The organism is Cobetia sp. 3AK, assembly GCF_029846335.1.
Lineage (GTDB): Bacteria > Pseudomonadota > Gammaproteobacteria > Pseudomonadales > Halomonadaceae > Cobetia > Cobetia marina.
Genome location: NZ_JARWKR010000002.1, coordinates 403,701 through 519,043 on the forward strand (window position 1 = coordinate 403,701; position 115,343 = coordinate 519,043).

Annotated in this window: 95 protein-coding genes and 4 tRNA genes (2 of these 99 cut by a window edge); 55 read left to right on the top strand and 44 right to left on the bottom strand. The window is 63.0% G+C overall.

Going from position 1 to position 115,343, the window contains the following annotated elements; translation table 11 throughout:
- Both QD228_RS04225 and argF read right to left on the bottom strand, forming a co-directional pair.
- Window positions 1-1,068 carry the 5' portion of an ABC transporter ATP-binding protein gene (locus QD228_RS04225; RefSeq protein ID WP_279874535.1) on the bottom strand. The gene continues 12 nt to the left of window position 1, outside the view, so only the first 1,068 of its 1,080 coding nucleotides appear in the window; its start codon is at window positions 1,066-1,068; its stop codon lies off the left edge, out of view.
- A 149-nt stretch (window positions 1,069-1,217) separates the two neighbouring features.
- The gene (gene argF, locus QD228_RS04230; RefSeq protein ID WP_077374935.1) at window positions 1,218-2,135 is read right to left on the bottom strand and encodes an ornithine carbamoyltransferase; all 918 of its coding nucleotides are present in this window, start codon (window positions 2,133-2,135) and stop codon (window positions 1,218-1,220) included.
- A 350-nt stretch (window positions 2,136-2,485) separates the two neighbouring features.
- On the opposite strand from argF, the gene grxD reads away from it, so the two are divergent.
- Complete coding sequence (grxD, locus tag QD228_RS04235; protein ID WP_077374932.1) at window positions 2,486-2,818, top strand: Grx4 family monothiol glutaredoxin; 333 nt, start codon at window positions 2,486-2,488, stop codon at window positions 2,816-2,818.
- Window positions 2,819-2,960: 142 nt separating this feature from the next.
- Here the strand turns inward: grxD and rnt are convergent, their stop codons facing one another.
- Window positions 2,961-3,656, bottom strand: a complete 696-nt coding sequence (gene rnt, locus QD228_RS04240; RefSeq protein ID WP_077375652.1) for a ribonuclease T — start codon at window positions 3,654-3,656, stop codon at window positions 2,961-2,963.
- 302 nt (window positions 3,657-3,958) lie between these two features.
- On the opposite strand from rnt, the gene QD228_RS04245 reads away from it, so the two are divergent.
- The 5 genes from QD228_RS04245 to QD228_RS04265 all read left to right on the top strand — a co-directional run bounded on the left by QD228_RS04245 (window position 3,959) and on the right by QD228_RS04265 (window position 10,229).
- Entirely contained in the window at window positions 3,959-5,221 is a 1,263-nt protein-coding gene (locus tag QD228_RS04245) for an argininosuccinate synthase (protein WP_255303132.1), read from the top strand.
- A gap of 342 nt (window positions 5,222-5,563) precedes the next feature.
- Window positions 5,564-5,851, top strand: coding sequence for an HlyU family transcriptional regulator (locus QD228_RS04250; protein ID WP_307722815.1), 288 nt, complete (start codon window positions 5,564-5,566; stop codon window positions 5,849-5,851).
- 85 nt (window positions 5,852-5,936) lie between these two features.
- On the top strand, window positions 5,937-6,641 hold the full coding sequence (locus tag QD228_RS04255) for a glutathione S-transferase (protein ID WP_279874537.1): 705 nt from the start codon (window positions 5,937-5,939) through the stop codon (window positions 6,639-6,641).
- A gap of 274 nt (window positions 6,642-6,915) precedes the next feature.
- Complete coding sequence (locus QD228_RS04260; protein WP_279874539.1) at window positions 6,916-8,103, top strand: diguanylate cyclase; 1,188 nt, start codon at window positions 6,916-6,918, stop codon at window positions 8,101-8,103.
- 236 nt (window positions 8,104-8,339) lie between these two features.
- Window positions 8,340-10,229: a dihydroxyacetone kinase subunit DhaK gene (locus QD228_RS04265; protein WP_176493452.1), complete on the top strand. Its 1,890-nt coding sequence runs from the start codon at window positions 8,340-8,342 to the stop codon at window positions 10,227-10,229.
- Window positions 10,230-10,396: 167 nt separating this feature from the next.
- Here QD228_RS04265 and QD228_RS04270 read toward each other — a convergent pair whose 3' ends face one another.
- Window positions 10,397-11,281, bottom strand: a complete 885-nt coding sequence (locus tag QD228_RS04270; protein ID WP_176493451.1) for a DMT family transporter — start codon at window positions 11,279-11,281, stop codon at window positions 10,397-10,399.
- A 172-nt stretch (window positions 11,282-11,453) separates the two neighbouring features.
- Window positions 11,454-12,305 carry an IclR family transcriptional regulator gene (locus tag QD228_RS04275; protein ID WP_077374914.1) on the bottom strand — a complete coding sequence of 284 codons (852 nt, stop codon included), beginning with the start codon at window positions 12,303-12,305 and terminating at the stop codon, window positions 11,454-11,456.
- Window positions 12,306-12,558: 253 nt separating this feature from the next.
- Between QD228_RS04275 and xsc the strand changes: the two genes are divergently transcribed.
- The gene (gene xsc / locus QD228_RS04280; protein WP_255304435.1) at window positions 12,559-14,379 is read left to right on the top strand and encodes a sulfoacetaldehyde acetyltransferase; all 1,821 of its coding nucleotides are present in this window, start codon (window positions 12,559-12,561) and stop codon (window positions 14,377-14,379) included.
- Between the two features lie 153 nt (window positions 14,380-14,532).
- Window positions 14,533-15,552 (top strand): phosphate acetyltransferase, encoded by a 1,020-nt coding sequence (gene pta / locus QD228_RS04285; RefSeq protein WP_279874544.1) that lies wholly within the window; start codon window positions 14,533-14,535, stop codon window positions 15,550-15,552.
- Window positions 15,553-15,631: 79 nt separating this feature from the next.
- On the opposite strand, the gene QD228_RS04290 is transcribed toward pta, so the two are convergent.
- Complete coding sequence (locus tag QD228_RS04290; protein ID WP_279874546.1) at window positions 15,632-15,901, bottom strand: hypothetical protein; 270 nt, start codon at window positions 15,899-15,901, stop codon at window positions 15,632-15,634.
- Window positions 15,898-16,494: a mobilome CxxCx(11)CxxC protein gene (locus QD228_RS04295; protein ID WP_279874547.1), complete on the bottom strand. Its 597-nt coding sequence runs from the start codon at window positions 16,492-16,494 to the stop codon at window positions 15,898-15,900. Before QD228_RS04295 ends, QD228_RS04290 begins: the two co-directional genes overlap by 4 nt.
- 551 nt (window positions 16,495-17,045) lie before the next feature.
- On the opposite strand from QD228_RS04295, the gene QD228_RS04300 reads away from it, so the two are divergent.
- Window positions 17,046-17,777, top strand: a complete 732-nt coding sequence (locus QD228_RS04300) for a hypothetical protein (protein WP_279874548.1) — start codon at window positions 17,046-17,048, stop codon at window positions 17,775-17,777.
- A gap of 106 nt (window positions 17,778-17,883) precedes the next feature.
- On the opposite strand, the gene QD228_RS04305 is transcribed toward QD228_RS04300, so the two are convergent.
- Window positions 17,884-19,638: a cobalamin biosynthesis protein CobT gene (locus QD228_RS04305; protein ID WP_279874549.1), complete on the bottom strand. Its 1,755-nt coding sequence runs from the start codon at window positions 19,636-19,638 to the stop codon at window positions 17,884-17,886.
- Entirely contained in the window at window positions 19,635-20,750 is a 1,116-nt protein-coding gene (locus QD228_RS04310; protein ID WP_279874550.1) for an AAA family ATPase, read from the bottom strand. The genes QD228_RS04305 and QD228_RS04310 overlap by 4 nt, the downstream gene beginning before the upstream one ends.
- 194 nt (window positions 20,751-20,944) lie before the next feature.
- Between QD228_RS04310 and thiO the strand changes: the two genes are divergently transcribed.
- The 3 genes from thiO to QD228_RS04325 all read left to right on the top strand — a co-directional run bounded on the left by thiO (window position 20,945) and on the right by QD228_RS04325 (window position 24,271).
- Window positions 20,945-22,084, top strand: coding sequence for a glycine oxidase ThiO (gene thiO, locus QD228_RS04315; protein ID WP_279874551.1), 1,140 nt, complete (start codon window positions 20,945-20,947; stop codon window positions 22,082-22,084).
- Window positions 22,085-22,303: 219 nt separating this feature from the next.
- Window positions 22,304-22,690 (top strand): nuclear transport factor 2 family protein, encoded by a 387-nt coding sequence (locus QD228_RS04320; RefSeq protein ID WP_077374898.1) that lies wholly within the window; start codon window positions 22,304-22,306, stop codon window positions 22,688-22,690.
- 117 nt (window positions 22,691-22,807) lie between these two features.
- The gene (locus QD228_RS04325) at window positions 22,808-24,271 is read left to right on the top strand and encodes an FAD-binding oxidoreductase (protein ID WP_084208080.1); all 1,464 of its coding nucleotides are present in this window, start codon (window positions 22,808-22,810) and stop codon (window positions 24,269-24,271) included.
- A 135-nt stretch (window positions 24,272-24,406) separates the two neighbouring features.
- Here the strand turns inward: QD228_RS04325 and QD228_RS04330 are convergent, their stop codons facing one another.
- Window positions 24,407-25,909: a PLP-dependent aminotransferase family protein gene (locus QD228_RS04330; protein ID WP_279874552.1), complete on the bottom strand. Its 1,503-nt coding sequence runs from the start codon at window positions 25,907-25,909 to the stop codon at window positions 24,407-24,409.
- A gap of 451 nt (window positions 25,910-26,360) precedes the next feature.
- Between QD228_RS04330 and QD228_RS04335 the strand changes: the two genes are divergently transcribed.
- From QD228_RS04335 to QD228_RS04350, 4 genes are all read left to right on the top strand, one after another.
- The gene (locus QD228_RS04335; RefSeq protein ID WP_254696541.1) at window positions 26,361-27,425 is read left to right on the top strand and encodes a TRAP transporter substrate-binding protein; all 1,065 of its coding nucleotides are present in this window, start codon (window positions 26,361-26,363) and stop codon (window positions 27,423-27,425) included.
- Window positions 27,426-27,543: 118 nt separating this feature from the next.
- On the top strand, window positions 27,544-28,110 hold the full coding sequence (locus QD228_RS04340; RefSeq protein ID WP_279874553.1) for a TRAP transporter small permease: 567 nt from the start codon (window positions 27,544-27,546) through the stop codon (window positions 28,108-28,110).
- The gene (locus QD228_RS04345) at window positions 28,107-29,450 is read left to right on the top strand and encodes a TRAP transporter large permease (RefSeq protein ID WP_205632734.1); all 1,344 of its coding nucleotides are present in this window, start codon (window positions 28,107-28,109) and stop codon (window positions 29,448-29,450) included. The genes QD228_RS04340 and QD228_RS04345 overlap by 4 nt, the downstream gene beginning before the upstream one ends.
- A gap of 48 nt (window positions 29,451-29,498) precedes the next feature.
- Window positions 29,499-29,975 carry a universal stress protein gene (locus tag QD228_RS04350; protein WP_077374887.1) on the top strand — a complete coding sequence of 159 codons (477 nt, stop codon included), beginning with the start codon at window positions 29,499-29,501 and terminating at the stop codon, window positions 29,973-29,975.
- Between the two features lie 244 nt (window positions 29,976-30,219).
- Here QD228_RS04350 and QD228_RS04355 read toward each other — a convergent pair whose 3' ends face one another.
- The 4 genes from QD228_RS04355 to dctP form a co-directional block, all read right to left on the bottom strand.
- Window positions 30,220-30,978 carry an IclR family transcriptional regulator gene (locus QD228_RS04355; RefSeq protein WP_084208082.1) on the bottom strand — a complete coding sequence of 253 codons (759 nt, stop codon included), beginning with the start codon at window positions 30,976-30,978 and terminating at the stop codon, window positions 30,220-30,222.
- A 180-nt stretch (window positions 30,979-31,158) separates the two neighbouring features.
- Complete coding sequence (locus QD228_RS04360) at window positions 31,159-32,436, bottom strand: TRAP transporter large permease (protein ID WP_176503114.1); 1,278 nt, start codon at window positions 32,434-32,436, stop codon at window positions 31,159-31,161.
- 10 nt (window positions 32,437-32,446) lie between these two features.
- Window positions 32,447-33,028, bottom strand: a complete 582-nt coding sequence (locus QD228_RS04365; protein ID WP_077374878.1) for a TRAP transporter small permease — start codon at window positions 33,026-33,028, stop codon at window positions 32,447-32,449.
- A complete protein-coding gene (gene dctP, locus QD228_RS04370; protein WP_170877391.1) occupies window positions 33,028-34,254 on the bottom strand; it encodes a TRAP transporter substrate-binding protein DctP in 1,227 nt (408 codons plus the stop codon). Before dctP ends, QD228_RS04365 begins: the two co-directional genes overlap by 1 nt.
- Window positions 34,255-34,617: 363 nt before the next feature.
- On the opposite strand from dctP, the gene QD228_RS04375 reads away from it, so the two are divergent.
- The 3 genes from QD228_RS04375 to trxC all read left to right on the top strand — a co-directional run bounded on the left by QD228_RS04375 (window position 34,618) and on the right by trxC (window position 38,100).
- Complete coding sequence (locus tag QD228_RS04375) at window positions 34,618-36,261, top strand: choline dehydrogenase (protein WP_077374875.1); 1,644 nt, start codon at window positions 34,618-34,620, stop codon at window positions 36,259-36,261.
- Between the two features lie 155 nt (window positions 36,262-36,416).
- On the top strand, window positions 36,417-37,406 hold the full coding sequence (locus QD228_RS04380) for a putative sulfate exporter family transporter (RefSeq protein WP_255303127.1): 990 nt from the start codon (window positions 36,417-36,419) through the stop codon (window positions 37,404-37,406).
- 256 nt (window positions 37,407-37,662) lie between these two features.
- Window positions 37,663-38,100, top strand: a complete 438-nt coding sequence (gene trxC, locus QD228_RS04385; protein WP_077374872.1) for a thioredoxin TrxC — start codon at window positions 37,663-37,665, stop codon at window positions 38,098-38,100.
- A 117-nt stretch (window positions 38,101-38,217) separates the two neighbouring features.
- Here trxC and QD228_RS04390 read toward each other — a convergent pair whose 3' ends face one another.
- A complete protein-coding gene (locus tag QD228_RS04390; protein ID WP_279874554.1) occupies window positions 38,218-38,988 on the bottom strand; it encodes an SDR family oxidoreductase in 771 nt (256 codons plus the stop codon).
- A 467-nt stretch (window positions 38,989-39,455) separates the two neighbouring features.
- Between QD228_RS04390 and QD228_RS04395 the strand changes: the two genes are divergently transcribed.
- Window positions 39,456-39,821, top strand: a complete 366-nt coding sequence (locus tag QD228_RS04395) for a hypothetical protein (protein WP_279874555.1) — start codon at window positions 39,456-39,458, stop codon at window positions 39,819-39,821.
- A 143-nt stretch (window positions 39,822-39,964) separates the two neighbouring features.
- Here the strand turns inward: QD228_RS04395 and QD228_RS04400 are convergent, their stop codons facing one another.
- The 6 genes from QD228_RS04400 to QD228_RS04425 form a co-directional block, all read right to left on the bottom strand.
- The gene (locus QD228_RS04400) at window positions 39,965-40,300 is read right to left on the bottom strand and encodes a zinc ribbon domain-containing protein YjdM (RefSeq protein WP_077374863.1); all 336 of its coding nucleotides are present in this window, start codon (window positions 40,298-40,300) and stop codon (window positions 39,965-39,967) included.
- A 213-nt stretch (window positions 40,301-40,513) separates the two neighbouring features.
- A complete protein-coding gene (locus QD228_RS04405; RefSeq protein ID WP_084208085.1) occupies window positions 40,514-41,425 on the bottom strand; it encodes a hydroxymethylglutaryl-CoA lyase in 912 nt (303 codons plus the stop codon).
- 6 nt (window positions 41,426-41,431) lie between these two features.
- Entirely contained in the window at window positions 41,432-43,693 is a 2,262-nt protein-coding gene (locus QD228_RS04410; protein ID WP_279874556.1) for an acetyl/propionyl/methylcrotonyl-CoA carboxylase subunit alpha, read from the bottom strand.
- A 106-nt stretch (window positions 43,694-43,799) separates the two neighbouring features.
- Window positions 43,800-44,618 (bottom strand): enoyl-CoA hydratase-related protein, encoded by an 819-nt coding sequence (locus QD228_RS04415; RefSeq protein ID WP_279874557.1) that lies wholly within the window; start codon window positions 44,616-44,618, stop codon window positions 43,800-43,802.
- Between the two features lie 83 nt (window positions 44,619-44,701).
- Window positions 44,702-46,309: a carboxyl transferase domain-containing protein gene (locus tag QD228_RS04420; RefSeq protein ID WP_279874558.1), complete on the bottom strand. Its 1,608-nt coding sequence runs from the start codon at window positions 46,307-46,309 to the stop codon at window positions 44,702-44,704.
- Between the two features lie 42 nt (window positions 46,310-46,351).
- Window positions 46,352-47,521 carry an isovaleryl-CoA dehydrogenase gene (locus QD228_RS04425; protein ID WP_077374848.1) on the bottom strand — a complete coding sequence of 390 codons (1,170 nt, stop codon included), beginning with the start codon at window positions 47,519-47,521 and terminating at the stop codon, window positions 46,352-46,354.
- 408 nt (window positions 47,522-47,929) lie between these two features.
- Here QD228_RS04425 and QD228_RS04430 point away from each other — a divergent pair, with 408 nt between their 5' ends.
- The 3 genes from QD228_RS04430 to QD228_RS04440 all read left to right on the top strand — a co-directional run bounded on the left by QD228_RS04430 (window position 47,930) and on the right by QD228_RS04440 (window position 50,590).
- Window positions 47,930-48,670, top strand: coding sequence for an ATP-binding cassette domain-containing protein (locus tag QD228_RS04430; protein WP_077374845.1), 741 nt, complete (start codon window positions 47,930-47,932; stop codon window positions 48,668-48,670).
- A gap of 8 nt (window positions 48,671-48,678) precedes the next feature.
- Complete coding sequence (locus tag QD228_RS04435; protein WP_279874559.1) at window positions 48,679-50,244, top strand: glycine betaine ABC transporter substrate-binding protein; 1,566 nt, start codon at window positions 48,679-48,681, stop codon at window positions 50,242-50,244.
- A 181-nt stretch (window positions 50,245-50,425) separates the two neighbouring features.
- On the top strand, window positions 50,426-50,590 hold the full coding sequence (locus tag QD228_RS04440; RefSeq protein ID WP_167592973.1) for a hypothetical protein: 165 nt from the start codon (window positions 50,426-50,428) through the stop codon (window positions 50,588-50,590).
- A 197-nt stretch (window positions 50,591-50,787) separates the two neighbouring features.
- Here QD228_RS04440 and QD228_RS04445 read toward each other — a convergent pair whose 3' ends face one another.
- From QD228_RS04445 to QD228_RS04475, 7 genes are all read right to left on the bottom strand, one after another.
- Window positions 50,788-51,645 (bottom strand): ABC transporter ATP-binding protein, encoded by an 858-nt coding sequence (locus QD228_RS04445; protein WP_279874560.1) that lies wholly within the window; start codon window positions 51,643-51,645, stop codon window positions 50,788-50,790.
- The gene (locus QD228_RS04450) at window positions 51,642-52,733 is read right to left on the bottom strand and encodes an iron ABC transporter permease (RefSeq protein WP_167593074.1); all 1,092 of its coding nucleotides are present in this window, start codon (window positions 52,731-52,733) and stop codon (window positions 51,642-51,644) included. Before QD228_RS04450 ends, QD228_RS04445 begins: the two co-directional genes overlap by 4 nt.
- Before the next feature lie 197 nt (window positions 52,734-52,930).
- The gene (locus QD228_RS04455; RefSeq protein WP_077374839.1) at window positions 52,931-54,235 is read right to left on the bottom strand and encodes a TRAP transporter large permease subunit; all 1,305 of its coding nucleotides are present in this window, start codon (window positions 54,233-54,235) and stop codon (window positions 52,931-52,933) included.
- 1 nt (window position 54,236) lies between these two features.
- Window positions 54,237-54,794, bottom strand: coding sequence for a TRAP transporter small permease (locus tag QD228_RS04460; protein ID WP_077374836.1), 558 nt, complete (start codon window positions 54,792-54,794; stop codon window positions 54,237-54,239).
- A gap of 186 nt (window positions 54,795-54,980) precedes the next feature.
- Window positions 54,981-56,000, bottom strand: coding sequence for a TRAP transporter substrate-binding protein (locus tag QD228_RS04465; RefSeq protein WP_077374833.1), 1,020 nt, complete (start codon window positions 55,998-56,000; stop codon window positions 54,981-54,983).
- A gap of 224 nt (window positions 56,001-56,224) precedes the next feature.
- Complete coding sequence (locus QD228_RS04470; RefSeq protein ID WP_077374830.1) at window positions 56,225-57,136, bottom strand: LysR family transcriptional regulator; 912 nt, start codon at window positions 57,134-57,136, stop codon at window positions 56,225-56,227.
- 109 nt (window positions 57,137-57,245) lie between these two features.
- The gene (locus tag QD228_RS04475) at window positions 57,246-57,686 is read right to left on the bottom strand and encodes a VOC family protein (protein WP_077374827.1); all 441 of its coding nucleotides are present in this window, start codon (window positions 57,684-57,686) and stop codon (window positions 57,246-57,248) included.
- Window positions 57,687-57,976: 290 nt separating this feature from the next.
- On the opposite strand from QD228_RS04475, the gene QD228_RS04480 reads away from it, so the two are divergent.
- From QD228_RS04480 to QD228_RS04490, 3 genes are read left to right on the top strand one after another with little or no spacing between them, the layout of a single operon-like run.
- Window positions 57,977-58,744, top strand: a complete 768-nt coding sequence (locus tag QD228_RS04480; RefSeq protein ID WP_084208091.1) for a 5-oxoprolinase subunit PxpA — start codon at window positions 57,977-57,979, stop codon at window positions 58,742-58,744.
- Window positions 58,744-59,490, top strand: coding sequence for an allophanate hydrolase subunit 1 (locus QD228_RS04485; RefSeq protein WP_077374820.1), 747 nt, complete (start codon window positions 58,744-58,746; stop codon window positions 59,488-59,490). Before QD228_RS04480 ends, QD228_RS04485 begins: the two co-directional genes overlap by 1 nt.
- Window positions 59,487-60,452: a biotin-dependent carboxyltransferase family protein gene (locus QD228_RS04490; RefSeq protein ID WP_218015148.1), complete on the top strand. Its 966-nt coding sequence runs from the start codon at window positions 59,487-59,489 to the stop codon at window positions 60,450-60,452. Before QD228_RS04485 ends, QD228_RS04490 begins: the two co-directional genes overlap by 4 nt.
- Window positions 60,453-60,934: 482 nt before the next feature.
- On the opposite strand, the gene QD228_RS04495 is transcribed toward QD228_RS04490, so the two are convergent.
- From QD228_RS04495 to QD228_RS04505, 3 genes are all read right to left on the bottom strand, one after another.
- Window positions 60,935-61,909 carry a class I SAM-dependent methyltransferase gene (locus QD228_RS04495; protein ID WP_279874565.1) on the bottom strand — a complete coding sequence of 325 codons (975 nt, stop codon included), beginning with the start codon at window positions 61,907-61,909 and terminating at the stop codon, window positions 60,935-60,937.
- A gap of 34 nt (window positions 61,910-61,943) precedes the next feature.
- The gene (locus QD228_RS04500) at window positions 61,944-63,653 is read right to left on the bottom strand and encodes an AMP-binding protein (RefSeq protein ID WP_279874567.1); all 1,710 of its coding nucleotides are present in this window, start codon (window positions 63,651-63,653) and stop codon (window positions 61,944-61,946) included.
- A gap of 181 nt (window positions 63,654-63,834) precedes the next feature.
- A complete protein-coding gene (locus QD228_RS04505) occupies window positions 63,835-64,272 on the bottom strand; it encodes a MerR family DNA-binding transcriptional regulator (RefSeq protein ID WP_077375619.1) in 438 nt (145 codons plus the stop codon).
- Between the two features lie 355 nt (window positions 64,273-64,627).
- Here QD228_RS04505 and QD228_RS04510 point away from each other — a divergent pair, with 355 nt between their 5' ends.
- From QD228_RS04510 to QD228_RS04540, 7 genes are all read left to right on the top strand, one after another.
- On the top strand, window positions 64,628-66,208 hold the full coding sequence (locus tag QD228_RS04510; protein ID WP_271302222.1) for a CoA-acylating methylmalonate-semialdehyde dehydrogenase: 1,581 nt from the start codon (window positions 64,628-64,630) through the stop codon (window positions 66,206-66,208).
- A 114-nt stretch (window positions 66,209-66,322) separates the two neighbouring features.
- The gene (locus QD228_RS04515; RefSeq protein ID WP_279874570.1) at window positions 66,323-67,489 is read left to right on the top strand and encodes an acyl-CoA dehydrogenase family protein; all 1,167 of its coding nucleotides are present in this window, start codon (window positions 66,323-66,325) and stop codon (window positions 67,487-67,489) included.
- A 54-nt stretch (window positions 67,490-67,543) separates the two neighbouring features.
- Window positions 67,544-68,362 (top strand): enoyl-CoA hydratase, encoded by an 819-nt coding sequence (locus tag QD228_RS04520; RefSeq protein WP_077374805.1) that lies wholly within the window; start codon window positions 67,544-67,546, stop codon window positions 68,360-68,362.
- Window positions 68,359-69,543, top strand: a complete 1,185-nt coding sequence (locus QD228_RS04525; protein ID WP_279874571.1) for an enoyl-CoA hydratase/isomerase family protein — start codon at window positions 68,359-68,361, stop codon at window positions 69,541-69,543. The genes QD228_RS04520 and QD228_RS04525 overlap by 4 nt, the downstream gene beginning before the upstream one ends.
- 85 nt (window positions 69,544-69,628) lie before the next feature.
- Window positions 69,629-70,543: a 3-hydroxyisobutyrate dehydrogenase gene (gene mmsB / locus QD228_RS04530; protein ID WP_084208097.1), complete on the top strand. Its 915-nt coding sequence runs from the start codon at window positions 69,629-69,631 to the stop codon at window positions 70,541-70,543.
- A gap of 63 nt (window positions 70,544-70,606) precedes the next feature.
- Window positions 70,607-71,020, top strand: a complete 414-nt coding sequence (locus QD228_RS04535) for a rhodanese-like domain-containing protein (protein ID WP_077375616.1) — start codon at window positions 70,607-70,609, stop codon at window positions 71,018-71,020.
- A 166-nt stretch (window positions 71,021-71,186) separates the two neighbouring features.
- A complete protein-coding gene (locus QD228_RS04540) occupies window positions 71,187-72,578 on the top strand; it encodes an MATE family efflux transporter (protein WP_279874572.1) in 1,392 nt (463 codons plus the stop codon).
- A 158-nt stretch (window positions 72,579-72,736) separates the two neighbouring features.
- Here the strand turns inward: QD228_RS04540 and QD228_RS04545 are convergent, their stop codons facing one another.
- Entirely contained in the window at window positions 72,737-73,024 is a 288-nt protein-coding gene (locus QD228_RS04545; RefSeq protein ID WP_077374792.1) for a pyrimidine/purine nucleoside phosphorylase, read from the bottom strand.
- 74 nt (window positions 73,025-73,098) lie between these two features.
- On the bottom strand, window positions 73,099-73,932 hold the full coding sequence (locus tag QD228_RS04550; RefSeq protein WP_077374789.1) for a pyruvate, water dikinase regulatory protein: 834 nt from the start codon (window positions 73,930-73,932) through the stop codon (window positions 73,099-73,101).
- Between the two features lie 394 nt (window positions 73,933-74,326).
- Between QD228_RS04550 and ppsA the strand changes: the two genes are divergently transcribed.
- Window positions 74,327-76,714: a phosphoenolpyruvate synthase gene (ppsA, locus tag QD228_RS04555; protein WP_255304432.1), complete on the top strand. Its 2,388-nt coding sequence runs from the start codon at window positions 74,327-74,329 to the stop codon at window positions 76,712-76,714.
- A gap of 462 nt (window positions 76,715-77,176) precedes the next feature.
- Window positions 77,177-78,442 (top strand): dicarboxylate/amino acid:cation symporter, encoded by a 1,266-nt coding sequence (locus QD228_RS04560; RefSeq protein WP_205632738.1) that lies wholly within the window; start codon window positions 77,177-77,179, stop codon window positions 78,440-78,442.
- Window positions 78,443-78,541: 99 nt separating this feature from the next.
- Here the strand turns inward: QD228_RS04560 and rraA are convergent, their stop codons facing one another.
- Complete coding sequence (rraA, locus tag QD228_RS04565; RefSeq protein ID WP_077374783.1) at window positions 78,542-79,042, bottom strand: ribonuclease E activity regulator RraA; 501 nt, start codon at window positions 79,040-79,042, stop codon at window positions 78,542-78,544.
- Window positions 79,043-79,374: 332 nt separating this feature from the next.
- Between rraA and QD228_RS04570 the strand changes: the two genes are divergently transcribed.
- The gene (locus QD228_RS04570; protein WP_077374780.1) at window positions 79,375-79,995 is read left to right on the top strand and encodes a porin family protein; all 621 of its coding nucleotides are present in this window, start codon (window positions 79,375-79,377) and stop codon (window positions 79,993-79,995) included.
- 173 nt (window positions 79,996-80,168) lie between these two features.
- Here QD228_RS04570 and acnB read toward each other — a convergent pair whose 3' ends face one another.
- On the bottom strand, window positions 80,169-82,772 hold the full coding sequence (gene acnB / locus QD228_RS04575) for a bifunctional aconitate hydratase 2/2-methylisocitrate dehydratase (protein ID WP_077375609.1): 2,604 nt from the start codon (window positions 82,770-82,772) through the stop codon (window positions 80,169-80,171).
- A gap of 405 nt (window positions 82,773-83,177) precedes the next feature.
- Between acnB and QD228_RS04580 the strand changes: the two genes are divergently transcribed.
- The 3 genes from QD228_RS04580 to QD228_RS04590 all read left to right on the top strand — a co-directional run bounded on the left by QD228_RS04580 (window position 83,178) and on the right by QD228_RS04590 (window position 88,447).
- A complete protein-coding gene (locus QD228_RS04580) occupies window positions 83,178-83,666 on the top strand; it encodes a DUF1289 domain-containing protein (RefSeq protein WP_279874573.1) in 489 nt (162 codons plus the stop codon).
- Window positions 83,667-83,736: 70 nt separating this feature from the next.
- Window positions 83,737-84,438 (top strand): tRNA-(ms[2]io[6]A)-hydroxylase, encoded by a 702-nt coding sequence (locus QD228_RS04585; protein ID WP_279874616.1) that lies wholly within the window; start codon window positions 83,737-83,739, stop codon window positions 84,436-84,438.
- Window positions 84,439-84,532: 94 nt separating this feature from the next.
- A complete protein-coding gene (locus tag QD228_RS04590; protein WP_136938714.1) occupies window positions 84,533-88,447 on the top strand; it encodes an AAA family ATPase in 3,915 nt (1,304 codons plus the stop codon).
- 131 nt (window positions 88,448-88,578) lie between these two features.
- Here the strand turns inward: QD228_RS04590 and QD228_RS04595 are convergent, their stop codons facing one another.
- Together QD228_RS04595 and QD228_RS04600 are read right to left on the bottom strand one after the other, a co-directional pair.
- The gene (locus QD228_RS04595; protein ID WP_279874574.1) at window positions 88,579-89,346 is read right to left on the bottom strand and encodes a UDP-2,3-diacylglucosamine diphosphatase; all 768 of its coding nucleotides are present in this window, start codon (window positions 89,344-89,346) and stop codon (window positions 88,579-88,581) included.
- A 156-nt stretch (window positions 89,347-89,502) separates the two neighbouring features.
- Entirely contained in the window at window positions 89,503-89,997 is a 495-nt protein-coding gene (locus tag QD228_RS04600) for a peptidylprolyl isomerase (RefSeq protein WP_043331309.1), read from the bottom strand.
- A gap of 236 nt (window positions 89,998-90,233) precedes the next feature.
- Between QD228_RS04600 and QD228_RS04605 the strand changes: the two genes are divergently transcribed.
- The gene (locus QD228_RS04605; protein ID WP_077374771.1) at window positions 90,234-91,913 is read left to right on the top strand and encodes a glutamine--tRNA ligase/YqeY domain fusion protein; all 1,680 of its coding nucleotides are present in this window, start codon (window positions 90,234-90,236) and stop codon (window positions 91,911-91,913) included.
- 202 nt (window positions 91,914-92,115) lie between these two features.
- Window positions 92,116-93,498 (top strand): cysteine--tRNA ligase, encoded by a 1,383-nt coding sequence (cysS, locus tag QD228_RS04610; protein ID WP_077375600.1) that lies wholly within the window; start codon window positions 92,116-92,118, stop codon window positions 93,496-93,498.
- 104 nt (window positions 93,499-93,602) lie between these two features.
- On the opposite strand, the gene mtnN is transcribed toward cysS, so the two are convergent.
- Both mtnN and folD read right to left on the bottom strand, forming a co-directional pair.
- Window positions 93,603-94,313, bottom strand: coding sequence for a 5'-methylthioadenosine/S-adenosylhomocysteine nucleosidase (gene mtnN / locus QD228_RS04615; RefSeq protein ID WP_077375597.1), 711 nt, complete (start codon window positions 94,311-94,313; stop codon window positions 93,603-93,605).
- 79 nt (window positions 94,314-94,392) lie between these two features.
- Window positions 94,393-95,262 carry a bifunctional methylenetetrahydrofolate dehydrogenase/methenyltetrahydrofolate cyclohydrolase FolD gene (folD, locus tag QD228_RS04620; RefSeq protein ID WP_077374768.1) on the bottom strand — a complete coding sequence of 290 codons (870 nt, stop codon included), beginning with the start codon at window positions 95,260-95,262 and terminating at the stop codon, window positions 94,393-94,395.
- Between the two features lie 669 nt (window positions 95,263-95,931).
- Between folD and QD228_RS04625 the strand changes: the two genes are divergently transcribed.
- The 10 genes from QD228_RS04625 to QD228_RS04670 all read left to right on the top strand — a co-directional run bounded on the left by QD228_RS04625 (window position 95,932) and on the right by QD228_RS04670 (window position 105,449).
- Window positions 95,932-96,008: transfer RNA gene (locus tag QD228_RS04625), tRNA-Pro, on the top strand.
- An 87-nt stretch (window positions 96,009-96,095) separates the two neighbouring features.
- A tRNA-Arg gene (locus QD228_RS04630) sits at window positions 96,096-96,172 on the top strand.
- 93 nt (window positions 96,173-96,265) lie between these two features.
- Window positions 96,266-96,340: transfer RNA gene (locus tag QD228_RS04635), tRNA-His, on the top strand.
- Window positions 96,341-96,408: 68 nt separating this feature from the next.
- Window positions 96,409-96,483 (top strand) — tRNA-His (locus tag QD228_RS04640).
- Window positions 96,484-96,797: 314 nt separating this feature from the next.
- Complete coding sequence (tig, locus tag QD228_RS04645) at window positions 96,798-98,147, top strand: trigger factor (protein WP_077374765.1); 1,350 nt, start codon at window positions 96,798-96,800, stop codon at window positions 98,145-98,147.
- 136 nt (window positions 98,148-98,283) lie between these two features.
- On the top strand, window positions 98,284-98,904 hold the full coding sequence (gene clpP / locus QD228_RS04650; RefSeq protein ID WP_065392597.1) for an ATP-dependent Clp endopeptidase proteolytic subunit ClpP: 621 nt from the start codon (window positions 98,284-98,286) through the stop codon (window positions 98,902-98,904).
- Between the two features lie 84 nt (window positions 98,905-98,988).
- Window positions 98,989-100,281, top strand: coding sequence for an ATP-dependent Clp protease ATP-binding subunit ClpX (gene clpX / locus QD228_RS04655; protein WP_077374762.1), 1,293 nt, complete (start codon window positions 98,989-98,991; stop codon window positions 100,279-100,281).
- A 234-nt stretch (window positions 100,282-100,515) separates the two neighbouring features.
- Window positions 100,516-102,924: an endopeptidase La gene (lon, locus tag QD228_RS04660; protein WP_084208104.1), complete on the top strand. Its 2,409-nt coding sequence runs from the start codon at window positions 100,516-100,518 to the stop codon at window positions 102,922-102,924.
- Window positions 102,925-103,102: 178 nt separating this feature from the next.
- Window positions 103,103-103,375 carry an HU family DNA-binding protein gene (locus tag QD228_RS04665; RefSeq protein WP_065392603.1) on the top strand — a complete coding sequence of 91 codons (273 nt, stop codon included), beginning with the start codon at window positions 103,103-103,105 and terminating at the stop codon, window positions 103,373-103,375.
- Between the two features lie 259 nt (window positions 103,376-103,634).
- Entirely contained in the window at window positions 103,635-105,449 is a 1,815-nt protein-coding gene (locus QD228_RS04670) for a SurA N-terminal domain-containing protein (RefSeq protein WP_279874575.1), read from the top strand.
- Window positions 105,450-105,640: 191 nt separating this feature from the next.
- On the opposite strand, the gene QD228_RS04675 is transcribed toward QD228_RS04670, so the two are convergent.
- Window positions 105,641-106,597, bottom strand: a complete 957-nt coding sequence (locus tag QD228_RS04675; protein WP_279874577.1) for a LysR family transcriptional regulator — start codon at window positions 106,595-106,597, stop codon at window positions 105,641-105,643.
- Window positions 106,598-106,860: 263 nt separating this feature from the next.
- Here QD228_RS04675 and QD228_RS04680 point away from each other — a divergent pair, with 263 nt between their 5' ends.
- The 3 genes from QD228_RS04680 to QD228_RS04690 all read left to right on the top strand — a co-directional run bounded on the left by QD228_RS04680 (window position 106,861) and on the right by QD228_RS04690 (window position 110,788).
- Window positions 106,861-107,859, top strand: a complete 999-nt coding sequence (locus QD228_RS04680) for an NADP-dependent oxidoreductase (RefSeq protein ID WP_279874578.1) — start codon at window positions 106,861-106,863, stop codon at window positions 107,857-107,859.
- A gap of 342 nt (window positions 107,860-108,201) precedes the next feature.
- Entirely contained in the window at window positions 108,202-109,353 is a 1,152-nt protein-coding gene (locus QD228_RS04685) for an iron-containing alcohol dehydrogenase (protein WP_279874579.1), read from the top strand.
- Between the two features lie 178 nt (window positions 109,354-109,531).
- Complete coding sequence (locus tag QD228_RS04690) at window positions 109,532-110,788, top strand: CobW family GTP-binding protein (RefSeq protein WP_279874580.1); 1,257 nt, start codon at window positions 109,532-109,534, stop codon at window positions 110,786-110,788.
- Between the two features lie 29 nt (window positions 110,789-110,817).
- Here QD228_RS04690 and QD228_RS04695 read toward each other — a convergent pair whose 3' ends face one another.
- Genes QD228_RS04695 through queC form a run of 4 tightly spaced genes read right to left on the bottom strand, consistent with a single transcriptional unit; the run spans window position 110,818 to window position 113,445 of the window.
- The gene (locus QD228_RS04695; RefSeq protein WP_084208108.1) at window positions 110,818-111,105 is read right to left on the bottom strand and encodes a YkgJ family cysteine cluster protein; all 288 of its coding nucleotides are present in this window, start codon (window positions 111,103-111,105) and stop codon (window positions 110,818-110,820) included.
- A complete protein-coding gene (locus QD228_RS04700) occupies window positions 111,102-112,001 on the bottom strand; it encodes a 6-carboxytetrahydropterin synthase (protein WP_271302234.1) in 900 nt (299 codons plus the stop codon). The genes QD228_RS04695 and QD228_RS04700 overlap by 4 nt, the downstream gene beginning before the upstream one ends.
- Before the next feature lie 8 nt (window positions 112,002-112,009).
- Window positions 112,010-112,702, bottom strand: a complete 693-nt coding sequence (gene queE / locus QD228_RS04705; protein ID WP_077374732.1) for a 7-carboxy-7-deazaguanine synthase — start codon at window positions 112,700-112,702, stop codon at window positions 112,010-112,012.
- Complete coding sequence (queC, locus tag QD228_RS04710) at window positions 112,702-113,445, bottom strand: 7-cyano-7-deazaguanine synthase QueC (protein ID WP_279874581.1); 744 nt, start codon at window positions 113,443-113,445, stop codon at window positions 112,702-112,704. Before queC ends, queE begins: the two co-directional genes overlap by 1 nt.
- Window positions 113,446-113,965: 520 nt before the next feature.
- Here queC and QD228_RS04715 point away from each other — a divergent pair.
- Window positions 113,966-115,343: the 5' portion of a GGDEF domain-containing phosphodiesterase gene (locus QD228_RS04715; RefSeq protein WP_139345447.1), read on the top strand. It continues 347 nt past the right edge of the window; only the first 1,378 of its 1,725 coding nucleotides appear in the window; its start codon is at window positions 113,966-113,968; its stop codon lies beyond the right edge, outside the window.

Below are 115,343 nucleotides of genomic sequence, written 5' to 3' on the forward strand. Positions count from 1 at the left end.
TTCACTCTCCTCGACACGCTCGAAGAGGATCAGATGATCGGCCTGGATACGCAGCATGACCTGCTCGCCGGGGTGATAGTCATGGTGGCTGTTGAAGGCCGCCTCGACCTCACGACCTGACGGCAAGGCCAGGCGATACAGGGTGCTGGTACCGGCGAAGGTCGCGCTGAGCACGCGCGCCTTGAGATCACTGGTTTCCGCCTCTCCTTCAGCCAGTACCAGATCATCCGGACGCAGCAGCACGTCCACCGGTGTCCCGGCGTCATACGGATAGGCACGGTTGCCGCGGATCACCCCGAGTTCGGTGGAGACGCTTTCGTTGTCCGCCAGCGTGCCGGGGATGAAGTAGCCCTGACCGATGAAGTTGGCGACGAAGCGCGTGGCCGGCTCGTGATACAGATTGAACGGCGTATCCCATTGCTGCAGGTGCCCGGCATGGATGACGCCGATCTGGTCCGCCATCGCGAAGGCTTCGTTCTGATCATGGGTGACCAGTACCGCGCTGATGCCGAGGTGCTTGAGAATTCGGCGCACCTCCTGGCTCAGCTGGCGGCGCAGTTCCACGTCCAGATTCGAGAACGGCTCGTCGAGCAGCAGGATGCGTGGCTCCGGCGCCAGCGCGCGTGCCAGGGCCACGCGCTGCTGCTGTCCGCCCGAGAGTTCATGCGGAAAACGCTCGCCCAGATGCCCCAGACCGACCAGCGTCAGCAGTTCCGCCACCTTGGCATTGCGCTCGGCCTTCGGCATGCGGCGTACGCCGAACGCCACGTTGTCCGCCACGCTCAGGTGCGGAAACAGGGCGTAATCCTGAAAGACCATGCCGACTTGCCGCTCTTCCGGCGCCGTCAGCTGGGTGGCGCTGGAGAGCACTTCTCCCTCGAGGCGAATCTCGCCGACCGCCACCGGTTCGAAGCCGGCGATCGCGCGCAACAGGGTCGTCTTGCCACAGCCGGACGGGCCGAGCAGGCAGGCGATATCCCCCTTGTTGAGAGAGAAATTGATGTCACGGGTCACCACGGTGGTGTCGTAGCGACATTCCAGAGAATCAATCTGCAGGAGCGGTTGCATGATGGCGGGTCGGTCCAGAAAACGAGAAGGGCAGCGAGTGGAACAGCCGGCGAGGGCATCAGGGGCGGGCGCTGAGCTCACGCGCCCGCCTGTCTGTGCATACGATGTCGCCGCCGGCATGGATGCAGGCGGCGACAGGCAGGGCTGATTCAGTCCTGACGACCCAGCATCAGGAATTCGAGCAATGCCTTCTGGGCGTGCAGACGGTTGCCGGCTTCCTGCCAGACGACGGCGCGCGGGTCATCCAGCAGTCCCATGCTGATCTCTTCGCCGCGGTGTGCCGGCAGGCAGTGCAGGAAGATGACGTCATCGGCGGCCTTGTCGAGCATGGCTTCATCGACCTGGTAGCCGGCGAAGTCGGCTTCGCGCTTGAGCTGCTCCTCTTCCTGGCCCATGGAGGCCCAGACATCGGTGGTCACCAGATCCGCGCCCTGGACGGCTTCCTGCGGGTCGCGGTGGATGCTGACGCGCTGACCGGCTGCCGCGACGATCTCGCTGTCCGGCTCGTAGCCTTCCGGGCAGCAGATGCGCAGGATGAAGTCGAACTGGCGTGCGGCGTTGATCCAGGAATGGCACATGTTGTTGCCATCGCCGATCCAGACCGCTGTCTTGCCCTTCACGGAGCCACGGCACTCGGTCCAGGTCATCACGTCAGCCAGCAGCTGGCACGGATGGTAGTCATCGGTGAGTGCATTGATGACCGGCACGCTGGAGGCATCGGCGAAGGCTTCGATATCGGAGTGCGCGAAGGTGCGGATCATCACGCCATCCACCATCTCGGAGAGCACGCGCGCGGTGTCACCGATCGGCTCGCCACGGCCCAGCTGGGTATCGCGCGGCGACAGGAACAGGGCATGGCCGCCGAACTGGGCCATCGCCGTCTCGAAGGACACACGGGTGCGCGTGGAGGACTTCTCGAAGATCATCGCCAGGGTACGGTTGGCGAACGGCGTGTAGACCGGACCTTCCTTCTTCAAGCCATCCTTGATGGTGATGGCGCGCTGAATCAGGTAATCGAGTTCTTCCGGAGAAAGGTCAAGCAGAGTCAGAAAGTGCCGGGTGGCCATCGAGCGGGCTCCTGTCAGGGTCTCGGGCAGCACCATCGAAAAGGGCGCCATGCGTCGGAGGGAAGGAAGTCGCCGACGATCACGGCGCCCGATTGGCGCTGCCTGTCAAAAGAGCCATCCTAGCCAGCTGAGCGGGCGGGCGCAACGCCGAGGCGTCTCGCGAGGCATCGAGAGCCCTTGCCTCGCCCCGCGCGTGCGCCGGTCAGCCTGCCGACAGCGACATCGCCGGCCTGCCCTGCAGACACCAATCTCGCCCTGGGGCAATATCGGGGGCTGAATTCGTGGCTCACCCTCAGTAGAATGAGGGAATGACACTCACGGGCCTTGCGCCCACCGTCCGAGGATTGCACATGAGCACCACCATCGAATCGATCGAGAAGCAGATTGGCGAGAACCCCATCCTGCTGTACATGAAGGGCACGCCGCAGCTGCCGCAGTGCGGTTTCTCCGCCCAGACCGTCCAGGCCGTGATGGCGTGCGGCGAGCGTTTCGCCTTCGTCAACATCCTGGACAACCCGGACATCCGTGCGGAGCTGCCGAAGTACGCCAACTGGCCGACCTTCCCGCAGCTGTGGATCAACGGCGAGCTGGTCGGCGGCTGCGACATCGTGGTCGAGATGTACCAGAACGGCGAGCTGGAGCCGATGATCAAGCAGGCCGCTCAGGAAGCGGCTGCCGAGTGATCGGTCTCCCCGGGTCAGACATGTTCTGATCTGAGCGGAGCCTGTCAGACAAAACGCCCCCGCAGCCTGGCTGCGGGGGCGTTTTCGTGTGGCGATTTCACAGGAGTGTCTTGCGCGGCCGGGCCGGGCAAGCCCCTGGCTGTCAGGTGGCAGGCGTCTCGAGCGAGGCGGGCACCTCGTCGTTCATGCCCTGTTCCTTCATCGCCAGATCCCAGCCGCCCAGATCCTTGAAGCGATTGACCATCGCGCAGAACAGCTCCGCAGTGCGCTCGGTGTCATAGCGCGCCGAGTGGGCGGAGGCGTTGTCGAACTCGATACCGGCGGCGCGGCAGGCGCGGGCCAGTACCGTCTGGCCGTAGACCAGACCCGCAAGTGATGCGGTATCGAAGCACGAGAACGGATGGAACGGATTGCGCTTGATACCGCAACGCTCCACCGCCGCGTTCAGGAAGCCCTGATCGAAGGCCGCGTTGTGACCGACCAGCACTGCACGCGTGCAGCCGTGTGCCTTGATGGCCTTGCGTATCGGGCTGAAGATTTCGCCCAGTGCCTGATTCTCGGCCACGGCCACCTGCTTGCGTACCGGGTTGTCCAGATCGATCCCGGTGAAGTCCAGTGCCGACTGCTCGATATTGGCCCCTTCAAAGGGCGCCACGTGAAAGGCGTAGGTGGCATCCGGCACCATGTTGCCGTCGTCATCCATGGTCAGCGTGACGGCAGCGATCTCGAGCAGTGCATCTCCGGCGGCATTGAATCCACCTGTCTCGAGGTCCACCACCACTGGCAGGAAGCCACGGAAGCGTTGTGCCATCAGCGTGCGCTCGCTCGCCTGGGTCATCAAGATCTCCAATCCCGTCATTGCGTCTCGTGCTGCGCCGTGCGTCTCGCCGGCGCTCAAGGAGAGCAATTGTAGCAGGGCGATACGGACACGTCGCGGCGCAGGCGTCAGGGCGGCCCCGGCAGGGGGACGCCAGGTCCCGTTCTGCCCATGACAGCGCCTGTCAGCAGTATCGGTGAGGTGCCAGCCTCGCTATAATCGGCCCCACATCGTGATTCGAGTGGCAACGGGCGGCCACCTGCTGGGCAGGCCTTCCTCGCGACCGTACGATCCATCCCCACCTGCGTCCCCGTCCTCGGGCGGTGGCATCGCGGGAACTACAAGCATCAACTCAGGAGTCAAGCATGTCCGACGTGCAAAAGGTCGTTCTCGCCTACTCCGGCGGCCTGGACACTTCAGTCATCGTCAAGTGGCTGCAGGAAACCTACAACTGTGAAGTCGTGACCTTCACCGCTGACCTCGGTCAGGGCGAGGAAGTCGAGCCGGCGCGTGCCAAGGCGGAAGCCCTCGGCGTGAAGGAGATCTACATCGAGGATCTGCGCGAGACCTTCGTCCGCGATTACGTCTTCCCGATGTTCCGTGCCAACGCCATCTACGAAGGCGAGTACCTGCTGGGCACCTCCATCGCACGTCCGCTGATCGCGCGTCGCCTGGTCGAGATCGCCAACGAGACCGGCGCTGACGCCATCTCCCACGGTGCGACCGGCAAGGGCAACGACCAGGTGCGTTTCGAGCTGGGCGCCTACGCGCTGAAGCCGGGCATCCAGGTCATCGCGCCGTGGCGTGAGTGGGACCTGAACTCCCGCGAGAAGTTGATGGAATACTGCGAGCAGCACGGTATCGAAGTCGACTACGCCAAGAACAAGAAGAAGTCGCCGTACTCCATGGACGCGAACCTTCTGCACATCTCCTATGAAGGTGGCGTGCTGGAAGACCCGTGGACCGAGTGCGAAGAAGAGATGTGGCGCTGGAGCGTCAGCCCGGAGCAGGCGCCGAACGAGGCGACCTACATCGACCTGACCTACACCAAGGGCGACATCACTGCCATCGATGGCAAGGAAATGGCCGCTCACGAAGTGCTCGAGTACCTGAACAAGGTCGGCGGCGCCAACGGCATCGGCCGTCTCGACATCGTCGAGAACCGTTATGTCGGCATGAAGTCCCGTGGCTGCTACGAAACACCGGGCGGCACCATCATGATGCGTGCTCACCGTGCCATCGAATCCATCACCCTGGACCGCGAAGCGGCTCACCTGAAGGACGAGATGATGCCCAAGTACGCTGAGCTTGTGTACAACGGCTACTGGTGGAGCCCGGAGCGTCGCATGCTGCAGGCGGCCATCGATGAGTCCCAGAAGGTCGTCAACGGCGTCGTGCGTCTCAAGCTCTACAAGGGCAACGTCATCGTCGTGGGTCGTCAGTCCGAGGATTCACTGTTCGACGCCTCCATCGCGACCTTCGAGGACGATGCAGGCGCCTACGACCAGAAGGACGCTGCCGGCTTCATCAAGCTGAACTCCCTGCGCCTGCGTATCGCGGCCAGCAAGGGACGTGGCATCGAGTAAGGCATCACCGGATGCGCATGCTGAGAGATCGCCTGCCCATCTGACCCGATGACGATGTCTGTCGGGTCATCAAGACGCCGGCCCTGGTGGCAGTCCCCGGACTGCTGACGGGGCCGGCGTTCTGCCATCTGTGCCATGCAAGCCGCGCCATGCAAGCGGCCAGCGCGACGCCCGTACGCGTGCCCCGGATGGCATGCGGCTTAGTGTCTGGTGGGAAGGTCGCATTTCCCCCGGCACGGGGGCGTGGCATGCTGAGGGTCTCATCATAAACTCTCATTTCTTTCACTTTTTCCAGGTGAATGCCGGTGACACTAGAGGCCGGCCACCGAAGGATCCTTCAACATGCTGGGAATGCTCAAGAAACTGTTTTCCGCAGGCGAGCCTGCGCCGGTCAAGGAACCGGAGGCCGTCGAATACAATGGTTACCTCATCGTGGCCATGCCACAGAAGCACGAAGGGCAGTACCGGGTCTCCGGCGTGATTCGCAAGCCACTGGAAGGGGGCGAGACGCTGGAGCATCGCTTCGAGCGCTCCGACACCGTGCCGGGAGAAGACGGCGCCGTGGAGCTGACCGTGCTCAAGGCGAAACGCACCATCGATGATCTGGGCGACACGATCTTCGAACGCTGAGCCGACGTGATGGGTACCCGGCGGGTATCCTCGTCGAACTCGGCATCGAAGCCTGCGTTCAGGAAGCACGATTCAGGGAGACGACATGATCACGGTGCACCATCTGGAAAACTCACGCTCGCAGCGCATTCTGTGGCTGTTGGAAGAGCTGAATCTGGAATACCGCCTGGAAATCCATGCCCGTGACGCCGGGAGCATGCGTGCGCCCCGGGCACTCAAGGACATCCACCCGCTGGGCAAGGCGCCGGTGATCACCGACACCACGCTGTCCGGTGACACGGGAGCACCTGTCGTGGTCGCGGAGTCCGGCGCCATCATCGAATACCTCATCGATGTCTATGGCTCGCAGGGCAGTGGGGAGAGTGCCCACCTCAGACCTGCCCCCGGGACTCAGGCCGAGCGCGATTACCGTTTCTGGCTGCACTTCGCCGAAGGCTCCGCCATGCTGCCGCTGATGCTCAGGCTGGTGTTCTCGCGTCTCGACAAGCCTCCTGTGCCGTGGTTGATCCGTCCGGTCGCCCGCCTGCTGGCCAAGGGAGTCAATGACAAGTTCATCAGCCCGGAAATCAAGGCGCACCTCACCTACATGGATACCTGTCTCGAACGTCGCCCCTGGCTTGCCGGTGACGCCCTGACCGGTGCCGATATCCAGATGAGCTTCCCGATCCAGGCGCTGGATACGCGTCAGGGGCTCAAGAATCATCCGAACATTCAGGACTGGCTGGCGCGCATCCGGGCGCGCGCCGCCTTCCAGCGCGCCGTGGACAAGGGTGGCGAACTGGTCCTCTGATCCCCGAGCGACCGGAGCGACACGTCGCCCCTGCACCCCCCTGCGCAGACAGGGCATGTGAACAGGGCATGTGAACAGGGCATGTGAACAGGGCGTGTGGACCGGGCGTGTGAACAGGGCATGCAGACCGGCATGCAGGCAGCAAAGGCCGAGGTGGTGCGACATCGGGATGTCGCCTGGGCCATCACGCGGGGGATCGGGAATGTGATTCCCCCGCGAGGCTATCCGGGTGGGTGACGGGTAGCGGGACAGGGAGTCAACCGGGGACGAGGGAATGACACGCAAGAGTCTACGTGAGCAGTCGCTTGAGGCCACGATCCAGCAGATGGAGCGCGACAAGGCACGTCTGGAGCGCCGTGTCGCGAGTCTGGAGGAGAAGTTGTCGTCGACCCTCGACGGCACGGGTCTGCGTCTCTGGCAGCTGGAAGTTCCCACCGGCAAGCTCACCATCTTCAACTATCGCTGGGGGCGCATGCTGGGTTATCAGCCCGGCGAGTTGAACGCTCATTTCGATGTCTGGCGAGATCACCTCCACCCGGAAGACCGCGACGAGGTGCTCGCCAATCTCGAGGACCATCTCGCCGGGCGCACCGAAGTCTATCAGGTGGTGCATCGCATGCTGGCCCGAGACGGCAGCATCACCTGGGTCGCGGACAGGGGGCGAGTCGTCGAACGTGACGCGAATGGCAAGGCGCTGCGGCTGTTGGGCACCCATACCGACATCAGCCACGAGAAGGATTACGAGACTCGCCTCAATGCCCTGGCCAGCACCGATGCACTGACGGGACTTTCCAATCGCCAGGCCATCAATGGCTGGTTCAAGCGCCAGCTGGCGGACGACAGTGCGCTGTTGTTCATCGACGTGGATGGCTTCAAGCAGGTCAATGATGCGCTGGGACATCGTGCTGGCGATGAAGTGCTGGTATTGCTCGCCCACGGTCTCAATGAAGAGCTGCATCATCTGGGCGTCCATCACCACCTGGCCGCGCGCTTCGGTGGGGATGAGTTCCTGTTCCAGCTGCCGCGCATGACACCGGCGCGTATCGAGATGATCGTGCGGCGCTGGCTGGCACGCTTCGGCCAGCCCCTCGAGATCAGCACGGGGCAGGCCAGCATCGGTCTGAGCATCGGGATCTGCTTCGGCCGAGACGCCAACGGCAACTTCGCGACCGCACTGGAATATGCCGATCAGGCGATGTATCGCGTCAAGCGCAGCGGCAAGCACGGCTACCATCTGCATGCCCCCTTGCGGCATGGCGAGGCGCCCCGTATCAGCGCTTTGCAGGACTCTTCCTCCAGAGCGCGTCACGCCGCCGGCACCTCCCCGCGTCTGCCTCCCGAGATTCCCGTCGCCTCGCCGCTGGACACCCTGGCCCAGGCCTCCGCCGCGACACGCGCAGACAGCGCCACCCCCCTCACACCTGCGCGTGACCCCGCCCCCCGCCCGGTCATCGACGAGTGACAGCGCGGATGGCAGGCTGACGCCGCATTGCCATCTGCTTGTGCTATCACTGCCTCTCAGAACTTCTGACATCTCGGAGCTTCTGTCAGCTCGGTATCGCCCTGTCGTCTCTGTCTGCCTCGGGACTGATCGTCATGTCGGATGGCAATCCCGCATGGGCAATGGTTGACTGACACTGGCAGAGAGATAACAGGCGTCATGTCACCAGCAGGGCGAGGGTCCTCAAGGAGTGAAGGATGAGTCACAACGAGACAGGCCGACAGTGCGTCAATCAGTTCTTCCATCAGTCGGGCGATATCATCGGCGCGGCGCTTTCCGGCAGTGCCCAGTTGCAGCACCCCGATGGCAGCGGCCTGCGTCTGTCCGCGCCGGACAGCGGCATGCGCCTGGTGGTGCGCGATGACTGGCAGCGCGATCAGGTCGCGCTGATTTCCGGCGGGGGTTCCGGGCATGAGCCCGCGCATGCCGGCTTCGTCGGGGCCGGCATGCTCACCGCGGCGGTATGTGGCGAGCTGTTCGCCTCACCGACGGTGGAGGCGGTGCTCGCGGCGCTCAGAGAGGTGACCGGTGACGCGGGGACCCTGTTGATCGTCAAGAACTACACCGGAGACCGCCTCAATTTCGGTCTGGCGGCCGAACGGGCACGTCAGGAAGGACTCAAGGTCGAGATGGTCATCGTCGCCGATGATGTGGCGCTGCCTGACAACCCGCAGCCGCGCGGGCTGGCTGGCACCTTGCTGGTCCACAAGATCGCCGGGGCACTGGCGGCAGGCGGCGCGGATCTCGAGGAGGTCACCGCCGTGGCGCGCCGGGTGGCGGACAGCTGCTCGACCCTGGGCATGGCACTCGATGTCGGGCGTCATCCCGGCAAGCCGCGTGAGCCACGCGCGCCGGAGCTGGGACTCGGCATTCATGGCGAGCCGGGCGCCACCACGCTGGAGTTCGGCAGCCACGCCGGAGATTGCGACGTGCATGCCCTGATGGATCAGGTAGTGGCGGCGCTGATACAGGGGCACTCGCGCAAGGAGGCCGGGGGTGACTTGCCCGCCACCGGCCATCTGCTGATGATCAATGATCTGGGTGGCTGCTCGGCATTGGAGCGCGCGGTCCTGCTCGACGAGGCGCTGGCGCATCCGTCGCTCAAGGCGCTGGGCATTCACGCCGTGGTGGGGCCGCAGCCGCTGATGACCTCACTGGACATGCACGGCTTCTCGCTGACGCTGTTGCCGCTGGACGGCTTGCTGGAAGAGGCACTGGACGCCCGCTGTGCGCCGCGTGCCTGGCCCGGTGTTCAGCGGGTGGTGCCGCTGGCGCATTTCACGCCTCGTCAGGAGGGGGGACGCGCTGTTCAAGACGCCTCCACGCTTGCCGAGCGCGCCCGAGCCAAGGCCGATTGCCAGGCGCGTGCTGCCCGGGAAGGCCGGGCGAGGGTAGCGCTGCCGGGCGACCCTCAGGTCGAGCAGCGGCTGCGTGCTGTGCTGGAAGTCCTGCTGGCCAGTGAGGTGGATCTCGATCGTCTCGATGCCATCAGCGGGGACGGGGATACCGGCACCACCTTTGCCGGCGGTGCCCGTGCCGTGCTGGAAGCGCTGGAGGACTGTGAGCTGGCCTGTGGTGACAGTGGCGAGCTGATGACCTCCATCGGCAAGCAGCTGGCCTACGGCATGGGCGGTTCCAGTGGCGTGCTGCTCTCGACCCTGTTCACCGCGGCGGCGACGCGGTGGAAGACGCAAGCCAGCGAGGCAGACGCCCGTGCACCTGCCTCGCTGGGGCAGCGCTGGCATGAGGCGCTCGATCACGGCGTGGGGCGGATGCAGCATTACGGCGGCGCTGTGCGCGGGGACCGCAGCCTGCTGGATGCACTGCTGCCGGCGTTGGACGCACTGCAGGCGTCGGTGCAGGGTGAGCAGCAGGCGTCGGTGCAGGGCGAGCGCATCGACTGGGCCGCGATGGCACGCGCCGCCCGCCAGGGAGCGGATGCCACCGCGGAGATGGCCAAGGCACGGGCCGGACGCTCCGCCTATGTGCCCGCCGCCCATCTGGTCGGCCACAACGACCCGGGCGCGGAAGCCGTGGCGCGTGTCTTCGAAGCGCTGGCGGACGCCGCCGAGGAAGCGGCGGGCTGATTCGATTGACCCGAATGACCCGCGTCTGAACTCCCCAGACCCACAACGCTCATGAAGCCAAAGCCCCATAGACCAAAAGCCCTATAAACCAGAAGCCCTATAAACCAGAAGGCCCGCCCATGAACCTCACGTTCAGGGGCGGGCCTTCTGGCATTGCACGGCAGCCGTCAGGCGACTTTCTGGCGAGTCGGCAGGCGAATCAGACGGGTGGCGATGGCGGTGCCCAGCAGGGTGATGCCCATGCCGGTGAGGATGCGCGCATCGATCACCTCATCGAGCAGCATGTTGCCCCACAGCAGGGCGCTGACCGGTACCAGGAAGGTGACGGAAGTGGTCGCGGTGGCGCCGGCGCTGGCCAGCAGGCGGAAGAAGATCAGGAAGGCGAGGCTGGTGCTGAGTACCGCCAGCGCGATGGCGCTGCCCCAGGCCTCCAGGCTGACGCTGGCCTGCGGCCACATCCACAGGCCCGGAATCAGCAACAGCAGGGACGACATCAGCGAGCTGCCCGCGGCCAGCACCGGTGAGGGCAGGTGACTCAGGCGCTGGCGCGAGAAATTGGAGGCGAAGCCATAGCAGAAGGTCGCCCCCAGGGCGGCGAGGATGAACCAGCCATCGCCGCCGAGCTGGAAATCGAGGCGGTCACTCGACAGCACATAGACCCCGCTGAAGGCCACGGCCAGTCCCAGATACTGTTGCTTCTGGATCGGCGTGGCGAACAGCGCCATGCCCAGCAGCGCGGTGAACAGTGGCGTGGTGGCGTTGATCAGCGAGGTGAAGCCGGCCTCCAGCTGGGTGGTGGCCAGCGCCAGCAGGCAGAAGGGCAGTGCCTGACTGGTCAGGCCCAGCACCGCAAGCGAGCCCTTGTGTTCCCACAGCATCTTCAGGCGGCCCGCGCCCAGCAGCAGCGGGGCCAGCACCAGCGCGCCGATGCCCATGCGCAGCAGAATCAATGTGGTCGGGCCGAATTCTGGCGCGGCCACGCGCATGAAGATGAAAGACATGCCCCACAGGGTGGACAGCAGGACAAGACGCAAGGCATCGCTGGCGGACATGGTGTTCTCGACGTGGCGTGTGGAAGGCAGTCCGCTAGGCTAGCCCCTCACGCGCATCACGGGAAGCACGACCTTGTGTCTGTCGCTGTCCAGCTTCTGCCGAGCTTCAGCCCAGCCCCAGCCAGCATCAGCCAGCATCAGCCAGCATCAGCCCAAGCCCAGCCCGCTGGCCTCAGGAGGACGGAATCGCCCCACGCTGGATGGCGGCGATGTCCCGAGCGGCGCGTTCCAGTGCCGGCAGATGCTTGAGCATGTCCTCGCGCGACTGACGCATCACCGGCGCCTGGATCGCCACGCCGATGTTGGAGGGCCCGTCCGGGTTGGGTGCCAGCACCGCGATGCACACCAGCCCGGGGAGGAATTCCTCATCATCGAGTGCATAGCCTTGCCGGCGGACCTGCTCGATCTCGGCCTCGACGGAGTCGATGTCGGTCAGGGTATTGCGCGTCATCGCGTTCAGCGGTGTGCCCTTGAGCAGGCGGCGGCGCTGGGCGGGCGGCATCTGGGCCAGAAACAGCTTGCCGCTGGCGGAGCAATGCACCGGCACCCGGGAACCGGGATGCAGATAGAAGCGCAGCGGCGCCTGGGTCTCGACGCGATCCAGATACAGCACCTCGCTGCCCGACAGCGCGGTGATGTTGCAGCTTTCCCCCACCTCTTCCATCAGCCGGCTGAGCACGCCGTGGCGCGCGCCCTGCACGGTGTCGTTGAGCAGCAGGTTCTCCGCCAGACGGCGCAGACGGCTGCCCTTGCTGTAATGGCGGTTGTCCGCCTCGCGCTGCAGCATGCCGCTGCCTTCCAGCTGCTGGAGCATGCGATGCAGCGTCGGCTTGGGCAGGCCGGTCTCTTCCACCAGTCCCTGCAGCGTGAAGAACTGATCCTTGGCGGCGATCACCTCCAGCAGCGCCAGCAGACGCTGGGCGGGCGTATCGCCTTCTATCTTGCTGCCTTCCTTGCCGGTGTCCTTGTCAGCGTCCTTGCTGGCACGCGGCAGGCTTGCCTGGGGCTGGGTGGCACTGTTCATGGGCTATTCCCTCCTTCAATCCGTGCGCTGGGCAGTGTGGCGCCGAAACGCTCGGCCCGTCAGTGCCTTGCGTTGCTGTGCCTACTTTAACAGTACTCCATAGGACGGAAGAAGTTTCTAAAAAAGACACGTTTTCTATCATTTTATGAAATCTAGCTTGACGAGCGCCATGGTGAGGGCTAATTTTGGTCACATGTTTCGGTAATCGGAACTAAATGTACCAATAAACATAAAATTGATAGTTGGAGACGCCATGAGCACTCAAGACAGCGCAGACAACCGCAAGGTCGTGCAGGGCAAGCAGAAGATGACGCCCTCCGAGGCTTTCGTGGAAACCATGGTCGCCAATGGCGTCACCGACATGTTCGGCATCATGGGTTCCGCCTTCATGGATGCGATGGACATCTTCGCGCCGGCCGGCATCCGTCTGATCCCGGTGGTGCATGAGCAGGGCGCCGCTCACATGGCCGACGGCTATGCGCGTGTCTCCGGCCGTCATGGCATGGTCATCGGCCAGAACGGCCCGGGCATCTCCAACTGCGTCACCGGCATCGCGGCCGCTTACTGGGCGCACAGCCCGGTGGTCATCGTCACCCCGGAAGCCGGCACCACCGGCATCGGCCTGGGCGGCTTCCAGGAATGCAAGCAGCTGCCGATGTTCCAGGAATTCACCAAGTACCAGGGCCACGTCACCCACCCGTCGCGCATGGCGGAATACACCGGCCGCTGCTTCGATCGCGCCATGTCCGAGATGGGCCCGACCCAGCTCAACATTCCGCGTGACTACTTCTACGGCGAGATCGAGTGCGAGATTCCGAAGCCGGCACGCGTGGACCGTGGCCCGGGTGGCAGCAAGAGTCTGGATGAGGCAGCCGAGCTGCTGGCCAGCGCCAGGTTCCCGGTCATCGTCTCCGGTGGCGGTGTGGTGATGGCGGATGGCGTCGAGGAGTGCAAGGCACTGGCAGAGCGTCTCGGCGCGCCGGTGGTCAACAGCTACCAGCACAACGATTCCTTCCCGGCCAGCCACCCGCTGTGGTGTGGTCCGCTCGGGTATCAGGGCTCCAAGGCGGGCATGAAGCTGATCTCCCAGGCCGATGTCGTCATCGCGCTGGGCACGCGTCTCGGGCCGTTCGGTACCCTGCCGCAGCACGGCATGGACTACTGGCCGAAGGACGCGAAGATCATCCAGATCGACGCCGACCACAAGATGCTGGGCCTGGTGAAGAAGATCTCCGTCGGCATCTGCGGTGACGCGCGTGAAGCGGCCATCGCCCTGACCGAGCGCCTGTCCGGTCGCAATCTGGAATGCGATGCCACCAAGGATTCGCGCCTCAGCACCATCCGCGAAGAGAAGGCCGCCTGGGAAGCCGAGCTTGACGAGTGGACCCACGAGAAGGACGCCTTCAGCCTCGACGCCATCGACGAGGCCAAGGACGAGAAGCCGTTCTCCGGCGGAGAATACCTGCACCCGCGTCAGGTCCTGCGCGAGCTGGAAAAGGCCATGCCGGAAGATGTCATGGTCTCCACCGACATCGGCAACATCAATTCCGTGGCCCATAGCTACCTGCGCTTCGACAAGCCGCGCAGCTTCTTCGCCCCGATGAGCTTCGGCAACTGCGGCTACGCTCTGCCGACCATCATGGGTGCCAAGACCGCCGCGCCGGAACGTCCGGCCATCGCCTACGCCGGTGACGGCGCCTGGGGCATGAGCCTGATGGAAATCATGACCGCCGTGCGTCACGACATTCCGGTCACCGCCGTCGTCTTCCACAACCGTCAGTGGGGCGCCGAGAAGAAGAACCAGGTCGAGTTCTACAACCGTCGCTTCGTCGCCGGTGAGCTGGACAACCAGAGCTTCGCCGAGATCGCACGCTCCATGGGCGCTGAAGGCATCACCGTTGACCGTCTGGAAGATGTGGGCCCGGCGCTCAAGAAGGCCATCGACATGCAGATGAACGACGGCAAGACCTGCGTCATCGAGGTGATGTGTACCCGCGAACTGGGCGACCCGTTCCGCCGCGACGCCCTCAAGAAGCCGGTGCGTCTGCTCGAGAAGTATCAGGATTACGTGTAACGCCCGGCCCTTGCGCGCCTGAGTGGACAGGCGCGCAAGCGAACATGGCGCAACACGCAAGCTAGACGGAACCTCTCCCTTGCCCCGGCCATTTCTGATGTCCGGGGCTTTTTGGATGTGTCGGCTGCCTGCAGGGGCAGCGAGGAGACAGACATGAAGGCACTCAACAACATTCTGGCGCGGGCCAAGGCAGACCCGCGCCGTATCGTGCTCTGCGAAGGGCAGGACATGCGGGTGGTGCAGGCGGCGGTGAGCGCGGCGGAGCAGGGCCTGGCGCAGGTGATGCTGGTGGGCGACCCGACCGTCATCGCCGCCACCGCCAGAGAAGCCGGGCTCGAGGATGGCTCGCTGGAAAGCTGTGAGCTGATCGACCCCGCCACCTGCGAGCACACCGCCAGGCTTGCCGAGGCGCTGCACGCGCATCGCGCGGCCAAGGGCATGACGGCGGAGCAGGCCGCCGAGAAGATTCGTGATCCGCTGACGTTCGCCAACATGCTGGTGCGCGAAGGGCTGGCGGATGGCTCGGTGGCGGGGGCGGTGAATACCACCGCCGATGTGGTGCGCAGCGCCATCCAGTTACTGGGCCTGGCGCCGGGCAGCAAGCTGGTCTCCAGCTTCTTTCTGATGATGCTGTGCAAGCCGTTCCACAACCTGAAGGGCGGCATGATCTTCTCGGACTGCGGGCTGGTGATCGACCCCGACGCTGAGGAGCTGTCGCAGATCGCGCTGGCCGCCGCCGACAGCGCCCAGGCCCTGCTCGGGGAAGACCCGCGGGTGGCGATGCTGTCGTTCTCCACCAATGGCAGCGCGCATCACGCCTCGGTGGACAAGGTGGTGCAGGCCGCGCATCGGGTACGCGAGCAACGCCCGGATATCGCCATCGATGAAGACGTGCAGCTCGACGCCGCCATCGTGGCGGAAATCGCCGAGCGCAAGCTGCCCACCTCCCGCGTCAAAGGCACCTCCAACGTGCTGGTGTTCCCCAATCTGGAAGCCGGCAATATCGGCTACAAGCTCGCCGAACGCATCGGCGGCGCAGAAGCCATCGGCCCGCTGCTCCAGGGCCTTGCCAAACCCGCCAACGACCTCTCGCGCGGCTGCTCCACCGCCGACATCCTCAATGTCATTGCGGTCACTGTTGTTCAGGCGCAGCAACGTACCCCGCAAGGCTGAATCTTCTTGATGATACATTACGTAGCAAATACGGCAGATAGAAAATCTGCCGTATATTATAATATATAGCTAACGTGTTTTATTCTTGTGGTTTATCATCGTTATCAGTATTCTTTCTAGGTTTTGGGCCAAAATTAATAGTAGCTCCTTTAGGGTCGACACCACTATATGACATAGTCCCATGACGCGTTTCACTTTTCCCTATTTTTTGTTGTAAAGCAATGCTCGGAGAAGTTGATTTTATTTGTTTTGAGCTTCTTTTTCTTATTTCTATCCAAAATAGTTTCTGCTCAATTCTGCTGAGTTTATTATAAGCTTCAAGAGCTTTTAGTAATTTTTCTCTGCTCATAATCTCCCCTTTATCTTTTGTCCACAACAATCACATTTACACCCGAAATAAGGTAGTGATGCCCTTGGCGGTGTTCTATCACACTTTGCACAGTTTAAGCTAAGATTATATAAGGTATGACTCATGGCTGATTTTTCCTCTTTTCGTGATACTGAAATAACTCCAATATCTAGTTTCTCTTGATGGTTGTAATCATTCCATAGTCTTATTATTTCTTGTTTAGTTGTGCTTATGTCAGAGTCTTGAAGATCTTTGGCTTTGTTATGAAGTTCTAAATTCTTCTCAATGGCTTTATCAGCATGTGTTTTTTTGTCCTCCCATTTATATGCTAATGAAATTACCGAAGCCACAACTTGAATTATGCCTAAGATATAGAATAAAAGCTTCAGTGCCTCAGTTGTTTGTAATGAGTCACTATCTGATATTAATAATAGTGAGTAGCTTAATATAGGTACAATTATCCCTAGTAACAGTATGATGGTTGTTATTTTTGAGTATTTCTTCTTTTTGTTTTTAAGTATGAATATGGTACCAAAAGAATAAAAAATAACTTCTTCGCATTTCTCTTTATATGATGCTTCTGGGAGTGTCATTATAATAATTCCAAACCTATCAATTAGTTTTGGTAGTATAGTACTATATTTGGTGTTGCAAAAATTGTTTTTGTGATTAATTCATTATAGATGAAAAATAAATTTTCGCATCTCTAATTTAGACAGTGTGATACATCGATAGCGGTTGGATATATTGACTGATTTGTTGAGGCGAGTGGTGCTGAACTTTAGTCTAGCAGTGAAGTCATAAGCTAGGTTGTAAGTGGGGCTGGTGAGTGACAACCTCGTTAGTCGAATGAACCGATGTTTCTATCATTTGTGCGTTTAGTATCTACGCATAAATAAATATAATGAGAATATTGTTTTGAATAATTTTGTTAGCAGGTAACTTTACCCTACCTTTTTGCTTTAGCGCGTTTAAACATTGTAGGGGAAAGTTTAGGGTGATCTATATTTATGCTGGGTAGTTGTGGTCATGTTTGATTGTATTGTTTGATTCTCTCTTATGTTGATCTGGGATTGACTTTGCGTTCAATTTGTGTGACTTTTAAGTCTTCATGGGAGATAATAATTTTGATATAAGGGATGCCATGAGTAATTTCAGAATTAAGCTGCATAAATGTCGTGTTATATTTTTTGATCTTGAGTTCTATGTGCCCTTAGAGGGGCGAAATAAGAAAGGATTTTGCTATAATCCTTGGCATGATGATCATAAGTTATTGGGCGGTAGTTTTTTAGTTGCAAATCCTCAGAAAGACTTTGATCATAATAGTAAGGTTGATAGCGGTAAAGTAGAATCTCTATGGTTATGGGATCACGAGTCTGAAAAAGAGCTCTTGAAGTCTATATATAGCTTGATTAAGAGCTCTTATGATATTGTTTATAGTGCCCATCAAGGGAAAGTGTCGCCTGTGTTATGTGGCATAGGCATTTCATCATCTGATGTGCCTATCCTTTTTGAATTGTTTAAGAAGCACTGTTTAATTTCTAATGCGGAGGCTTTTTATTTTCAAAATGCTCTCAGAGCAATTGATCTATCTCAATTGTCTATTGGGGTTTTCAATAATGCCAATAGGTTTATGTATCCCAAATCAAAAAAGACTATACTACAGAAATATCTTCCGGAGAGAAAATTCGAAGACGGTAAGAGTGTTTGGGACTTATATGACTCAGATAATAGGCTAGCTATAGAAAAACGAGTGATAGATGAGGTTTTGTGTACGTATGAGTGTTATATGAAAATATTGGAAGATTTTAGCAAATTTAAAGCTATGGAGAAGAATAAAAAACGGAGTGATAAACTTATATTGGCAATAAAGTGATTTGGAAAGCTTTAGTAGATATTTTGTGTTAGGGATCGGTACTAGATTTTGGGTAGCTATAAGCTAAAAATCTAGCGCCAAAATTGTTGTTGGTGAATTTCTATTGCTACTTTTTCATCCCCTGATGCCGACACGCCAGCGCCATGTGATAAACGATTTCATCGGCGAGGGCGTTGTCGAGGGTGCGTTCGAGGTCGATGATCAGCTGGTTGGGGTAGTAGGCGCTGAGGTCCAGCCCGACGCCGAGGCCGAGGATGGCCTGGCGGCCGGAGCGGGTCTGTTGCGCGACGACTTGCTTGAGGTGGCTGTCGAGGTAGTGCTCGTCATTGGCGGTATTGGTGGCGCTGTCACAGGGGCTGCCATCGGAGATGACGACCAGCAGACGGCGCGCGCCTTCGTCTGCAGGAGTGTTGTCCGCGAGCCGTGAGCAGGCCCATTGCACGGCTTCGCCATCCACGCCTTCGCGGTAGAGATCGGCCTTGAGCAGGGCGCCGAAGTTGCGGCGCGCACGTCGCCACGCCAGTGAGGCGGGCTTGAAGACCAGATACTGCACTTCATTCAGGCGACCCGGACGTGTGGGCTTGCCGGCGCGTCGCCAGTCCTTCAGGGCGCGGCCGCCATTCCAGGCGCCAGTGGTGAAGCCGAGCACCTCGGTGGGCACACCGGCCATGTCGAGCGCGCGGGTGAGTATCTCGATCAGCATCGCCACCGCCTCGCCATGCACCTTCATCGAACCGGAGCAATCGATCAGGAAACTGACCTGCGCACTGGCCTCGGGCACCCAGCGCTCGCGCTGGAAGACCCGCCGCTCGGCCGGCGAGGAAATCACCTGACTCAGCCGCCGCCCATCGATGATTCCTTCCTCCTCCCCGAAGTGCCAGCCCTCACGCTGCGGCGAGCTGAAATGACGCGCCAGCTGACGTGCCAGGCGCCGGACGTTGATCTTCTGTTCCGCCAGACGCGTATCCAGCGCCTGACGATACTCGTCGAGCAGGGCCGCGCGCATGCGCCTGGCCGGTTCCAGCTCGCGGTCATAGGCCGTGGTGAACACCTGATAGGGCAGCAATTCCTCCGGCGCGCCACGCCGATGGCTCGGCAGCTGCGATGCCGCCTGCTCCTCGAGCAGGCTCGCTTCCTCATCCTCGTTTTCCAGAAACAGCGCGAAGCGCTGACTGGCCTCTGGCTCGTCATCCTCCTCGCCGTCCTGCTCCTCCAGTGATTCGGCCAACTCCTGCTCCAACCACAGGCTGATGTTCAGCGCATGCTGCTGATAGGCCGCCTGATCGAAACGCGTGCGTCTCAGCCCCGCCATGTCAGCGCCCAGCGCCTGATAGAAGGAGGCGCGCGTCGTCTCGATGTAATCCTCCGTCTCGTGGATCACCGCACAGGCCATCAGGCGCGACCAGCACGACTGGATGACGCTGTAGATCAGGATGCCGCTGCTCGTCTCGGTCAGGCCCGCGTGATAGAAGGCCAGGCACCAGTCGGTGAAGCGCCGCGCCAGATTTTCCTTCACGCCGGGCATGTCAGGATCGACCAGCGCCTCGACGCGCAGCTGCTCAAGCAGGTCATAGATCAGACGGGTTTCCGGCAGCGCCGGGCGCGCCGCCAGATGCAGCGCCTCGTCGGTGTGGAGCAGGCGCAGCGCGATGGCATCGCTGACCGCGCGATAGTTGTCGAGCGTGCAGTCATCCTCCTCAAGGCGCAGATGCGGCGTGCGCAGTGGCAGCGCCTGCGCATGCCGACTCAGGCGCCGCCCTCGATAGGCCCAGCCGGCCTGACCGCTGAGTGCCCCGAGACTCGCCGCCGCAAGCTCCTCGAGATACTGCTGACGACGGCGTACCTGCTGGGCCGCACTCATGCCCGGGCTCCCTTGTCGATGTCCTGTTCACTCATCAGATCGCTCTCCATCAGCGCCGCGGATTCCTCAAGCTCCCTGGCGAAGCAGCGCTGATAGAACTCGGCGACCAGCGGGCGCTCATGCTCATCGCACTTGTTGAGGTAGGAGAGGCGGAAGGCCAGCGCCGGGTTGCGGAAGATCTCGCAGTTCTCCGCCCAGGTGATCACGGTACGCGGCGACATCAGGCTCGACAGATCACCATTGGCGAAGCCCTTGCGGGTGAGGTCCGCCACCGCGACCATCGCGCGAATCAGCGCCTGGCCACGCTCGTTGTCCTTGGCGGGCACGCGGGCCAGCACGATCTTCACTTCCTCATCACGCGGCAGGTAATCCAGCTTGGCGACGATGTTCCAGCGGTCGATCTGCGCATGGTTGAGCAGCTGGGTGCCGTGATAGAGCCCATCCTGATTGCCCAGCCCCACGGTATTGGCGGTGGCGAACAGCCGGAACTGCGGGTGCGGGCGAATCACGCGGTTCTGGTCCAGCAGGGTGAAGTGGCCGTCGCGCTCCAGAATGCGCTGGATGACGAACATCACGTCCGGGCGGCCGGCATCGTACTCATCGAAGATCAGCGCGATGGGGCGAGTGAGTGACCACGGCACGATGCCTTCCTGGAATTCGGTGACCTGCACGCCGTCGCGAATCACGATGGCGTCCTTGCCGACCAGATCCAGCCGGCTGACATGGCCATCGAGATTGACGCGCAGGCACGGCCAGTTGAGGCGCGCGGCGATCTGCTCGATATGGGTCGATTTGCCGGTGCCATGCAGGCCCTGAACCATCACGCGACGGTTGTTGGTGAAGCCGGCGAGGATGGCGAGGGTGACATCGGGATTGAAGCGATAGGCGTCATCAATTTCCGGCACGTGGGCGTCGCGCTCCAGAAAGACCGGCACCTTGAGATCACTGTCGATGCCGAACAGCTCGCGCACGCCGCGCAGCTCAGTGGGCTGCAAATGGCCGGCGGGCAGGGGCTGCTCGGCAGAGGTGGCAGGGTTTGCATCGCTGGCAGGGTTTCTATCACTGACAGAGCTTTCATCACTGCTGGAAGGCGTCAAGGTGGCGTCGCTCACGGGGTGTCTCCCTCGTCATTCTTGTCGGTGGCTGCCAGGCAGACCTGTATCGGGGAGGTCGGCAGACCTGTCACGGAGACGCAGGAAACCGGGCAGCGGCAATGGCTTGAATATAGCTTTGTTTCTAAAAATAATGCAAATCGTATCGAAATATGAGATTTGTGATTGTTCATTCCCCCGCAGGAGCAAGGCAGATGAGCGATACCCTGATCATTGGTGGCGGCGTGATGGGCATGATGATGGCGTGGCAGCTGGCCGAGGCCGGCCAGACGGTCACGCTGCTGGAGCGCGGCCAATGCGGGCGCGAGGCGTCGTGGGCCGGGGGCGGCATCGTCTCGCCGCTGTATCCGTGGCGCTACTCGAGTGCCATCTCGTCGCTGTCACGCTGGTCAGAAGGCGAATACCCCAGGCTTGCCGAGGCGCTCAAGGAGGCCACCGGCATCGACCCCGAATACCGCCAGAAGGGCTTGATCTACCTGCGGGTGGAGGATGAGGCACTGGCGCTGGACTGGGCACGCACCCAGCACAAGCCGTTGGAGGTGATCGAGCGGGAGGCGCTCTACGCGCGCGAGCCGCATCTGGCGGCGGGCCATCAGCAGGCGCTGTGGATGCCGACGCTGGGCAGTATCCGCAATCCGCGCCTCGGACAGGCGCTGCGTGCGCGTCTGCTGGCGCATGTGCGTGTCGAGGTGCGCGAAGGCTGCGAGGTGCAGGAGCTGATGATCGGCGCGGATCACCGCGTCACGGGCGCACGGCTGGTTGATGAGACCATCAGCGCAGACAACGTCGTGGTATGTGGCGGCGCCTGGAGCGGCAGGCTGTTGGCCGCGGCCGGTGTACTGCTGCCGGTGCGTCCGGTGAAGGGCCAGATGATGGTGTTCAATCCGGTGGCGGCGGGGCTTTGCCGCGTGGAAGACCCGCTGCTGTCGCGGGTGGTGCTGTGCGATGGGCGCTACGTGATTCCGCGCGCCGATGGGCGGATTCTGATTGGCTCGACGCTGGAGCATCAGGACTTCGACAAGTCCACCACCTTAGAGGCACGCGAGTCACTGCATGCCAGCGCTGCGAGCATTCTGCCAGCACTCGGCGAGCTTGAACCGGAGCATCACTGGGCGGGCCTGCGCCCGGGCACGCCGGATGGCACACCCTTCATCGGTGCGGTACCGGGCCTTCACGGCCTCTACGTGAATGCGGGCCACTACCGTAACGGCCTGGTGCTGGCGCCGGCTGCCACGCGTCTGCTCAGTGACATTCTGCTGGGCCGCGAGAGCTTCATGTCGGCTCAGGCTTTCACGCCGCCGGGAGTCGAGATCGCCACCGCTCTGGCGAGTTGACCCCGCTGTCTCGTGCGGGCTTGCGGGGACGATGGGTCCAGTTGGCACCAGGCACGCCGCAATGGCGCCAACTGGCCCAATCGCTGGCCGCCAACTGGTGCTAAAGGGCAGTGATGGCAGGGGCGTAGTCTCGGGGCATGGCGCAGCGATCGCTGATGCCCTTGCTCAAACGACACGCTCGACCAACAAGCCCAACAACAAGACTGCGGAGCCCGACCCATGACCCACCAAGCCACCATCGAACTGCTGAGTGCCTTCTGCGATGCCCTCAACCGTCACGACATCGACGACTGCCTGTCGATGATGACCGATGACTGCGAATTCCTCGCCATCGCCGGGCCGGAGCTGGAAGGCAAGACCTTCGCCGGTCAGGACGCAGTGCGCGCGGGCCTCTCCGCTGCCTGGCAGAACGCGCCGGATGCCCAGTGGATCGACGCGGAAATCTTCGCCGATGGCGAGCGTGGCTTCGTCATCAGCACCTACACCGGCACCACCGCCGATGGCGCGCGCAGCGAAGCGCGCATGATCGATGCCTTCACGCTGCGTGACGGCAAGATCGCGATCAAGAACGCCTTCCGCAAGAATCGTCCGCCCGTCAATGTCTGAGCGCCAGCGGCGCATCGATCAGGGAAGCGGTTTCTGAAGCTGTCTTTGCCCCGGGGCAGCACGTCATGGCGTCAGGTCATGGCATGCGCGCCCTGCGGGTGAGAGGAGGTGTTCGAGATGGAAACTATCGTGCAGCACGGCGCCCGGCCAGATGAGGTGGGCAGCGAGTCAGAGCAGCGCCCGGCCACTCAGGCTTCTCAGCCGTATGACCCGGCCTATGACCCGCTGGTGAGCGCCACCCCCGGCGAAGGGCGCGACTACGCGCCGACCTACTGGGTCGCCACCGCCGGTGAGCCACCGCAGGATGATGGCCCGGTGATGGGCGATATCGACGCCGATGTAGTGATCGTCGGCTCCGGCTTCACCGGACTCACCGCCGCCATCGTGCTGGCCGAGAAGTACGGCATCAAGGCCACCGTGCTGGAGGCCAATCGGGTCAGCTGGGGCTGCTCGACCCGCAATGGCGGCCAGGCGCAGTGCGCCACCGGTCGCCTCAAACGTTCGCAGTGGATCGAGCGTTACGGTCTCGAGGCCGCCCATGGCCTGCATCGCGAGTGCGTCGAGGGCATGGAGAATTTCAAGGAACTGATCAAGGACATCGACTGCGATCCGCAGCCGGGCGGTCACCTGTACATCGCCCACCGCGAGCGCATGATGCCGGGGCTGGAGAAGGAAGCGCGCCTGTTGCGCGAGACCTTCCATTACGATGCCCGCATCATCGATGGTGCCACGGTGCGCAACGAGTGGGTCGGGGATGAAGAGGCCTGCGGCGCGATGCACGAGCCGGAAGGCATCGGCGTGCACCCGGGCAAGTTGGCCTTCGGCTATCTGCGCAAGGCGCGACGTCTGGGGGTGAAGGTACACCCGGCAAGCCCGGTGGAGAGCTGGGAGACCCGCGATGGCGTGCACTATCTGAGAACGCCGGGGGGCGTGGTCAAGGCGCGTTCGGTGGGCATGGCGACTGGCGGTTACACCTCCGGCAAGCTGCATCCGGAGCTCGACAAGCGCCTGATGCCGGTGCTCTCCAACTCGCTGGTGACGCGCCCGCTGACGGCGCAGGAAATCGAGGCGACACGCTTTCATACCCACCAGGTGCTCACCGACACTCGCGTGCTGCGCCATTACTACCGTCTGCTGCCGGACAACCGCCTGCAGATCGGCAGCCGCAGTGCCGTGTCAGGCCGTGACGCGCCCAAGGCGCAATACGAGCAGCTGCTGATCGCCGACATGCATCGCAAGTTCCCGGCGCTGACCGGCATCGAGGTCGATTACTCCTGGTGGGGCTGGGTGGATGTCAGTCACGACATGATGCCGCGCATCCATCAGCCAGACCCGAAGCAGAGCGTCTATTACGCCATGGGCTATGGCGGCAACGGCGTGATGTATTCCGCCCAGGCGGGCAAGCGTCTCGCTCAGTGGATCGCCAGGGACGCGGCGGATCTGGTGTTGCCGATCTTCCAGTCGCGCCTGCCGTATCCCAATGTGCTCAACAAGGTGGAGTCGCCGCTGTTCGCGCCATTCCGCCGTACCGGCCAGCGTTGCCTGTATCGCTGGTATGCGATGAAGGACGAGGCGCAGTAGCCTGCAATTGACATGGTCTGCAAGCACGATTGCCTGAAGGACAAGAGGCTCCCTGATTGACACGTCTTTTTGGTCAGTCAGGGAGCCTCTTTTTTAGCTATAGGGTAATAGTTTGCCATTAGTGCCTGTCGAGAATCAGGCGCTCATGTCAGTGACTCTTTCGGGTGCCTGCATCGCCAGTGGCACCAGCTCGGCCAGTTTCATGATGCCGGCTTCGATACGCGATTCCGGAATCGCCGAGAAGCCGAGGCGGAAGTAGTGGCGATGACGGTCGCGATCGCAGAAGAAGTGCAGATCGCCCACCTCGATCAGAATGCTCTGCTGGCGGGCGAGGGCGGCCAGTCGATGGGCATCCAGGTTGGCCGGCCCGTGCATCCAGAAGCAGGAACCGCCATAGGTGGAGGGCGTGCTCATCATCGGCAGGTGACGCAGGATGGCGTCGCGCATCACCAGGAAGCGGCGCTGCATCACCTGATGCATCTGGTTGAGCAGGCTGTCGTGATAGCCCCGCGCGATGAAGAGTCCCACCGCGCGCTGATTGTTGGTCGGCGGATGGCGCAGCATCAGGCGGCGCAGCGCACGCGCCTCACGAATCAGCGTGGGGTGCGCGACCATGTAGCCCAGGCGCAGGCCGGGGGCGAGGGTCTTGGAGAGGCTGCCGACATAGATGACCCGCTTGTGGCGGTCGAGACTCTTGAGCGCTGGCGTCGGGTTGTCGGCGTAGTTGCTCTCGCTCTCGTAGTCGTCCTCGATGATCAGGAAATTGCCCGTCTCGGCCATGTCCAGCAGCTGGCGGCGGCGCTCCAGCGGCAAGGTCACGCCGGTGGGCGACTGGTGACTGGGCGAGACGAACACCAGCCGGCAGTCCTTGAGCGATTCCACCGGCTGCAGGCCCTTGCCGTCGATGGGCAGCAGCTGGATGTCGTCCGTGAAGGTACGCGCGATGTTGTACATGTCGACGTAGCCCGGGTTTTCCATCGCGAACCGCTGGCCCTGCTTGAGCAGCAGCATGCAGCTGATCCACAGCGCCTGCTGCGCCCCCACCGTGATCAGGATCTCCTCCGGGCTTGCCCAGACCCCCCGGCGTGGCAACAGCCGCTGGTGAATCTGCTCGACCAGCAACGGGTCATCATGATTGATGTGGTCCACCGACCAGCTGCGAATCGACGGCACGCTCATCGAGTCCCGGCTGCATTCCCGCCAGTGCTGGGTGGGGAAGAATTCCGGGTCCAGCTGGCCATACAGGAAGGGGTAGTCGTACTGGTGCCAGTCGCCGGGTTTCTCGATGGCACGTTGCACGGAGGGCTTGATGGCCAGGCGCTCATCCCAGTCGAGGCTGTCGGCGTCGATGTCATTGAGGCGTACCGGCGTGTCGGCGCGGCCCTTGAGAATGTCGGGGTTGATGAAATAGCCGCTGCGCTGGCGCGCGATCAGGAAGCCGTCATCCAGCAGCTGGTCATAGGCCAGCATCACGGTATTGCGCGCGACATTCAGCTCGCGGGCCAGCTTGCGGCTGGAGGGCAGTGCCTCATCGCGGGGCAGATGGCCCTCGAGAATGGCTTGCGAGATCTGCTCGCGTATCTGGAACTGCAGACTTTCCTTGCGCGAGGCATCGAGGTGAAACAGCGGGTGGCTCATGCATCTTCTCTGTTGTTGTCGCGGGGATCTTCGTGGAAGTCCCCGTTTTTCATGCATTTTTCATACCTGCCTGTCCCGTCATGTCCAGGGCGGGCGGTGAGCTTGATCGCCTCGTCATGCGTCGGGAATGCCCTCATTGAGGCAGACGGCGCGGGGCAGGGCAAGCGCCTGGCGAGACTGGCCCCATCGATGGGAGTGGACTGGTTCTATGGAGGTCTGGCGCAGGGGAAGAAAGTGAAGTGGCAAGCACAGTGACAGCACGACGCGACTTCCCACTCCCTCTCTTGAGGGCTGCAGATGAGTGTGTGATGGACCTCGTGAATGACAGACCGACACTGCTGGAGGTGGGAGGCAGAGAGGGCGTCATTGACGAGTGCCGGTGCAGTGCCACGCTCGCGGTCACACGCAGCCGTCAGGAGCCCGCAACAACAATAACGACGGGACAGACAAGATGATCGACTCGACACAGACCCAATCAGCAGACCTCCGCGACTTCTCTGGCGCCAGCGCGCTCAAGGCGTCATTGGCCGTCGCGGTGATGGCCGCGAGTCTGGCCATGGCCGGGGGCGCCAATGCCGCGACCTGGAAGATGGCCCTGGGGGACGCCGCCGGTGGCACCCAGTACGAGCTGGGCAAGACCTTCGCAAGCCTGGTGGAAGAGAAGTCCGGCGGTGACATCAAGGTTGACCTCTTCCCCAACGGCCAGCTGGGCAGCGAGCAGGACACCGTCAACAACGCCAGCATGGGCCTGGTGGATCTGTCAGTGGTGGCGATCAACAACCTGACGCCCTTCTCGCCGACCGTCGGCGTGCTGACCCTGCCGTATGTCATCCACGGCCCTGACGATGCCAAGGCGCTGACCCACGGCAAGATCGGCGATGAGCTGCGTGACAATACCCTGCGCGATTCCGGTATCCGCATTCTGGGCTGGGCCTATTCCGGCTGCCGTCGTCTGACCAATTCCAAGCAGGCCGTCGCCTCACCCGAGGACCTGGCCGGCATGGTCATCCGCGTGCCCAAGAACGAGATCATGATCTCCTCCTACCAGTCCTGGGGGGTCAATCCCAACCCGCTGGCGTGGTCCGAGACCTTCACCGCCCTGCAACAGGGTGTCGTCGATGGTCAGGACAATCCCTACATCACCATCGATGCCATGAAGTTCTACGAAGTGCAGAACCATGTCACCGACAGCTGTTACGTGTTCTCGATGGAACCGCTGATCATGGGCGAAGGCACCTTCCAGAGCTTGAGCGAAGAGCAGCAGACGCTGGTGCTGGCGGCGGGTGAAGAGGCGACGTCCCACAGCTACGACTACCTGCTGGCCACCGAGGATTCCATCAAGAAATCACTGGTGGAAGAGCACGGCATGACCATCACCCAGCCCGCCAATGACGAAAAGGAATGGATCGCCAAGGCGTCCAGCATCTGGCCGGACTTCTACGACAGCATCGGTGGGCGCGACAAGCTGGTGGAAGTGCTCGAGACACTCGGGCGTGATCCGTCCACCGCTCCCTGATGACGCGCTGAGCTGCTGAGGCTTTCAACGGCTCGTCCGTCATTCCCCTGTCTGTCGTCCTGCGAAGGGCGCCAGGCAGGGGATGGCGAACGCCATCGATGTCAGGAGACGTATCTGCATGCGGATATTTCTGAAGTGTCTGGACAATCTCGAGAATTATCTCTGCCAGTTCCTGCTGGTGGTGTTCGTCATCATTCTCTTTGCGCAGATCATGCTGCGTAACCTTTTCAGCTACTCGATTCCCTGGGGAGACGAGCTGGCGACCTATGCCTTCGTGTGGTTTGCCTATCTCGGGGCGGTCTATGCCACCCGCATGTCGGCGCACAACCGCGTGACCTTCCAGTTCCGTTTTCTGCCGCGCTGGGTGGAAACCGCCTGTGGCGTGCTCACCGATATCATCTGGATCGCCTTCAATGCGGTGTTCATCTATTACAGCTACGACTTCGTGTTCAACAAGATGAACCTGTTCTGGAAGTCGCAGACGATGGGCGTGCCGATGAAGTACTTCTATCTGATTCTGCCGCTGGCCTTTACCGCCATGACGGTGCGCATTCTCCAGACCAACTATCTCAAGTTCGTGCGCAAGGAAGACATCGTGGACCCGGATTCCCAGGCAATGCAGGAGCTGAAGCAGACAGGACCATCCGTCAATGATGACGACAAGTGCGGGAGCGGGACACCATGATCGATTCCACCATCATCTATATCCTGTTTGGCGTCTTCTTCCTGCTGCTGGTGCTTGGCGCACCGATCACCGTCTCGCTAGGGGTCGCGGCACTGGCGACCTACCTGAGCATCGGCGAGAACCCGATGGCCTTCGTGCAGATCGCCTTTACCTCGGTGGGCGCCTTCCCGCTGATGGCATTGCCGGCCTTCATTCTGGCCGGGGCGCTGATGGAGGCCGCCGGCATCTCGCGGCGTCTTGTCGATATCGCCGAGGCCTTTGCCGGCCCGGTGACCGGGGGACTTGCCGCTGCCACGGTGTTTGCCTGCATGTTCTTCGGTGCGATTTCCGGCTCCGGACCTGCCACCACGGCGGCGGTCGGCATGCTGATGATTCCGGCGATGGCCAAGCGCGGCTATGACCGGGGATATGCCTCGGCGGTCACGGCGTCTTCCGGTGGACTGGGCGTGGTGATTCCGCCCTCGATCCCGATGGTGATCTTCGGGATTTCCGGCATGGGGCTGCAGCCACCTCCCGAAGCGGTCGCGCTGCATGGCGATTTCCAGACACTCTCCATCCCGAAGCTGTTCATCGCGGGTGTCATGCCTGGCGTGGTGATCGCCGGCTTCCTGCTGATGATCAACTACGTGATCTCGAAGAAACGCGGCTATCGCGGGCTGACCAACAGCTGGTCGTGGACACATATCCGCGCCACCTTGAGGAAGGGGATCTGGTCGATGCTGGCGCCCTTCATCATCCTCGGCGGCATCTACAGCGGCCTGTTCACGCCGACCGAATCCGCCATCGTCGCCATCGTCTACACCCTGATCGTCGGCATCTTCCTGCACAAGGAACTCAAGTGGAAGCCGACGCTGCGCACTCTGGAAACCACCACCTGGATCACCGGTCGCGTGCTGCTGATCCTGTTCACGGCGACGGTGTTCGGGCGGCTGCTGGTCGAGCAACGCGTGCCGGCCCATATCGCCGAGGGCATGCTGGCGATGACCGACAACCTCTATCTCATCTGGGCGATGATCATCGTCTTCCTGCTGTTCGTCGGCATGTTCATGGAGACGCTGGCCGCGATAATGATTCTCACCCCGGTGCTGCTGCCGATCATGTACATGCTGGGGATGGACCCGGTGCACGTGGGCATCGTGGTGGTCTGTGCGCTGGCCATCGGCTTCCAGACGCCACCGCTGGGGGAGAACCTCTTCGTGGCCTCGGGGATAGGCGGGGCCTCCATCGAGGAGATTTCGCTCAAGGCATTGCCCTTTGCAGCAGGGTCGGTGGCGGCCATCTTCCTGATCGCCTATGTGCCTGAGATCTCGCTGTGGCTACCCAGGGTGATGGGTTACTGAAAGGCCATCGGCACCTGATGCCTCTCATCAACGGCAAGGAGAGTGGATATGCCGGCAGTCAGACGAATCCTGTGTTGTGTGGGCCTGCGCGGAGACTGTGAGCGGGTACTGGCGCGCTCGGTATGGTTGGCGGGCGCGACGGGCGCCGAGCTGCATGTGCTGCATGCGGTGAAGGCGCTGTCGGATGACGTGATGAACACCCTCAAGGTCAACATCCGTCACAAGCCGACGCTGGAGGGCCTGATGCAGCAACGGCTCGATCAGGCGAGGGAGAACCTGGAAAAGATGATGGAGGACTTCTGGAGCACCCATGACGACGGCGATCCACGTCCGATGATCGCCGGGTTGAATGTGGTGGAGGGCTATCCGGCCTCGGAGATCATTCGCTACGCCACGCGCCATGACTGCGACATGATCATCATGGCCACCAACAAGCGCGGCTTCGTGGCCTCCTACGCGGGCAAGGTCACCAAGGGGGTGATCAAGCGCGCCAGCATTCCGGTGGTGGTGGTACCGACGCCCTGAGCCCAGGGGGAGAGACGCCCCGAAAGAGACGCCTTGGAAACAGGCGGAGGCAGCAAGACGGCATATGAAACAGCTCGCCCCCACAGGACAGCAGACTGTCTGCGGGGGCGAGCTGTTTGAGTGTCATGCAACTCGAGCGATGCCAGTCGAGCGATGTCAGTCGAGTGATCTCTTTCGGGCTATGCCAGTCGGGCGATGTCTTTCGGGCGATGTCTTTCGGGCGATGCAGCGGGGAAGCCGCGGGCTAGAGCGTACCTTCCAGTTCAGTGGCGATCTGGCGCATCAGCGGTGCCCATTCCAGCAAGGACTCGATGGAGTGGCGCAGGCGCGGCGCATGGATCGCCAGGGTGGCCTGGATCTGGCCGACCTCATCGAAGACCGGCACGGCAATCGCCACCATGCCCTGAATGAACTCCTCGTCGTCGGTGCTCAGCTGATTGCGCACCACGGTGTCGAGTGCCTCTTCCAGCGTAGCCCGGGAGGTCAGCGTGCAGGGTGTATGGGCCTCGAGCGCGAGACTCTGCAGCAGCGCGCGGCGACGGTGCAGCGGCATCAGTGCCAGAAACAGCTTGCCGCTCGCGGTGCAGTGCAAGGGCAGGTGCGAGCCGGGGGCCAGCTGGATACGCACCGGCCAGTTGGTTTCCACGCGGTCGTAGTACATCACCTCGTGGCCATCCAGCAGGGTCAGGTTGCAGGTCTCGCCGACCTTCCCGGCCAGCTTTTCCAGCAGCACGCGGCGCGGCGCCTTGAGGCCCTCATTGGCCAGTGCGCCCAGCGACATGCGCCGGAAACGCTGGCCGGGCAACAGGTGACGGCCATCCAGGTCCCGGCTGATCAGCTGCTGTTCTTCCAGCTGCTTGAGCAGACGGTGCACGGTGGGCTTGGGAATCTCGAAGCGCTTCTCGAGATCCGCGGCGCTGATGGGGTGCTGAGCGGTGACGACCTCTTCCAGCAGGCCCAGCGCGCGAAAGAGCGTCGAATTCGTGGGAGTGTCCTTGCTCATCTAGTGTCCTCATCCTGCCTGTCGGTGCATGTCGCGGAAGGTCTCAAGGAACATGTCGGCCGTCAGGTGCAGGTCGGCAGGGCGTCAGTGCATCGATTCATCACGTCACCCGGGAAGGGGGTGTCCGCAGCGGCAATGAGACGAAGACAGCCCCTCGCGGGGCTGTCGATGAGGCTAGTGTTACAGGTTTACCAGGAACAGGGAAAGAGACGGAATCAGACAGATGGCCAGCCAGCAGGCCATCAGGGCGATGAAGTAGGGAATCACGTACTTCACCAGTCTGACGTAGGAGATGCCGGTGATGCTGCTGGCGACATACAGATTGAGCCCGAAGGGGGGCGTGACGAAGCCGATGGCCGCACCGACCAGGAAGATGACCGAGAAGTGGATCGGGTCCACGCCGGCCTGCTGGGCGATGGGGGCGAGAATCGGCGCCAGGATGATGGTCACCGGCAGGCTTTCCAGAATCATGCCGGCCAGCAGGATGATCAGCATGCAGGTGCCAAGCGTCAGATAGTAGTTGTCGATACCGCTGAGCATGTCGCTGAGCGCCTGACCGGCCCCCAGTACCGAGAGCAGTTGCTGCATGACCACTGAGATGGCGATCAGCGGTGCCAGCATGCCGGCGATCTGGCCTGAGCGCAGCATGATGGTGGGCAGCTTCTTCAGGCTGATTTCCCGTGTGATCAGCAGTCCCGCGATCATGGTGAAGCCCACGGTGATGGCGGCGGCTTCCGTCGGCGAGAACTTGCCCGAGTAGATGCCGTAGACCACCACGCCGATGGTCGCGAAGCCCAGATAGGCCTTGCGTGCCAGCCTCGCGCTGACGCCCGCCTTGAAGGGTTGCAGCTGGCCCCAGCCATTTCGGCGGGCCACCAGATAGCAGGCGACCATCATCGCGATGACCATCAGGGCGCCCGGCACCATGCCGGCGATGAACAGGTCGCTGATCGACAGATTCATCATGAAGCCGTAGACGATGAAGATGATGCTGGGCGGAATGATGATGCCCACGGTCCCGCCGGAGGCGGCCGTGGCGGCCGCGAAGCGCTCGTCATAGCCGTTCTTGACCATCTCGGGCTGCATGATCGAGCCGATGGTGGCGGTGGTGCCGGCGTTGGAGCCGGAAATCGCCGCGAACAGGCCACAGGCGCCGAGGGTCGACATGCCCATGCCGCCGCGCATCCAGCTCAGGGTCGAGTAGGCGAAGTCGGAGAGTCGCTTGGCGATCCCCGCCGCGTTGATCAGGTCCCCCGTGAGGATGAACAGCGGCAGTGCCAGCAGGCCGAAGAAGCTCAGGCCCTGGAAGAGGGTGACCCCGACATTGGCCAGCGTGAAGTCGATCACCAGACTGGTGCCGACCACCCACAGGCCGATGACGAGGAAGATGGGCACTCCCAGCAGGAAGAAGGCCGTCACGCCCGCCGTGATCAGGGAGATCCAGATGCTGTCAGTCATGATGACCTCCTCAGTCCATGATGGACGGTTGCAGGTTGAAGGACTCGCCGCGGCGATAGCGCGCCCAGTCGGCGTAGAGATTCTGCAGCACGCGATAGATGATCATCACCCACGCCAGCGGCGTGGCGAGGTAGAACCACCACTGCATGACGTTGTCGGTGCCCGGCACGATGGCGTAGTTGTCATAGGCCAGCGTCACCTGGGTGGTGGTGAAGTAGATCACCATCAGCCCGAAGCCGATCCACAGCACGGCATCCAGAATCAGACAGGCGAACTGGCCACCGCGGGGCAGCTTCATGCGGATCTCGTTGAGGCTCAGGTGAGTGCGCTTCTTGACGTTGAGCGAGGCGCCGAACCAGGTCAGCCACAGGAACAGCAGCACCGGAATGCTGGTGCTCCAGGGGGCCTGCAGGCCGAAGAAGAAGCGCCGGATGACTTCGACGAAGATGATGCCGGCCATGCCGGAATAGGCGATCAGGATGACGACCTGTTCCAGATGGGCATCCAGCCACAGGAAGGGACGCGCCCAGGGCGCGGCCTTCTTGATGGCGGGGTGCTTGGTCGGTTGGCTGAAGATGGTGGTATCGCCCATTACCCCCTCCACCAGCGCTGCGGCTTGACGTTGACGGCGGCAGTGTCGCGGGAGATCTCACGCGCGACGGCATGGATTTCCTGATAGATGTCGAGACCGCCGGACCACTTGTTGAGGCGCTCACGCCATTGCTCCCACGGCTCGGGATTGAATTCCGGCGAGCACATCTGTTCGGCACGTGAGCGTTCGGCATCCGACAGCGGTGCCACGCGCACGTTGTTCTCGGCGAAGACGGTGCCGGGGGCGGGGTGCTCGGTGGCCCCGACGATCTCGAAGCGCCCGGCCTCGTTCATGCCCTGGGTGAAGATCTGCGCGCAGTAGGCGGACTCCATCACCTGGTCCTGCAGTTCTGCGCCGAGGCTGTCGAACTTGGGCAGGCTCATGCCGGTGTGCTCTGTGCCGGCGAAGAAGCGCAGGTCGACGGCCTGGGAGACCACCGGGGCCATGCCGGCGTAGGCCACGGCGCTCATCCAGGTCTCGGCGCCATCCAGCAGGCCCTGACGCAGGCCATCGAGGGTCTCTTCCCAGGCGACCGGCACCGGATTCAGGCCCAGCTGCTCCATGGCGATCCGGCCCATCTGGGTGCCGGTGACGCGGTTCTTGGTGCCCTTGAGCTGGTCGATGCTGGTGACCAGCGGTTTGTCCTGCCACTTGAGGCCGAGCATGATGCCGCGCAGGTCACAGTGGGTGAACAAAAACTGCAGGTTGTGGCGCTGGCGCAGGGGTTCACGCAGCAGCTGCTCGCTCTTCCTGTGATAGAAGAAGTGGAACATCGAGGCGACGGTGGGGAACAGATAGGCGAAGTCGAGCACGTTCAGGTAGGGCGCGCTGCCCGAGGAATTCTGGGTGGAGGCCGAGTAGATGTCGACGATGCCCTGCTGGGTCTTGGCCACGCAGTCCAGCTGGTTGCAGACCTCGTTGCTGCCCATGAATTCGACGCGGATGGCGCCGTTGGTGCGTTCTTCCAGATCCCGCGCGAAGAACAGCTGGCCGGACTTCTGGATATCGAGATTGCGCTCGTTGAAGCCCGAGGCACCGAAGCGCAGCTGGAACTTGGGCGCAGTCTTGTAGCGTTTCTGCTGCTCCTGATCGGCGGCACGCGCCAGCGTGGACGCGGTAAGACCTGCGCCGAGGCCGGTGGCGGCCAGCAGGGTCGAGGTCAGACCGAAGCGGCCCGAGATGTCGAGAAAGTCACGGCGTGACAACTTGCTGAGTGGCGTTGGCATGGTAGTGCTCCCGGTGTTGTGTTTGCTTTTGTGGTGGGATGCAGTCTGGGCTGAACGCAGTGGGAATCTGGTGTTCCCTGGCGTCATGACACCTGTTGGCGTCTTTTTCTTGTGGTGTCTTTTCACACGTGACGAAAGCGAGCGTGTGACTGGGTTCCGCTTCGGTTCCGCTTCGGCTCCGCTTCGGTTCCGCTTCGGCTTCGGGGGGCGTTTCACATCCCTTGCCGGCGCGAGACAAATCTCAATGTAGGGCAGTTCTTGTGCTTTGGCAAAATAAACGAGACGTTTTGTTTCGTATTTGACGAAAAATGCTTTCGATACCATGATTACGAGACAATATGTCTCAATATGGTTGAGAAAATAATGAAAACAACACGTTACGCCAATGCAGACGCCAAAGCCTTCTATGACTACATCGTGATCGGGGCGGGTTCCGCCGGTTGCGTACTGGCCAATCGTCTCACCGAAGACCCTTCCATCAAGGTGCTGCTGCTGGAAGCGGGTGGCTCGGACTGGAATCCGTGGATCCATGTGCCGGTCGGGTATTTCAAGACCATGCACAACCCCGCCACCGACTGGTGCTACCTGACCGACCCGGATGCCGGCATCAATGGTCGTCGGCTGCAATGGCCGCGCGGCAAGGTGCTGGGGGGGTCCAGTTCGCTCAATGGCCTGCTGTACATTCGTGGCCAGCGCGAGGACTACGACGACTGGGCCGCCGAGGGCAATCAAGGTTGGGACTATCAGTCGGTCCTGCCATATTTCCGCAAGTCGGAGTGCCAGGCGCGGGGGGCCAACCAGTGGCATGGGGCGGATGGCCCACTGCATGTCTCGGATCTGCGCCTCAAGCGAGAGATCGCCGAGCGCTTCATCCAGGCTGCGGTGGAGGCGGGGATTCCGCTCAACCAGGACGTCAATGGCGAGCGTCAGGAGGGGGTGGGCTATTTTCAGCAGACCACGTATCGGGGCCTGCGTTGCAGCACGGCCAAGGCATTCCTGCGTCCGGCGCTCACGCGCAGCAATCTGACGCTGGTCAAGCATGCTCACTGCCGTCGGGTATTGCTGGAAGGCAAGCGCGCGGTCGGGGTCGAGTACGAGGTGAAGGGCAATGTCTGCTCGGCGCGGGCGGAGCGCGAAGTGGTGCTGTCCAGCGGCGCCATCGGCAGTCCGCAGATCCTGCAGTGCTCCGGCATCGGGGACCCTGAGCATCTGGCCAGTGTCGGGGTGGAATGTCTGCATGCGCTGCCGGGGGTCGGGGAAAACCTGCAGGACCACCTGCAGGTGCGGCTGGTGTTCAAGACCCAGTGCCGCACCCTCAATGATGAAGTGCGCAGCCCGATCAAGAAGCTGGCGGTCGGCACCCAGTACCTCTTCACACGCACCGGCCCGCTGACCCTGGCGGCCAGCCAGGTGTGTGCCTTTACCCAGTCACGCGAGGGGCTGACACGCCCGGATATCCAGTTCCACATGCAGCCGCTGAGTGCCGACAAGCCCGCCGATGGCGTGCATCCGTTCTCGGCATTCACCTCGTCCGTATGCCAGTTGCGCCCGCACAGCCGCGGCCATGTGCGCATCACCAGCGCGGATGCCAGCGTCTATCCCTCCATCCAGCCCAACTACCTCAGTGCCGAGGAAGATCGCCGCGTGGTGGTGGACGCCATCAAGGTGGCGCGGCGTATCGCCCGGGCGGCACCGCTGGCCGCCGTGATCAGCGAAGAGTACGTGCCTGGCGTGCAGTACGAGAGTGACGAGGAGTTGCTGGAGGCCGCGCGCCAGTTCAGCCAGACCATCTATCACCCGGCGGGGACCTGCAAGATGGGCCACGACCCGCTGGCGGTGGTGGATGACGCGCTGCGAGTGCATGGCCTGCACGGGTTGCGGGTGGTCGATGCCTCGATCATGCCGGTGATCGTCTCGGGCAACACCAATGCCCCGACCATCATGATCGCCGAGAAGGCCGCTGACATGATCAAGGCGGCTCAGCGCGAGATGGCGCAGGCGAGCTAGCAGGTACCGGCATCTGTCATCTTCCAGGGCAGGGCTCAGGCCCTGCCATCCTGCTTGCCTTTTCATGGGATATTCGCGTGGCCAATCACGACAGCTCATCACTTCACGACACATCGACACCGCCTACCCGTCTGTTGCGGAATCTGGAAGGGCGCGTGCGCATCATCATGCCGGGCCTGCTGATCTGCATCCTCATCGCGCTGGCGACCACCTTCATCGCCGATCACTACGGCGGTCCGACGCTGCTGTATGCCTTGCTGTTCGGCATGTCGCTGCACTTTCTCTCCGAGGACGGACCCTGCAAGGCGGGGATCGAGTTCGCCTCCAAGACGGTACTGCGCCTCGGCGTGGCGCTATTGGGCGTGCGCATCACGCTGGAGCAGGTCGCAAGTCTTGGTGTTGGCCCGGTGATCACGGTGGTGCTCGGGGTGGTGGCGACCATCGTGTTCGGCGCGCTGCTGGCGCGCGTGATGGGGCTGGACCGTGACATGGGGCTGTTGACCGGTGGCTCGGTGGCCATCTGCGGAGCCTCGGCGGCACTGGCGCTGTCGGCGGTGATGCCGCGCAACGCCACCAGTGAGCGTCACACCATCATGACCGTGGTCGGGGTGACGACTCTCTCGACCGTGGCGATGATCACCTATCCGCTGATCGTGCGGCTGCTGGGGCTTGAGGATACCGAGGCCGGCATCTTCCTCGGCGGCACCATCCACGACGTGGCCCAGGTGGTGGGGGCGGGCTACATCATTTCCGAGCACACCGGCGATGTCTCCACCTTCGTCAAGCTGCTGCGCGTGGCGATGCTGGTACCGGCGGTGATGGTCTTCATGCTGCTGTTTCGCAGTGCACGCCAGGCCAATGGCGATGAAGGGGGCAAGGTGCCGATGTTCCCTACCTTCCTGATCGCCTTCGTGGCTCTGGTGCTGATCAACAGCCTCGGCTGGGTGCCGAGCGTCGCCGTGGAAGGCTTCACTGACCTCTCACGCTGGTGTCTGGTGGCGGCGATTGCCGCGCTGGGCGTCAAGACGTCGTTTCAGAAGCTGGCGGTGGTGGGGTGGAAGCCGGTGATCCTGATGGTGGTGGAAACCCTCTTCCTGCTGGTGCTGGTGACGCTGTGCATCAAGTTCGGGCTGGCCAGCGTGTGACCTGACGGTATGGAGCGCACGGGGGATGAACGACACGGGCCCTGCCATGACTGGCAGGGCCCGTGTCGTTGATGAGGGAATATCCCGAGGGGGCAGATGTCAGCCCGTGAGCGGCTGATACAGCCAGCCAATCAAGGCGATAAGATGCCTCAATTGCTTATCGGCCCACGAGTCGTATGATCTGCGCTATCGGTACGTGTCTGACGCTGAGCCGTCAGCGCAGCGCGCCGCATCCCCATTCTTCTGGAGTCCGATCATGTCTGAATCCCTCGTGCTGGCCTGTCCGCAATGTCTTGCCCTCAATCGTGTGGCCACCGCGCGTCTGGATGACAATCCCGTCTGCGGCAAGTGCAGCGCCGCCGTGCTGCCCCAGGAGCCGCTGGAACTGACCAGCGCCAACTTCGAGGCACTGGTCACGCGCAGCGAGATGCCGGTGGTGATCGACTTCTGGGCCAGCTGGTGCGGTCCGTGCAAGATGATGGGGCCGATCTTCAATGAGGTCGCGGCGCAGATGGGTACCCGCGTGCGTTTCGCCAAGATCGACACCGAAGCCCAGCAGGCGCTGGCCGGTCGTTTCGGCATCCGCAGCATCCCGACCCTGCTGGTGATGAAGCAGGGCAAGGAGCTTGCGCGCGAATCCGGCGTGATGCAGGCCGGTCAGCTCAAGCAGTGGCTGGCACCGCACGCGGTGTGATGGCAATCTCTCCGCCGCGCTGAAGGCGGGGGCAGGAAGTGGACGGACAACGCCTGACGCGACTATGCGCCAGGCGTTGTCGTATCAGGCGTTGTCGTCTCAGTCGGCGTTGTCGTATCAGTCGGCGTAAACCATCTTGCGGGTCATGCCGCCATCGACGACATGATTCTGACCGGTGATGAAGCCGGCCTTTTCCGAGATGAGGAAGGCCACCAGCGCGGCGATGTCATCGACATGGCCGACGCGTCCGACGGGATGCTGGGCGTGGTCTTCGTCACTCAGCGACTCCGCCTCACCGTCCTTCTGCAGGTGGCTTGCATCGATCCAGCCCGGACTGACCGCATTGACGCGAATCTCCGGCCCCAGGCTCATCGCCATGGCGTGGGTGAGGGCGACGATGCCGCCCTTGCTGGCGGCGTAGGCTTCGGTATCCGGCTCGGATTGCAGGGCGCGGCTGGAGGCCAGATTGACGATGCTGCCGCCGGTCTCGCGCAGATGCCGCGCCGCATGCTTGGCGGTCAGGAAGCTGCTGGTCAGGCTGGTATCCAGTACCTGATGCCAGCGCTCAAGGGACAGTTCCTCGAGCTTGCCCTGGAAGGGGTCGGCGATCGCGGCGTTGTTGATCACGGCGTCCAGGCGCCCGAAGGCCTGGCAGGTGGCCGCGATGCTGGCGGCGACGGCGTCTTCATTGCGCACATCCACGGCCTCGACGCGCAGGCTGTCCGGCTCGCCGTGGGTCGCGGCGTGACTCGCCAGATACTGCTCGCCCGCCCGGGCGTCGATATCCACCACCGCGACTCGCCAGCCACGGGCGAGCAGATAGTCACTGATGCCGCGTCCGATTCCCTGGGCACCGCCGGTGATATAGGCCACTTTGCGTGTCATCATCGTGAAGTCTCTTGCGTTCTGGGTGGGGAATGTCCTTCATGGTCTCTCGTCCTGCCGGGTCTGCCACGTCGTTTCCGACGTGGCGCCGGCCTTCGACATGGCGACCCTGACCTGTGTCCTGATCGAGAGGATGACAAGCGGGGCATGCGAAAGCATGACGTGACGAGACATTGCCATCATGCCAGCTACTGGTCGAGTGCCCCGTGGCAGACGCGACGACCTGATGAGACTGGCTGATTCTGTTGGTCTGTCCGCCTTGGCGACTTATCGCTTCGTCTAACAGCTGTCACACTTGGCACTGAAGTATTCGGAACTTCGCATTTACCCCCTCGCGAGTGGTGATCCGTCGTCTGGCCGTGTCAGGGGACGGGAACCCCTGCGCGACAGGATTGCCTGAAAGACGCCATCCCCGAATTTTCAGGAGCGCTGCCCATCACGGGAAATGGGCAGCGACATGAGGAACGAACATGAAGGATCACAGGCAACGCGGACTGATGGTGGGCGTGGCGATGCTGCTGGCGCTGGCGAGCGGCTGTGACGAGCTGGGTGCGCCGCGCCCTGCCAGTGTCACCACGCTGCTCGAGCACTCGGAGGCCTGGCAGGGCGAGCAGGTGGCCGTGCAGGGCAGGATACGCAGTGAGCAGGTGCCGGAGCGCTATTGGCTGGAAGGCGCCGGGCAGCAGCGTATCGAGCTGCATCCCCCCGAACGCATCGGTGCCTATCTCGGGCGCGAAGTCCAGATCAGCGGTCGTTTCGAATTCAGGGTGGGTGGGCAACGGCTGATCGAGATTTCCAACGTCACGCCCCTGGACAAGCCGACTCCCAAGCAGTGAGTGCTCACGGACCCCCGGCGAGATCGGGTGTCCTTTAGCATCAGCGCATGAAGCCCCGCCAGAGCAGACTCTGGCGGGGCTTCATGGCTCATGGCTCATGGCTCATGACGCTTCTCTGGTGTCACCAGAGGCACTCGAACCGCTCAGGCCTTCTTCACGAACATGGACTTGAGCTTCATCGGGCCGACGCCATCCACCTTGCAGTCGATGTCGTGGTCCCCTTCGATCAGGCGGATGTTCTTGACCTTGGTCCCGACCTTGACCACGGAGGAGGTGCCCTTGATCTTCAGGTCCTTGATCACGGTGACGGTGTCGCCATCCACCAGCTCGTTGCCGTTGGCATCACGATAGACCGGCCCGGTGTCCTCGACGACGGCCTCCTTGGACCACTCGTGGGCACACTCCGGGCAGACGAACTGCATGCCGTCGTCGTAGGTGAATTCGGAATTGCAGGCCGGGCAGTTGGGGAGGGCGCTCATCTCGGTGTCCTGAAGTCTGTCCCGCTTGTGTCGTGCGCCTGCGGGGGGCGCGGCGCTCAAGGCAAGGACATGCGATGGAAAGGCGCGCATCGGGCTCAAGCGGTGCGCGGAAGCCGGCAAGCCTACACCGATTGCGGGCAGATGGCCCGCTGCTGCGGCGCTTGGTCGCAATTCCGGCGGCAACCTTCCCCGCTCGCCATCAGCCGTTCGCCATCAGCCGTTCGCCATCAGAGCCTGGCCGACGCGTGAGCCATTGGGGCGCCCTAGCTTGCGGCTGATCCAGTCGCCGGTCGCGGCCAGGCGTGCCAGATCCACGCCAGTGTCGATGCCCATTCCCTGCAGCAGATAGACCACATCCTCGGTGGCGACATTGCCCGAGGCCCCCTTGGCATAGGGACAGCCCCCCAGCCCGGCCACCGAGCTGTCGATCACCGCGATGCCTTCTTCCATCACCGCGTAGAGGTTGGCAAGCGCTTGCCCATAGGTGTCGTGGAAGTGGGCGGCGAGGCGTTCGACCGGCACCTCGCGGCTGACGCGCTCCAGCATCTGCTTTGCCTTGAGCGGGGTGCCGGTGCCGATGGTGTCCCCCAGCGAGACTTCATGACAGCCCATGTCACGCAGCTCACGCGCGACCGCCGCGACCTGCTCAGGGGCGATCTCGCCCTCGTAGGGGCAGCCCAGCACGCAGGACACGTAGCCGCGCACACGCACGCCGGCTGCCGCTGCACGCGCCATCACGGGGGCGAAGCGCTGGAGAGATTCCGCGATCGAGCAGTTGATGTTGCGCTGCGAGAAGGACTCGCTGGCCGCACCGAACACCGCCACCTCACGCACGCCACACTCAAGCGCCGCCTCCAGCCCCTTGAGATTGGGAGTGAGGGCGGAGTAAGTGGTCACTCCACGAGTGTCATGCTCGGCCAGTGCCAGCATGATCTCGCGATGGTCCGCCATCTGGGGTACCCAGCGGGGGGAGACGAAACTGGCGGCTTCGACATGGCGCAGGCCCGAGTCGGCAAGGCGCCGGATCAGTTCCAGCTTGGTCGTCGTATCGACATGGGCGGGCTCGTTCTGCAGGCCATCACGCGCGCCGACCTCGACGATACGTACGCTGTCAGGAAAGTGCATGCTCACTCACTCCTTGGCGTCGTCAGCCGTGAATTCCAGCAGCACGTCACCCTGGGTGACGCTGTCGCCGGCACGGAAGTGGAACTGCGCGACCTGACCATCGGCGGGCGCGTTCATGGTGTGCTCCATCTTCATGGCCTCCATCACCATCAAGGGCGTGCCGGCCGTCACCGCGACGCCAGCCTCGACCAGCTGGGCGACCACGGTGCCATTCATCGGGGCGTTGAGGGTCGCCTGGGTCTCATGCTGCGCGTGGTCGACGGCGTCCGCGCGGCGCCACAGCAGGCGTGACTCGGACGGGAGTGCGTCGCTGCTCTGCGCGCAGGTCAGCACCAGCAGCTCGCCGCCACGCGCCGGGGCGTGACTGGCCTGATAGCGACGACGGTGCCCGTCCAGCGTCACGGCGATGGCATTGCCGGCAAGACGCGACAGGTGGCCATCAAGGCGTGTCATCTGGCGCTTCCCGTGAGAGTGGGCGCTCACTTCCAGCTGCCAGCCCGAGGCAGGCACAGGGGCGTCGTTCACGCTCGCGGGCCCGCCCGAGGCACGCGGGCGGCGGGCGATGACCTGGGCCACCTTGTCGCTGTGTTCCTCGCATTCGGCGTCCCCGGGCAGGCAGAACGCCAACGTCACCTGGTGGGGCGTGCCATTGCGCCAGCCATCACGGCGCTGCCAGGGGCTGGCGGGCTGGGTCGGCGCGGACGAGCCAGGCGCGTCATCGCTGTCATTGAGGCGTGCCAGGGCCAGCAGGGCACTCGTCGCCAGCGTGCCGGGGTCCAGCTCAGGCGTCGGAAACAGACTGGCGTGGTGACGCTCGATGAAGCGGGTATCCAGATGGGCGGCGCGGAAATCCGGATGCGCCGCCAGTCGCGTCAGGAAGGCACGGTTGGTGGTGACACCACGGATCTCGAGCGCCGCCAGGGCACGCAGCAACGCATCGAGAGCCTGTTCACGGCTCGGGCCGAAGGTGATCAGCTTGGCCAGCATCGGGTCGTAATGCATCGAGACGTCATCGCCCTCGGCGACGCCGCTGTCCAGACGCACCTTGAGGGCCGTCGAGCCGGAGGCCTGTTGCGCGCTCTCGACCTCGGCACCGGCAAGTCCGGCGCCGATGAGATCCAGTCGAAAGCGTTCCAGCAGACCGGTGGCAGGCAGGAAGTCGTTGTCGGGGTCCTCGGCATAGAGCCGCGCCTCGAAGCTGTGACCCTTGAGCTCAAGCTCATCCTGCTGACGGGGCAGTGGCTCGCCACGCGCGATGCGCAGTTGCCATTCGACCAGGTCCTCGCCGGTGATCATCTCGGTGACGGGATGCTCGACCTGCAGACGAGTATTCATCTCCATGAAGTAGAAGGCGCCATGGCTTTCGCTGCCGGGCTGCGGGGCATCGAGGAGGAATTCGATGGTACCGGCGCCGACGTAGCCGATTTCCCGTGCGGCGCGTACCGCGGCCTCGCCCATCTCGCGGCGCAGTGCCGGTGTCAGGCCGGGTGCCGGGGCTTCTTCCAGCACCTTCTGATGACGACGCTGGACACTGCAATCGCGCTCGAACAGATAGACGCCACTGCCATGACTGTCACAGAACACCTGAACCTCGACATGGCGCGGCTGGGTCAGATACTTCTCGATCAGCATGCGCTCGTCGCCGAAGGCCGCGCGGGATTCGCGTCGGCAGCTGTCCAGCGCTGCCTGGAATTCCCGTGCCTGCTCGACCACGCGCATGCCCTTGCCGCCACCGCCGGCGCAGGCCTTGATCAAGACCGGGTAGCCCATGCGGTCGGCTTCGGACTGCAGTAGCGCGTCACTCTGGTCATCGCCGTGATAGCCGGGCACCAACGGCACGCTGGCGGCCTGCATGCGCGCCTTGGCGGCCGACTTGTCGCCCATGGCCGCGATGGCACTTTCCGGCGGGCCGACGAAGATCAGTCCGGCCTCGGCCAGGGCGCGCACGAATCCGGCATTCTCGGACAGGAAACCATAGCCCGGGTGCACGGCATCGGCGCCACATTGGCGGGCTGCCGCGATGACCTTGTCGACATCCAGATAGCTCTCCCTGGCGCTGGCAGGGCCGAGGCGCACGGCTTCGTCGGCTTCCCGCACGTGCAGGGCATTGGCATCGGCATCGGAGTAGACCGCAACGGTCTGGATGCCCATGGCGCGAGCGGTGCGCATCACGCGGACCGCTATCTCACCTCGGTTGGCGATCAGCAGCTTGCGGATCTCACCGCAACCGGTGGGCAGTCGCTGTTCAGTATCGCGATTGACGTTCATGGCAAGATCCCGTGGCGAAGTGGAAAAAGGGGGCGGTCGCAAGGCGCGTCTCAGCAGAAGACCGAGGGTGGCTCAGGACGTTGTCCGCGAGTCGATGAAGGGCGCGTCATGATGATGCGCTGTCGTCGTCGGATGGCGCCCAGGGCGGGCGAGTCCCGGCGAAGAATGCCGCCAGTCCAGCCTGCCCCTGTTCACTGACCCTCAGCTGGCTGATCACCTCACAGCAGCGTGTCTGACGCCGGGTGTCGTCGTCGGCGACGGCCACCTCGGCGAGCAGGGCCTTGGTGGCGCGGCTGGCCTCGGGCGAGGTCGCAAGCAGCGTGCTCACCATGTCGGCGACGCGCGCCTCCAGCAATTCATCACTGCACACGTCATGCACCAGCCCCAGCTGGTGGGCGGTGTGGGCATCGATGACTTCCGCGGTCAGTGCATAGCGGCGCATCTGGCGCATGCCGATGGCGCGCTGCACGTAGGGGCTGATCACCGCCGGTGCCAGGCCGATGCGCACCTCGGAGAGACAGAAGCGTACGCGTTCGGCCGCCAGCACGATGTCGCAGCAGGCCGCCAGACCCACGGCGCCGCCGAAGGTGGCCCCCTGCACGCGGCACACGCTGGGGCAGGGCAGTTCATCGAGCAGCTGCATCAGGCGGGCAAGCTCCCGGGAATCGGCAAGGTTATCCTCGCGCGAATACTCGACCATGCGCTGCATCCACTTGAGGTCGGCCCCGGCCGAGAAGCTCTTGCCTTCGGAGGCCAGCACCATCACGCGTACCTCGCCCTGACTCGCCAGGGCGTGCAGGTGCGTCAGATGGCCGTTCAGCGCCTTGATCAACCGGTCATCGAAGGCGTTGTGCACCTCGGGGCGCGCCAGGGTCAGAGTGGCGACACCGCGCTTGTCGATCTCGAGTCGGCAGAATTCAGTCATCGTCACCTTGTCCAATCAGTTAGCCAATGGATCATCATTCATCCAGTGAGTCGGCTGTCAGGGCTTCTCTCTGGTTGAGCGAATCACATGCGGAAGACACCGAAGCGACTCTCCTCTATCTCGGCATTCATTGCGGCGGCCAGGGACAGGCCGAGAATGTCGCGGGTCTGCAGCGGGTCGATCACGCCATCGTCCCAGAGTCTGGCGCTGGCATAGCAGGGGTGGCCCTGATGCTCGTATTGTTCGCGCACCGGTGCCTTGAAGTCCTCCTGTGCCTGTTGCGGCCAGTCGCGGCCCTCCCGCGCATGCTGCTCATACTTGACCTGGGCCAGCACGTTGGCCGCCTGCTCGCCGCCCATCACCGAGATGCGTGCGTTGGGCCACATGAACAGCAGGTTGGGGTCGTAGGCGCGGCCACACATGCCGTAGTTGCCGGCGCCGAAACTGCCGCCGATCAGCACCGTGAACTTGGGGACCCTGGCACAGGCCACCGCCGTCACCAGCTTGGCACCGTGCTTGGCGATGCCCTCGTGCTCGTAACGTGAGCCGACCATGAAGCCGGTGATGTTCTGCAGGAAGATCAGCGGAATCTTGCGCTGGGCGCACAGCTCGATGAAGTGGGCGCCCTTGACGGCACTTTCCGAGAACAGCACGCCGTTGTTGGCGATGATGCCCACCGGATGGCCGTGCAGGTGAGCGAAGCCGGTCACCAGTGTCTCGCCGTAGTAGCGCTTGAATTCATCGAAGTCCGAATCATCCACCAGCCGACCGATCACTTCGCGCACGTCATAGGGCTTCTTGAGGTCCGTGCCGACGATGCCGTAGAGCTCGTTGGGGTCCAGGCGTGGCGGGCGGGATTCGCGCAGCGCGAGCTGCCCCTTGCGCTGCCAGTTGAGGCGCGAGACGGCTCGCCGTGCCAGTTGCAGGGCGTGGGCGTCATTGTCGGCGAAGTGATCGGCCACGCCGCTGATCTTGCAGTGCACCTCGGCACCACCGAGTGCCTCGGCGCTGATGTCCTCGCCGGTGGCCGCCTTCACCAGCGGCGGGCCGGCGAGGAAGATGGTGCCTTGCTCGCGCACGATGATGGATTCATCGGCCATCGCCGGAACGTAGGCGCCACCGGCGGTGCACGAGCCCATCACCACGGCGATCTGCGGAATGCCTTCGGCGGAGAGCGTCGCCTGGTTGTAGAAGATGCGGCCGAAGTGATCGCGGTCCGGGAAGACCTCGTCCTGATGGGGCAGATGCGCGCCACCGGAGTCCACCAGGTAGAGGCAGGGCAGGCGATGCTTGCGGGCCACTTCCTGGGCGCGCAGGTGCTTCTTCACCGTCAGCGGAAAATAGGTGCCGCCCTTGACGGTGGCATCGTTGGCGACGATGACGCATTCCACACCGCTGACGCGGCCGATGCCGGTGACCAGACCCGCGCCGGGCACCGGGCTGTCATAGACGTCATGCGCTGCCAGTGCCGACAGCTCCAGGAAGGGTGAGCCCTCATCGATGAGGTGGTTGATACGTTCGCGCACGAACAGCTTGCCGCGCGATTCGTGGCGTTCGCGGGCCTTGTCGCCACCACCGGCGGCGACGCCGTCCAGCAGCTGGTGCAGGCGCTCGACCTCGGCCTGCATCGCGGCATGATTGGCACGGAACTGGTCGCTACGCGGGTTGATCAGGGAGGTCAGAATGGCCATGCGGCAGCTCCATCAGCGAAGGGAAACGGATGGTGTGGGGCGTCATGCGCTTTCATTGAACAGCTCGCGGCCAATCAGCATGCGGCGTATCTCGCTGGTGCCGGCACCGATCTCGTAGAGCTTGGCATCGCGCAGCAGACGGCCGGTGGCGTACTCGTTGATGTAGCCATTGCCGCCCAGCAGCTGGATGGCATCCAGCGCCATCTGGGTGGCCTTCTCGGCGCAATAGAGAATGACGCCGGCGGCGTCCTTGCGCGAGGTCTGGCCGCGATCACAGGCGCCGGCCACGGCGTAGAGATAGGCGCGGCAGGCATTCAGCGTGGTGTACATGTCGGCAATCTTGCCCTGTACCAGCTGGAACTCGCCGATCGCCTGGCCGAACTGACGGCGCTCATGCAGATAGGGCACCACGATGTCCATGCAGGCCTGCATGATGCCGATGGGGCCGGCGGCGAGCACGGTGCGCTCGAAGTCCAGTCCACGCATCAGCACCTTCACGCCGCGATTGACCTCGCCGAGCACGTTCTCGGCCGGCACCTGACAGTCCTGGAAGACCAGTTCGCAGGTGTTGGAGCCGCGCATGCCCAGCTTGTCGAGCTTCTGCGCGGTGGAGAAGCCGGGGAAGTCGCGTTCGATGATGAAGGCGGTGATGCCCTTGGAGCCGGCGTCCGGGTCGGTCTTGGCATAGACGACCAGCGTGTGGGCATCCGGGCCATTGGTGATCCACATCTTGTTGCCGTTGAGCACGTAGTGGTCACCGCGCTTCTCGGCCTTGAGCTTCATCGAGACCACGTCCGAGCCTGCGCCGGGCTCTGACATCGCCAGGGCACCGACATGCTCACCGCTCATCAGCCTGGGCAGGTAGCGCGCCTTCTGCTCCGCGCTGCCGTTGAGCTTGATCTGGTTGACGCACAGGTTGGAGTGGGCCCCATAGGACAGCGCCACCGAGGCACTGGCCCGCGAGATCTCTTCCATGGCGATGCAGTGCGCCAGATAGCCCATGCCACTGCCGCCATCTTCCTCGGGGACGGTGATGCCCAGCAGGCCCATGTCGCCGAACTTCTGCCACAGGTCATCGGGGAAGGCATTGCTGGCGTCGATCTCCGCGGCGCGTGGTGCGATCTCGTCGCGGGCAAAGGCATTGATCTGCTCACGCAGCAGGGTGTGTGTCTCGTCGAGTCCGAAATCCAGCGGCGTATAGAGGCTGTGCATGAGCGGGCATCCTTTGCAGCGATGAGATGAGAAGCGCTTCGAGCGTCTTGACTGTGCGTGCAGCCACGCGACAGGCGAGGCAGTGTTCATGGCCGGTGCAGGCGGTGGGAGATTCGTCAGTGACAGCCCGCCTGAGGTGGCTCTGGAATCACTCTAGAGTAAAGTTGACGTTAACGTAAAGGTTATCATCGTGCGCTTTGACCAAGGTCGCAGGCAGTGTCAGCTGACGTGTGCTGGCCCTTGGGATCGCGCGGGCACTCGCGCCGCCACTCTGGCCGGCACTCACGCCGTGACCAGAGTCGCCTGACCTGCGTGTCACTGTTAATCTGAATGGCAGGCAAAAGGCCTGACCGACGGGCAGGCGCCGTCATCGTTGCCCACCTCTCACCTGCAAGAAGGATCTTCTCGATGAGTGATGCTCGCGCCCCGGCGGTTCGCTTTCGCGATCTGCACAAGGGCTTTTCGGGTCAGCGATTGTTCGAAGGCATCGACCTCGAACTGCCGCGTGATCGTATTACCGCGCTGGTCGGTGCCAGTGGCTGCGGGAAGTCCACCTTGCTGCAGCTGATCAACGGGCTGATACGTCCGGACAGCGGCGAGGTACAGGTCTTCGGCAAGGGGGTGGACTATGCCAATCTGCCCGCCATGCGCAGACGCATCGGCTACGCCGTCCAGCAGATCGGCCTGTTTCCGCACCTCAGCGTGCGCGACAACATCGCCATTCTGGCGGACCGCGAAGGTTGGACGGCGGACAGGGTCAAGGCGCGCATCACGCGGCTGTTCCAGATGATGGACCTGGATCTGGCGCTGTTGACGCGTTATCCGCATGAGATTTCCGGCGGGCAGGCGCAGCGGGTCGGCCTGTGTCGCGCGATGATGCTGGAGCCTCCGCTGCTGCTGCTCGATGAGGCCTTCTCGGCGGTGGACCCGATCACGCGCATCGAGGTGCATGCCCAGTTCCAGCGCATGCAGCAGGAAGAGCCGCGCAGCGTGGTGATGGTGACCCATGACATGAATGAGGCGCTGAGTCTGTCCGACCACATGGTGGTGATGGCACCCGGCGTGGTGCTGCAGGCTGCCAGTCCCGAGACGATCGCCAGGGCGCCAGCGGATGAGCGCGTGGCCCGACTGCTGGAGGCACGCGCATGAAGACGCTGATGACGACTCCCGTCCTGCAACGTTCGCGCCGCGGGCTGTCCGGCGCGCTGATGATCGCCGGCCTGGCGCTGGCGAGTCTGGGGGCCCTGGTGAGCAGCCCGCTTGCCAGCGCGGAAGAGGAAGCCGCGGCATGGCCCGAGGACAAGCCCATCGTGGTGGGCTCCAAGGCGGATCGCGAAGGCCATCTGCTCGGTGAGATCTTCGCCCAGGTACTCGAGGATGCCGGCTTCACGGTCGAGCGTCGCCTCGGGCTGGGGCAGACCATCATCACCTATCAGGGGCTGGCGGAGGGGGAGCTGGATGTCTATCCCGAGTACACCGGCACCCTGGCGCACGCCATCCTCAATCTGGACAGTGTGCCGCCGCTCGACAAGCTCGATGCTCTGAGTCGTGAACGGGGGCTCAGGGTGCTCAAGCCACTGGGCTTCAACAATACCTATGCCGTGAGCATGCGGCGTGAGCAGGCCGAGTCGCTGGGGATCAGGACGATCGGTGATCTGGCGGATCACCCGGAGCTCTCGATCGCGATGTCGCATGAGTTCATCAAGCGCTCGGATGGCTGGCCGGGGCTGGCGGATGCCTACGCGCTGCCGCAGGTGCCCCGTGGCATCGAACACGGCATCGCCTATCAGGCGCTGCGCGAGAGCAAGATCGACGCCACCGATGCCTACTCCACCGAGGGTGACATCCAGCGCTTCGACTTCGTGCTGCTCGACGACGACCAGGGCTATTTCCCCGAGTATCTGGCGGTGCCCTTCGTGAATGCCGCCTTGCCGGAGAAGGCTGTCGCGGCGCTGGATCAGCTGGCGGGCAGTCTCGATGAGGACAGCATGCAGGCGCTGAATGCCGAGGTCTCCACCGAGGAGCAGAGCTTCGCCCATGTGGCCAGCCGCTTCATTCAGGAACAGGGCATCACCACCGAGCAACGCGAAGTCAGTGGCGCCAAGTGGGACAAGCTCGGTACCAATCTCATCGAGCATCTGCAGTTGACGCTGTCCGCGCTGCTGCTGGCGTGTCTGGTCGGTCTGCCGTTGTCACTGCTGGTCTACCGCAATCCGAAGGTCTCGCGGGTCGTGCTCTACGTCACCGGCCTGCTGCAGACCATCCCCTCCATCGCGCTGCTGGCGTTGATGATTCCGCTGTTCGGGATCGGGGTGGTGCCGGCGGTGATCGCGCTGTTCGTCTACTCCCTGCTGCCGATCATTCGCGCGGCCATCACCGCACTGCTGACGGTGGACCCGCTGCTGGTCAAGGTGGCGCGCGGGATGGGGCTGACGCGCCGTGAGCAGCTGCGTCACGTCATCCTGCCGCTGGCGACGCCCAATCTGCTGACGGGGATCAAGACCGCCGCCATCATCAACATCGGTACCGCGACCCTGGCGGCCTTCATCGGCGCGGGCGGGCTGGGCGAACCCATCGTCACGGGGCTTTCGCTCAACGACTATGATCTGGTGCTGTACGGCGCGATTCCGGCGGCGCTGCTGGCCATCTGCGCGGAGCTGTTGTTCGAGTTGTTCGAGCGCATGGTGATTCCGGCGCATATGCGCGGGCTCAAGGCGCGTTGACCTGGACGGGGGCCGGAAAAACCCAGACAGGCCCGTCGCGATTGTTGTACACGGTGTGCAGCAATCAAGGAAAGGCGTTGCGCAGGATTATCGTTGGCCACCGATGTGAGTAGAGTGAACGCCATAGTGAAGACTCGCTGACGGGAGTCTTGTGTAGCGAACCTTGAATTGGAGACGTCTCATGCGTATCAAGAATCTGTTCCCGATCGCGCTGGTCGCGGCCACCCTGGCACTCGGCGGTTGTGGTCTGTTCGATCATGGTCATGGCGGCCACGGCGGCGGTCATGGTGGCGGCCAGCAGCACGGCATGATCGACACCGGCTCTCAGGCCTCCCACCTGTCCTGAGTCTGCGTGAGGGCTGATGGCCCAGTGAAGAACCGCCCCCGACGCATGCGTCGGGGGCGGTTTTTTTTGTCTTCGCCAGAAGGCAAGAGGCGGCTGACCAAGAGCGCTTGCGAACGCGACGCGCCTGACAGAACGCAAAGCGCCAGAGGGGACGGGAAGAGTCGGCAGGGCTGGAAGAACGGGAAGAGCTGGCAGGCCTAGAGTGCGCGAAGGGCCACGATGGCGGGCGGGCTGCCATCCTCTGGCCAGTCGACCCGTGCCTCGATGGCGTAGACCTCGCGCAGTCGCTCGACGCTCAGTACCTCGCGCGGCGGGCCGCTGGCCGCCAGACGCCCGCGATCCAGCAGCCAGAGCTGGGCGGCATGCCGCGCGGCCAGGCTCAGGTCATGCAGCGCGACGATCACGATGCGCTGACGGTCACGGGCATCGCGGCCAAGCCAGTCCAGCACCGCCAGCTGGAAGTGCAGGTCCAGGGCGCTGGTGGGTTCATCCAGCATCAGCAGCGCCGGCTCGCGTACCAGCGCCTGCGCGATGGCGACACGCTGGCGCTGTCCGCCGGAAAGCTGCCCGAGTCGTCGGGAGGCCAGCGGGGTCAGCTCCAGTGCACTGACCAGCGCCTCGCAGTGGCGCAGATTGGCCTGCTCGTCCAGATGGCCGGCCAGGCGTCTCGCCAGCAGCAACGACTCGAAGACCTCAAGCATCGCGCCGCCTTCACTGAGCTGCGGCAGGTAGCCGATACGTGCCGCGCGCTCGCGTGGCGTGAGGGATGCCAGTGCCTGCCCGTCGAGACACAGCTGGCCGCTGGCCGGCAGCAGCCCGGCGATCGTCTGCAACAGGGTCGATTTTCCGGCACCGTTCGGGCCGAGCAGGGCGGTCAGCTCGCCACGGTGTGCGCGCAGCGTGCCCGGCATGTCCAGCACCGGATGCCCCCCGCGCAGGACGCTGAGATCCTGAAGCACGAGCCCCTGGTCATCGAGAGCGCCTTCGACGCGAGACTGCGCGAGGCGGGCTGGCGCGTTGGATTCGGCGGTGGGCACGTCATGTCGCTGGTTCATCCGTCGTGTCCTCGGCGCTTGAGCGTCAGGCTGACGAAGAAGGGCAGACCGATCAACGCGGTGATCATGCCCAGTGGCAGCAGCACGCCGGGGATGAGCGAACGGCTGAGGATCGAGGTCAGCGACAGCAGCAGGGCGCCGATCAGCGCCGAGAGGGGCAGCAGGCGCTGTTGCTGTTCACCTACCAGCAGGCGGGCGATGTGGGGCGCGACCAGGCCGATGAAGCCGACGCTGCCGACGAACGAGACGGCGGTGGCGGTCAGAAGCGCTGTGCACATCAGGCCGCTCAGACGCAGGCGGCGCACGTCCACGCCCAGCGCACGGGCCTGGGCTTCCCCCAGGCTCAGGGCGGTCAGCTCGCTGCGTCGACGATGAAAGACCACCGCACACAGCGCGATCACCAGGCTCAACACGGCCAGGCGTGACCAGCTGCTGCGCTCGAGGCTGCCCATCGACCAGAAGATCAGCTGCTGCAATGCCTCGGGCGAGGCGACGAACTGCAGCACACCCAGCAGGGCATTGAAGAAGAACATCAGCGCGATGCCCAGCAGTACCAGAGTCTGTACGCCGACGCCGGGTAGGCGCTGTGCGCTCCACAGCACCAGCGAGGCCCCCAGCGCGAAGAGGAAGGCATTCAGCGTGACCCCAAGCCCTGCGCCTGCGAGGCTCTGCCATGAGGGCAGCACCAGCTGCACGAGGTCGAGATGCAGGATCAGGCCAAGCCCGGCACCGACGCTGGCCGCCGCCGAGACTCCCAGCGTGAAGGGGTCGGCCAGCGGGTTGTGCAGCAGGGTCTGCATCTGGGCACCGGCCATGGCCAGTGAGGCGCCGACGGTCACCGCCATCAGCGCGATGGGCAGGCGCAGTTGCCAGAGGATGGCGTGGGCGAGCGGATCGTTCGCTTCGCTCTGCCACAGTGCGGGCAGCAGACGTGCCAGGGGCAGCTCGCCACTGCCCTGGCTGATATCCAGCAGGCAGGCGGCCAGGACCGCGAGGCCACTGGTCCAGAGCCACAGGGCACCATGGCGCTTTCGACGGCGCCAGTCGGCGATGGGTGAGGTGACGGGAGAAGTCAGGGAGTCGGGCACGGTGAGGTCCGGCGGTGGCGTGTCAGTGTGAAGCACGGGCGGCAGCCTGAAGCGCTTGCGTGTCACAAGCCTAGCGACTTGGCGTGGGAAGGAGAAGCCACGAAAAAGACCTCCCCGAAGGGAGGTCTGGAAGAGGACGACGTCCCGGGAGGGGATCTGTCTGCCGTGACAGTGCGTCGGGGACGTGGAGGGCCGGATCAGCCGTTCATGGCCTGGGGCAGATAGAGCACGATTTCCGGGAAGAGGTGCATCAGTACGATGGAGAAGATCATCAACAGGAAGAACGGCAGCGTCGCCTTGGTGATGGTGATGATGTCCTTGCCGGTCAGGCTCTGGATCACGAACAGGTTGAAGCCCACCGGCGGGGTGATCTGCGACATCTCGACCACGATGATCAGGTAGATACCGAACCAGATCAGGTCGAAACCGGCGGCTTCGATGACCGGCATGATGATGGAGGTCACCAGCAGGATCAGCGAGATGCCGTCGAGGAAGCAGCCCAGGATCAGCAGGAACAGTGTCAGTACCACCAGCAGCATGGTCGGCGACAGGCCCAGGGTGGCGATGCCTTCGGCCAGTTGCATCGGAATCTGGGTGAAGCTCATCGCGGAGGACAGGAAGGAGGCACCGGCGATGATGAAGGCGATCATGCATGAGGTGCGCAGCGCCGCGAACAGCGATTCCTTGAAGGTGGCGGCGCTCATGTGGCCATTGAGTCGCGCGATGATCAGCGACAGCACCACGCCGACCGCCGCCGCTTCCGTCGGTGACGCCAGGCCACCGTAGATGCTGCCGAGGATGCCGCCGATCAGTGCCAGCAGCGGAATCAACTGGGCGCTGTTGCGCAGCTTGGCCATGAAACTCATGTGCGGCTCATCATGGCCGGCGCGACCCTGCGGCTCGCCGACGACCTTCGACCAGATCGCCAGATAGCCCATGAACAGGGCCAGCAGCAGCATGCCCGGCAGGACACCGGCGATGAACAGGCGCGAGATGGACTGCTCGGTGACCACGCCGTAGACGATCATCATGATCGACGGCGGAATCAGCAGACCGAGGGTCGAGGCGCTGGCGAGGGTGCCGATGGCCAGATTGCTGTCGTAGCCGCGACGCTCAAGCTCCGGCAGGGTCATCTTGCCGACGGTGGCACAGGTGGCGGCGGAGGAGCCGCACACGGCGGCGAACAGCCCGCTGCCGATGATGTTGGAGTGCAGCAGGCGGCCCGGCAGGCGATTGAGCCACGGTGCCAGCGCGCGGAACATGTTGTCGGCGAGTCCGGAGCGGAACAGGATCTCGCCCATCCACACGAACATCGGCAGGGCGGTCAGGTCCCAGCCGTAGCTGGCACCCCAGAAGTCCGAGGCCAGGATCGGGCCGGTCTCGAAGCTGGAGAAGAAGGTCAGCACGATCCAGCCGGTGCCGATCAGCGAGAAGGCGACCCACACGCCGCCGCCGAGCAGCAAGGCGAGGGCCAGCAGAGTGACGAGGATGAGTGTCAGCATGTCATTCGGCTCCGTCTTCGGGCTCGGGCGCCACGTAGCGTGAAGGCGCGGTGAAGGCGGTGCGCAGCGTGGCGATCAGTGTCTCGAGAATCGCCAGGCACAGCAGGCCGGTACCGGCGACCAGCACGCTCTGCGGAATCCACAGCGGCAGGGCCAGCAGGCCGGAGGAAATGTCGTGGTACTCGAGGCTCTCGCCGACCAGCAGTACCAGTTCATGGGTGATCAATACGCTCAGGCTCAGTGCGATCAGCAGCGCCAGGCTCTCGACCCACACACGCACGGCGGGCGGCAGGCGATTGATGACCAGCGTCACGCGGATGTGCGCGTGGTGCGTGAAGGTATAGGCGAGGCTCAGAAAGGTGGCGCCGACCAGCAGGAAGGCGGCCATTTCCGAGACGCCGGAGATCTCGAAGCCGAGACGTTCGGCTCCGAACATCACCAGGATGGCGTCGATCAGGCGCAGGAAGACCTGCAGGCTGACCAGGGTGCAGATCAGCAGCATGCAAGCTGCCGCACCCCACGCGCCGAGGCGATAGAGTCTGTCGAGGAAGTAGGTCATGACATGCACTCACAGGGAAGGTGAGGGTGGCCACGCGATGCCGTGTCGGGGAGTCCCCTGTCGCGTCTGCCAGCGGGCAGAGGCGGGCAGGGGTGCGACGTGATCATCGCGTGGCGGGGTGACGATACCGGCCAGGTGCCGAGCGTTCAGTTGATGGGACGAACGCCCGGCGCTGGCAGGCGGGGCTCAGGCATCGAGATCGGCGCGATAACGCTCGAGCAGCTGCTGGCCTTCATCGCCGGCGCGTGATTTCCAGTCCTGGAACAGCTTGTCACCGGCGGCCTTGAGGTCTTCGGACAGCTTCTCGTCCGGCTCGGTGATGGTGAAGCCATTCTCGGTCAGCACCTTGGCGCTCTCGTCGGCATCGGCCTTGCTGGCTTCCCAGCCGCGGGTCTCGGCGGCCTTGGCGGCGTCCAGCACGGCCTGCTGGGTGCTCTCGTCGAGGCGATCGAAGGCGCGCTTGTTGACGAAGACGATGTTCTTCGGCAGCCACAGCTTGGCGTCGTTGTAGTGCTTGACGTAATCCCAGGCCGACATGGACTTGCCGGTGGAGCTGGAGGTGATCATCGCGTCGACACGGCCGGTGCTGAAGGCGGTGGGGATGTCGGCTTCTTCGGTCTCGGTGGGCTTGCCGCCGACGTTCTCGACGAAGCGCTGGGTGTTGATGTTGGGCGCGCGGATGCGCAGGCCCTTGAGCTGGGAGACGTCGGTCAGGTCGAAGTCGGTGTAGATGCCCTGGGCCGGCCAGGCGACCGCGTACAGCGGCATCAGGCCTTCCTTGGCGAACAGCGCGGTGATGTCCGGCTTGGAGGCCTGCCAGAGCGCGAAGGCTTCCTCGTAGCTGGAGGCGACGCCCGGCAGGGTGTCCAGCTCGTAGACCGGCGATTCGTTGGACAGGATCGACAGGAAGATCTCGCCGGCCTGGACGGTGCCGCGACGCACGGACGGCTTGATCTCGCCGTGGGAGATCAGCGAACCGCCGCTGTGCACGGTGATGCTCAGCTCGCCATCGGTGGCCGCGGTGACCTCCTCGGCGAACTGCTTGGTGTTCTTGGTGTGGAAGCTGGCATCGCCATACGGAGTGGCGAGGTTCCACTGTGCCGCGAGGGCCGAGCCACTGAAGGCCAGGGCACCGGCGGCTGCCAGTCCGATGAGGGTACTGGAGGTGGCAGATTTGCGGGTGAGGGAGTCGCTGGGCTTACGCATGTCTAGTTCCTCATTATTATTGAATGTTGTCGGCAGACGATTTCATTCTTCAAGTGACAGGCCATCCCGTCCAATCGTTAATTCTGATTCACAGTATCGATGAAATCTTTCATCGTGTCGTCGCATGAAAGCCTTTGGCGATATTGTTAGACCTTGGTATGACGCTGATCTGATGCAGGGCGGCGCACGATCAACCCTGTCTCAGCGCATGCATGACGCTTCGATCAGTCGGCGGGAGGCGCGTGCTGGCGAGAGTAGGTCTCGGCACACTGGCGACCCAGGCGCGCGACACTGGCGCAGAAGTCGGGGTAATTGGCATTGCGCCAGATGGCCTCATAGACCATCGGCGGCAGCGGGGTCTCGAGTGGCAGGCGCACCAGTTCGCCGTGATTGATCACGTCCTCGACGGTGGCGACCGGCAGGACACCGATGCCCAGTCCTTCGCTGCTCATGCGCAGTATGGTCATCAGGGTGCTGGTGCAGTGCACCTTGGGCTGGGTGATGCCCTGTTCGGCGAGGTAGCTGACAAGCTCCGTATAGGGACGGGCCTGCTTGCTGAAGGAGATGAAGGGGGTTCTGGCGAAGCATTCGCCGTCCTGGGCCAGCTGCTCGGCGAGGGTCGGCGAGGCGAACATGCCCATCTCGAAGGTGCACAGCGGTGTCTGGGTCGCGTAGGGGCCCATGGCGGCGCTGTCCATCGCGAACAGCATGTCGAGGTCATTGTCGGCCAGGCGCTGATGCAGAAAGGGCGAGATGTCGACGGTCATTTCCAGCGTCAGCTTGGGGTAGCGCTCGGCCAGCTGGCGCATGAAGGCCGGGAACCAGCTGTTGGCGATGGTCTCGATGACGCCCAGACGCAGCGTGCCGGAAAAGGCGCCTTCCTCCTGAAACAGGCGCATGGCTTCTTCGCGCCCGCTCAACAGGCGTTCGGCATGCGCGAAGAATTCCCGACCGCGCAGGGTGGGCTGGATGGGGCGGGTGGCACGCTCGAGCAGCGATTCGCCGACGGCGGCCTCAAGACGGTTGATGCGGTCCGAGATGGAGGGCTGGGTGAGGTGCAGCTTGGTCGCGCCCTTGCGGAACGAGCCGAGCCGCACGACCCAGACAAAGGCCTCGAGTTCCTTGAAATCGAACATGACAGATGCCCCGTGATGAATCGTTGAGACCGACCATCTTGCCGCATGCCGTGCAGGGCGTCAGCTTTCATCACCGGGCATGCCCCGCACGAGACGGGGCGCGGGACCTTCACTTGCGAAACAGCTGGCTCTCGCGGTCCTTGAAGGCCTTGAACTCCAGCGCGTTGCCGGTGGGGTCGAGGAAGAACATCGTGGCCTGTTCACCGGGCTCGCCCTTGAAGCGCACATGAGGCGCGATCTCGAATGTCACGCCTTCGGCAGTGAGACGATCCGCCAGTGCCTGCCAGGCCTCCATCTCGAGTACCACCCCGAAGTGCGGCACCGGGACGCCATGCCCATCGACCGGATTGCGGTGCTGGGCGAGCGGGTTGTCAGGGTCGGCCAGTGCCGGGTTCAGGTGGCAGACGAACTGGTGGCCGTAGAGGTCGAAATCGACCCAGCTGTCCGAGGAGCGTCCCTCCGGACAGCCGAGGAATTCGCCATAGAAGCGCCGAGCTTCGGCGATGTCACGCACTTGAATCGCGAGGTGGAACGGATCACTGACGGCCATGTGGAAATTCCTGTTGTTGTGGGTGGTTCCGCCAGACAGGACGCGTCGGTCGCCTGAGTCAGGCCGGCATTCGGAGAGATGACGGCCCTTTCGTGGCTGTCCGGGGTGCCCCAGACAGAAGCATGTGGCGGTCTGACAGGCAAGCGGATGATTGACTGGGCTTTCATACCTTCTGGTAATGAAAGATTTCATCGATATAACGAATCACAAAATACGATTGGATACCGAGGCATGGCCTTACTTAGAGTGGAGGGATAACAACACACAAGATCATCCTGCGAGGTGCCTCAATGTCCCGTTCCGCTCCCTCCCTCCCTCTGCTCAATTGCGACATGGGCGAAAGCTTCGGCAACTGGAAGATCGGCCTCGATGACGAGGTCATGCCCTACGTCGATTGCGCCAACATCGCCTGTGGCTTCCACGCCTCTGACCCCACCATCATGCGCCGTACCGTGCGGCTGGCGGTCAAGCACGACGTGCGCATCGGCGCACATCCCGCCTATCCGGATCTGCAGGGTTTCGGGCGCCGTTCCATGGCCTGTTCGCCTGCGGAAGTCGAGGACATGCTGCTCTATCAGATCGGCGCGCTCGACGGTATCTGTCGCGCCGAAGGCACTCGCGTCCAGTATGTGAAGCCGCATGGTGCGCTCTACAACGACATGGCCGCTGACCCGACGCTACTGCGCGCCGTCATGCAGGCCGTGGTGCGCTATGACGCCAGCCTGCCGCTGATGGTGATGGCGACCGCCAATCCGGCACCGATGCAGGCACTGGCCGACGAGATGGGCATCACGCTGTGGTTCGAGGCCTTCGCCGACCGTGCCTACGACTCGCGCGGTCACCTGGTCTCGCGTCGTGAGCCCGGCGCCGTGCATCACGACAGCGAGGTGATCATCGCCCAGTCGGTGACGCTGGCGCGCGGTGAAGCCCTCACCGACAGCAGCGGCGGTGATCTGGTGCTCAGTGCCGACACCCTGTGCGTGCACGGTGACAACGCCGAGTCCGTGGCCGCGGTGCGTGCCATCCGTGACGCCTTCGATGCGCTGGCGGGTGCCTGATGGCTGGGGGGAATAGCCACGAACGTGGCTCGTCACCGCAACTGCGCCTCGAGACCGTCGGCATGGACTCGCTGATCATCCGGCTGTTCGACCGCATCGAGGAATCCAACATGGCCTGGATTCTGGCCGCTGACGGGGCCTTGCGTGAGGCCTTCGGCACGGCGCTGGTAGATCTGGTGCCGTCCTATACCACCTTGCTGCTGCACTATGACGTGGCGGCACTGGAAGAAGGCGAGGTGCGTGCCCGTATCCAGGCGGCCCTCGAGAACCTCGCTCCGCAGAGCGGTCAGCAGGGCCAGCTGCACGAGGTGCCCGTCTGGTACGACGACAGTGTCGGTCCGGAGCTTGCGCCGATCGCCGCGCGTCTCGGCATCAGTGTCGAGGCGTTGATCGAACGGCATGGCGCGCATGATTACTGCGTGTTCGCGCTTGGCTTCGCCCCCGGTTTCGCCTTCATGGGCGTGCTGGAGGAGGCATTGACCACACCGCGCCTCAAGACGCCGCGCCAGAAGATCGCCCCCGGTAGCGTTGGTATCGCCGACCGTCAGGCCGCGATCTACCCGTCCCGCTCTCCCGGTGGCTGGAACATCCTGGGCCGCACGCCCATCACGCTGTTCGGCCGCAACGAGGCCGGTGAGCCGTCCAGTCGCTTCATGCCCGGTGATCGCGTGCGTTTCGTTTCCGTGAGCCGAGAGGAATTCGTTGGCCTGGGCGGCGATGTCACCCCGTTGGAGGAGCGCGCATGAGTGCCGACAACGACAAGCGCGTGAGACTCGACGTCGAGCGCAGCGGTGCCCTGGCACTGGTACAGGATGCGGGACGCCTGGGTGTCCGCCATCTGGGCGTGACCCAGGGCGGCGCAGCGGACTGGGTGTCATTGGGCTGGGCCAACTGGCTGCTGGGCAATGCCCCGGATGCGCCGGGACTCGAGATCACCATGGGCGGCGGCCTGACCCTCAAGGTCGGGCAGGCGGGCACGCTGGCGCTGTGTGGCGCTGATCTGGCGGCGACACTGGATGGTGAGGCGTTGCTGCCCGGGCAGGCCTTCGCCGTGACGGCGGGGCAGGTGCTCAAGTTCGAGCGTCCGGTCGCCGGGCTGCGCGCCTATCTGGCCTTCCCGGGTGGGCTGGATGTCGCCCCGGTGCTGGGCAGTGCGGCCTGTACCGTGCGTGATGGTCTGGGCGGGCTGGATGGCGAAGGCCATGCACTGGCCAGCGGCGATGTGCTGACGGCGGCCGGCAATGAGCTGTCGCTGCGCGAGTTGCCGGCGTCGGCACAGGCATGGCAGCAGTCGCTGACCCCCGAGGAGGGCGAGGCGCTCGAACTGGCGCTGGTGGTAGGCGCCCAGATTGCCGAATTCAGCGGCGACAGCCTCTTTCGCGCCTTCAACCGCGACTGGGCAGTGGACGGGCGTGCCGATCGCATGGGCGTGCGTCTGACCGGCCCGCGTCTGGAGCGTGACGGTGCCGGCATGGTCTCCGAAGGCATTCCGCTGGGCGCGGTACAGGTGCCCGCCGATGGCCAGCCGATCATCCTGCTCAATGATCGCCAGACCATCGGCGGCTATCCGCGCCTTGGCGCGCTGACGCCGCTGGCCTGCGCGCAGCTCGCCCAATGCGTGCCGGGCACCAGGGTGCGGCTGGCGGCCGTGACGCCGGGCCAGGCGCGCCAGGATCACCTCGCGGCACTGGCCGCCTGGCAGGCCTGAGGGCTCGCTGATCCAGTGCGCCATGCCGTGCCGGTGAGCTGACGGACGGCGTGTCGGATCAATGGCTCGCCCCGGCAGGAATCGAGCTGACAGCACGAGCAGACAAAGCGAGCAGACAAAAAAAGGGCCTCCAGATGGAGGCCCTTTCGGTTTTCCCGTGAGGGAATCTTTGATGCAGTCGGCGCGGATTGATCAGATCAGCGCCTTGATGAACAGATTCCCGGAGAAACGGTGCGCGAGCATCGGGAAACTGTGCACTGGCACATGGAAATGAAAGACATGCTCCAGTGCGGTCATCATGGTGAGGAAGACCCTCTTGCATGACGACGGATAACGAACGGCTTATCCCCCGAACGGGACTGTACTGGCAAGAATAACGGTTGATGACAGTGGATGCCAGTCATTTACGAGCGGTGTTTTCTAATTTTTTTCACGCCAGTGTCGGACTGGTCTCACGCGGGAAACCTCCAGGCTCATCACCGTCACGGATGGCGGCGCTTGCGCAGTCGCCACAGGTGCACTTCCAGCCAGCCGGCCTCCAGCGCCTCGGCCAGATTGTGCTGCATCGTCGGAAAATGCGGCCCGAAGATCAGCTCCGGTGTCAGCGCCTGGCTGGCACGCTGGACGGGCGAGAGTGGGGGCTGGCCGGGGGCGCCGGGGGAGGGTGTGCGCAGACGCCGCGCCTGCCAGGCGAGCACCTGAGGCGTCAGTTCGGCGTGCGCCTCGACCTCGAAACCACTGTTGGCCATCGCCTCGTGCAGTTCCTCGCAGCTGGCCAGGTGATCGGCGCGGGGTGTCAGTGCCCAGGGCACCGGCAGCTGTGGACGCTCATGGAAGGCTTGCGCCTGGACACTGAGCACCGGCTCATGCAGCACCAGATAGCCGTCATCGTTGAGGCAGTCATGCCACTGACGCAACACGTCGGTCTTGTCGCTCAGATGGACCAGCAGGTGCTGGCTCAGGATGCGGTCGACATGTCGCCCCGTCAGGGCGGGATGCAGCTCGGGATAGCAGGCGTCGCCCTCCAGCACTCGGATACGTTCGCGCAGGCCGGTGGCACGGTTGAGCGCGACGGCCAGCTGGCAGAGGCTCTCCGAGAGATCCAGCGTGGTGACGTGATGCCCGGCGCTGGCATGCTGACTGACCAGCATGCGTGCCAGTCCGCCGAGCCCGGCACCGGGCTCGAGAATCGCGAGTGGCATGCCCTCGGGGGTCTCGAGAGCCGCCATCGCCAGCAACTCGCGGCTGCCGGCCGCGCCTCCCAGATGCAGCTGATCCAGCCCTGCCAGCGCCGAGGGCGGCAGGACGGGCTCAGGATGCGCCTTGATCAATGCCTCGAGTGCCTCCTCCAGTGCCGCGTGATGCCGAGGAGGCGCGTAGTGCGCCACCTGGGCACAGGCCGTGCTCAGGTGGCGAGCGGAGGAGGCGTCATCGCCTCCCGGCGTGTCGTGACTCATGCGCGTGTTCTCCGTGGCCCTCCGAGGTGCCCGTTCATGCCTTGAGACCCAGCTCCGCCGTGGCGGTTTCGCGCATCTTGAATTTCTGGATCTTGCCGGTGACGGTCATCGGGAATTCCTCGACGAACTTGATATGGCGCGGCACCTTGAAGTGGGCGATTCTGCCCTGGCAGAACGCCTTGAGGCCTTCGGCATCCAGCTGCTCGCCTTCCTTGAGCTTGACCCAGGCCATCACTTCCTCGCCATAGCGCTCATCGGGCACGCCGATCACCTGCACGTCCGACACGGCAGGATGGGTGTAGAGGAAGTCCTCTATCTCGCGGGGATAGATGTTCTCGCCACCGCGGATGATCATGTCCTTGATGCGCCCGACGATGGTCACGTAACCGTCCTCATCGAGGGTGGCGAGATCACCGGTATGCATCCAGCGGCCACTGTCGATGGCCTTGGCGGTGGCGTCCGGGTTGTTCCAGTAGCCGAGCATCACGCTGTAACCGCGTGTGCACAGCTCGCCCTTCTCGCCACGCGGGACCACCTGGCCTGTCTCGGGGTCGACGATCTTGATCTCCAGGTGGGGATGCAGGGTGCCGACGGTGGAGACACGCTTGTCCAGCGGTGCCTCGCGGGTGGTCTGCAGACTCACCGGGCTGGTCTCGGTCATGCCATAGGCGATGGTGACCTCGCGCATGTGCATGCGCTCGATGACCTGGCGCATCACCTCGATGGGGCAGATGGAACCCGCCATGGTGCCGGTGCGCAGGCTGGAGAGATCAAACTCGTCAAAGCGCGGGTGCTCGAGTTCGGCGATGAACATCGTCGGTACGCCGAACATCGCGGTGGCGCCTTCCTCGCTGACCGCCTGCAGCGTGGCCAGCGGATCGAAACCCGCCTCGGGGTAGATGATCGTCGCTCCGTGGGTCAGGCAGCCCAGATTGCCCATCACCATGCCGAAGCAGTGATAGAGCGGCACCGGCATCACCAGCTTGTCGTGCTCCGTGAGATTCATGCGCTCGGCGACGAAGAAGCCGTTGTTGAGAATGTTGTGATGCGAGAGCGTGGCCCCCTTGGGGGCCCCGGTGGTGCCGGAGGTGTACTGGATGTTGATCGGGTCATCGAAGGTCAGGCTGGCCTGCAGCTCGTGGAGTGTCTCGAGACTGACCTCTCCGGCGCCGCCCAGCACATCCTGCCAGTGGAGCATGCCGGGCAGGGCATCCTCGGCCTCGAAGCAGACCAGACGCCTGAGGTCCGGCAGCGCGCCATTGTGAATGCCATCACGGCCGCGGGCCTCCCTGGCCTCAGGGAACAGCTCCTCGAGGATCGCGACGTAGTCCGAGGCCTTGAAGCGTGCCTGGAAGATCAGCGTCGCCGCGCCGGACTGCTTGAGGGCGTAGGCCAGCTCATGGCCGCGATAGCTCGGGTTGAGATTGACCAGCACCGCGCCGATCTTGGCGGTGGCGTACTGGATCAAGGTCCACTCGGCGCGATTGGGTGCCCAGATGCCGACCCTGTCGCCGCGCTCGATCCCCATCGCCAGCAGGCCGCGCGCCACGCGCTCGACCTCTGCATGCAGCTCGGCCCAGGTGTAACGCAGCCCCTGATGACGGCTGATCAGAGCGTCGCGCTCGGGCCAGCGCGCGGTGATGCGATCGAGACAGTCACCGATGGTTTCCCCCATCAGGGGAGTCTCGGAGAGGGTGCTCAGATAGCTGAGAGACTGGCGTGTGGCAATGGCGTCCTGTGACATGGCGTTGTCCTGTGTCCCTGGTTGTTATTGGTGTGGCAAGGCGTATTCAGGGGGAGCCGCCCGGCGGGCGGTCACGCTGCCAGGGGACGGCGGCGTGAATGTCATGGTGCTTGTTGTCGTTATCGGTCTTGCTGTCGTGATGCTCTCAAAGGTGTTGGAAGAGGGTGACGGGTGTCGCGCATCATCCGTGTGTCGTCAGGCGGGCCAGCGCTTCCCGCGCCCGCGTCTCGACATCGTCCAGCTCGCGCTGCATGGCGGTGAGGTCGCGCAGCTGGCGCTCCAGTCCTTCACGTTTCTCGGCCAAAATGTCGAGCAGCCTCGTGAGCTGTTTCTCGCCGCCGCCATCCGCGGCATCGTAGAGATCCACCACCTCGCGAATCTCGGCCAGCGAGAATCCCAGCCGCTTGCCGCGCAGCGTCAGCTTGAGGCGCACGCGGTCCTTGTCGTGATAGATGCGCGTCTGGCCGCGTCGCTGGGGATGCAGCAGGCCTTCCTGCTCATAGAAGCGGATGGTGCGTGTGGTCACGTCGAAATGACGTGCCAGCTCGCCGATGCTCCAGGTGCGTTGGGTCGGGCGAATGGCATCGCTGGTGCTGGTGGCACTCAGCAGACCTTCCATGCCGACGCCATCGTCCGGACTCTCGGAGGCTGTCGGGTTCTGGGTGTCAGGCGTTGAGGTAATCATCGTATCCGTCATGGGCACTGCCGCTCCGAATGCTGTGTGCGCCGAGGAGATGGCATGCCCCTCTGCGCAGTGGATGCCAGCGGCGTCTGGCCGTGAATTTTCTACAGACTAGCATTGTTTACGTTAACGTAAAGGGTAATAGTATTTGCAGCCAACCAAGCAGATGCTAGGTTGAGTCAGATCGCAATGTCGGCTTGCCGCTTTCGGCAAGATGGCTCTGGCTGACGTCTCCGGCTCTGCTGACACGCCGTCCTTCACCCAATAACAACAGACACAGGAATGCCACGTCATGTCTTCGACTACCCTCACGTCCGCAAACGGCTCGCTTGAGTTGCTGTCACGACTGCGCGCCGTCGTCGCCGGTGACAGCGCACCACTGGTATTGCCACAGCTGATCAATGGCCAGTTTGTCGCAAGCGCCGCCGATCAGCACCTGAGCGTGACCAACCCGGCCACCAACGCTGAAGTGGCGCGTGTTCCACTGACGCCGCTCAGCGAACTGGACGAGGCGCTGGTGCATGCCGAGAAGGCCTTCCAGCGCTGGCGCAACACCCCGGTGCCGACCCGTGCCCGTCTGATGCTCAGCTATCAGCATCTGCTCAAGCAGCACCATGACGAGCTGGCCGAGATCATCTCCCATGAGCTGGGCAAGACCTTCGAGGACGCCAAGGGCGATGTCTGGCGCGGCATCGAGGTGGTCGAGCATGCCGCCAACATTCCGAGTCTGCTGATGGGCGAGACGGTGGAGAACGTCGCCACCGGCATCGACAGCTACTCCGTGACCCAGTCGCTGGGCGTCTGCCTGGGGATCACGCCGTTCAACTTCCCCGCCATGATACCGCTTTGGATGTTCCCGCTGTCCATCGCCTGCGGCAATGCCTTCGTGCTCAAGCCTTCCGAGCAGGTACCGCTGACCACGCTGCGTCTGGCGGAGCTGTTCATGGAAGCGGGAGCGCCCGAGGGCATCCTGACCGTGGTGCAGGGCGGGCGCGATCAGGTCAATCACCTGCTGGCCCACGAGACACCGCGCACCGTGAGCTTCGTCGGTTCGGTACCGGTGGGGCAGCACATCTATCGTACCGCCACTGACAACCTCAAGCGCGCCCAGTGCTTCGCGGGTGCCAAGAACCACATGGTGATCATGCCGGACGCTCCGGCGGACCAGGTGGTGAATGCGCTGGTCGGGGCCAGTGTCGGTGCGGCGGGTCAGCGCTGCATGGCGATCTCGGTGGCGGTCTTCGTCGGTGATTCGAAGGCCTTGATCGCGCGGGTGCGTGATGCGCTGGCCGAGGTGCGCCCCGGTGCCTGGAATGACAAGGGCGCCAGCTACGGACCGCTGATCTCGCCGCAGGCACTGGAGCGCGTGACGGGCTGGATCGGGCAGGGCGTCGAGGAAGGGGCCGAGCTGCTGCTGGACGGTCGCGGCATCTCGGTGGCGGGCTATCCCGACGGCAACTGGCTGGGGCCGTGCCTGTTTTCCAAGGTGACGCCGGAGATGGTGCTCTATCGCGAGGAAATCTTCGGGCCGGTGCTGTGCTGCATGGAGGCGGCGGATCTGTCCGAGGCCATCGAGCTGATCAATAACAACCCCTACGGCAACGGCACCTCCATCTTCACGCGCTCCGGCGGGGCGGCACGCCGCTTCCAGAACGAGATCGCGGTGGGCCAGGTCGGCATCAACGTGCCGATTCCGGTGCCGCTGCCGTTCTTCTCCTTCACCGGTTGGCGCGGCAGCTTCTTCGGCGATCTGCATGCCTATGGCAAGCAGGCGGTGCGCTTCTATACCGAGACCAAGACGGTGACGGCGCGCTGGTTCGATGATGCGCCGGCCGAGGGCAATCAGCCCAACTTCTCTATTCAGATGCGCTGAGGGCTCTTCACAAGACCGCTGAGGGCTCTTCAGATGCGCTGAGGGCTCTTCACAGGCTCGCCGAGGACTCGGCGGGCCTGGAGATAAAGAACAAGGACAACAGGAGGCAGCTGCATGAACTTTTCGCTGACCGATGACCAGCGTGCCCTGCAGGAGGGCGCGCGTGCCTTCGCGGATGCCGAGCTTGCCCCGCATGCCGCCGAGTGGGACGCCACGGCCCATTTCCCCATCGAGACGCTGAAGAAGGCGGGTGAGGCGGGCTTCATGGGGCTCTATGTCCCCGAGGAGCACGGCGGCCTTGGCCTGCCGCGTCTGGACAGCTCCATCATTCTCGAGCAGCTGGCCACCGGCTGCATCTCGACCACCGCCTACATCACCATCCACAACATGGTCGGCTGGATGATCGCGAGCTTCGCCAGTGACGAGTGCCGCGAGCAGTGGGTGCCGGCGATGGTGGCGGGTGACAAGCTCGGCTCCTACTGCCTGACCGAGCCGGGCAGCGGCAGTGACGCCGCCAGCCTGCGCACCCGCGCCGAGCGTGACGGCGATGATTACTACCTGAGTGGCTCCAAGATGTTCATCTCCGGTGCCGGGGCGACGGACGTGCTGGTGGTGATGGCGCGCACCGGCGAGCCGGACAGCGGCGCGGCGGGTATCTCGGCCTTCGTGGTGCCAGCGGATGCCGACGGCATCAGCTACGGCAAGAAGGAAGACAAGATGGGCTGGAACAGCCAGCCGACCCGGCTGGTGAGCTTCGATCGCGTGCGGGTCCCGACGGCCAATCGTCTGGGCGAGGAGGGCGAGGGCTTCCGTTTCGCGATGAAGGCGCTGGATGGCGGTCGCATCAACATCGCCACCTGCTCGCTGGGCGCGGCCCAGAAGGCGCTGGAGCTGTCGCGGGATTATCTCGGCGAGCGCAAGCAGTTCGGGCGCGAGCTGGCGCAGTTCCAGGCCCTGCAGTTCAAGCTGGCCGACATGGCCACCGAACTGACCGCCGCACGCACCCTGGTGCGACTGGCGGCCTTCAAGCTCGATGAGGGCGACGGCGAGGACAGCGCCCACTGTGCGATGGCCAAGCGCTTTGCCACCGACATGGGCTTCGAGGTCTGCAATCAGGCACTCCAGCTGCATGGCGGCTACGGTTATATCCGCGAGTACCCGTTGGAGCGGCTGGTGCGTGACACCCGTGTGCACCAGATTCTGGAAGGCACCAACGAGATCATGCGTCTGATCATCGCGCGCCGTCTACTGACGCCGGGGATGATCGAGTCGCTGGCGTAACGGCGCCTCCACTTCAATTCGTCAGTGGTTACCACCTTTTCAGGGAGTTACGTGATGTCATCCAATCAAGGGCCATGCCTCGTTCTCGAGAAGGATCGTCATATCGCCCGTGTCACCATCAATAACCCGCCGGCCAACACCTGGACGGAGGCGTCCTTGATCGAGCTGGAGCAGTTGCTCGATGAGCTGGAGGGCGATGGCAGCGTCAGTGCGGTGGTGATCACCGGTGAGGGCGACAGGTTCTTCTCCGCCGGCGCCGATCTCAAGACCTTCGCCGATGGTGACAAGGGCGTCGCCGCCACCATGGCGCGCCGCTTCGGGCTGGCCTTCGAGCGGCTGGCCAATTTCCCCGGCGTGACGATTGCCGCCGTCAACGGCTACGCGATGGGCGGTGGGCTTGAATGCGCGCTGGCCTGCGATATCCGTATCGTCGAGCGTCAGGCGAAACTGGCGCTGCCGGAGGCCAAGGTCGGTCTGCTGCCGTGCGCGGGCGGCACCCAGCACCTGCCGTGGCTGGTCGGGGAGGGCTGGGCCAAGCGCATGATCCTGTGTGGTGAGCAGGTGGATGCCGAGACCGCCGGCCGCATCGGGCTGGCCGAAGAGGTGGTCGAGACCGGCCAGAGCTTGGAGCGCGCGCTGGCGATGGCCGAGAGCGTCGCCAACCAGAGCCCGAGTGCGGTGGCGCGCTGCAAGGCGTTGATCATGTCATCTCGCCATCGCGGCATGAGCGATGGCCTGCGCATGGAACGCGAGCTGTTCGTCGAGCTGTTCGATGACCCCAACCAGAAGGAGGGCGTGAGTGCCTTCTTGGAGAAGCGTGCACCACAGTGGGTCTCGCATCAGAAAGAGGTGAAGGGAGGAGGGCGCTCATGAGCCAGATAGAAGGTGTCACTGCCAAGGCCGCGACCGATGTCGAGGCGCCCGTGGTGTTCGAGACGCGTCGCGCCCGCGACGGCAAGCAGCTGGGCATCATGCGCCTGAATGCGCCGCGCTCGCTGAATGCGCTGTCGCTGGCCATGATCGAGCGCATCGAGGCCCAGCTGGATGCCTGGGAGCTGGACAGCAGCATCGCCATGGTGTGGCTGGAAGGTGCCGGCGAGCGTGCGTTGTGTGCCGGTGGCGATATCGTGGCGCTCTATCAGGCGATGACCACGGCGCCTGCCAGCGAAGGCGCAGACCCCCTCGAGGCGCTGGAGGATTTCTTCGCCACCCGCTACTTCACCGCGGAATACCGGCTCGATCATCGGCTGCATACCTTCCCCAAGCCGCTGCTGGTGTGGGGCGGCGGCATCGTGATGGGCGGCGGCATGGGGCTGTTCGCCGGCGGTTGCGAGCGCGTGGTCACCGAAAGCTCACGGCTGGCGATGCCGGAGGTCAGCATCGGCCTGTACCCGGATGTCGGGGCCAGCTGGCTGCTCAATCGCCTGCCGCGTGGCATCGGCGAGTATCTGGGAGTGACCGGCGCGCAGCTGAATGCCCGCGATGCGCTGGATCTCTGGCTTGCCACACGCCTGATTCCCGACGCGCAGCGCGAGGCGCTCAAGCAGGCGCTGTGCGAGGGGGAATTCGGGCGTCATCCGTCGCGTCATCTGAGCCAGGTGCTGAGCGAGTTCGAGCGCCGTGAGCTGGCGCCGCCGGGACAGGTCATGCCGCTCTTTGATCATCTTCAGCAGCTGGTCGCCGGGCGCGAAGTGCTGAAGGCCTGTCAGCGGATCCTCGATGATCCCCAGGCGCGCAGTGACTGCAATGCATGGCTGAACGCCAATCGCGAGCGTCTGGAAGCCGGCTGCCCCAGTTCCCCGCATCTGGTATTTCGCATGCTGGCACGCCATCGCCACTCCTCGCTGGCGGAAGCCTTCTGCGACGAGCTGACCCTGTCGGTGCGCTGCTGCATGGGCACCGAGCTTGCTGAAGGAGTACGCGCCCTGCTGATCGACAAGGACAGACAGCCGCAGTGGGCCTATGCCTCGATCGCGCAGGTCTCCGAGGAATACATCGACGGCTTCTTCGCGCCGCTGTGGGAAGAGGACGAGCATCCGCTGATGGATCTGTAAGCGCGCTGTTCAGCACGGGCGGCAGGTGCGGACATGCCGCCGGACGCCAATGACAACAAGAACCTGTTCACGAGGAAGCATTGCCATGACATCCATCGGTTTCATCGGGCTCGGCAACATGGGCGGCCCCATGGCCCTCAATCTGGTCAAGGCCGGCCATGAGGTGAAGGTCTTCGATCTGGTCGAGTCGGCCATGAGCCAGCTGGTCGAGGCGGGTGCCTCACGCGCCGAGTCGCCACGCCAGGCGACAGAGGGCGTTGACGTCGTCATCAGCATGCTGCCGGCGGGGCAGCACGTGCGAAAGCTCTATCTGGGTGACAAGGAAGACGGCGAGGGTGGCCTCTTGGCGACACTCGACGCTTCAGTACTGGTGATCGACGCCTCGACCATCGCGCCGGATGATGCCCGGCTGGTCGCGCGCCATGCCGCCGAGCGCGGCATCACCTTCATGGACGCCCCGGTGTCGGGCGGGGTCGGTGGCGCACGTGCCGGCACGCTGAGCTTCATCGTCGGTGGCGAGGCCGACGGCTACGCGCGTGCCGTGCCGCTGCTGGAAGTGATGGGCAAGAATCTGTTCCATGCAGGCCCGGCCGGCAGCGGTCAGGTCGCCAAGATCTGCAACAACATGTTACTGGGCATCCTGATGAGCGGCACCGCCGAGGCGCTGGCGCTGGGGGTCAAGAACGGACTGGACCCGGCCGTGCTCTCGGAGGTGATGAAACAGTCCTCCGGCGGCAACTGGGCGCTCAACGTCTACAACCCCTGGCCCGGGGTGATGGAGGCGGCACCTGCGTCCAACGACTATCAGGGCGGCTTCCTGGTGGACCTGATGGCCAAGGATCTCGGCCTTGCCTGGGAAATGGCGCTGGGCTCGAAATCGGCAGTGCCAATGGGCTCCCAGGCGCGTAACCTGTTCGCCCAGCATGCCGCCCAGGGTGCGGGACGTCTCGATTTCTCGAGCATCCAGCGTTTCTATCGTTGCGGCGAGGCGGATGTGTGAGGTGTCACGCAGGCGGTGAGTGGCATGCATCATCAGGACGATATCATCTGCAAGGAGGACCCCATGATTCGACCGGTCAGTGAGCTGGTGGCAGCGGCCGAGAAGGAGATCGACACTCTATCGCCTGAGGCGCTGCGTCAGGCGCTGGAGGAGTCTCGCGCAGGCGGTACACCCCTGATCCTGGTGGATATCCGCGATGTGCGTGAGCTGGAGCGGGAAGGCCGCATTCCCGGGGCCATCCATGCGCCACGCGGCATGCTGGAGTTCTGGGTCGACCCGGCCTCGCCCTATCACCGTGCCGATTTCGCCCGTGAGGGACGTTATGTGCTGTTCTGCGCCGGTGGACTGCGCTCGGCGCTGGCCACCAAGTCGCTCAAGGACATGGGATTCGGGCCGGTCGCCCATCTCGGGGGCGGCTTCGCGGCCTGGCGTGAGTCGGGAGGCGAAGTCATCTCGCCCTTCATGCAGGGCAACTAGTCCGGCTTGCAGCCCCTGAGCCGCAAGGGAACTGCTCTCGCCGCGCGGATGTCTTACACTGTGCCCGTCCTGCACGACGGATTGCACGACAGATCGTACGATCGATAGCCCCCGATGGCCCCGCAGGCAGCTCGCCTGACGGGGCCGTTTACTGTCCGGAGCCTGCATGCCTGAGCCTGCCAACCCCACGTCATCGTCCTCTTCCTCTGCCAGAAGCCCGTCCCCGCGTGGTCGGCGTGACCTGCTGCGTGATCCGATCGCCTCGACGCTTGCCCGCATGACGGGGCCGGTGATCGGCGGCATCGTCACCATGATGCTGTTCAACCTGGTGGATGCCTGGTTCATCGCCCAGCTGGGCACCGCGGAGCTGGCGGCGGTCACCTTCACCTTTCCGGTGACCTTTGCCGTCATCAGCATCGCCATCGGTCTGTCCATCGGCACCACCGCCGTGGTGGGGCGCAGGCTCGGGCGTGGCGAGTTCGAGACGGTCAAGGCGCGGGCCACGGATGCCAGTCTGCTGGGGCTGTTGCTGGGCGTCATGATGATCGTGGCGGGGCTTGTCAGCATCGGGCCGCTGTTCGGGCTGCTGGGGGCCGATGACACCCTGATGCCGCACATCCAGGACTACATGCAGGTGTGGTACTTCGGGGCGCCCTTCGTGTTGCTGCCACGCGTGCTGGGCAGCGTGCTGCGCGCCGAGGGCAATACCCTGGTGCCCTCGCTGGTGATGGCGGCGGCAGGGGGGCTCAATGCGCTGCTCGACCCGCTGCTGATCTTCGGCATCGGAGATTGGCAGGGCATGGGCGTGGCGGGGGCGGCGTTGGCCACGGTGCTGTCGTGGCTGGCGATGACGCTGGGCTTGCTGGCATTGCCATTGCTGCGCGCGCGGCTGGATCTGCATCAGCTGTCGCTGACACGTCTGATCACCTCATGGCGAGAAGTGGGGGCCATCGGCCTGCCTGCGGCCATGACCAGCGTGATGACGCCGATCGCCACGGCGCTGGTCACGCGGATCGTCAGTCAGCATGGTCATGCCGCCGTCGCGGCCTATGGCATCGGTTCACGCATCGAGTCACTGGCGCTGATTCTGGTGCTGGCACTCTCGATGACGCTGTCACCCTTCATCAGCCAGAACGATGGTGCCGGGCAGCACCGGCGGGTATGGCGAGCCATCCACGGCATACTCGGCTTCATTCTCGTCTGGCAGCTGGCGGTCTGGCTGGGGCTGGGGCTTGGCGGTGAGTGGATCGCGGCGCGCTTCGCCGAAAGCCCGGAAGTCGCGCAGCTGGTGGTCACCTACCTGTGGCTGATTCCCGCCGCACTCGGCGCCCAGGGAGTGATCATCCTCGCCAACTCCAGCCTCAATGCGCTGCACGAGCCACGCCGGGCGATGACACTCTCGCTGGTGCGACTGTTCGCTCTGCTGGTGCCATTGGCCTGGCTGGGGGGGACGCTTCACGGTGTGGTCGGTATCTTTGCCGGGGTGGCGACAAGCTATCTGCTGATGGGCGGTATCAGTTATCTGGCGCTGCGCTCCGTGCTCAGGCGACGCGCCTGAGCCTGATATCGAGAGGCAGTCGTCGTGACGAAAGAAGCCGCCGTGCTTGAGGGCACGGCGGCTTCTTCATGTCTGGCTTTCAGTGCCTTGGGCGGCTGTTGCCCAGTGCCTTGGGCGTCTTTTCACCCGGTACCTTAGGCGGCTGTTTTCCCAGTGCCTTAGGCGTCTTCGTACTTGCACAGATAGGCGGACTCGACCGTGGTGCGCACCTCGAAGCTCTGGTTGGCTTCGACGATGAAGCTTTCCCCTGCGGCAAGCTGGTACCACTCTTCCGCACCCGGCAGCAGTACCTGCATGTCGCCGCTGATCAGCGTCATGTATTCGCGTTGGCTGGTGGAAAACACGAATTCGCCGATGGCCATCACGCCGACCGTGGCAGGCAGATCTGCGCTCTGGAAGGCGATGGAGGCCACCTGGCCATCGAAGTAGTGGTTGGTGTGGAACATGGGGAGACTTCCTGCGTGAGTAGGGGGGGGTGTGGTCGATGTGTGTTGTTGGGGGCGTAACGTAGCGCCGGGTATCAGCGCGGTGAGAAGCGGCGTGCCAGGCCGGTCTCGGCGATCATGCGCGTCGAGATCTCTTCGATCGAGAAGCGCGTGGTATCGATGTAGGGCACCTTGGAGCGGCGGAACAGCGCCTCGGTCTGCTCGACTTCCTGCAGACACTGGTCGATCGAGCAGTAGCGACTGTTGGGGCGACGCTCGGTACGGATGGCAGCCAGGCGGCGCGGGTCGATGGTCAGTCCGAACAGCTTGTGGCGATATTGCGCCAGTGACGCCGGCATCTTGAGGGTGCCGGATTCGTCGAGATCATCCTCGGTCAGCGGGTAGTTGGCCGCGCGGATGCCGAACTGCAAGGCCAGATACAGCGAGGTCGGGGTCTTGCCGCAGCGTGAGACGCCGATGAGGATGACGTCGGCCTTGTCGTACTGGTGGGTGCGCGCTCCATCATCGTTGTCGAGGGCAAAATGCACCGAATCGATGCGGTTCATGTAGACATCATCCTGACCGATGGAGTGGGTCTTGCCGACGCTGTAGGACGAGTGGGTATCCAGCTCCTCTTCCAGTGGCTTGAGGAAAGTGGAGAAGATGTCGACCTTGAAACCGGAGGATTCCGAGATGATGTCACGGATGTCCTGATCGACGATGGTGTCGATGATGATGGGGCGCTCACCGTCCGTGGCGTGGGCGCTCTCGATGGCCTTGACCAGCGCCGTGGCCTTCTCGGAGGAGTCGATGTAGGGCTTGGTCACCATGCGGATGTCGGTGTTCTCGAACTGGGCCAGCAGACTGCGTCCCAGTGTCTCGGCGGTGATACCGGTTCCATCGGAAATGAAGAAGGCGGTTCGGGTCATGACGGGCACTCGTGAAGAACGAATCGAAGACACAACCCGGCGCAGGGTGTCGTCTCGTGAAGTCCCAAGTGTCGGCGTTCACTGTCGTGCTTGCAATATCCGGCGGATGGCCAGTGGCGCGATATGGGAAATCTCGTGTTCCCGTTCTCCGGCAAAGCGGCCCATGACTACATTCCTGTAGCGGCCGTTTCTGGCTTGTCGACATGTTCGGCGACGATGGCGACAGAACGCCTGAAACAGTCTCAGGGTTGTAGTCCTCCTCCACTGACTAGCCGGTTAGACCAATGGCTAATACTAGAGAGAGCTTGTTAGGGTGGCGTCATTGCTGAACGGAAGGCGGTTAAACGTCCTCCATCGGTCATTCGTTTCCATCCATTGGTACCAGGGGGTTCCCTTGTCACAGCAAGCCACATCCGAATACGTCGTCGATTTCGATCAGCTCGGCATGAACGATGTTGATCGCGTTGGCGGCAAGAACGCCTCGCTCGGTGAGATGATCTCCAATCTGGCCGATGCCGGTGTCACCGTGCCCGGCGGCTTTGCGACTACCTCCTTTGCCTATCGCGAGTTTCTGGCTCACGAAGGCCTCGACAAGCGTATCAATGCCGCCCTCGATGCTCTCGATGTGGATGACGTGGTCGAACTGGCGCGCGTCGGTGCCGAGATTCGTCAGTGGATCATCGATACGCCGCTGCCGCCGGCCTTCGAGGCCGAGATGGAACGTGCCTATGCCGAGCTGCAGGCCAGACACCCGAACCTGAAGGTCGCCGTGCGCTCCTCCGCCACCGCGGAAGACCTGCCGGACGCCTCCTTCGCCGGTCAGCAGGAAACCTTCCTCAACATCGAAGGTTTCGACAACATCAAGCGTGCGGTTCACGAGGTGTTCGCGTCACTGTTCAACGACCGCGCCATCTCCTACCGCGTGCACAAGGGCTTTGATCACTCGCTGGTCGCGCTGTCTGCCGGCGTGCAGAAGATGGTGCGCTCCGAGACGGCCGCTTCCGGCGTGATGTTCACTCTGGATACCGAATCCGGCTACCGCGACGCCGTCTTCGTCACCGGCTCCTGGGGCCTGGGCGAGACCGTGGTACAGGGCGCGGTCAACCCTGACGAGTTCTATGTCCACAAGACCACGCTGGCCGCCGGGCGCCCGGCGGTGCTGCGCCGTAACCTGGGCTCCAAGCTGATCAAGATGGTCTACACCGACGACACCAGCGCCGGGCGTTCCGTGGCGACCGTCGACGTGCCGGTACCGGAGCGTCATCGCTTCTGCATCAGCGACGCCGATGTCGAGGCACTGGCGCGCCAGGCCATGATCATCGAGAAGCACTACCAGCGTCCGATGGACATCGAATGGGCGCGTGACGGCGATGACGGCAAGCTCTACATCGTCCAGGCGCGTCCGGAAACGGTCGTCAGCCAGGAAGAGGGCGGCAATCTCGAGCGCTTCCAGCTGCGCGAGAAGGGCCGGACCCTGGTGACGGGGCGTGCCATCGGCCAGCGTATCGGCCAGGGCGCGGTACGCGTGATCGACAACCCGGAGCAGATGGACAAGGTGCAGGTCGGCGACGTGCTGGTCACCGACATGACCGACCCGGACTGGGAGCCGGTCATGAAGCGCGCCTCCGCCATCGTCACCAATCGTGGCGGCCGTACCTGCCACGCGGCGATCATCGCGCGTGAGCTGGGCATCCCGGCCGTCGTCGGCTGTGGCGATGCCACCTCGGTGCTCGCCGAAGGCCGCGAAGTGACGGTCTCCTGCGCCGAAGGCGATACCGGTCATGTCTATGACGGCATCCTCAACTTCGATCGCACCGTCACCAGCGTCAACGAGATGCCGGAGATTCCGTTCAAGATCATGATGAACGTCGGCAACCCGGACCGCGCCTTCAGCTTCTCGCGTCTGCCGAATGCCGGTGTGGGCCTGGCGCGTCTCGAGTTCATCATCAATCGCATGATCGGCGTGCACCCCAAGGCGCTGCTTGACTACGCCACCCTGCCCATCGACCTGCAGCAGACCATCGATGCGCGCACCGCCGGCTACGCAAGTCCGGTCGACTTCTACGTCGACAAGCTGGTCGAGGGCATCTCCACCCTGGCGGCCGCCTTCCACCCGCAGAAGGTCATCGTGCGCATGTCGGACTTCAAGTCCAACGAGTACGAGAACCTGATCGGCGGCAAGATGTACGAGCCGGGCGAAGAGAACCCGATGCTGGGCTTCCGTGGCGCCTCGCGCTACGTGTCCGACACCTTCCGCGACTGCTTCGATCTGGAATGCCGTGCGCTCAAGCGTGTGCGTGACGAGATGGGGCTGACCAACGTCGAGATCATGGTGCCCTTCGTGCGGACTACCGGCGAGGCGGAACAGGTCATCAAGCTGCTGGGCGAGAATGGCCTGGTGCGTGGCGAGAACGGTCTGCGCGTCATCATGATGTGCGAACTGCCGACCAACGCGCTGCTGGCGGATCAGTTCCTCGAGCACTTCGACGGCTTCTCCATCGGTTCCAACGACCTGACCCAGCTGACCCTGGGGCTGGATCGCGACTCCGGCATCGTCGCTCACCTCTTCGATGAGCGTAACCCGGCGGTCAAGCAGCTGATGTCGATGGCGATCCGTGCCTGCAAGGCGCAGGGCAAGTACGTGGGCATCTGCGGCCAGGGGCCGTCGGATCATCCGGAGCTGGCCAAGTGGCTGATGGAAGAGGGCATCGACAGCGTCTCCCTCAACCCGGATTCCGTGCTGGAAACCTGGTTCATGCTGGCGGACAAGGAACTGGCCTGATCCCGCTCGCGAGCGTATGTGATGCCCAGCCTCGGTATCTGACCCAGTGAGAGGCCCTAGGCTGGCGCACTACCAGATGCTGGCGCCAGTCGCCGGCTGATCAAGCGCCCACTGCACATCATGTGCGGTGGGCGCTTTTCATTTTCTCGCCCGAAAACTGAATGGATGGTCAGCTCGCGACACTAGACCAATGGTGTAGAAACCGGCAGAAGCATGTCAGTTCGTAACAAATAGCAACAAAATGATCTCGAATCCGCGACTAAATGATGATCATCCTGCCTCGTGTGGAAAAGGCAGTCATTTATAATCCCAGCCACCCCGCTGACCACAATATCCATGGTGACTATGACTCCATGGTAGCTATGAATCCATGGTGACCATGACGGCAGGCCTCACCGGTAGCCAGCAATGCGGTGGCACGCAACAACCGACCTTTCAGACACAATCCAAGGTAGTCGTAACGTGAAACAGTCTTTATGGAAGAACATCGGCGTCCAGGTAGTCATCGCCATGATACTGGGCGCTGGTGTAGGCGCTTACATGGGCGAGAGCGCCGCGATGTTCGCGCCACTCGGTGAGCTCTTCATTCACCTGATCAAGATGCTGGTGGTACCGCTGATCGCGGTCTCCATCGTGTCGGGAGCCGCCAATCTGGGCGATAGCCCTTCTGCCGGCAAGATCGGTCTCTCCACCTTCGCCTTCTTCATGCTCACCTCAGCCGTGGCGGTGATGCTGGCGCTGGTGATGGGGCATGTGTTCCAGCCGGGCAGTGGGGTGGATCTGGAAAGCGCCAAGGGCATGTTCTCCAACGCCTACGCCGACAAGGGCAGCGTGCCGGGCGTGATGGATACCATTCTGGGCATGGTGCCGACCAATATCTTCGGCGCACTCACCGATGCCAACATCCTGCAGATTCTGGTGTTCTGCCTGTTTCTCGGCATTGGCCTGTCTAAGACCGGCGAGCGTGGCAAGCCGCTGATCGAAGGCCTGAATACCGTGATCGAGGCCTTCGTGTGGATGATCAATGTGGTGATGCTGATCGCGCCGATCGGCGTCTTCGGTCTGATGGCGGATGCCGTCGGCACCTTCGGCTTCGATGTGCTGACCCTGGTGATGAAGCTGTTCCTCGTCTACATGGGCGCCATCCTCATCTATGGCTTCGTGTTCTACCCGCTGGTGGTCAAGTTCGGCTCTGACGTGCCGCTGGGTCGCTTCCTGTCGGTGATGAAGAAGCCGCAGGCCGTCGCGCTGTCCACGGCGTCCTCCATGGCGACCCTGCCGGTCAACATGGAGGTCTGCGAGAAGGAGCTGGGCCTGAAGAACGCCACGACGGCCTTCGTGCTGCCGCTGGGCGCGACCATCAACATGAGCGGCAACGCCATCTATTACGGGCTGGTGGCGATGTTCTTCGCCCAGGTCTTCAACGTCGATCTCGGCTTCTCCGCCTACGCCGCCATCGTGTTCACCGCAACCCTGGGTGCCATCGGTCAGGCTGGCGTGCCGGGGCCGTCGTTCCTGGTGGTTGCCGTGCTGCTGGCGGCCGGCATTCCCATCGAGGGCCTGCCGCTGCTGTTCGCGCTGGATCGTATCTTCGACATGACGCGTACCGCGCTCAATATCACCGGTGACGCGGCCTGCGCCGCCGTGGTGGATCGCTTTGCGCGTGCCGATGATGCGGTCGCCGAGCGCCAGGACACCGCATCAGGTGAGCCGGTCAGCGTGCGCTGAGACAGACACGACTGACAGGAAAACGCCCCCGCAGCCAGAACGGTTGCGGGGGCGTTTTCATTGGGGGCTTGAACGGTTCGACCGGTGATCGGGAACCGGTCAGGGCGTCGGCTGGGTGCGAATCAGGGCTTCCTTCGAGGTGACGATGCCGTTGTTGTCGGCGTAGAGGAAGTCGCCCGGCACGATCGTGACACCGGCAAAGGTGACCGGGATATCGCGCTGGCCTTCGCCACGCTTGATGCTGGGACGCGGATAGCAGCCGAGTGCCTGCACGCCGAGCTGGGTGGCGTGGATCTCGTCGACATCACGGATGCAGCCATACATGATCACGCCGGCCCAGCCGCTCTTGGCGGCCTGCTCGGCAAGCATGTCGCCCAGCATGGCGCAGCGCATCGAGCCACCGGCATCGACGACCAGCACGCGCCCTGCACCGGGTTCCGCGACCGCCGCCTTGACCAGCGAGTTGTCCTCGAAGCACTTGATGGTCACGACTTCGCCGCCAAAGGACTCGACGCCGCCGTAGTTGATGAACAGGGGCTCGAGGACTTGCACATCAGGGAACTCATCGCAGAGATCGGGGGTGGAGATGGAGTGCGTCATGTCGGATTCCTTGTGCTGGGCGGCCCGGTGAGGGTCGCTTGGGGACGGAGCGCTGGCGATTGCTGCAATGCCACAACGTCGAGAATGCCCGATACGCCAAGGCTTTGCACCTGTGCGAAGGGCTAAGCGGGCCTCGGGCGCGTGCAAGCGAGGGACGGGAGGGTCACGAGGGCATGTTGCTGACTGGCGACGTGGGAAGTAGTGAAAACGCCACTCTTGAAACACCGTTCGATATCTACCACGATGCTCCTGCACCCATGGCAGGCGACGTTGAACCAGACTGCCTCTGGCAGGTATCCGCCTGTGCCGCCCATTGGATCAAGGAGCAACACATGAGCAAGTCACGTCTTCTGGCCGCCCCGTTGGCCACCGTTTCCTTCGCCGCTCTCGCTCTGGCGCTCAGTGGTCACGCCCAGGCGGCAGGCAATGCCACCGAAGGGCTCTATATCGGTGCCGGTACCGGTTTTTCCAGCCTGAAGAACGATGATTCCGATGAGGCCGGCGATTTCATCGACTCCGGCAGCGATGACTTCGACGTGGATGATGACGACAACGTCTACAAGGCCTTCGTGGGCTATCAGTACAACCCGTACTTCGCCACCGAAGCCTTCTATACGGATCTCGGGACCGTTCAGCTCAAGGGCAATGACTTCGGCAATACCGATCTCAAGTCCAAGGCCTACGGCGTCAACGTGGTGGGTATCCTGCCGATCGGCCAGTACTTCTCGCTGTTCGCCAAGGCGGGCATGGCCAAGTGGGAAACCGATGTCGATGGCAATCTGGGCGATTCCAGTGTCGACCTGAAGGACAATGACGGCTTCGACCCGGTCTATGGTGCTGGTGCCCAGGTCAATCTCGATCCGTTCCTGATCCGTGCCGAATACGAGCGTTATGACTTCGACAGCGACTATCAGGTAGATGCCTTCACGGCCTCTGTCGGTTACAAGTTCTAGGCCGAGCAGGTCGTCAGGCCGTCTCGGGCGGCGGGCGAGAACGCCAGGCATGAAAAAACGGGCCGTCCCTGATGGGGCGGCCCGTTTCGTTGTCTCGCTGGCAGCTCTGGCGTGACCAGTGACGGCTGCTGTCCAGAGAGGCGCCGGACATTGGAGCCCGGCGCCTCGCCTGATCAGGCTTCCTGAGTGACCGGAATCACGTTGGAGGCGGCGTTCTGGAACTCTTCGATCTCATGGAAGTTCAGGTAGCGATAGATCTCGCCGGCCATGGCATCGAATTCGCCCATGTAGCCCTGATACTCCTCGACGCTCGGCAGACGACCGATGACCGCGGCGATGGCGGCCAGTTCGGCAGACGCCAGGAAGACGTTGGCGCCGTCGCCCAGACGGTTCGGGAAGTTGCGCGTGGAGGTGGACACCACGGTGGACTTGGCAGCCACACGTGCCTGGTTACCCATGCACAGCGAGCAGCCCGGCATTTCCATGCGCGCGCCGGCACGGCCGTAGATGCCGTAATAGCCTTCGGCGGTCAGCTGGTGCTGGTCCATCTTGGTCGGCGGTGCCAGCCACAGCTTGGTCTTCAGGCTACCGGCCGGCTGCTTCTCGAGCAGCTTGCCGGCGGCACGGAAGTGACCGATGTTGGTCATGCACGAGCCGATGAAGACCTCGTCGATCTTCTGGCCGGCCACGTCGGACAGCAGACGCGCATCGTCCGGGTCGTTCGGGGCACACAGCACCGGCTGATCGATCTCGTCGAGGTCGATCTCGATGATCTCGGCGTATTCCGCGTCCTTGTCGGCACGCATCTGGCTCGGGTTGGCCAGCCACTCTTCCATGCCGGCGATACGACGCTCGATGGTACGGGCATCGCCGTAACCGTTGGCGATCATCCACTTGAGCAGGGTGATGTTGGACGTCAGGTACTCGGTCACGCTCTCGTCGGACAGCGTGATGGTGCAGCCCGCGGCGGAGCGCTCGGCAGAGGCGTCAGACAGCTCGAAGGCCTGCTCTGCGGTGAGATCTTCCAGACCTTCGATTTCCAGAATGCGGCCGGAGAAGGCGTTCTTCTTGTTGGACTTGTCGACGGTCAGCAGGCCCTGCTTGATGGCGTACAGCGGGATGGCGTGGACCAGGTCACGCAGGGTGATGCCCGGGCGACGCTTGCCCTTGAAGCGCACCAGCACGGATTCCGGCATGTCCAGCGGCATCACGCCAGTCGCGGCGGCGAAGGCCACCAGGCCAGAGCCTGCCGGGAAGGAGATGCCCATCGGGAAGCGGGTGTGGGAGTCACCACCGGTACCGACGGTGTCCGGCAGCAGCATGCGGTTCAGCCACGAGTGGATGATGCCGTCACCCGGGCGCAGCGACACGCCGCCGCGGTTCATGATGAAGTCCGGCAGGGTGTGGTGAGTCTCGACATCGACCGGCTTCGGGTAGGCGGCGGTGTGGCAGAAGGACTGCATCACCAGGTCGGCCTGGAAGCCCAGACATGCCAGATCCTTCAACTCGTCGCGAGTCATCGGGCCGGTGGTGTCCTGGGAGCCGACGGTGGTCATCTTCGGCTCGCAGTACATGCCCGGACGCACGCCTTCCATGTTGCAGGCCTTGCCGACCATCTTCTGCGCGAGGGTGAAGCCCTTGCCGGTATCCTTCGGCTGCTCCGGCAGACGGAAGACGTCAGAGGCGTCCAGTCCCAGCTCGGTACGTGCCTTGTCGGTCAGACCGCGACCGATGATCAGCGGGATACGGCCGCCAGCACGCACTTCGTCCAGCAGGACCTGAGTCTTGAGGGAGAAGGTGGAGATGACTTCGTCGGTGTCGTGACGGCAGACCTTGCCTTCGTACGGGTAGATGTCGATGACATCGCCCATGGCCATCTTCTCGACGTCCATTTCCACCGGCAGGGCACCGGCATCTTCCATGGTGTTGAAGAAGATCGGCGCGATCTTGTTGCCGAACACGAAGCCGCCAGCGCGCTTGTTGGGCACATTCGGGATGTCGTCACCGAAGAACCACAGCACGGAGTTGGTGGCGGACTTGCGTGAGGAGCCGGTACCGACCACGTCGCCGACGTAGGCGACCGGGAAGCCCTTGGCCTTCACTTCCTCGATCTGGGCCAGCGGGCCGATGACGCCTTCTTCCTGCGGGATGATGCCATCACGCGGGTTCTTGAGCATCGCGTTGGCGTGCAGCGGGATGTCCGGACGTGACCAGGCGTCAGGTGCCGGGGACAGGTCGTCGGTGTTGGTCTCGCCCGGCACCTTGAAGACGGTCAGGGTGATCTTGTCCGCCAGGGCCGGCTTGGACAGGAACCATTCGGCGTCCGCCCAGGACTGCAGCACGGATTGCGCGACGGTGTTGCCGGCCTTGGCGCGCTCGGCGACATCGTGGAAGGCATCGAACATCAGCAGGGTGTGCTTGAGCTGTTCGCCGGCTTCCTTGGCCATGGACTCGTCGTCCAGCAGCTCGACCAGCGTGGCGATGTTGTAGCCGCCCTGCATGGTGCCGAGCAGCTTGGTGGCGTGGGTCTTGTCGATCAGCGGTGAAGAAGCTTCGCCACGCACGATGGCGGTCAGGAAGCCAGCCTTGACGTAAGCGGCTTCATCGACGCCCGGCGGGATGCGATTGGTGAACAGGTCGAGGATGAACTCTTCTTCACCGGCCTGCGGATTCTTGAGCAGTTCGACCAGATCAGCGGTCTGCTCTGCATTCAGCGGCTTCGCCGGGATGCCCTGCTGGGCGCGTTCTTCAACCTGTTGACGGTAGGCTTCAAGCACGTGGGAGACCCTCATCTGTAATCGTGTCGAGATGCGTGTGCCAGTCGTCACGCGAACCGGCAGAGACATCCCGAGGCTTCTTGCGGGTAATTCAAGCGTCTTATTGCGAGCGAATCAGGCGCTACGGGGCGAACGCGAGTCTACTCAACTTTGTCGACAATGTTAAGGAGCACCCCCGTGTGGGGGCTGAGACTTTGGTCGTCATCCAGGGCGCCATTTCGACCTTAACAGCTTGATATTGCATTTCTTTGTCGCGCTTCAGGCATGGCGCGGCTCGCATCGCCCGATGTCGCGTCGAGGTGACTCGAGCCTTGCGGTCTCCGTGCACCGCTGTCGAGCTCGGCAGGCGCACGGTATGATGCTGTTATCCTTTTTCCTGAAATTTCGCCGCAAGCCGAGGGCAGCATGAGCCGTATTCTTTCTCCCTGCGTCGGGGTGTGTTCCACCACGGTGGGTGACAACGTCTGTCGTGGATGCCAGCGCCATGACCAGGAGATCCTCGACTGGTTCGGGTATGACAGTGAGCAGCGCACGCAGCGCATGCGCGAGCTGGATGCGCTGCGCAGTGACGTCGCCGGGCGCTGGGTGTACGTGCATGACGAGGCGGCGCTGGCGGAACAGTTGACGCGCCACCGGATTCGTTTTCGTGAGGATCAGTCGGCGCTGTCACGTGCGGTGGAGCTTCTGCGGGTGGGACGCACCAGGATCCGTGACCTCTCTGCCTATGGCATCACGCCGTGCAGTGGCGGCGAAGAACTTGAGCCGGAACAGCTTTTTTCGCGAATAAACGATGAAATCATGGTGGAAGCGGCAAAGCGGGCCAATAATGAAGTGAGTCCGGCAGGTCATCCTCCTGATGCAACGCAGGATGACGCTGGCAAGAGAAAAGACTGACATGATGGACGATGGCATGACCCTGATGACTGACCGCGAGCGTTTCGCGACGGATGAGCATGACGCTCGGATGGCCCCTGAGCTTTCACGCGTCATCAAGGCGCCGCAGGGGCCGAGCAACGAGGATACCGATGCACTGCTGCCGGACTCCCTGCTGGCCTTTCTCGGTTGCCGCACACCGCACGCCTGGGTAGAGGCGGCGCTCGACAATCCTGAGCTGTTGCTGATCGACCACGCGCAGTGCGAGAAGAAGGCGGCCTCCACCGCGATGAGTCTGATGTACCGCTATGTGGACCACCCCTTGCTGCTGAGCAAGATGTCACAGCTGGCTCGAGAGGAGCTTCTGCACTTCGAGCAGGTGGTAGGACTGATGGAAAGGCGTGGAATCGTCTATCGTCATATCAAGGCTTCCCGATATGCAGAAGGACTGCGTCAGCAGGTGCGCAAGGAGGACCCTCAGCGGCTGGTGGATATCCTGCTGATCGGGGCATTGATCGAAGCACGGTCCTGCGAGCGATTCGCGCGTCTGATCCCGTATCTTGAGCCCGAGCTTGCAAAGTTCTATCGCACTTTGGTTAAGTCTGAGGGACGCCATTATGAGGATTACCTCATGTTGGCCGAGCGTTACAGCAAGGAACCATTGGAATCCCGTCTTGCGGTACTGCGTGCGGTGGAGAAGGAGCTGATCGAGCGTCCTGATGTCAGCTTCCGTTTCCACAGCGGCATCCCCGTCACGAATCGGGTGGAAAACGCCTCAAGCCAGGTGAGTTGAGGCAGTACAGACACAAGGCAAGGCTCAAGAACAGGGGACCTCCGGCGCCATGGCTGGGCTGGCGTTTCGTTCGCGACTTTGAAATGGATGACACATGACGCAGGAAACATCTGGTCAAGCTCAATTGGCGCTGCTGGGACATTTCCAGCTGACCCTGGGCGATGACACGCTGACGCAGTTCAGCTACGACAAGGTCAAGGCACTGTTGCTGCATCTTCTGCTGCATGATCAGGCCGTCTCGCGGGCGGGGCTGGCAGAGCTGCTATGGCCGGATCAGGGGCTGTCCTCGGGCCGCACCAACCTGCGCCATGCCCTGCATTGCCTGCGTCAGAGCCTGGGGGAGGAGGCCGACAATCTTCTGACGGTCTCACGTCAGACGATCGCGCTGTCGATTCCGGATTACTGGGAGCTGGATCTCGACGAGCTCAACGGCCTGTTGCTGGCGCCGCCCTCGGTGGCGACGCTCAACGAGGTGCTGGGACTCTACCGGGGCGATCTCGTCGAAGAGCTTGCCCTGACCCAGTGCCCGGAATTCCAGCGCTGGATGATCAAGGTGCGCGGCGAATGGCGTCAGCGCGTCATCCAGTATGCCGAGCGAGTACTGGCGACCGATGAGCCGGTCCCGGACGATGTGCTGCGGACCCTGGTGAGCCGCTTCTCCGGATATGGCCCCTTCCATGAACGCCTGGTACGTCAGCTCGCGGAAGATGGTCAGTCGGCTGCGGCGCATGAGCAGTTCAATGCCTTCCTGCAACAGCTGGCACTCTCCGGTCAGCAGCCTGATCCGGGATTCCTGCAGCTGGCCCGTTACTGGTCCGATGGCAAGAGCGAGCAGATGGGCGCGCTCACGCCGCAGGGCGCCATTTCTCGCACGCTGTCGCTGGACAGCGCGCCGCTGCGTGAAGACGAGATCGACCACCGTCAGTTGTCGGTCATGGCGATTCGCCTCAGCGTCAAGGACAGTCATCGTGATCGTGTCTGGGCCCGCGCCAGTCTGACCCTGCAGATCGAGCTGCTGCGCTGGCTGGAGCAGCAATGCCACCACCTGGGCGGTTTCTGGCTGCCGGGTGCCACGGGTGGCGTCGGCCTGGCGTGCTTCGGCACGCATGGCCCGGCCCATCAGCTGGCAGAGCTCGTGGCGCTTTATGAGCACTGCAGCAAGGCGATGCCGGATGAGATCGAGCGGATCTGGGATGGCGAAGGCAAGCCGCCAGTCTTCTCGCTGTCGGCGGGTCTCCACTCCGGGCAGGTCATCTATCTGCCGGAGCGTCAGCTGGCCGACCCGCTTGGCCAGGTGACCCAGTATTCCCTGGAATTGATGACGGCGGCCGAAGGCAGCGAGCTGGTGATTTCCCAGGAGGCCAGTCAGCACATGCCTCCCGCACTGGATCTGCAGCCACGTCTCACGTCACGCCTGTTGGCAGCGGACGGACGGGTGCGTCTGCGCGCGTTGGTCCTGAGCAGCAGCGTGGGGCATCGTGAGGCGTCACTGCCGACACTGATCGGACGTGAAGGCGAGCTGCGCCGTCTGCGCGATGCGCTGGCGCGTGCCAGTATCGGGCTGCGTCAGAGCGTGCTGGTCAGCGGCAACTCCGGCATGGGCAAGTCGGCCCTGATGGTCAACTTCCGGCAGCTCGAACAGAGTCAGGACGTGGGTCTGTGCTGGATGCCGACGACTCGCCTCTCGCAGCTGGAACCCTACAGCGTGGTGCGCACCCTGATGCGCTGGCGCCTCGATGGTCATGTGGATCGTGATGGCGTCGAACAGGTATTTGAATCCTCCGAAGCCTTGCAGGCTCTCGACGAGGACGTGCGTCGCTCCTTCCATGCGGTGCTGGGGACTGCGGAGGAGGCCTCGGAAGATGAATCCCTGATCCAGAGCAGCGAGACGGTCGAGCGCGTGGTGCGTGTGCTGCATCTGGTGATCGAGAAGTCGGCAAGCCTGCGCCCGCTGGTGATGATGATCGACGACCTGCAGTGGCTCGATGAACCGTCGCTCAAGGTGCTGGCGGGACTGCAGGCGCGCCTGCCCATCAACATCGGCTTCATGCTGGCGGCCAGCCACAACGGCCGCGACAGCCTTGCCGTCAAGCTCAACTGGGACCAGCATATCTCGCTGGGTCGCCTGGACCCGATGCAGGTCTCGCGTCTGCTGTCGCATCTGTCGCGTCGCTATCGTCTGCATCTCAGCCCGCGCATGCGCAGCCAGCTCATCGAGCGCTGCGATGGTGTGCCGCTCTACCTGCAGGAGATCTGTCGTCGTCTCGACATGGATCGCCGTGAGGGGCGTCCGGTGCAGCTCGACGAGCTGCCCAAGGGCTTGATCGGCCTGCTGTCCAGCCGTATCGACCAGCTGGAAGAAGGCCGCGATGTGGCCCACGCCGCCGCCGTGCTGGGACGTGTCTTCAAGCTGAGCTTCCTGCGCCAGAGCTGCGAATTCGAGGAAGGGCGCCTCAAGCGTTCCATCGAGAGCATGCAGCGCCTGGAGATCATCGAGGCCTGTGGCAACGATAGTGAATTCGACTACCAGTTCACCCACCAGCTGATCCAGGAAGCGGCCTATCTGTCCTGCCCGCGTGACGTGCGTCGCCGCATTCACCTGCAGGTCGTGGCTCTCATCGAGGACAAGCATCCTGCCTGGATCAGCCGTCACCCCGGCTATTTCGCCGTCCATCTGCGCAAGTCACAGAACTTCAGTCGTGCTGCGCGCTATTTCGAGCTGTCGGCACGTGAAGCGCTCAAGATCAGCGCCAACCGTACCGCGCTCAAGATGGCCGACAGTGGTCTGGCGTGTCTCAAGCATGTCGAAGGGCAGGAGGAGCGTGAGGTCAGCCTGCTGACCGTACGCGGCCAGGCCGGCTTCGCGCTGGAAGGGCATGGTTCCCGCATCGCGCACGAGAGCTTCGTGCAGGCGCGCAATCTGCTCAACAGTCCGGCGCTGCTGGAAGATGATGAGCCGGATCTCGAGCAGGCCTTCATCGTGAAGTGGGGACTGTGGGTCGGTTGCAGTGAGCGCCATGCGCATGCGGATGCCTTCGCGCTGGCCTCGGGCCTGAGTGATCTGGCGGAAGAGCTGTCGGATGGCCGTTATCGTCGTCTGGCCGACTATGCGCGGGCACACTGCGAATTCTGGGCCGGTCGCGTACGCGTGGCAGGTGAGCATCTCGATGAGATCGATCCGGTCCACAATCCCATGGTACTCGAATGGTTGCCGTTCAGTGATCACCCTCAGGTGGCAGCGGCATGTCTGCAGAGCTGGACGTCCTGCCTGCGCTTTGACTACGTGCAGGCCGAGCAGCAGGCCGAGGCGGCCATCCGCATGGCGGAGGCCATCGGTCAGCCGGGCTCGTTGGCCATGGCGTTGATGTTCTCCACCTCGCTCTATCGTCAGCTGGGCCATACCCATCTGGCCACCCAGCGTGCCGAGCGGGCGCTGGAGCTGACCCGCTCCGCGGATCTGCACCTCTGGCACATGGCGGCGCATGGCGTGCTTGGCTGGGCGCGGGCGATGAACGGCGACCGCGACGGGCTCGCGATGCTGCAGTCCAGCATCAACGAGTTCGCCGAGCTGACCGGGCGTGAGCGGCATCAGCGGCCCAATCTCTGGTACATGGATGCCGTGATGGCGCTGGGTGAGCATTCGGCGGCCGAAGAGTACATGGAGAAGGTGCTGCTGGTGGCTCAGGAGCGCAACTCCTTCTATCTGGCAGAGGTCAGCTACCTGGTGGCCGCGTTGCGTGCCGCTCAAGGTCTGCCGAGCGAGAAGGTGCGTTCCTTGATCGAGCAGGGCCTGGCCTACTCCATCGAGCAGGAAAATCCGCATCATGAAGCAATGGGGCTCGCTGCCTGGTTGAGGCTGGTCGATGCGCAGGATACCGAGCGCTGCGAGCGCCTCAAGGCACTGCTGGATGAGCTGCCGGCAACGGATGCACCCGCGGTACTGGGGTGGCATCAGCTGGTGGAGGCGGTGGAAGGGCGTGCGCGTCGCAAGGCGTCCTCGCCGGCCTGACGCGCACGCCCGGCGCTCCGGGCTGAGCAGACTCTGAACGGCGCCAGTCGCTTCGAAAGCCGAGGCTGGACAAGGAAAAGCCCCCGTTGCCACTCAAGGCAACGGGGGCTTTTCATGGGCGTTGCGAGCGATCAGCCGTGGGTGATCGCATCACTCAGTGGCAATGCGAATTCCCGCAGGGTCGGTCCCTGGCCGCAGGCAATGATGTCGAAGGCGGTATCGGGGCGCCAGTCGCCCAGCACGATACGGCGCGCCGCTTCGCCATCGATCTCGAGTTCATGTACCGCCGGGCGATGGGTGTGGCCGTGGATCAGGGTGCGCACGCCGTGCTCGCGCATCTCGCGAATCACTTCCTCGGGCGTGACGTCCATGATCGCCTCATCCTTCTCGCTGTTGGTCTCGCCGGACTGCATGCGCAGTGACTGGGCCAGCGCCAGTCGCTGCTCCAGCGGCATGGCCAGAATCTGTGCCTGCCACTGAGGGTCGCGCGTCATGGCACGAAACTTCATGTAAGCCTCATCGCGGGTACACATACTGTCGCCATGCATCAGCAGCACGCGCTCGCCGTCGAGCTCGATCACGCTCGGGTCGGGCAGCAGGGTCACGCCGGCCTCGGCCGCGAAGGTCTCGCCGATGAGGAAGTCGCGATTGCCGTGCATGAAGTAGAGCCTGGTGCCGCGGGCCGAGACGCGCTGCATGGCCTCGCTCATGCGCTGGGTGAAGTCGTCGCGATAATCATCGCCGACCCATACCTCGAAGATATCCCCCAGCAGGTAGAGGCGATCCACCGCAGGTTCGCAGGTCGCCAGGCGCGCCATGTAGTCGAGAAAGCCCTGGGCGATCTCGGGAGTCTCGGGCTGCAGGTGCAGGTCGGAGATGAACAGGGTGGTGGCAGTCATGGTCAGGTCCACGGGTCGGGGCGGGTGTCGTCATGCGCAGCAGGCGACGGAAGAGGCCGAGTGAGAGAGCAACGCAAACCGCCCGGCCTGACGCTCGATATCACGAGGCAAGGCCGGGCGGCAGGTACGCGGTGAGGCGCGATCAGCGGAAATCGCTTATTCGGTGATTTCGGCGCTGGTGATGATCACGTCTTCTGCCGGCACGTCGGCGTGGCCGTCGCGACGCGTGGTCTTGACCGCCTCGATCTTCTCGACCACGTCCATGCCTTCGACGACCTTGCCGAACACGCAGTAACCCCAGCCTTGGCTAGTCTTGCTGGTGAAGTTCAGGAAGTCGTTGTCATTGACGTTGATGAAGAACTGGGCGCTGGCGGAGTGAGGATCCATGGTACGTGCCATGGCCACGGTGCCGCGGTCGTTCTTGAGGCCATTGTCGGCTTCGTTCTCGATCACGCCGTTGGTCGGCTTCTGGTTGAAGTCGGTGTCAAAGCCACCGCCCTGAACCATGAAACCCGGGATGACGCGGTGGAAAAGGACGTTGCTGTAGTGGCCTTCACGCACGTATTGCTCGAAGTTGGCCGCAGTCTTCGGGGCCTTCTCGTGGTTGAGTTCGAGGGTGATGTCGCCGTAGTTGGTGTGAAGAACGATCATGCGAATTTCCCGGTCATCTGTCTTGCTCAAGTGTCAGGCAGGCGGGGCCTCATGGCATCGCCTGCGGGCGTCGCGCTATAATAGCGGCTTTGTATCCTGAGACGAAAGCCTGAGGGGGCGGCAGGCCCCGGAGACGCACGCCAGCGCGCGTCACGATCGCCTGCTACCCAGTGCCAGTCCCCGTGACGTCCCGGAACACGACGCCCAAGAACCACACAGAGGTGCAGCGAAACTTCATGAGTACCGAGACCCAGAGCGCCCCGAACTTCGTGTTGAACCAGATCCGCGAAGAACTCGACGCCGGCCGCGCCGAAAAGGTTGTCACGCGTTTCCCGCCGGAGCCCAACGGCTTCCTGCACATCGGGCACGCCAAGTCGATCTGTCTGAACTTCGGTCTGGCGCAACAGCTCGGTGGCGACTGTCACCTGCGCTTCGATGACACCAACCCGGCCAAGGAAGAGCAGGCCTATATCGACGCCATCAAGGAAGACGTCGAGTGGTTGGGCTTCGAGTGGGCCGGCAAGGTGCGCTTCGCCTCCGATTATTTTGATCAGCTCTATGCCTGGGCCCAACACCTGGTGCGCGAAGGCAAGGCCTATGTCGATGACCTCTCGCCGGACGAGATCCGTGAATACCGTGGCACGCTCAAGGAGCCGGGACGTCCCAGCCCGTATCGTGAGCGTAGCCCCGAGGAGAATCTCGATCTCCTCGAGCGCATGAAGAAGGGCGAGTTCGGCGAGAGCGAGAAGGTGCTGCGTGCGCGCATCGACATGGCCGCGCCCAACATCAATCTGCGCGACCCGATCCTCTACCGCATCCGTCATGCCAGCCACCATCAGACCGGCGACAAGTGGAAGATCTATCCGTCCTATGATTTCACCCACGGTCAATCCGATGCACTGGAAGGCGTGACGCACTCCATCTGTACGCTGGAGTTTGAAGACCACCGCCCGCTGTACGAGTGGTTCCTCGCCAATCTGCCGGTGCCGAGCACGCCGCGTCAGATCGAGTTCGCGCGTCTGAACCTGGATTACACCGTCACTTCCAAGCGCAAGCTGAAGCTGCTGGTGGATGAAGGCGTGGTCGATGGCTGGGATGATCCGCGCATGCCGACCATCTCCGGCATGCGTCGTCGTGGCTATACCGCGGCTTCCATCCGCAAGTTCTGCGACATGATCGGCGTGAGCCGTGCTGACGGCGGCATGGTCGAGATCGGCATGCTGCACCACGCCATTCGCTCTGACCTGGAAGACAACGCGCTGCGTGCCATGTGCGTGCTCAACCCGCTCAAGGTGGTGCTGACCAACCTGCCGGAAGGCCATGAGGAAGTGTTCGAGGTCCCCGGCCATCCGGCGCGTGATGACATGGGCACGCGTCAGATTCCGTTGACCCGTGAGCTGTGGATCGACGCGGATGACTTCATGGAAGACGCGCCGAAGAAGTTCTTCCGTCTCGCGCCCGAGAAGGAAGTGCGTCTGCGCAACGGTTACGTCATCCGCTGTGATGAAGTGATCAAGGATGACGCCGGCGAGATCGTCGAGCTGCGGTGCAGTGTCGACCTCGATACCCTCGGCAAGAACCCGGAAGGCCGCAAGGTCAAGGGTGTCATCCACTGGGTCAGCGCCGAGCATGCGGTGCCGGTCGAGGTGCGTCAGTACGAGAATCTGTTCCTGGAAGCCGAGCCGGACCGTGACAAGGATGTCGACTTCCTTGAGCACCTCAATCCGCAGTCGCTGAGCATCGTCAAGGGCTTCGGTGAGCCGAGTCTGCGCGATGCCGCGCCGGAAACGCGCTACCAGTTCGAGCGTATCGGCTACTTCGTGGCGGATCGTCATGACTGCGTCGATGGCGCGCTGGTCTTCAACCGCACCGTCAGCCTGAAGGACGGTTGGGCCAAGGCACAGAAGAAGGGGTGATGGTCGGCGGGCTCCCGCGGGAGTCCTGTCGTCACGCTTTCGTGACCTGCTTCACGGCCCGCAGTCTGATCCTGTACCTTCTGTGACGAAGTTGCATGACCGGCCTGCGGGCCGTTCCATTTTGAAAGGCTGACAGGTGTCTGTCGGCAAAGTAGCCAAGGGCGATGACTGAATGATTCCACTCGAAGATGCCGCGAGCACACTGTCGATCTACAGTACCCTGAGCCGGACCAAGGCACCTTTCGTGCCACTGGAAGGCAACAAGGTGCGCATGTACGTCTGTGGCGTGACGGTCTATGACCTCTGTCACATCGGGCATGCGCGTGTGATGGTGGCCTTCGATGTCATCACGCGCTACCTGCGTGCGCGCGGGTATGACGTCACCTACGTGCGCAACATCACCGACATCGACGACAAGATCCTCAAGCGCGCCGACGAGAATGGCGAGGCCTTCGATGCGCTCACCGAGCGCATGATCCAGGCGATGCATGAAGATGAAGGGCGCCTGGGGATTCTGCGTCCTGATCTCGAGCCGCGTGCCACCGCGCACATCGCTGACATCATCGCGATGACCGAGACGCTGATCGACAAGGGCTTTGCCTACGCGGCCAGCAACGGTGATGTCTACTACCGTGTGCGCCGCTTCGAGGGCTACGGCAAGCTCAACAACCGTCAGCTCGATGACATGCAGTCCGGTGCGCGCGTGGAGGTCGAGGAAGCCAAGGAAGATCCGCTCGACTTCGTGCTGTGGAAGGCTGCCAAGCCGGGCGAGGCCAGCTGGCCATCGCCCTGGGGGGAGGGCCGTCCCGGCTGGCACATCGAGTGCTCCGCGATGTCGACCTGCTGCCTGGGCAACACCTTCGATATCCACGGCGGCGGGCCGGACCTGACCTTCCCCCATCACGAGAACGAGATCGCCCAGTCCGAGGCCGCCACGGGCCAGCAGTACGCCAACGTGTGGATGCATGCCGGCGCGGTGCGTGTCGGTCAGGACAAGATGTCCAAGTCGCTGGGCAACTTCTTCACCATTCGTGACGTGCTGGAGCAGCACAACCCGGAAGTGGTGCGTTACCTGCTGGTGGCCAGCCACTATCGCAGCGCGATCAGCTATGAAGCCAACTCGCTGGATGAGGCGCGTCGCTCGCTGGAGCGCTTCTACAATGCGCTCGAGACTGTCACGCCCGAGCAAGGCGAGGTGTCAGGCGATTGGCGGGCACGCTTCGTGGCCGCCATGGATGACGACTTCAATACGGCGGGTGCGCTGTCGGTGCTGTTCGAGCTGGCACGCGAGCTGAACCGTGCCAAGAAGGAAGCACCGCAGCAGGCACCGGCGCTGGCCTTCGAGCTGATCTCGCTGGGCGGTCTGCTGGGCCTGTTCGGGCAGGACCCGGCAGTCTTCCTCAAGGGCGATACTGCGGCACTGGCGTTGTCTGAAGACGAGATCCAGGCGCAGATCGAGGCGCGTGCCGCCGCCAAGAAGGCCAAGGATTTCGCGGGGGCGGATCGCATCCGTGACGAGCTGGCCGCACAGGGCATCATCCTCAAGGACTCCCGTGAGGGGACGACCTGGGTGCTGGAAGGCTGATGTCACTGGCGTGATGCGATGTCAGCATGAAAAAACCGCCGCCCCATGAGGGGCGGCGGTTTTTTGTGCGCTGTCGACCAGCACCGCTTTCGAGCCGTCTGCGATCAGCTGGCGAGTCGCTTGACCATGGCATCGACCATGCGCGAGGACTGGCGTGCGGCCACGTGCAGGAATTCCTCGAAGGACTGGCTGTTGTTGTCCTTGCCGGCGATGTCGGACAGCGCACGGATGACCACGAACGGCATGTCGTAGAGGTAGCAGGTCTGGGCGATGGCGGCGGCTTCCATCTCGGCGGCCAGCATGCTCGGGAAGCGTGAGCGGGTCAGCGCGACCAGTTCCGGGTCGGACATGAAGATGTCGCCGGTGCAGATCAGGCCTTCACGCGCCTTGATCTCTCCCTGGGCCTCGACGCACTCGCGCGCGACCTTGACCAGCTCAGGGGCTGACGGGTAGGCCGCCGGCATCTGCGGCACCTGTCCGTGCTCATAGCCGAAGACCACGGCATCGACATCGTGATGGCGCACTTCGCTGGAGATGACCACATCGCCGATCTCGAGATCAGACGCGAAACCACCGGCCGAGCCGGTATTGATGATGGCATCCGGCTGGTAGCGCTCGATCATCTGGCAGGCACCGACGGCGGCATTCACCTTGCCGATACCGGATTGCAGCAGCACGATCTTCATTCCGTGCAGCTGGCCGACATGGAAGGTGGAGCCGGCGTGGGTGCTGGTGGTGCTGTCTTCCAGGCGCTCGGCGAGAATGGCCACTTCCTCGGCCATGGCGCCGATGATGCCAAGAGTCTTGAGGGTCATGATGCGATCCTGAGTCAGACGCGATGAAGGCCCGTTCATGTCGGGCCTCCATCACGAGCTAGAGAGAAGGGCGAGGGGGTTACTCGGCGGTGAGGCGCGCGTCGTGCAGCTCGGCGGCGAAGAGGGTGTTCTCCAGCAGCGAGGCCACGGTCATCGGGCCTACCCCGCCGGGGACCGGCGTGATCCAGCCGGCGCGCTCCGCGGCTGGCGCGAATTCCACATCGCCGACCAGCGAACCGTCCTCGAGGCGATTGATGCCCACATCGATGACGATGGCGCCGTCCTTGATCCACTCCCCCTTGACCAGGCCCGGCTTGCCCACGCCGACCACGACCAGGTCCGCCTGGCGGACCTTGCTCTCAAGGTCCTTGGTGAAGCGGTGGCAGACGGTGGTGGTGCAGCCAGCCAGCATCAGCTCCAGCGCCATCGGACGGCCGACGATGTTGGACGCGCCGACGATGGTGGCGTCCATGCCGCGCACCTGCAGGCCGCTCTCGGACAGCAGCGTCATGATGCCCTTGGGCGTGCAGGGACGCATCACCGGCAGGCGCTGTGCCAGACGACCGAGGTTGTAGGGATGGAAGCCGTCCACATCCTTGTCGGTGCGGATCCGTTCGAGGATCGGGCGTGAGTCGAGGTGCTCCGGCAGCGGCAGCTGGACCAGGATGCCATCAATGCTGGCATCGTCATTCAGCGAGTCGACCAGTGCCTCAAGTTCCTGTTGGGTCGTGTCAGCAGGCAGACGGTGCTGGGTGGAGAGGATGCCTGCCTTCTCGCAAGCGCGGTGCTTGTTGCGGACATAGACCTCGGATGCCGCGTCTTCGCCGACCAGCACGACGGCAAGCCCCGGGATTCGTTCACCGGCATCGCGGCGCGCTTCGACCTGGCGGCCGACCTGTTGGCGTACGCGTTCGGCAATGGCCTTGCCATCAATCAGTTGTGCTGCCATCAGCGATCATTCCTTCTCATAGGCAAAAATGCAGGAGGGGAGAAACCGGGGACAATTTTCGCATGCCCTGTCTGGCAGTCAACGCCGAATGACGACCTTGGTCGAAAGCAGATGCAAGTATCGCCTCTTTTGGAGGCGTCTCGTGGGCAGGCAGCGGTGCTGATTGCCCACGAGTCTGGAACTCGACGTCGTGAGACCACAGCTGTCGGTTCTCTCAGCCAGTTCTCTCTGTCAGACCTTTCTGTCAGTTTTCCAGGGATCCGTCAGACGAGGCGTTCGCGAGATGCCTGATCGAGGAAGAGAAATAGAAAGAGAAAAAGAAAGAGGTAGAGGTAGAGGTAGAGGTAGAGGTAGAAAGGGCGATCGACGTGATCAGCTTCGAGGAGAAGGAGAAGCTCCGACCCGATGGTCGGGCCACGGATGCCGCTCAGTGGAAGTGAGTCGTCACTGATCTCGCCCGGTGCCAGGGTAGGGGCGAGAGTGAGGTGCCCGTATGGCGGTGGTAGCGCACCCCGCGTGTATCACTGGATGCTGACATGACAGTGGCGTGACAGCAGGAAGGGAAACGATTCTTTTGGAAAGAATTCACGTAAGGGCTTGACCGCAGACGAAAGTTCGGTAGAATACGCCTCGCATCGACGGGGTTCGACGGTCGGTTGAAGACGGTTTCGGGATATAGCGCAGTCTGGTAGCGCGCCTGCTTTGGGAGCAGGATGTCGGGGGTTCGAATCCCTCTATCCCGACCATTTGAATGCAGCACCTCGCAAGACTTCGGTCTTTCGAGACACGCATTCAAGGCTTTGTCCGGAGGTTGACTCGCAGCATCAGTTTCTGCGCCTATAGCTCAACCGGATAGAGCAACGGCCTTCTAAGCCGTAGGTTGCAGGTTCGAGTCCTGCTGGGCGTGCCATCACGATAGCGATTGTTGTCATGATGGGAATCGGATTGCTCTTCATTGAGCCTGATGATGGCGACCAGACGATGTGAAGGTGTTCATGCAGTGGTGGGTGTAGCTCAGTGGTAGAGCCCCGGATTGTGACTCCGGTGGTCGTGGGTTCGAACCCCATCATCCACCCCATTGCATGTCAGCTTGAGCAGTATCAACGAGATGGAGACGGCAGGCTTTCTGTCCAACCTCCAGAAGTGGTGGGTGTAGCTCAGTGGTAGAGCCCCGGATTGTGACTCCGGTGGTCGTGGGTTCGAACCCCATCATCCACCCCACGTCTCGATGAATATCAGGATGCTGCCTGTCCCGCTTGGGCGGGCGGCATGCCGCAAAAGGGGGAGAAGGCCAATGGCTTTCTCCCCCTTTTTTCGTGTTTTTTCGCACTGCTTCGTCTGCGATCTGACCGGGTTGACGGGCGCTCCATGCGCCTGTCAAGCGGGAGGACGGAGCAGAAAAAGGCCTGGCTCCTTGAATATCTTGGACCAAGGCACCATATGGCAGGTCATATCCGCGCTTGCCAGCGCGTGGCGGGGTTTCTACAATCTTCGCCTTTATGATTCGAACGCCACCAGTGGGTAGAGGAACTTTCATGCAAGCTTCTGTCGCAACGACTTCTCCGATCGAGCGCAAGGTCACCATCACGGTGCCGGCTTCTGAAGTCGACCAGGCCGTCAACGCCCGTCTTCTGGAAACCGCCAAGACCGTTCGTCTGAACGGCTTCCGCAAGGGCCACGTGCCGATGGCAGTGGTGCAACAGCGTTACGGCAAGGACGTGCGCAACGAGATCGTTGGCGAGATCATGCGCCAGCATTACGTGACCGCCGTCACCGAAAACGAACTGAACCCGGCTGGCTGGCCGAAGATCGATGCCACCGTCGATGAAGCCGGCAAGGATCTGGAGTTCGTCGCGACTCTGGAAATCTACCCGGAAATCGAACTGAAGCCGATCGAAGGCGCTGAAATCGAGCGTCCGCAGGCCGAAGTGACCGACGCCGACGTCGAAGAGATGATCGAGACCCTGCGCAAGCAGAATGCCTCCTGGACCGACGTCGAGCGCGCTGCCGCTGACGGCGACCAGGTCAAGATCGATTTCGAAGGCTTCCTCGGTGAAGAAGCCTTCGAAGGCGGCAGCGCTGAAGGCCACGAGCTGGTGCTGGGTTCCAACAGCTTCATCCCGGGCTTCGAAGAGCAGCTGGTCGGTGCTTCTGCTGGCGACGACAAGGAAATCAAGGTTTCCTTCCCGGCTGACTACCAGGCCGAGCACCTCGCCGGTCAGGAAGCGACCTTCAAGGTCAAGGTCCACGCCGTCAAGGCTCAGGAACTGCCGGAAGTGAACGAAGAGTTCATCGCCCAGTTCGGCCTGGAAGCTGCCGATGTCGAAAGCTTCAAGGTGGAAGTGAAGAAGAACATGCAGCGCGAGCTGAAGAATGCGATCGAGAATCGCGTCAAGCAGCAGGTGCTGGCTGAGCTGACCAAGGCCAATGACATCCTCGTTCCGCAGGCACTGGCGGATCAGGAAATCGACGGCCTGAAGCGTCAGGCAGCACAGCAGTTCGGTCTGGGCGAAGACTTCGACGTCTCCCAGCTGCCGGGTGAGCTGTTCCAGGACCAGGCCGTCCAGCGCGTCAAGACTGGCCTGCTGCTCAGCGAAGTCGTCAGCAGCAACGAGATGGACGTCAGCGACGAAGAGCTCAACGCTCGCGTTGAAGAAATGGCCCAGCAGTATCAGGATCCGGCTCAGGTCACCGAGTACTATGGTTCCAACGAACAGGCTCGCAACCAGCTCAAGTCCGTCCTGCTCGAAGAGAAGGCCGTTGACAAGCTGCTGACACAGGCTCAGGTTAAGGACGTTACCATGTCCTACCAGGAAGCCCTGCAGGCAGCACAGCAGCAGGAAGAAGCCGAGGAAGAAGCGGCAGAAGCAGAAGAGCAGGCCTGATACCTGTCTGCTGACCTAGCGTGCTGACTTTCTGCATGTGATTCCAGGACCCGGCTACGGCCGGGTCTCTGGTCAGTGGGCAGGGTAAAGTGGCATGCTCAATGGATATCAATGTCATCGGATGAAGGAAGCCCCCATGAACGACTTCGACATCAAGAATGCAGGCGGTCTGGTTCCGATGGTTGTCGAGCAGAATGCTCGCGGCGAACGGGCCTATGACATCTATTCCCGCCTGCTGAAGGAACGGGTGATCTTCCTTGTGGGCCCGGTTGAGGATTACATGGCCAATCTGGTCGTGGCTCAGCTGTTGTTCCTCGAGTCTGAAAACCCGGACAAGGACATCCATCTGTACATCAACTCGCCGGGTGGCTCCGTGACTGCAGGGATGGCGATCTACGACACCATGCAGTTCATCAAGCCTGACGTGTCCACCGTATGCATCGGCCAGGCGGCCAGCATGGGGGCACTGTTGCTGGCAGGCGGTGCCGCTGACAAGCGTTACGCACTGCCCAATTCTCGTGTGATGATTCACCAGCCGCTGGGTGGCTATCAGGGCCAGGCAACGGACATCGAGATCCACACCAAGGAAATCCTGACCATTCGCGAGAAGCTGAACCGCATTCTCGCGCACCATACGGGTCAGGACTTCGACACCATCGCCAACGATACGGACCGTGATAACTTCATGGCCGCCAATCAGGCGATGGAGTACGGCCTGATCGACGCCGTGCTGGAACGCCGTCCGGACGTGGAATGATCCACGCACACGGCTGACCTGACGTCGGTAAACATGCATTTCCGGTGACTCCCCGGGGAGTCACCGCCATTGAGAGGTACGCGAATGGCTGACGGCAAAGGCAAGGACGAGAACGGCAAACTGCTGTACTGCTCCTTCTGTGGCAAGAATCAGAATGAAGTGCGCAAGCTGATCGCGGGACCTTCCGTCTACATCTGCGACGAATGTGTCGATCTGTGCAATGACATCATTCGCGAAGAGGTCCTCGAAGCCGACGCCGAAGGTGATGATGATCGCCTGCCGGCGCCGCGTGAGATTCGCTCGACTCTCGACGACTACGTGATCGGTCAGGACCGCGCCAAGCGCGTGTTGTCCGTCGCGGTGTACAACCACTACAAGCGTCTGCGTGCTGGTCAGAAGGCAGCGGACGAAGTGGAGCTGGGCAAGTCCAACATTCTGCTCATCGGCCCGACCGGTAGCGGCAAGACGCTGCTGGCCGAGACGCTGGCACGCCTGTTGAACGTTCCCTTCACCATCGCGGATGCGACCACCCTGACCGAAGCGGGTTACGTCGGTGAGGATGTCGAGAACATCATCCAGAAGCTGTTGCAGAAGTGCGATTACGATGTCGAGAAGGCCGAACGTGGCATTGTCTACATCGATGAGATCGACAAGATCTCCCGCAAGTCTGACAACCCTTCCATTACCCGTGATGTCTCGGGTGAAGGTGTGCAGCAGGCACTGCTGAAGCTGATCGAGGGCACCACTGCCTCGGTGCCGCCGCAGGGCGGGCGCAAGCATCCTCAGCAGGAGTTCCTGCAGGTCAACACGGCCAACATCCTGTTCATCGTCGGCGGTGCATTCGCCGGTCTGGACAAGGTGATCCGTGAGCGCGCCGAGAAGGGTGGCATCGGCTTCAATGCCGAGGTCAAGAGCAAGCAGGATGAGAAGACGGTTGGTCGCGTACTGGCGGATGTCGAGCCGAGCGATCTGGTCAAGTTCGGTCTCATCCCCGAGTTCGTCGGGCGTCTGCCGGTCATCGCGACATTGACCGAGCTGGACGAGGACGCGCTGGTACAGATCCTGACCGAGCCGAAGAACTCGCTGGTCAAGCAGTACTCGCGCCTGTTCGAGATGGAAGATGTCGAGCTGGACCTGCGTGAAGACGCACTGCGTGCCGTGGCTCGCAAGGCCATCGAGCGTCGTACCGGCGCACGTGGTCTGCGCTCGATTCTCGAGGGCGTGCTGCTCGATACCATGTATGACATTCCCTCAGAAGAGAATGTCAGCAAGGTGGTAGTGGATGAGTCAGTGATTGCCGGCGACAGCAAGCCGCTGCTGATCTACTCCCAGAGCGAAGAGAAGAGTCAGGGCAAGGTGGCCGGCAAGGACGGCTGAAGCGTCCAGGCCTGAGTCGCACCAACGGGGGGCCGCAAGGCCCCCCGTTGCGTTTGCCTTCGTCACTCGCCTCTCTGGCAATGTTCCTCATGACTAGCGTGCGGCTTCATTCAGCGTTGAGTTACCGCCCATGCGTCTCAGGATCATTGCAAAATCATGACCTTGCCCCCATGGTCTCTGTATCAGAGAGCCGTGTGAGGCGGCCCACCCACAGAATACCGAGGAACGTCTGCCATGGAGCAGAACGATGATCAGACCCTGACACTTCCGCTGCTGCCGCTGCGGGATGTGGTGGTCTATCCCCAGATGGTGATTCCGCTGTTCGTCGGCCGGGAAAAGTCGATCCAGGCCCTCGAAGTGGCCATGGAAGGCGACAAGAAGATCCTGCTTGCGGCACAGCGTGAAGCCAGCCAGGACGACCCGACTGCCGAGGATCTCTTCGCGATCGGGACCGTCGCCGACATCATGCAGTTGCTCAAGCTTCCCGATGGCACCGTCAAGGTGCTCATCGAGGGCAGCTCACGCGCCGATATCCAGGCGATTCGTCTGCATGACGACGGTCACAGCATCGCCGATGTCGTGCTGCGTGACAGCCAGCCGCTGTCCGAGCGCGAGCAGGAGACCCTGGTACGCGTTCTGCTCAACCAGTTCGAGCAGTACGTCAAGCTGTCCAAGAAGGTGCCCAATGAAGTGCTGGGCAGCCTGCAGGGCATCGAGGACCCGAGTCGCCTGGTGGATACCATCAGTGCCCACCTGTCACTGGGCATCGATGACAAGCAGGCGCTGCTCGAGATGGACAAGGTGCGCGACCGCATCGAGCACCTGATGACGCTGATCGAAGCCGAGATCGACCTGCTGCAGGTCGAGAAGCGCATTCGTACCCGCGTCAAGGAGCAGATGGAGAAGTCGCAGCGCGAGTACTATCTCAATGAGCAGATGAAGGCCATCCAGAAGGAGATGGGTGAGCTGGATGACGTGCCCAATGAGGTCGAGCAGTATGAGCGTCGCATCAAGGATGCCGGCATGCCCAAGGACGCCGAGGAAAAGGCCAATCAGGAGCTCAACAAGCTCAAGATGATGGGCCCGACGTCCGCCGAGGCGACCGTGGTGCGCACCTACCTAGACTGGCTGTGCGACGTGCCGTGGAAGAAGCGCACCCGCGTGCGTCACGACATTGATCACGCCGCCAGGGTGCTCGATGAGGACCATTACGGTCTCGACGAGGTCAAGGAACGCATCCTCGAGTATCTCGCCGTGCAGAAGCGCGTCAAGAAGCTCAAGGGGCCGGTGCTGTGTCTGGTAGGACCGCCGGGTGTCGGCAAGACGTCGCTGGGCAAGTCCATCGCTCGCGCCACCAATCGCCAGTACACTCGCATGGCGCTGGGTGGCGTGCGGGATGAATCCGAGATCCGTGGCCACCGTCGCACCTACATCGGCGCCTTGCCGGGCAAGATCATCCAGCGCATGACCAAGACCGGCGTCAAGAATCCGCTGGTGCTGCTCGACGAGATCGACAAGCTGGGCATGGATCACCGTGGTGATCCGGCCTCGGCGCTGCTTGAGGTGCTGGACCCGGAGCAGAACGACAAGTTCGCCGATCACTACCTCGAACTGGATTACGATCTGTCCGAGACCCTGTTCATCTGTACCTCGAACTCGATGAACATTCCGGGGCCGCTGCGTGATCGCATGGAGATCATCCGTCTGCCGGGGTACACCGAAGACGAGAAGCTGGCCATCGCGATGCGCTACCTGGCCCCCAAGCAGCTCAAGGCCAATGGCCTGAAGCCGGGCGAGCTGACCTTCAGTGAAGCCTCCGTGCTCGAGCTGATTCGTTACTATTCGCGTGAAGCCGGTGTGCGTGAGCTGGAACGCCAGATCGCCAAGGTCTGCCGCAAGATCGTGCGCGAGCGCGTGGTCGCCGAGGCCAAGGAAGGTGCGCTGTCTTCCATGCACCTCGAGGCCGAGCAGGTCGAGCATTACGCGGGTGTCCGCAAGTACAGCTTCGGTCTCGCGGATGCCGAGGACCAGATCGGGCGCGTGACGGGTCTGGCCTGGACGTCCGTCGGCGGTGAGCTGCTGACCATCGAGTCGGTGGTCACGCCCGGCAAGGGCCGTGTCAGCAAGACGGGCTCGCTGGGCGACGTGATGAAGGAGTCGGTCAGTGCAGCGCATACCGTCGTGCGCGCACGCGCCGAGTCCTTCGGTATCGAGGCTGAACGCTTCGAGAAGGAAGACCTGCACATTCACGTGCCGGAAGGTGCCACGCCGAAGGACGGCCCCAGTGCGGGGGCTGCCATGGTCACCGCGATGGTGTCCGCTTACTGTGGGCGCCCCGTGCGCTGTGATGTGGCGATGACCGGTGAGGTCAACCTGCGCGGCGAAGTCATGCCGATCGGCGGCCTCAAGGAGAAATTGCTGGCAGCGCGACGCGGTGGTATAAAGCTCGTATTGATTCCCGAAGAGAATCGCCGTGATCTCAAGGAGGTCCCGGACACCATCAAGGATGCATTGGACATTCGCCCCGTGCGTTGGATCGATGAAGTTCTTGAGGTGGCTCTGGCGGAAAAGTCTTCAAGTGAGCCGGATGAATCTCGACAGGACGATGCCAGTGGTCGTCAGTCAGTCATCAGTACACATTGATGGATATTTCTGGCCATGCCGTTGTCGAAACGGCGGCGTGGTGCGGTTTTGCGCGTGAGGTTGCTTGACAGTCGTTTGAGGGCGTTGCTATAAACTCCGCTTCGTCGCGATCGCGTTTAGCACCCGTAATTTTCGCGCTGATTTCTGGTAATTTTTTTGCAAATTCAAGGGGTGAAGAGTGAATAAATCCGAGCTGATCGAAGCCATTGCTGCATCTGCCGATATTCCGAAAGCAGCAGCTAGCCGTGCACTCGATGCGATGGTCGACACCGTCACTGATAGCCTGAAGAAAGGTGAGACCGTGGCACTGGTCGGGTTCGGCACCTTTACTGTCAAGGAGCGCGCTGCTCGTACTGGCCGTAACCCGCAGACTGGCGATCCGATCGAAATCAGTGCTGCCAAGGTGCCGAGCTTCAAGGCTGGCAAGGCACTGAAAGACGCCGTCAACTGAGGTCTGCCTGCTCTTGCAGGTACCCGGTGACGTGGTGCCGCCCTGTCAGGACGTCGTTGTCTGTCAGGTCGGCACCAGGAAATCGAAGCGCATCGCCTGGCGATGCGCTTTTTTTGTGACTGATATCATGGGCAATCTGCGGTGACCCTGCTTCTGCCGCTACCAAAGGCACCTGCATCTGTCGGCGTCATGCGTATAATCAACAGTCACTGATTCGCGGCCCTAGAGGCCATTTCCTTCCCTGTAGCTCGAGGCCCGCATGCTGCAACGAATTCGAGACCGGTCGCATGGCTGGGTGGCCAAGACGATCGTTGGCTTTATCGTCGTCACCTTTGCCTTCTTCGGCGTTGAGTCGATCATTGGTGCCTTCACTGGCAGCAGTGACGAGATCGCCAGCGTCAATGGCGACAAGATCAGCCGTCAGTCAGTTGAGACCGAAGTGCAACGTGCCATCCGTTCCGGACAGGTCGCTCCCGAACAGGAGCGTGAGGCACGCAATCAGATCATCACCCAGATGATCGATTCCCGTCTGCTGGACCAGTACGCCGAAGAGGGTGGATTGCACCTCTCAGAACAACAGCTCGATCAACTGATCGTCAGCTTCCCGGAATTCCAGGACGACCAGGGCCGCTTTGACGCCGACGTCTTCCGCAATCGTCTGGCCAGCGCCGGCTACTCGCCGACGTCCTTCCGCGAGCAGTTGCGCAGCGACACCCTGCGTCAGCAGCTGACCGATGGTTTTGCCGCCAGTGCCTTCGTGCTGCCGGGCGAAGAAGAGACGCTCAGCCAGCTTCAGCGTCAGACGCGCAGTTTCCGTTACGCCACCCTGAGTCAGGCCGACCTCGAGTCGCCGGTCACCTTGAGCGAGGATGAGCTGACCGCCTGGTATGACAACCATCAGGACAACTATCGGCGTCCGGCTCAGGTCAAGCTGGCCTATGTGCTGCTGGATCAGAATGAGCTGGCCGACGGTGGCGAGATCAGTGAAGACACGCTCAAGGCCGAATATGCCGCCAAGCGTGCCGATGCACCGCGCGAGATCGCGCACATCATGGTCGAGAAGGGCGATGATGTGGCGGCTGCACGTGCCAAGCTCGAAGGTGCACGTGACGCACTCGCCAACGGCGAAGACTTCGCCAAGGTGGCGGCCGAGGTCTCCGAAGACAGCTCCACGGCCGAGGATGGCGGTGAGCTGGGCGTGATCACCCGCGGTATCTTCGGCGAAGACTTCGATGACGCTGCCTTCGCGCTGGATGAAGGGCAGGTCTCGGACATCGTCGATACCGGCGACAGCCTGCACCTGATCAAGGTGACCGGGCTCGATATCGCGCCGTTCGACGAAATGCGTGATGAACTGCTCACCCAGGCGCGCAAGTCAGCCTCGCGTGACACCTTCAATGAGAAGGCGCAGCAGCTCAAGGATGAAAGCTTCGCGGCGGATGATCTGGCCAGCGTTGCCGAGGATCTGGATCTTCCGCTGGAGAAGACCGACTGGGTGGCACAGGACAATGACGACGAACTGTTGTCCGAGCCGGGTGTGATGGCGGCTGCCTTCGATGACGAAGTGCTCAAGGAAGGCTACAACAGCGATGTGATCGAACTCGACGACAGTCGCCGTCTGGTGCTGCGCGTGCTCGAGCAGCGTCCGGCCACGACGCTGGCCCTCGACGAGGTCAAGCAGCAGGTGCAGCGTGAAGCCAAGGCGGACAAGACCGCCAAGGCGCTTGAGGCATTGGCACAGACGCGCATCGAGGCGCTGCGTGAAGGCAAGTCGCTGGAAGGGATCGACTGGCGCGACGCAGACGACGTCAGCCGTCAGGGAGATTCCCAGCTGCCTGAGAATCTGGTCAAGCAGGCCTTCGCGCTGCCGCATCCTGAGGCAGACCAGCCGGTGTATGGCAAGGCAGCCCTCAAGGGCGGCATCGCCCTGATCGCGTTGACCGATGTAGGAGAGGCCGAGCCGGGTGACATGGACCAGTTCCTGTCGCGTCTGGCGATGCGCCTGCAGGCCCAGTCAGCCGTCGAGGGGCTGCAGGAATCCTTGCGCGAGAGTGCCGATATCGAGCGCAAGTGAGCACGGAGCAACGGACGTGAGTACCGTCACGTCTCACTCGAGGCATTGCTTCCCTTGAGAATCACGTCCTGACCTCTGCCACCAGAGACCGCCACCCCATGGGGTGGCGGTCTTTTTTTGGTTCAGTGTCGGGGCAATTTCTGGTGCAATGCCGAGTCAATCCTGCGCACATTCCCACAGTCACGACAGTGTCACGGCGTGAGGCGCTGACGCAGCCGATGGGAGAGTTCGCGGTGGCGGGCTTGAATGCCTGTCGAGAGAGATTGACGCAGCCAGCGATGCCCGGCGTCATGATGCAGGCGTTCGTGCCACACCAGCCAGTAGGAGAAGCGTTTGATGGCGATGGGCAGCGGGCGCAGCACCAGCGGTAGCTGATCCAGCATGCTGATGGCCAGGCAGCCCGGAACGCATAGCAGCAGATCGCTATGGCAGGTGACACTGAAGGCGGCCAGGAAGTGGGGCTGGCGCATGACGACCTGCCGACTCAAGCCCAGCTCCGCCAGCTTGAGATCCACCGCACCACGCTCATCACCGCCCATGCTGATCAATTGATGGCTGGCGGCGACGAAGTCCTCCAGACTCAATGTCTCCTTCGCTGCCAGCGGGTGGTCCTTGCGCATCACGCAGACGAACTGGTCATCCCCGATCTCGCGCCCATGCACGCCGGCCGGCACCTTGGCGGTGGGCACGCACATCGCAAGCTCCGGCCCCCCTTCCTCCAGCTGTTGTTCGACATTGCCACCATAGGCCTGGATGTCCAGACGGATGCCGGGTGCCTGGTCATGCAGCGGCGCTATCTGCGGTGCCACGAAGGCGTGCATGCCATAGTCGGTGGTGGCCAGCTGGAAGCGGCGTTGGCTGTCGGCTGGCGAGAATTCGGGGGGTGCCAGCAGTGCGCCCAGCTCCTGGAGCAGGCGCGCGAGAGGCTGTCTGAGCGCCTCGGCACGTGCCGTGGGGCGCAGGCCGCGTTGCGCACGTACGAACAGGGGATCGTCAAAGGCCTCGCGCAGCCGAGCCAGGGTACGTGAAACGGCAGGTTGACTCAGGTTGAGGCGCTCCGCGGCCCGAGACACGCTGCGCGTTTCCAGCAACGCATGCAGCGCGACCAGCGTGTTGAGGTCATGGCGAGCGAGTTCAGCCAGATGCATGGCGGGAAGTTTCCGGTGGTGAAGAGGCCCCGGACGGGGATGAAGGTGCGTATTTTCAACCACGCATGATATCAGTCTCATGCATACCGGAATTCAGTTTCTGTCATTGGTGTGATATCGGGAGCGCGAGTAATCTGGTGGAACTTCGTCGCCGGGGAACGATTGCGGCGACCTGTCGTCACACGGTCAAGGCCTCGGGCCACCTGCCTGATGACGATTCTGATCACGTGACGTTTGACCAGATCATTCGCAAGGAGCATTTCATGCAGACACGCTATTACACGATCACCGACTATCCGAAAGGCACTCCGGAACGCGACCTGTTCACCTTGCGTGAAGAGGCGCTGAGCGAGCTTGGCGAAGGGGAAGTGCGCATTCGCAACCGCTGGTTGTCCGTCGATCCCTACATGCGTGGCCGCATGAGTGGCGCCAAGACCTATATTGACCCCTTCGAGCTCAATGAGCCGCTGCAGGGTGCGGCAGTCGGTGAGGTGATCGAGTCACGCGACTCTCGCTTCAAGACCGGCGACAAGGTGCGCCACATGGGCGGTTGGCGTGATATCGCACAGCTGTCTGGCGACCAGGTCGAGCCGCTGCCGAGCATCGACGTGCCGGAGCAGGCCTACCTGGGTGTGCTGGGCATGCCGGGCATGACAGCCTGGACCGGCCTGAACATCATCGCCGAGATGAAAGAGGGCGACAACGTGCTGGTCAGCGCGGCCTCCGGTGCGGTCGGCTCGCTCGCCGTGCAGCTGGCCAAGGCCAAGGGCGGGACTGTCGTCGGCATCGCCGGCAGCCAGGAGAAACTGGATTGGCTGGAGGCGCGCGGCGTCAAGGCGGTCAGCTACAAGGGCAAGGATGCTGAGCAGCTGACGAAAGCGCTCAAGGAGGCCTGCCCGGACGGTTTCGATGTCTACTACGAGAACGTCGGTGGTGACTGCCTGGTGGCGGCGCTCAACAACCTGAACGTCGGTGCACGCATCGCCGTCTGCGGCATGATCTCCAGCTACAACGATACCGAGGTGGCGGCGGGCCCCTCCAATATCTCGATGATCCTGATTCGCCGGGCGCGCATGCAGGGCTTCATCGTCTTCGATCACTGGGACAACTACGGCCGCTTCCTCGAGGAAGTGGGGCCGCAGGTCGCCAAGGGCGATATCGACTACGAAGAGACGGTGGAAGAGGGACTGGAACAGACGCCGGACGCCTTCCTCAAGCTGTTCACAGGTGCCAACAAGGGCAAGATGCTGGTACGTCTGTAACCTGAGACGGCAGCACTGAAGCCCCGAACACCTGACGCCTCGCGTACGCGCGGTGCTCAGGCATTCACGAAAGGCTCGCCACGGCGAGCCTTTCGCGTTTGTGAGAAGCTGTCACGTCGCGACGCGATTGGTGATTCACACGAACCAAAGACGTGCGCACTGTGCTCTACTTTCGTCGTAGATGCTGCTCTAGAATGTGCGCAACATTCGTGGGGTGGTGACGTCTTCATTTCGTTTTCGTGTCACCAGGCCCTCACGCGACACCCTGTGTCAGGTGGCGCCTGATCATGGCGGCGTTCTGCATTGCCGCCGTGCCGCCCCTGACTCTGCGAGGAGAGCATCATGCAGGACTTTACCTATCAGAACCCGACCCGCGTGCACTTCGGTGCCGGTCAGATCGCCAAGGTGCGTGACGAGATTCCCGCCGATGCCCGCGTGCTGGTCACCTATGGTGGTGGCTCCATCAAGAAGAACGGCGTGATGGATCAGGTGGAAGCGGCACTGGAGGGCCATCAGTGGTGGAGCTTCGGCGGCATCGAGCCGAATCCGAGCTATCACACCCTGCTGGAAGCGCTGGAGGTCATCAAGCGCGAGAAGGTCGATTATCTGCTGGCAGTCGGGGGAGGCAGCGTCGCCGATGGCAGCAAGTTCCTCGCGCTGGCCGCCTGTCACGCCGGTGATCCGTGGGAGATTCTCGCCGAAGGCAAGCATCCCGAGACGGCATTGCCGCTGGGCGTGGTGCTGACCCTGCCGGCCACTGGCTCCGAGTCCAACGGCAATGCCGTGGTCACCAATTACGAGACCCACGACAAGCTGCCGATGTTCAGCGAACTGGCCTACCCGCGCTTCGCGGTGCTGGACCCGGGCACCACCCTGACCCTGCCGGAGCGCCAGAGCGTCAACGGTGTCGTCGATGCCTTCGTGCACGTCAGCGAGCAGTATTTGACCTACCCGGTCAACGCGCCGGTCCAGGATCGCTTCTCCGAGGGTCTGTTGCTGACCTTGATCGAGGAAGGCCCCAAGGTATTGAGCCAGCCGGATGACCTGGCCGTGCGCGCCAACATCATGTGGGCCGCCAACCTGGGCCTCAACGGGCTGATCGGGCGTGGTGTGCCGCAGGACTGGGCCACGCACATGATCGGTCACGAGATCACCGCACTGCACGGTGTCGATCATGGCCGCACCCTGACCATCGTGATGCCGGCACTGTGGGAAGAAATGTTCGAGGCCAAGCGTGCCAAGCTGGCGCAGTATGGTCGTCGTGTCTGGGGACTGGACGGTGATGACGAAAGCGTCGCCCGCGCTGCCATCGACAAGACGCGTGAATTCTTCACCCGCATGGGCGCGCCGGTATCGTTGAGCGAAGCCGGCATCGGTGCCGACAGCATCGACCAGCTGGTCGACAACCTGGCACGTCATGGCTTCACTGCCATCGGCGAGCACGGTGACATCACGCCGGACGTGGCGCGTCGTATCCTGACCCGCGCTGCCTGATCACGCACGTCAGTCAGGGCGAAAGGCAAGCCTGAAACCCCTCGCCACCTCTGGTGGCGAGGGGTTTTGCGTATGTCCCCTTGGCGGCGGCTTGCCGATTGCCGGATTGCGTCATGTGCGGGCTTATTTTGTTACTCTATAACCTTTTGCACGCCCTTCATCCTGCGGAGAATTCAGCATGTCTCTGGCTTCACGCGGCGCCGATACCGGCGACGCCTCGACGGATTTAGCACGTCACACGCGGATACCGGTGCATCTGATCACCGGCTTTCTGGGAACCGGCAAGAGCAGCTTCATCCAGGCACTGGTCGCGGCCAAGCCGGCGGATGAGCATTGGGCGATCCTGGTCAATGAATTCGGGCAGGTAGGCATCGATCAGGCACTGTTTGCCGGACGCGAGGATGTCAGCGTCAAGGGGCTGCCCGGCGGGTGCCTGTGCTGTCAGCTGGCCTTCGTGCTGCAGGCGGGACTGGTCAGCCTGATCCATCAGACCCGTCCTGATCGTCTGATCATCGAGCCCTCGGGGCTGGGACATCCCGCAGGGTTGATCGATGTACTGCGCAGTGAAGGGCTGGCCTCCGCGCTTGAGCTCGAGGAGGTCATCACCCTGCTGGACCCGTGTGCACTGGACGATACCCGCACGCGTGAACACGGCATCTTCCAGGACCAGCTGACGCTGGCGGGGGGCGTGGTGCTCAGCAAGCGGGATCTGGCGACTGATGAGCAGCTGGCGGCCGCGCATGAGTTTCTGGAAGGGATGTGGCCGCGCAAGCGCTGGGTGGGTGAGCTGGGCAGAGCCGACGGCGAAAGTCAGCCGGCCCAGGCACGCATGGACGGTCAGGAGGTCGCGCTGATCGATTGGCTGCTGCCAGCAGGGCGTGAATCCCATCGCCAGGGCGGCTTGCACGCCAGCGACGCCCATCACGTCAGCGAAGATCGTGAGAACCAGCCCGAGATCAGCATGCCGGCTGCCCATCGCGCTGCGCGGGATAGGGCGCGTCTGGCGCAGGAGACTTCCACCAGTGAAAAGACGTCAGTCTCAGGCGTGATGCCATTGCCCGGCGCACCGGTGATCGAGCAGGCCGAAGGGCTTGAGCATGCCAGTCTGGGATGGCGAATCGTGGCGGGCGAGGTGTTCGATCTTGATCAGCTGACCCGGTGGCTGGATGGACTGCCGCGCGACTGGCGGGTGAAGGGCATCTTTCACACGACGGAAGGCTGGCGCAGCTATAACCGTGCCAAGGGACGTGCCGAACTTGCGCCTTCCAGCTGGCGCGAGGACTCACGACTCGAGTTGATCGCGCCGCTGGAGGAGCAGGGGCAGGAGGGGATGGCGACTGCGTTGCCGCTGGCGGATTCCCGTCAGCTGAATGCCGCCTTGCTGGCCTGTCGCAGCGAGGGTGCCGCCAGGCCCTTCAATTTCTTCGGCGAGTGAGCTGAGATCTATCCCTCAGGGGGCGTCTCTCACGTCAGGCGCTCCCACTCGCCGATCAGGCGCAGGGCCTCTTCGCTTGAATTGCCACACAGCTCGATATCGAAGTCGAAGTTGCCACACACGGCCGGTCGTTGTGGCGTTCCGAACAGCTTGCACAGATTCTCGTCATCCAATTGCACGCAGCGCACGCCTGCCGGCTTGCCATTGGGCATGCCGGGAATCGGGCTCGAGATGGAAGGCGCGATGCAGCACCCTCCGCAGCCGGCGCGGCAGCCGGATGCGGGAGTGGCCGCGAAGTGGTGGGCGGTCTGCGTCATGATGTGGCGGGCATTTCCTCATGCTCAGGCAGCACCAGCGGCTGGCGGGCGGTCTCTGGCGTGTGCCGCGCGATGGCGCCCTTGTTGATCCCTTCATAGGCTTCGACGCGAATGCTGTCGCCGCTGTCGAGAGCGATCTGGCGCGCCAGCCAGTCGGCGATCCACTCGATGGTGGTCGGTGTCGGCAGCAACCAGACCTGCTTGCGCGGCAGGCGAATGCGGAATCTGCCCTGCGGTGCCTCATAGCTGAATACCAGCTCACGGCCGGGACGGTCGATCAGATCGCCTTCTTCGGCCAGGTAGCGGTCATTGAGCTTCTCGGCCCACTCGGCTTCCAGCGCCGTGTCACGTACGCCATTGCGTTCGATGACCAGCGGGGAGCGGTGACCATGCGCGATACGCTGACAGTTGCCGCTGTGATGACGCAGGCCATGACTGTAGGTGTAGGCGGCACCCTCGATGCACTCATCGCGCAGGCGCACGCGCAGCGCCTCGACGCGCGGCGGCAGGCGGCGCGTCAGCAGCTTCTCGAAGTGGTTGGCCAGCACCACGGTGGTGACCTCGGCCACCGGCAGCAGGCAGAAGGCCTGGCGCGGGCCGCGCACTTCCATGGCATAGGGCTGGGTGAAGCGCAGACACAGTCCTTCCGGGCAGTCCGTGACGCTCACGCCGTCGGCCTGACTGGGCACGATCAAGGTGTGATCGGCGTCCTGGTCGATCATGCGCTTGGCCCACGGCTTGACGTCGCCGAAGTCGAACAGCATGCCGTCATGGCCGACGGCGCCGTCCAGCTCCAGGTCCAGATGCTGACTGATGCCATGCAGGCCGCGGGTATTGCTCCACACCGAGGCATCCACCGCGGTGAGGGCCCTGACGAACAGGGTCTTGGAAGTCATTGCCGTCATCAATCGATACCACTGATCTTGTGAGTCTGCAGCGATAGCTGCCACTGGGGATTGGCCATGCAGTAACTGACGCACTGGTTCATCGGCGTATCCGTCGCCAGTACCTCGCGATAATGCTCGCGAGCGGCGGCTGGCGCGGGCAGGGCATCCAGGGCGGCGGTATCCAGTGGCTGCAGATAGAAGTGCGCGAAGTCCAGACTGACGAAGCGCTCCGGCAGCGCCTCCGGCTGCGGGTAGACGAGCTTGAGCTCATCGCCGCCGGTGAGGACCAGCTCGCTGGCACCCTTGGGGCTGACGCATAGCCAGTCGATGCCGGCGGGCGGCGTGACGGTGCCGTTGGTCTCCACCGCGATCTCGAAGCCGCGGGCGTGCATCGCGTCCACCAGTTCGCGGTCGAGCTGCAACAGCGGCTCACCGCCGGTGAAGACCACATAGGGCGTGGCGATGCCGGAGTGTTCCGGCCACAGGCTGGCCAGGAAGTCCGCCAGCTCGCTTGCGGTGCGGAACTTGCCGCCATTTTGGCCGTTGGTGCCGACGAAATCGGTGTCGCAGAAGCGACAGACCGAGGTGTCGCGGTCCTGCTCACGACCACTCCACAGATTGCAGCCCGCAAAGCGGCAGAACACGCTGGCGCGCCCTGCGCGAGCACCTTCGCCCTGCAGGGTGTAGAACGCTTCCTTTACCGTATACATCAGAGAGTGCCTGCGCCCTTGGCCGAATCGGTCGTGTCATACCCGAGCGGATCGCTCAGCCCATGGGCGGCGAAGGCAGCGAGACGTTCACGGCAGCTGCCGCATTCCCCACAGGCCAGTTCGCGGCCTTCATAGCAGGTCCAGGTCTGGGCGTAATCGAGCTGCATGGCGATGCCGGCGGCCAGAATCTCGTCCTTGCTGGCGTGCAGGAAGGGCGCGCGAATCTCCACCGGCGAGAAGTTGGCGATCGCGGCGATGGCATTCATCTTCTCGACGAATTCCGGACGGCAATCCGGGTAGAGCACGTGATCTCCGCCGTGGGCACCATAGAAGCACACGCCAGCCTCGATATTGACGGCCTTGGCGATCGCTAGGGACAGCAGGATCATGTTGCGATTGGGCACCACGGTCGAGGTCATGGAGTCCTCGTCGTAGTCGGCCTTGGGCATCGCCTGGTCACTGTTGGTCAGCGCGGAGTTGTCGATCAGTCCATGGATGGCGCGAATGTCGACGACTTCGTGGGCGACGCCCAGTGACTCGCAGACCTGGCGTGCGACGTCGAGCTCACGCGAGTGGCGCTGGCCGTAATGGAAGGAGAGGGCGTGTACCTCGAAGCCTTCCTTCAGCGCCTGGTGCAGGACGGTGTAGGAGTCCATGCCACCGGAGTAGATGACGACGGCGCGGGGGCGCTCTGCAGAGGAGGCAGGAGCGGATACAGCGGAATTCGGGACGTTGAGAGTCATGACGGAGAATTTCTTTGACCGATGGATTCGGCGCCCGGGATCCGGTCCGGGCGAAACGGGCGCCTATCCTACTCTTCCCGCGGTGTTGATGCCACCAGGACGCTTTGAGGCCACCAGGACACTTTGATGCCCACCAGGACGCTTTGAGGCCACCAGGACACTTTGATGCCCACCAGGACGCTTTGAGGCCACCAGGACACTTTGATGCCCACCAGGACACTTTGAGGCCAGCAGGACATTCTGGATGGCCGGGAGGCGCGTACCGCATTGGCTCAGGAAAAGCGTCGAGACATCGCAAGCGTTGATGGGGCGAGAAAATAGCCTTGGTACCTGCCCCATGCCCTGACATAGACTCAGTGTATTAGCGAAAGATTGCAGTAATGGTGAAAGTGCAGGACATGCCGTTGAAGTGAGACATGGCATGTGAAGGACCGGAGGTGGGCTCGATGGCGGTAACGGTTGCACCGTCAGCGGGCGGGATAGCAAGACCCTTATTCATTGTGACTGCAGTGGGGTGAGCGTGCCTCTCGATATTCTGATCAAGTTGTTATCCTCCATCGAAGAGCCGCTGTGGATCTTCGACCGCTTCGGCCAGCTCGCCTGGAGCTCACCCCGTGCCCGTCAGGCAGAACACCAGCCTGAACTGCCGAGAACCCTGTCGCATCTGCCGGAGCCCTGTGGGCTCAGCGGCCAGCCGGGGATGTGGATGATGGGGATCGACGGGGAGCTGGGCCACTGGCTGCTGGTGCAGCAGGCCAATCTTCCCTGGCGAATGGCGGTGTTCGATGAAGAACGACTCGTCGCCTATACCTGTGGCTGGAAGGAGCTGTTCGGTGAGGCGCGTCCGCGGCTTGAACCGGTCAGTGAGCGCCGCGTGCGCCTCAAGGCGCCGTTCTCGGGTCTGGCCGAAGCGCGCGCTGCCGGACTGGACGACAAGGTGCTGATCGCGCTGCGTCGACTGCAGCCGATCAACCTGCTGTCGCGTGATCGCTTCAATGCCCAGGTGGACGAGCTGCTGTCCGGTGAGGCGGTCGATGGCGGCATCATCTATCTCTCGCTGACCCATCTGGAGATCATCAACTCGGCGCATGGCGCGGAGCGTATCGACCCGCTGCTGGAGCGCGTGGCGGAAGCGATGTCGTTGCAATACCGCGATGCACTGGTCTGTCGTCCGCTGGGCAATGCCTTCGCGCTGTTCTTCACCGGCGATGAAGTCGCCCTGATCGCGCGGGCCAGCGAGCTGTGCGAGCAGCTGGTCACGCTGATGCGCCTGGATGGCAAGTCCTTGCCCGTCACCGCGCGGGTGGGCATCAGCCTGGCGCCTCAGCACGCGCGTCGCGCGCATCGGCTGCTGCACCTGGCTGAACTGGCCATGCTGCATGGCGAGCAGGACGATATCGATGTCTGCGGGGCCTGGCATGTCTTCTCGCCCGGTGCCCACATGCGTCACCTCAACGATTACCGACTGACCAGTGACCTGCGCGAGCATCTCGAAGAGCTCGATCTTGCCTTCCAGCCCCAGTTCGATCTGGTCAGTGGTCAGGCGGTCGGCGTGGAGGTGCTGGTGCGCTGGGACCATCCGGAGCTCGGGACCATCGGGCCTGGGCGCTTCATCCCGCTGGCGGAGCAGTACGGCTTGATCGGTACCGTCGGGGCTCGTGTGATGGATGCTGCTCTCAAGGCGACGCGGGATCTGGTGACCCCGGACGGCAAGCCGCTGTCGGTGGCGATCAACGTCTCGGCCCAGGAATTTCGTGACCCCGGCTTTCCCGAGCGAGTCTCACAGGCGCTCGCCTTGCACGACTTCGCCCCCGAGCGGCTGGAGCTGGAAATCACCGAGTCCTCACGGGTGCCGGATCTGGATCGCGTCGTCGAGCGCTTGACCGGTCTGATCGACC

Bases quoted from the DNA above. Each gene is read 5' to 3' on its own strand.
- QD228_RS04605 (WP_077374771.1), top strand. From the start codon at position 90,234: ATGAGTACCGAGACCCAGAGCGCCCCGAACTTCGTGTTGAACCAGATC.
- QD228_RS04700 (WP_271302234.1), bottom strand. From the start codon at position 112,001: ATGACTTCCAAGACCCTGTTCGTCAGGGCCCTCACCGCGGTGGATGCC.
- QD228_RS04260 (WP_279874539.1), top strand. From the start codon at position 6,916: ATGACACGCAAGAGTCTACGTGAGCAGTCGCTTGAGGCCACGATCCAG.
- QD228_RS04675 (WP_279874577.1), bottom strand. From the start codon at position 106,597: ATGCATCTGGCTGAACTCGCTCGCCATGACCTCAACACGCTGGTCGCG.
- QD228_RS04670 (WP_279874575.1), top strand. From the start codon at position 103,635: ATGCTGCAACGAATTCGAGACCGGTCGCATGGCTGGGTGGCCAAGACG.
- QD228_RS04375 (WP_077374875.1), top strand. From the start codon at position 34,618: ATGAAAACAACACGTTACGCCAATGCAGACGCCAAAGCCTTCTATGAC.
- QD228_RS04255 (WP_279874537.1), top strand. From the start codon at position 5,937: ATGATCACGGTGCACCATCTGGAAAACTCACGCTCGCAGCGCATTCTG.
- QD228_RS04430 (WP_077374845.1), top strand. From the start codon at position 47,930: ATGAGTGATGCTCGCGCCCCGGCGGTTCGCTTTCGCGATCTGCACAAG.
- QD228_RS04365 (WP_077374878.1), bottom strand. From the start codon at position 33,028: ATGGGCGATACCACCATCTTCAGCCAACCGACCAAGCACCCCGCCATC.
- QD228_RS04275 (WP_077374914.1), bottom strand. From the start codon at position 12,305: ATGAACAGTGCCACCCAGCCCCAGGCAAGCCTGCCGCGTGCCAGCAAG.
- QD228_RS04590 (WP_136938714.1), top strand. From the start codon at position 84,533: ATGACGCAGGAAACATCTGGTCAAGCTCAATTGGCGCTGCTGGGACAT.
- dctP (WP_170877391.1), bottom strand. From the start codon at position 34,254: ATGCCAACGCCACTCAGCAAGTTGTCACGCCGTGACTTTCTCGACATC.
- QD228_RS04435 (WP_279874559.1), top strand. From the start codon at position 48,679: ATGACGACTCCCGTCCTGCAACGTTCGCGCCGCGGGCTGTCCGGCGCG.
- QD228_RS04325 (WP_084208080.1), top strand. From the start codon at position 22,808: ATGGAAACTATCGTGCAGCACGGCGCCCGGCCAGATGAGGTGGGCAGC.
- grxD (WP_077374932.1), top strand. From the start codon at position 2,486: ATGAGCACCACCATCGAATCGATCGAGAAGCAGATTGGCGAGAACCCC.
- QD228_RS04680 (WP_279874578.1), top strand. From the start codon at position 106,861: ATGCAGACACGCTATTACACGATCACCGACTATCCGAAAGGCACTCCG.
- QD228_RS04340 (WP_279874553.1), top strand. From the start codon at position 27,544: ATGCGGATATTTCTGAAGTGTCTGGACAATCTCGAGAATTATCTCTGC.
- tig (WP_077374765.1), top strand. From the start codon at position 96,798: ATGCAAGCTTCTGTCGCAACGACTTCTCCGATCGAGCGCAAGGTCACC.
- QD228_RS04570 (WP_077374780.1), top strand. From the start codon at position 79,375: ATGAGCAAGTCACGTCTTCTGGCCGCCCCGTTGGCCACCGTTTCCTTC.
- QD228_RS04400 (WP_077374863.1), bottom strand. From the start codon at position 40,300: ATGAGCGCCCTCCCCAACTGCCCGGCCTGCAATTCCGAATTCACCTAC.
- mtnN (WP_077375597.1), bottom strand. From the start codon at position 94,313: ATGACCCTCAAGACTCTTGGCATCATCGGCGCCATGGCCGAGGAAGTG.
- QD228_RS04505 (WP_077375619.1), bottom strand. From the start codon at position 64,272: ATGGAAGGTCTGCTGAGTGCCACCAGCACCAGCGATGCCATTCGCCCG.
- QD228_RS04470 (WP_077374830.1), bottom strand. From the start codon at position 57,136: ATGTTCGATTTCAAGGAACTCGAGGCCTTTGTCTGGGTCGTGCGGCTC.
- QD228_RS04540 (WP_279874572.1), top strand. From the start codon at position 71,187: ATGCCTGAGCCTGCCAACCCCACGTCATCGTCCTCTTCCTCTGCCAGA.
- QD228_RS04500 (WP_279874567.1), bottom strand. From the start codon at position 63,653: ATGTCACAGGACGCCATTGCCACACGCCAGTCTCTCAGCTATCTGAGC.
- pta (WP_279874544.1), top strand. From the start codon at position 14,533: ATGAAGGCACTCAACAACATTCTGGCGCGGGCCAAGGCAGACCCGCGC.
- queE (WP_077374732.1), bottom strand. From the start codon at position 112,702: ATGTATACGGTAAAGGAAGCGTTCTACACCCTGCAGGGCGAAGGTGCT.
- QD228_RS04515 (WP_279874570.1), top strand. From the start codon at position 66,323: ATGAACTTTTCGCTGACCGATGACCAGCGTGCCCTGCAGGAGGGCGCG.
- QD228_RS04405 (WP_084208085.1), bottom strand. From the start codon at position 41,425: ATGCACTTTCCTGACAGCGTACGTATCGTCGAGGTCGGCGCGCGTGAT.
- QD228_RS04495 (WP_279874565.1), bottom strand. From the start codon at position 61,909: ATGAGTCACGACACGCCGGGAGGCGATGACGCCTCCTCCGCTCGCCAC.
- QD228_RS04290 (WP_279874546.1), bottom strand. From the start codon at position 15,901: ATGAGCAGAGAAAAATTACTAAAAGCTCTTGAAGCTTATAATAAACTC.
- QD228_RS04300 (WP_279874548.1), top strand. From the start codon at position 17,046: ATGAGTAATTTCAGAATTAAGCTGCATAAATGTCGTGTTATATTTTTT.
- QD228_RS04410 (WP_279874556.1), bottom strand. From the start codon at position 43,693: ATGAACGTCAATCGCGATACTGAACAGCGACTGCCCACCGGTTGCGGT.
- QD228_RS04465 (WP_077374833.1), bottom strand. From the start codon at position 56,000: ATGCGTAAGCCCAGCGACTCCCTCACCCGCAAATCTGCCACCTCCAGT.
- QD228_RS04445 (WP_279874560.1), bottom strand. From the start codon at position 51,645: ATGAACCAGCGACATGACGTGCCCACCGCCGAATCCAACGCGCCAGCC.
- QD228_RS04535 (WP_077375616.1), top strand. From the start codon at position 70,607: ATGATTCGACCGGTCAGTGAGCTGGTGGCAGCGGCCGAGAAGGAGATC.
- QD228_RS04595 (WP_279874574.1), bottom strand. From the start codon at position 89,346: ATGACTGCCACCACCCTGTTCATCTCCGACCTGCACCTGCAGCCCGAG.
- QD228_RS04390 (WP_279874554.1), bottom strand. From the start codon at position 38,988: ATGATGACACGCAAAGTGGCCTATATCACCGGCGGTGCCCAGGGAATC.
- QD228_RS04440 (WP_167592973.1), top strand. From the start codon at position 50,426: ATGCGTATCAAGAATCTGTTCCCGATCGCGCTGGTCGCGGCCACCCTG.
- QD228_RS04345 (WP_205632734.1), top strand. From the start codon at position 28,107: ATGATCGATTCCACCATCATCTATATCCTGTTTGGCGTCTTCTTCCTG.
- clpX (WP_077374762.1), top strand. From the start codon at position 98,989: ATGGCTGACGGCAAAGGCAAGGACGAGAACGGCAAACTGCTGTACTGC.
- QD228_RS04270 (WP_176493451.1), bottom strand. From the start codon at position 11,281: ATGTCCGCCAGCGATGCCTTGCGTCTTGTCCTGCTGTCCACCCTGTGG.
- QD228_RS04485 (WP_077374820.1), top strand. From the start codon at position 58,744: ATGGCTGGGGGGAATAGCCACGAACGTGGCTCGTCACCGCAACTGCGC.
- QD228_RS04510 (WP_271302222.1), top strand. From the start codon at position 64,628: ATGTCTTCGACTACCCTCACGTCCGCAAACGGCTCGCTTGAGTTGCTG.
- folD (WP_077374768.1), bottom strand. From the start codon at position 95,262: ATGGCAGCACAACTGATTGATGGCAAGGCCATTGCCGAACGCGTACGC.
- QD228_RS04355 (WP_084208082.1), bottom strand. From the start codon at position 30,978: ATGAGCAAGGACACTCCCACGAATTCGACGCTCTTTCGCGCGCTGGGC.
- QD228_RS04305 (WP_279874549.1), bottom strand. From the start codon at position 19,638: ATGAGTGCGGCCCAGCAGGTACGCCGTCGTCAGCAGTATCTCGAGGAG.
- QD228_RS04545 (WP_077374792.1), bottom strand. From the start codon at position 73,024: ATGTTCCACACCAACCACTACTTCGATGGCCAGGTGGCCTCCATCGCC.
- QD228_RS04350 (WP_077374887.1), top strand. From the start codon at position 29,499: ATGCCGGCAGTCAGACGAATCCTGTGTTGTGTGGGCCTGCGCGGAGAC.
- QD228_RS04415 (WP_279874557.1), bottom strand. From the start codon at position 44,618: ATGACTGAATTCTGCCGACTCGAGATCGACAAGCGCGGTGTCGCCACT.
- QD228_RS04395 (WP_279874555.1), top strand. From the start codon at position 39,456: ATGAAGGATCACAGGCAACGCGGACTGATGGTGGGCGTGGCGATGCTG.
- QD228_RS04490 (WP_218015148.1), top strand. From the start codon at position 59,487: ATGAGTGCCGACAACGACAAGCGCGTGAGACTCGACGTCGAGCGCAGC.
- argF (WP_077374935.1), bottom strand. From the start codon at position 2,135: ATGGCCACCCGGCACTTTCTGACTCTGCTTGACCTTTCTCCGGAAGAA.
- xsc (WP_255304435.1), top strand. From the start codon at position 12,559: ATGAGCACTCAAGACAGCGCAGACAACCGCAAGGTCGTGCAGGGCAAG.
- QD228_RS04420 (WP_279874558.1), bottom strand. From the start codon at position 46,309: ATGGCCATTCTGACCTCCCTGATCAACCCGCGTAGCGACCAGTTCCGT.
- QD228_RS04580 (WP_279874573.1), top strand. From the start codon at position 83,178: ATGAGCCGTATTCTTTCTCCCTGCGTCGGGGTGTGTTCCACCACGGTG.
- QD228_RS04520 (WP_077374805.1), top strand. From the start codon at position 67,544: ATGTCATCCAATCAAGGGCCATGCCTCGTTCTCGAGAAGGATCGTCAT.
- QD228_RS04480 (WP_084208091.1), top strand. From the start codon at position 57,977: ATGTCCCGTTCCGCTCCCTCCCTCCCTCTGCTCAATTGCGACATGGGC.
- QD228_RS04320 (WP_077374898.1), top strand. From the start codon at position 22,304: ATGACCCACCAAGCCACCATCGAACTGCTGAGTGCCTTCTGCGATGCC.
- QD228_RS04335 (WP_254696541.1), top strand. From the start codon at position 26,361: ATGATCGACTCGACACAGACCCAATCAGCAGACCTCCGCGACTTCTCT.
- QD228_RS04600 (WP_043331309.1), bottom strand. From the start codon at position 89,997: ATGATCGTTCTTCACACCAACTACGGCGACATCACCCTCGAACTCAAC.
- QD228_RS04550 (WP_077374789.1), bottom strand. From the start codon at position 73,932: ATGACCCGAACCGCCTTCTTCATTTCCGATGGAACCGGTATCACCGCC.
- QD228_RS04360 (WP_176503114.1), bottom strand. From the start codon at position 32,436: ATGACTGACAGCATCTGGATCTCCCTGATCACGGCGGGCGTGACGGCC.
- QD228_RS04295 (WP_279874547.1), bottom strand. From the start codon at position 16,494: ATGACACTCCCAGAAGCATCATATAAAGAGAAATGCGAAGAAGTTATT.
- lon (WP_084208104.1), top strand. From the start codon at position 100,516: ATGGAGCAGAACGATGATCAGACCCTGACACTTCCGCTGCTGCCGCTG.
- QD228_RS04475 (WP_077374827.1), bottom strand. From the start codon at position 57,686: ATGGCCGTCAGTGATCCGTTCCACCTCGCGATTCAAGTGCGTGACATC.
- QD228_RS04690 (WP_279874580.1), top strand. From the start codon at position 109,532: ATGTCTCTGGCTTCACGCGGCGCCGATACCGGCGACGCCTCGACGGAT.
- thiO (WP_279874551.1), top strand. From the start codon at position 20,945: ATGAGCGATACCCTGATCATTGGTGGCGGCGTGATGGGCATGATGATG.
- trxC (WP_077374872.1), top strand. From the start codon at position 37,663: ATGTCTGAATCCCTCGTGCTGGCCTGTCCGCAATGTCTTGCCCTCAAT.
- rnt (WP_077375652.1), bottom strand. From the start codon at position 3,656: ATGACCCAGGCGAGCGAGCGCACGCTGATGGCACAACGCTTCCGTGGC.
- QD228_RS04330 (WP_279874552.1), bottom strand. From the start codon at position 25,909: ATGAGCCACCCGCTGTTTCACCTCGATGCCTCGCGCAAGGAAAGTCTG.
- QD228_RS04455 (WP_077374839.1), bottom strand. From the start codon at position 54,235: ATGCTGACACTCATCCTCGTCACTCTGCTGGCCCTCGCCTTGCTGCTC.
- QD228_RS04460 (WP_077374836.1), bottom strand. From the start codon at position 54,794: ATGACCTACTTCCTCGACAGACTCTATCGCCTCGGCGCGTGGGGTGCG.
- QD228_RS04250 (WP_307722815.1), top strand. From the start codon at position 5,564: ATGCTGGGAATGCTCAAGAAACTGTTTTCCGCAGGCGAGCCTGCGCCG.
- QD228_RS04425 (WP_077374848.1), bottom strand. From the start codon at position 47,521: ATGCACAGCCTCTATACGCCGCTGGATTTCGGACTCGACGAGACACAC.
- mmsB (WP_084208097.1), top strand. From the start codon at position 69,629: ATGACATCCATCGGTTTCATCGGGCTCGGCAACATGGGCGGCCCCATG.
- queC (WP_279874581.1), bottom strand. From the start codon at position 113,445: ATGACTCTCAACGTCCCGAATTCCGCTGTATCCGCTCCTGCCTCCTCT.
- QD228_RS04525 (WP_279874571.1), top strand. From the start codon at position 68,359: ATGAGCCAGATAGAAGGTGTCACTGCCAAGGCCGCGACCGATGTCGAG.
- QD228_RS04695 (WP_084208108.1), bottom strand. From the start codon at position 111,105: ATGACGCAGACCGCCCACCACTTCGCGGCCACTCCCGCATCCGGCTGC.
- QD228_RS04265 (WP_176493452.1), top strand. From the start codon at position 8,340: ATGAGTCACAACGAGACAGGCCGACAGTGCGTCAATCAGTTCTTCCAT.
- QD228_RS04585 (WP_279874616.1), top strand. From the start codon at position 83,737: ATGGCCCCTGAGCTTTCACGCGTCATCAAGGCGCCGCAGGGGCCGAGC.
- QD228_RS04685 (WP_279874579.1), top strand. From the start codon at position 108,202: ATGCAGGACTTTACCTATCAGAACCCGACCCGCGTGCACTTCGGTGCC.
- rraA (WP_077374783.1), bottom strand. From the start codon at position 79,042: ATGACGCACTCCATCTCCACCCCCGATCTCTGCGATGAGTTCCCTGAT.
- clpP (WP_065392597.1), top strand. From the start codon at position 98,284: ATGAACGACTTCGACATCAAGAATGCAGGCGGTCTGGTTCCGATGGTT.